The sequence below is a fragment of the Candidatus Poriferisodalis sp. genome, assembly GCF_965208895.1.
Lineage (GTDB): Bacteria > Actinomycetota > Acidimicrobiia > Acidimicrobiales > Poriferisodalaceae > Poriferisodalis.
The window spans coordinates 3,035,039-3,145,655 of the sequence record NZ_OZ242363.1 but is presented as its reverse complement, the minus strand read 5'-3'; the positions used below and the strand labels follow the sequence as shown (position 1 = coordinate 3,145,655).

The window sequence follows — 110,617 nt, the reverse complement described above, 5'->3', positions numbered from 1 at the left end:
GTCGCTGGACACCGTCTCGGTGAAGAAGCCCCACGAGTCCAGCTCCTCCACGCCGTAGGTGCGCCCGAGAATCAGCATCTCCTTGGCCCGGTGCGGACCGACCAGGTTCACCAGCGCCGGCACCGAGTGCCACGTCAGATTGAACCCGATGCTCACCTCGTTGAGGGTGAGGCTCATGGACGGGCTGCCGATACGGAAATCGCACGCAGCGGGCAGCACCCCGCCCCCGCCGATCATGTAGCCGTGGCACAGGCAGATCGTGATTGCGTTGAGGTGCATCAGCGTGTCGTACATGCGAGCGCCCTGCTTGGAGCCGAGCATCGCGTCGAGGCTGGTGCCGCGCGCCTGCTTGAGATCGGCGCCCGAGGACAGGCTGCGACCTTCGCCGCGCACGATCACCACCCGCACGCTGGGGTCCGCATCCAGCGCGAGACACGCAGCGTGAACATCAGCGACCAGCTGGGAGTTGACGGCGTTGTGCACCTCTGGCCGGTTCAGCACGAGGTGCCGCACCGCCCCGCCGCCGTCCACCCGCACCGTCTCAAGTTCCAACGACATCGCTGCTCTCCTGTCAGCCGGCTCCGAATCCGCCCGGTCCCATCATGTCGCCAAGATCGCCGACGATCTCGTCTGCGGGTGGTGTGTCGATAGTGATGTCGGCGCCGTAGTCGTAGTAGTTAACGACGTTGGTGATGTCGAGCAGGGCAGCGAACGCGTCTCCGAAGCCTCCCGATTCAGTGTCTTCGGCACCGCCCATGAACTCCTCGATCACTGCGCCCAGATCAAGGCTCGTTCGCCTGACGAGACCATTGCCGTCGATCCAGACATCGAAGATGAGCTCTTCGATGCCGAATTCTCCGCCGAACGCCATTACGTCGCCGCCGCCATCGCCGCCTCCGAGCGCAGCGCTCGATTCCGCCGCCAGTGCCGCTGCATCGACGGTGAATCGATAGTGGGCGCCGGCCAAACCGTCGAGATCCTCCTGGCCGACGAACTCGGCGCCGGTCAAGTGCTCAATCATGAAGGTGAGGTCGTTGGGAAGCCGGCAGACACCACCGACGGGCGTCTCGCCGGGCGCGGGTGAGGGGCACACCATCCCCATCTCCGCGACCGTTTGCGCATCGATTGTGAACCAGCCCTCGGGCATCGCCTCGTCGGCACGATCTCGCACCTCCGCAGAGACCACGTATCGCAGGTACTGAACGCCGTCGACGAACCGGAATTCGATACCTGGCCTGTCCCCATCTGGCCCCGCTGTCTCCCCGAAGTACGTCGTCATCGAGAGGTTCTGATTGCCGTCTACCTCAAACTGGACGGCCACGTTCGCCATGTCACCCATGCCCAAGTGCATTTCGCCGCGCACCGATGGCAGCGCGCTGTTGCGAATCGCTGCGATCAGGAGGGCCATCGCATCGGTCGGCGCCTCGTCGGCAGCCGCGGTCGTAGCCGGTGGCACTGTTGTTGTGGGTGCTGCGGTGGTCGGCGGCGCTGCGGTCGTCGCCTGCGCCGCGGCGTCGCCCCCGTCCCCGTTGCTGGCGTCACCGCCGCAGGCAGCCGCGGTCAGCGCCGCTGCCGCAATGGCTGCCGCGAGCCTCGCCTTGCGAGCCTTCACGTTCATCATCTCCTCGCCGATGCGGCGGCACCGTCTGTCGGGCACCGCTGACACGAACCGGCCTGTGGTCAGTATCTCAGCAGTTCATGTCCGCAGAGGGTCAGCATTTTCAGGGCGGGTCTCGGCCTGTGATGTGCCCGCGCTGACAGCTATACCGTGGAGATCGGATTCTCGATCAGGCCCAGGAATCCCAGCTTCTCGAGCCACTCACCCACCTCGCCGACGATCTCGTCGGCGGGCGGCGCATCAATGGTGATATCGGCACCGAAGTCGTAGAAGTCCATCACGACGATCAACGTCGGCACCTCGTCGATCTCCTCACCGAGCTCTTCGCCCAACGCCGCGAGATTCAGAGTGACATCCATGCTCATGCGATGCACCCGAAGGTCGTCGTCAACCCACAGCTCCATGGGAAGCTCGCTGGGCATCATGGCGACGACCAGATCCATGAAGCCCTCTGCGGAGCCGTCACCTAGGGCCGCTTCCATGAGCGACTTGAAGTCGAGTGCCGATTGGACTCTGATCGTCTCAACGCCGCGCACGGATTCACGTCCGACGATGGACGCCTCGAGCACGAAGTCCGTCATCCCGGAGAGATCGTTCGGCGGCACGCACGCCTCGCTGTCGAGTGCCGAAGCCGGTACCGGAGGCCCGCAGATGACGCCGAACATCTCCATCGTCTCGCGGCCCATCGTCATCCAGCCGTCGGGAATCTCGATGCCCGACTCGCCGAGTTGCCCCTCAGGAATGAAGAACCGAATGTACGCGACGCCGTCAACTAGGAGCACCTCGTGGGAACTCAGTGAATCTGGATCTCCCGGCACCAACTGCTGGGACGTCGTGGTGCGCGTATTGCCGTACGCGTCGATCTCATACTCGGCCGTGTTGCTGCCGGCATCGCCCATGTCGGTGGCGGCGCTCGCTCGGCTCGACTCGCTGACCTGAAGGCTCATGGCTGCGAGGACGATCTCTCGAGCGGTGAGCTCTGATGGATCTGGCCTGCCCACGCCGGCCAGATCGTCGGCCTGGTTGCCGGCGATCACCTGTTGATCGGACGATGCTCCGCACGCGCTCAGCGTCAGTACTGCTGCGACGAGGAGGGCCGTCAGCAATTTCGGCGTCGACCGCCGTTGCGTAGACCGCATCTTCATCGAGTTCCCTCGCACCGCGCTGCTGTGTGCCTCCGCCAGATATTGCCACATTGCGTAGGGCATTCTGCCTACAGGGGTGGGGGCCGGGGTCCATGCCGAGGCGGGTGCGGCCGTAGGCCTCGCCGACCGTGTCGAGATCGGCGACTTGGTGCTGTGAGGCCATGGTCGCGTCGCGGAATGCTTGCTGCAGGCGGCTGCCGTCGAACACGGCTCGCCCGCCGGCTGCGGTGGTGACGCGGTCGAGCGCCCGGCGGCACAGCTCGATGGCATAGCTGCCCTGATACTTCGCCTGGGCTCGCAGCTCTTTGGAGTCGGCCCCGTCTGCTGCTTGGCGCAGCAATCCGAGGGTGTCGTTGATCAGCAGCTCGGCCGAGCGCACTTCGGTGTTGGCCTCCGCCAGGCGCATGTGCAGACCTGGGCGCTTGGACTTCGACGACCCCATGTAGCGGTCGTCCTGGACGCCGAAACGCTCTGCGGCATCGTCGAGACCCGCCCGGGCGAGCCCGAGTGCGGTGGCTGCGACGTGCACGGCCAGCCCGGGCAGGATCGGCGTTCGGTAGACGCTGGTGCGGTGCCGGCTTGACCACGGCGAGCGGCCGCCGAGCAGATCGCCCGAGTCGATCATGCGGTGCGTCGGCACGAAGGCCTGCTCTGCGATCACGTCGCACGAGCCGCTGCCGCGCAGACCGATTGCGTACCAGTTGTCGTCGACGGCGATGTCTTCGCGGGGAATGACCACATGCAGCAGGCGGGGGCGCTCGCCCGGGGTGAGCACTTGGGAGCCCAGCAGGAACCACTCGCCCCAGATAGCGCCGCTGGTGAACGGCCAGCGGCCGTCGATGAGCCAGCCGCCGTCGCACTCGGTCGCAGATCCGACCGGGGCCAGCGAGCCGGGCACGATCGTGTCGGGATCGGCCCCGTAGACCTCGTCCTGCAACTCCTCGGTCATCGAGCCCAGCATCCAGCTGTGCCCGACGAGCACCATCAGCACCCACGCCGCGGCGCCGTCGTAGAGGGCGGCCTCGCGCACATTGGCGACCATGTCGGCGAATTCCCGCTCGTCGCCCCCGGCTCGCTCGGGCACGAGCAAGCGCAGCGCGCCTGAGTCGCGCAGCGCCCCCAGCGCTCCTTCGGCGAGACGACGGTGCTCCTCGTTCCAAGCTGCGTGGTCGGCCAGCACGGCACCGGTGCGCTCGTCGATGCGCAAGTCTCGAACCGAGCCGTCGGGCCCGTTCGAGCCATTCGAGCCCGTCACTTCAGCAGCCGTCATCTCACTATTCCTACTGCACTTCGCACGACGACTTCCCACAACGATTGCCTGGATCGGCTCGTTGGCTCGCTCTGCTGGGCTGGCCGTCCTTACTTCACTATTCCGGCGGAGCGGAGTTCGGCGATGCTGTCGGGTGTCCTGCCGAGCTCGGCGAGGATCGCGTCGGTGTCGGTGCCGCGCTCGACGGCGTGGCGCAGCTCGGGTGTGCCGGCGGCGAAGAGCGCGGCGGGGCGGTTCTGGCGGATCCGGCCGACGATGGGGTGGTCGACCTCGCGGATCACCCCCGTGTGCTGCACCTGGACGTCGGTCGCAACCTCGTCGGGCCGCAGCGCCGGCGCAACGGGGACGTCGGCCGCGATGAGCCGCTCGACGACGACGTCGCGGGCCACATCGGCCACCACGTCGCCGAGCGCGTCGAGCATCTCGCTGAAATGAGCGGCCCGTGACCCCGCTTCAGCGAAGCGAGGGTCGGTCAGCAGGTCGGGCCGGTCGAACGCATCGGCCACGCTCTTCCATTGCCCGTCGGTGAGCGGCATGACCGCCACGTAGCCGTCCCGGCAGCCCAGCAGCTTGTAGCCGTACAGCGGGTTGGGCCGGTGGTCGGCGTCGTCGGCCAGCACGACCTGCTCCATCATCGAGTCGGGCCACATGAAGCTGACTGCGGCGTCCAGCAGGGACAGCTCGACGTGCTCGCCCTCACCGGTCCGCTCTCGATTGAACAGCGCTGCACACACCGCCTGGGTCCAGGTGAGCGAGGTGACCTTGTCGGGGACGAAGCTCCTCACGAACTGCGGCTCGCCGTCGCCGCCCTGCACGGCGGCAATCCCGGTCCAAGCCTGGATGACGGCATCGTAGGCAGGCCGATTCGAGTACGGCCCGTCACGGCCGAACCCGCTGATCGAGACATAGATGATGTTCGGGTTGCGCTTGCGCAGATCGGCTTCGCCGATGCCGAGCCGTTCGGCGACGCCAGGACGGTACGCCTGCACGAACACATCGGCAGTCGCCAGCAGATCGGCCATGACCTCCCGGCCCGCTTCGGAGGCGATGTCCATGCACAGCGACCGCTTGCCGGCGTTCAGATTGGCGAACCAGCCCGACATGCCGCCCCGACTCGACCCAAACATGCGCAGCGGGTCGCCGACGACCATGTCCTCGACTTTGATGACCTCGGCGCCCTGGGATGCCAGCAGATGCGTTCCGCCGGGCGCGGCGATGAAGGTGGCGATCTCGACGACGCGGATGCCCACGAGAGGCCCCGCTGCAGTCGGGCCGGTCACACCGTGTCGGCTCAGGCGGGCTTGCCGCCGCGTGTTCGCACAGGCGACCACGCAAAGAACCGGACGCTTCGAATGCCGACGGCGTTCAGACCCCCGAAAGAAATGGGACCGAAAGCGTTCAGCCCGCCGAATGAGATGACGCCGATGCTGTTGAGACCGCCGATCGAGACGATCCCGATGGCGTTCGTCCCGCCGATGGCGACGATGCCGATGGCGTTCCATCCACCGAAGGCAACGACACCCGTGCCGTTGGCGGCGCCCACGGCGAGGACCGCTGCATCGGTCCTGGACACGTCGTCGAGCAGGCCCCATTGCGTCAGGGCGAACATGAGCGTGATGCCGCCGACGAGCAACAGACCCCACAACAGGGTGAGTCCTCGCATCTGGAGGCGCTCGAGCTTCCCGGGTTCATCGGTCATCACAGGACTCCTCGTGGACGGCAAGCTCTTCAATCGAGGCTAACTCATCGCGTTGCTCGCCTGCCCCGGCCTACATTGACCATCAGGCATCGACTGGCCACGAAGACGAGCAACGAGCATGACGAACGACGACGATCTTCCCGACTTCAGCGGCCTGCGGGCGCTGTTCATCAACTGTTCGATCAAGCACGACCCGGCGCAGTCCCACACCCGCCGGCTCATCAACCGGGCTGCGGGTGTGATGCGTGACCGCGGCGTCGACGTGGAGATCGTCCATGCGCTGGCGCACACCATCGCCTTCGGCATGGAGAAAGACCAGACGGTCAACGGGTTGGCTGACGACTGGCCGCAGATCCACGCCAAGATCATGGACGCCGACATCTTCGTGATCGGCACGCCGATCTGGCTGGGCGTGAAGTCGAGCGTGGCGACGCTGGTGGTGGAGCGGATGTACGCCTACAGCGGCGACCGCAACGACAAGGGCCAGTACCTGTACTACGGCAAGACGGCCGGCTGCATCATCACCGGCAACGAAGACGGGGCCAAGGCCTGTGCCATGGACCTGCTGTATGCCATGTCCCACATCGGCTACACGGTGCCCCCGCAGGCCGACTGCGCTTGGCTGGGCGAGGCCGGCCCTGGGCCCAGCTATGGCGATCCCCGTCCCGGCGGGGGGCACGAGGGCTACGACAACGACTTCACCAACCGCAACACCACGTTCATGGCCTGGAACCTGATGCACATGGCCAAGATGCTGCGAAACAACGGCGGGCTGCCCGCCATCGGCAACCTCCCCGAGAGCTGGCAGCAGCTCACCAACGCCAAGGACCAAGACCCCGAAGCCGACTGACTCGCCGGGCGGGTGGGGGCCCGATGTGCAGGTGCGGTCGTACCCGCGGCTCATGCGGCCCGTCAAGTTGGCGCATGGGATCATCGGGCCTCGCCGGCAGCGACTCGTCCGCTCAACCTGCGCGACGATGGCGCGCTGGGCTGCCGGAGGACTCGCGTCAAGCCGCAGCCTGACTACGCGAAGCGGGAGTAGATATGGACATCCTTGTCATCGGCGGGACCGGGCCTACCGGGCCCCACATTGTGAACGGTCTCGTTGACCGGGGTCACACCGTGACGATTCTGCACACGGGACGCCACGAGGTCGACACCATTCCTGCGCACCTCGAGCACATCCACACCGATCCGTTCGACGAGGACGCGTTCCGGTCTTCGATCGAGGGCCGCACCTTCGACGTCGTCTTCGCCATGTACGGGCGGCTTCGGTCGATCGTCAAGGTCCTCGAAGGACGGACTCCACGGTTGTTCTCGATCGGCGGCGTGCCCGTGTACAGCGGGTTCTCCGAGCCTGCGATCGAGTTCCCCGAAGGCATGCCCGTTCCCACCCACGAGAATGGCCGGCTGATCAGTGACGAGCGCTCGGGGCCCAAGCCGCTCAAGATCGCCGAGTCGGAGGAGCTGACGTTCTCGCTGCACCCCGACGCCACTCACTTCCGGTACCCCTACATCTACGGACCCAACCAGGTGCTGCCTCGCGAGTGGACACTGGTCAAGCGGGCTCTGGACGGCCGGCGCCAGATCATCGTGCCCGACGGCGGCCTCACAGTGATGACGTCCGCGTTTGTCGAGAACGCCACATCGGCGGTGCTGCTGGCGGTGGATCACATCGATAGCTCGGCGGGCGAGATCTACAACGTGGGCGACGATCTGCAGTTCACCTACGCGCAGATCGCGCAGATCGTCGGCGACGAGCTCGGCAGCCCATTCGAGCTCGTCTCGGTGCCGTGGGAGCTGGCTGCGACTGCCGGTCCATTCCTTCACAACCACTCGTCGACGCATCGCATCCTCAGCACCGAGAAGATCCGCCAGCAGCTTGGATACCGCGACCACGTGCACCCCGAAGAAGGGATGCGACGCACGGTGCGCTGGCAAGCGGAGCACCTGCCCGGCAACGAAGATGTGGCCGCTCGGCTGCAGGATCCCTTCGACTACGCCGCCGAGGACGCGCTGATCGCTGCGACAGAGCGCTACGCGAGCGATGTCAGCCGCATCGAGTGGGAGAACACGCCGGGCTGGAGCTTCGGCTACTACGGACCGCATGAGAATCCCGGAGGGCGCCGCGGGAGCTTCCGGGCCTGACCCTGATCCCGCTGACGGTGTGTGGGGGGTGGGACTGGCGGCCAGGCGAAGTACCTCGTCGGACGCGAAACCGCACGCTGCGCTAGAAACGCCCGGCGGGCTGCAATCTCAGCCTCGCATTGGACGGCTCGTGAGGGGGAAGAGTGACGGCGACGATTGCTGAGTTGGCGGCGGGCTACCGGGATGGGTCACGGTCCCCAGTCGAGGCCACGCAGGAGTGCCTGGCTGCCATTGCGGCGCTGGACGGGCGCGTCGGTGCTTGGCAGGCGGTCTATGGGGACGAGGCCCGGGCGGCGGCCGAGGCTGCCGAGGTTGCGCTGGATCTGGCGGCGGGCGAGCCGGTGGGGCCGTTCTGGGGGGTGCCGTTCGCACTCAAGGACATCGTGGACGTCGAAGGTCGGGTGACAACGGCGGGATCTGCTGCGTGGTCCGACCGGATTTCGCCGATGACGGGCACGGTTGCCCGGCGGCTGCTGGAGGCAGGCGGGGTCCTGCTCGGCAAGACCAAGACGGTTGAGTTCGCCATGGGCGGCTGGGGCACCAACCAGCACATGGGCACACCGTGGAATCCGTGGGACCGCGACGTGTTGCGCACGCCGGGCGGGTCGTCGTCGGGGTCGGGCGCGGCCGTGGCGTCGGGCATGGCGCCGTGCGCCGTGGGCACCGACACGGGCGGCTCGGTGCGGCTCCCGGCGGCACTGTGCGGGATCGTCGGGCTGAAAACCACCGAGGGCCTGCTGCCGATCGACGGGATCGTTCCCCTGTCGCACACGCTGGACACGCCGGGGCCGTTGGCTCGCTCAGTGCTCGACGCCGCGCTGATGTTCGACGCCATGTTGGGAACGCCGCCCGCCGAGGTTGAGCGGGATTGGCTGGCCGGGGCTGGTCGGTATGGGGCGCTGCGCGCGGCTGTGGACGGCGGCTTGGGCGGGCGGCGCATCGGGTGCTTGAGCGATGCCGAGCGTGCGGGTGTGGAGGCTGACCAGCTCGCTGCTTACGACGCTGCGCTCGAGGTGCTGGCTGGGCTCGGTGCCGAGTTGGCGGTGTTCGACCCGCCGACGTCGTTTGAGGAGATGAAGAACACCCGCTTTCTGATCGTGACCGCTGAGTCGTACCACTATTACGGCGAGCTCATGGAGGATCCGAGTTCCAAGGTGGACGAGCGGGTGCGGGCCAGGGTGCTGCCGGGGGCGCGGATATCGGCCAGCGCCTACATCGAAGCGATGTTGCGGCGACGCAAGGATCTGGCCGAGTTCGCAGCGGCCTTCGAGGGTTTCGATGCGATGGTGACACCGACCACGCCGATGCTGCCGCTGCCGGTGGACGAGGCCGACGAGACGAACACCCCGGCACTGTTCACCCGTGCGGCCAACTTCTTGGCGTTGTGCTCGACGACGGTGCCGTCGGGCGTGTCGGGGCCCGGATCGGCAGCCGGACCGGCGGGCGGCCTGCCGACGTCGATCCAGTTCATGTGCCGTGGCGGCGACGAGACGCTGTCGCTGTCGTTGGCTGCGGCCTACGAAGCCGCCCGGGGGGCGATGCCCGCGCCGCCGCTGTGGGCCGGCGGCTGAGACGAATACCGCAGTCGCTGACGACCGACGAGACAAGGAGCACCTGACGATGAAGATGACCTGGATGCGCACCGGCGCTGACGGCCGGACCGACTTCGAGGACCTCGAGGTCGCCACGACCCAAGGTGAGCGAGGCAGGGAGACCCCGCTGCTGGCAGTGGACGGCGTGTTCTTCCGCACCGACCAGCCGGCGCTGGACATGGACTTCCACAACGCCCCCCGCCGGCAGTTGGTGATCCCGCTCGGCGGCGAGCTCGAGGTTGAGGCCGGCGACGGCACGACGCGGCGAATCGGCACCGGCGATGCCCTGCTGGCCGATGATCTGAACGGTCAGGGCCACAAGTCCCGCTTCATTCCTGACGGCGCGACCGTGGTGTTCGGGGTGCTGGCCGACGATGTCGACCCCGCCGCTTGGCGGGCGTGAGGGCCGCACCGGCGAGCGCAACCACACTGGGCCCGGGTTGCTGGCCCACTCGATGTGCGCCCGCAGGCAGCCCGCACTGTTCGTGGTAGGCATGCAGCCGCGGTTCGATGCCCAGCGCATCTCGCCGCCGCAGCGAACCCCACCAAGGAGCGACGACCATGAGCAAGGCAACGGTGATCGGCAGCTTCACTTGCCAAGACGGCAAGGCTGACGAGATGGAAGCCGTGCTGGCTTCGATGGTCGAAGCGGCCAAGGACGAGCCCGGCGTGGAGATCTACTCGTACCACCGCGGCGAGGGAAACCAGTTCTGGTTCTTCGCCTTGATGAACGACGCCGAGTCGATGCAGCACCACGGTCAGACGCCTGCCATGCAGGAGGCGATGGCTGCCTTCGGCCCGCTGATGGGTTCGCCCCCGCAGATGCAGATGACCACGCCGATCGCGGCGATCGGCCTCAATCTCTAGCACGCCCACCCATTGCGGATCGGGAGCGGGCCATAGGGTGGGCGGCGTGCTGGCGGTGCTGATTCTGTTGCTCCTCTCGGTGCCGCTGTTGGAGCTGTTCGTCATCGTGCAGGTGGCGGGCGGGCTGGGCGCTGGCCAGACCATCTTGCTGCTGGTGGCGGTGTCGGTCGTGGGCGCTTGGATGGTGCGGCGCTCGGGGCTCGGCGTGCTGAATCAGATCCGCACTCGCTTGGCTCAAGGCGAGATCCCCGGCAACGAGCTCGTCGACGGACTGCTGATCCTGCTGGCCGCCGCATTCATGCTGACGCCCGGCTTCCTGACCGACGCCGTCGGGCTGCTGATGCTCTTCCCGCCGACCCGCAAAGCCGTACGCTCGATACTCGTGCGCCGTTACGCCAAGCGAGTCGACATCGCTGGCTGGTCCGGTGCACAGGGCGGTGCTGGCGGTCCTCGTCGCTTCGGCGCCCCCCTCGACGCCGAGAGCTTCACGAAGGACACCGATGACCGGACCGACTGACTTTCCAGGACCCCACGACCTAGGGCGCTCGCCCAACGAGGGTCCGATCGCGCTGAAGGATCGACTCCCCCTCGGCATCGCGCTGCTGGCACTCGCGGTAGCGATCGCGGCGCTAGTGATCGCCGTCGGGGATGACGACAACGTCGACGGTGCCGACCAGTCGGAGGCCACTGCCACCACTTCGGCGCCCGTGGCAGCGACGCCGGCCCCGATACCCACCACGACCATCGGCACGGTCCAGACACTGCCGCCCACGCCCACAACGACGGCCGACCAGCAGATCGTTACCGCCACAACGACGGCCGAGGTCGAAGTCGACGACGGCGCAGAGCAACGCTTGATCCTGGCTGTCGTGGGCATCGGCTACGACAGCACGCTGAACGTGCGCGATGAGCCGGGAGGCCAGATCGTCGCCAGGCTCGACTCGACGGACACCGGAGTCGTTCCGACCGGCACGATCCAAGTGGTCACCGGGGTGTCCTGGCACGAAGTGCACGCAGCCGGCGTTGTCGGCTGGGTCAGCGGCGAGTACGTGACGCCGTTGGGCGCAACCATCGACGCGACGACCGAGATCGTGGGGCGTCTCGGCGAAACGCCTAGCGCGGCGAACCTGGCGGCGTTGGGTCGGACCGTCGCTGGGGCTATGGCATCAGAGGAACCCGAGTCGCGGGTGAGGATCTCGGGTGAGCCGACAGTGGGCGAGCTCAGCGAGGTCACGATGGATGTCGTCGGTCAGCCTGACGACTCGATCCGTGGCTTCCGGCTGCACATATTCGCGACCCGCAACAGCGACGGAACGTTCACGCTGCGCAACGTCGAGGGCACCGTGATGTGCTACATCGAACGAGGCGTCGACGCCCAGGGCATCTGCAACTAGTGCCGTGTCAGGGAACCATCAGTGTGTCGGAAGCTGCCCAGACACCCGCAGTCATCGGCCGATGCCGGAAGTGCAACAGCGCAAACGATTGCTGACACGGCACTAGCGAGGGTCCGGCTGACGGGCGCAGCCGGTGTACCTGTAGCGGTCAGGCGCGGTCGGGCATCTCGGCGGTGCCGTAGCCCTCGTCCACCACGCCTTCGGTGAAGAACGCCTCCCACCACAGGCCGTTGGGATCGGTCACCCAGGACTTGTGCTGGAGTTGGTAGCCGCACACCAGGTCGTTCTGGTCGGAACGGGGCAGCTCTGCTGAGTCGATGTGGGAGCGAAGGTCGGCGAGCTCGCCGTGCGTCTCCGCCTGGATGCCGTAGTGGGCCGAGCCGGGCTGCCCGCAGCCGTGGGTGTCCAGCGAGAAGTTGACTCGGGGGTCCTCCAGCATCCACTTGGCGTAGTCGGGTCGCCGCAGCGTGGGTTCGCAGCCGAAGAGCCGGGTGTAGAACTCGATCGAGATGTCGAGGTCGTCGACCTGCAAACCGATGTGCATGCGTCGCATGGTCCGAACGTTACGGCACCCTGCGACGTGCTGTCTGCCCGGACTTGCCAACCAGCCGTACCAACTGCCTGCGGCAAACCGGTGACGCCGACCGGCTGAATCACGGCGTTGCATCGGTCGCCCCCGAGCGCTGACCTGCTGTGCCGTGCCGAAGAGCACAGCGGTGCCAACGGCTGCGCCAGTGGCCCGATGGCGCAGCAACATCACCACCGAGGAATGGGTGGCAGGCGATGACGGGTGCCAACGGCTGCGCCAGTGGCCCGTTGGCGAAGCCGCGGCAGACTGCTCGCCGTTGAAACCGGCTTCCCGAGCTGAGCACTCAAGTCGGATGCTGAGATTCGCCGTCGTCCCGGCAGCGAGCAGGAGACCACCATGTCCATTGCGATTGTCAACACGTTCGATTCGAGCCAGCGCAGCGACCCCACCGAAATCCGGCTCTACTACGAGACGCACGGCGACCCGGCCGACCCGGCGCTGCTGCTGGTGAACGGGTACTCCTCGCAGATCCTCGGGTGGTATCCCGGCTTCCGGGAACAGCTCGCCGAGCGGGGGCGGTTCGTCGTGAGCTTCGACAATCGTGATGTGGGCCTGTCGACGCACCTGGACGGGATCGAGGTGGACCTCGCCGCAGTGAGCAAGGCCGCCGTCAAGGCTGCGGCCGCTGGCGAGCCCATGCCGCCGGTGCCGTACACGCTGTCCGATTTCGCCGATGATGCCGTGGGGCTGCTCGACCACCTGGGCGTCGGAGCGGCACACATTGCCGGCATGTCGATGGGCGGGATGATCGTGCAGCAGATGGCCATCGACCATCCCGACCGGGTGCTGTCGATGACGTCGATCATGTCCACGACCGGCGAGCCTGGCTACTTCGAGGCCACGCCCGAGGCCATGGCGGCACTGATGACACCGCCGCCGTCCGACCGCGAGGGGTACATCGCCGCCAGCGTGGCCTCCCGCAAGGTCAGCTCGAGCCGGCGCTACTTCGATCCCGATCGGGCGGCCGAGATGGTGGCCGCCTCCTACGACCGCATGTACTACCCCGAGGGCCTTCCCCGGCAGATGGCGGCTGTGCGCTGCTCGCCGCCGCGGGCCGACGCGCTTCGCCGGCTGGCGGTGCCGACGCTGGTGATCCATGGCCGGGACGACACGCTGATCCAGCCAAACGGCGGAGAGCGCACCGCCGAGCTGGTGCCCAGCGCCGACCTGCTGCTGGTGGGCGACATGGGCCATGATCTGCCCGAACCGCGGTGGCCGATGCTGATTGACGCGATCATCAGCCACACTGCTCACGCCGGCCCACATGAGTGAGACGACACCATGAAGCTCTTGGCCTTTGCCGCCTCCAACGCCAGCCAGTCGATCAACCGGCAGCTCGTCGACTACGCCGTCCGGCTCCTTGCCGACGGGCAGATCGACGGCGTGCCGGCCGGCGCGCTGGAGATCAGCTCACTCGACCTGAACGACTTCGAGATGCCGATCTACAGCATCGATCGGCAGAACGCTGACGGCATCCCGCGGCCGGCGCACGACTTCTACGACATGCTCGGTGCGGCGGATGCGCTGCTGATCTCGTTCGCCGAGCACAACGGCTCGTACACAGTCGCGTACAAGAACGTCTTCGACTGGGCGTCACGGATCGACATGCGGGTGTACCACGACAAGCCGATCGTGATGCTGTCCACGTCACCGGGCGGCGGCGGGGGCGGGTTCGTGCTGCGGACTGCGGGTCATCTGGCCGGGTACTTCGGCAACGAGGTGCTCGCCAGCCTCGCTGTTCCACGATTCGGCGAGAATTTCGACACCGAGGCAGGCAGGCTGACCGACCCCGACCTCGATGTGCAGCTGCGTGAGGCCCTCGGCACGCTGGCGGGAGTGCTGACCGGAGGCGCCGACAACCCTGCTTCGTGAGGCACCGCTTCGTCGGTACGGTGCACCATGAACGAGCTGCGGGCGTCGATGGCTGACACGACGGTGCTCATCGCGGGTGCGGGGCCGGCGGGACTGTCGATGGCGATCCTGCTCGGACGCATGGGGCTGGAGACAATCGTCGTGGAGCGTCGCAGCGGCGTGAACCCCCATCCTCGGGCCCGGTCGATCAACGTGCGCACCGCCGAGCTGATGCGCCAGTGGGGGGTGCTCGACGAGATGTTGGAGGTGAGCCTGCCGCTGCCGTGGACCGAGCAATTCGTGTACTGCGAGACCTTGGCGGGCGATGAGATCGGCCGTGTGACGACCAATGTCCAGCCGGTCGTGGACGGTGTGGAACTCTCGCCAGCGCCGTGGCTGCTGACATCGCAGGACCGGATCGAGGAGATCCTGCTCCGCCACCTCGGTGGCATGAGCGAAGTGCAGATCTATTGGGACACTGACTTCGTCGAGGTCGCTCAAGACGGCGAGCAGGTGGAGGTCGAGGTGCGCGGCCCATCGGGTACCCGGCACCTCACGGCTCGCTGGCTGGTCGGTGCCGACGGGGCTGCGTCGAGAGTGCGACGCAGCCTCGACATTGACATGGCCGGCATCGCCAGCTTCGGGACGATGATCAACTGCCAGTTCTACGCCGACCTCGGGCCGTGGACCGATCATCGCCCCGCTGCCCTGTACTGGACGACGAGTCCGGCACGCAACGTCTTCCAGAAGATCGATGTCAACGACCGGTGGCTGTGCCAGCTCAACTACGACCCGTCGATGCACCGGCCGGAAGACTTCGACGTCGACACGGCAACGGAGTGGATCCGCCGGTCGATCGGGCCGGATCTTCCTGAGGACTTTGACCTGCGGGTCACCGATGTCATCCCGTGGGTCATGTCCTCGACGGTGGCTGAGAGGTTTTCCGACGGGCAGGTATTCCTGATCGGCGATGCGGCTCACCAGCTCCCGCCGACGGGCGGATTCGGCATGAACACGGCGATCCAGGACGCCCACAACCTGGCTTGGAAGCTCGCCGCGGTGGCAGGGGGTCATGCGGGCGCGGCGCTGCTCGATACCTATGGAATCGAGCGGGCGCCCGTCGCGCAGTACAACGCAGATCGGTCTCGTGAGAACTCCCGCAGCGTCGGGCGGATCCGGCGGCTGGTCGAATCCGGCACGGCGACCGTCGAGCAGAAGCGCGAGGCCCTCGGTGCCTCGACGCAGTATGGGAGCTGGCTCGGCATGGATTTGGGGCTGCGGTACGACGAGGGGTGCCTCATTCCTGATGGGACTGAGCCTCCGCAGGTGGATGACCCTGTGTCGGTCTATTCGCCGACGGCACGGCCGGGTCACCGTGCTCCCCATGTCTGGATTGACGGGGCGACGTCGACCCTGGATCTCTTCGACACGCAGTTCGTTCTGCTGTGCGGGTCTGACGTCGAAGCCGAGTCCGACACTGAGAACGAGCCCGGAGCCGTTGGGACCGGCACCGTGGCTGACGCCGGGTTCGTTGCCGAAGACGCCGGCCGCAGCGGACACCCGGCACTGCGAGTGCTGCGGCTCGGTGTTGATCTCGCCGATCCGGGCGGACGGATAGCCGATGTCTATGGCATCGGCCGCTCTGGAGCCGTGCTGGTCCGGCCCGACGGCCACGTCGCCTGGCGAGATCTGCACGCAACGGCCACTTCAGCGATAGCGGCGCTCAACACGCTGCTCAAGCAGGCTTAGCCAAGCGCGGACAGGCGCCGCACTATCGCGGCGCGGCATCGAGCCTCGGTCTCAGCCCCCTTACGGCCGCCGTCGGCCCGGTTCCGCTGGCTTGTAACCGCCGCGCATCGCGGAGGCGACAGTCGAACCTGCGTCCGGCGCCATCGATCTGGGGCAGCTCGGACGAGGTCGCCGACTAGGGCTCCCACAGCAGCGTGTCTGCCATGAACTGGCTCCAGGCGAACCAGAACGACTGGTGGCCTTCGATGGGATTGCCGTCCGCGTCGACGGCACGCACCCCGCCGCCGTCGAGCTGCAGCGTGACGCCGGCGAGCTCGACGGTGCTGCCTGCCTCGAGTTCGGCCCTGGCTGCTTCGACCCCGAAGGCGACCGGGGTGCCGTCGTCGAGCACGACGCCGAAGACCTGGTCTTGGACGCTGAGTCGCTCGTCGACATCGCCGACCGGGAAAATCGGCCCGTTGTCGTCCCGCCCGCCCAGCGGGTTGAACGGGTAGCTGCGCCCGATCCCGCCGTCGGAGGCGATGATCGTCGTGTCGGGATGGGCGGCCTTCCACTCGCCCCACGTGGTGGTGACCACGGTGGTCTGGGGCAGCACGACGCCTCGCTCGCGCAGCGGACCCGAGATGGCCCTGCCCGTGAAGGTGTTGAACACCGACTTGGTGACGAGGTCGTACATGACCTTGTTCGACCGTGAGAGCAAGCCCGAAGTCCGCAGCACCGGGGTGGCCACGCCGTCGGGCACTTCGGCGGTCAGGTACGCCTGCGCGGAGCCGCACAGCGTGCAGTACGGCATGCCGATGCGTTGGCCCCCGAGGGTGTCGTTGATCATCTCGTGGATTTCCATGATGTGGCGGGGGTATGCCCGGGCTTCGTCGCCGAGCACGACGGCGAACACGACGCCGTCGTCGGGGTACCACGAGCCGTCTTCGGCATCGGTGACGCCGGGGTTGTCGAGGGCGGGGATGCAGCCCCGGGGGCACGGGCGGGGGTCGCCGAGCTCTCGGTTGTCGATCAGCACCCCGCCCCAGCTCACGATGCGCCAGTCGATGTCGGAGTCGGTGTCGTCGAAGAACGGCTGCCAGCCGGGCTCGATGAGCGTGAACAGCCGCTGCTTGTACTCGGGGTAGCCGTCGAAGACGGGCAGATCCCAGGCGAGCAGGTGATCGGTCACCGATTGCCATGGGCTGCGGCGGGCCACGGGGTCGTCGAACAGTCTGACGCCGGTCAGCGACTGGAAGGCCGAGACGGCCCCGTCGGTGAGTTCGCCAGGAGGGACGAACCTGAGCAAGTCGGCGACGATCCAGGCCAGTCGCGGGTCGCCCGTTCGGCCGAGTTGGGCGACGGCGTCGCCGTCGATGCCGCCCCGCAGCAAACCGGACCAGACCATGTTGAGGTCGTTGAGCACGGTGCGTTGCAGCTGACCGGTCGGCACCTCAGGTGCGGGAGGGAACGTGTAGCCGAGGAAGTTGCGCAACTTCCCGGTGTCGCGTGGATTCAGGACGACGGCGTCGGTGTCTGAGGCTGTTGTCGTGCCGGGAGCGTCGGGTTGTGCCGTCGCCGCCGCGGGGGAATCATCGGGAGCATCCTCTGCCCGGTCCGCCGTCTGACCGCCCGCCGACGCAGCCGTTCCCGACTCTGAAGCAGGGGCCGGCGTCGGCGCAGTCGTCTCGGCGGCGGCGCAGGCGGCTGCCAGCAGCGCAGTTCCGATCAGCAGAGCGCAGACGCGGGACCGCACGAGGCCACCCTATGACGCCGCGCGCCGTACGTTGCCTCACCCGCTGACGCGCTTTGCCACGCGCCTTCCACGTGGCGCAGGGCGTCGGGTTACGCCGGTCTCGCGCCAGTTACCAGAGTCCGGCGACGTGCGGAGGGCCCTCCAGAAGTTCTTCATGGCGCAGGCGCTTTCTTGGACGGAGCAGACGCAGTCCCCTGCGGCGATCCTACGGTGCTCCATCGAACCGGCTAGCTCGCCCTCGGTACGCTCGCCCATGGGGGATATCTGGCGCCGTCGACAGCATGGGCACTGACGGCCGGGACGCCCCGGGAGGTTGTCTGATGTTCCGATTGACGTCGCTGGATCACATCGTGCTGCGGGTCTCCGACGTCGAGCGGAGCATGGACTTCTATGCGTCGGTGCTGGGCTGTGGCGTCGAGCACGTCAACGCCGAGATCGGCCTGTATCAGATGCGAGCCGGCGATTCCATCATCGACCTCGTCGACGTCGCGGGTGCGCTCGGCCAAGAGGGCGGCCCGCCGCCGGGTCCGACGGCACACAACGTCGATCACTTCTGCGTCCGGATCGAGCCCTTCGACGAGGACGAGCTGCGCCGGTATCTCGTCGGCCACGGCGTCGAGGCCGGCCGCCTGTACAACAACTGGGGCGCCGACGGGCGCGGGCCCTCGATGTACATCAAGGATCCCGACGGCAACACGGTCGAGCTCAAGGGCCCCCCGACCCATCCCTACGACCCCGACATCGGCTACATCAACGCGCCATAGACCGTCCGCCGACAGCATCCGAATGAAGCGCGCTGCGCACTGCCTGAACGACGTGGCCGCGCGGTGTGCGGCTGGCTCTGAGCTTCCTCGATCAACCCGCGTCGGACCACAGCGTGGCTTCGTAGCCCGCCTCGAGGTTCTGGTCGATTTCCTCGGGCTCGGCCCGTAGCTCGTGCTGGGAGGCGAGGATCTCCCCCGCGGTGGGCACCTCGCTCTCGGGCCACGTCGAGGCGTCCCAGATGTTGGCGCGTATCAATGCCTTCCCGCAGTGGAGAAAGCACTCGTCGACATCGATGACCACCGCTGTCTTGGGCACCCGATCCCCCACAGCCGCTGCAGCGCAGATGTCGGGATCGGTCGTGAGCGAGGCAGCGCCGTTCACCCGCACGGTGTGGTCGCTGCCGGGCACGAAGAAGATCAAGCCGACGTGGGGATTGTCCAGGAAGTTCGTGTACGAATCGAGACGGTTGTTGCCGGCGAGGTCGCCGAAGGCCAGCCGTGCACCGTCATCGAGCACACGGGCGAATCCGGCAGGCCCACCGCGGGGCGAGGCGTCAGTGCCGCCAGGGCCATGGGTCGCCAACACGCACAGCGGCGACAGCGCCAGGAACCGGGCCGACTCGGCGTCGATCGCCGGCACGTTCTTGTTGGCCACCAGCTTGGACGGCTGGCGATAGATCTCCCGCAGTGCAGTCGTGTTACTGATCTGACTGACTTGCTCGCTGACTTGTCGGTCCATGGATCCCCCGCTTGAACTCCGTCGCTTCAGTCTCGTCGCTGAGCTTCCGTCGCGTCGGTTCTCGACCACACTTGCCTGCCAAAGTCCCCACGCGTCGGCGCTTCGGTGCCCAGTGGCACATCATCTGCCTCCGTCGCGGACTTGCTTTCCACCCGCGCGCTACCAGACTGGCGGCCGCCCGCAGCGACGCACATCATCTGCCTTCGTCGCGGACTTGCTTTCCACTTCCGCTTGACGATTCTGATCAGCAGTTCTGCCGGACGCGGTCCGTAGCTGGCGTACGGGCTCTGCGCGGTGGGGCTGGCGTGACCGTCCAACCCTCGCCAGGCGGGGCCGGACCCTTCGGGGGATGCAGCATCAAGTTGTACTTGTGCAGACGCCGGTGGTGGCTGTGGCACAGCAGCGCCAGGTTGGCCAGGCTCGTCGGGCCGTCGTCGAGCCAGTGCTCGATGTGATGCCCGTCGCAGTGGATCGGGGCCCGGTCGCAGCCCGGCCAAACACAGCCTTGATCGCGGGCAATCAGTGCTCGGCGGATCGCCGGCGGGATGGTGCGAGTGGCCCGCCCGACGTCAAGCACTTCGCCGAGACCACCCATCACCACGGGGATGACACGGGTGTCACAGGCGATCTTGCGCGCGTCAGCCACGCCAAGCACTGTGCCGGTCTCGGTGGTTGCCACGGCGCCGGGAACTGCCAAGAGATCACACACCGGAGTCGAGGCTTCGCCCGGGCAGCCAGCATCAGACTGCCTGCCCGCCGAAGCGCCACGCAGATTGTCCAGGGTCGTGAGCACGATCATCTGTGTCGGACTCGGAACAACCCGGCCGTCGTCTCTCAAGTACTCGCCCACAACGCCTCCAGCATCACGGGCTGCAGACCTCGCACCGGAAGCGCCACGGGACGCACGCCCCGCACCGGGAGCTCCATCGGCCGCAGCATCCCGCGGCACAGCGTCGGTGTGCTGGGCGCCGCCGGGAGTCGCACCATCTCCTCCCGCAACTCCCGCGCCTGGGACGCCGGCCGAGGTGAGCAGCCATGCGAGCGCGTCGGCGGCACGCTGTTGCACGCTGCGCCGCTTCGATTCGGGCAAGTCCTTGTCACTGCGCCAGTTCCGTTCGATGGCGCTGATCAAGAGGCGGTTGATCGCGTCCCCCGTCAGCGCATCGAACTTGGCCCGCAGGTGCCACATGCCGTCGTTCGGGTCGATCCACATCGACGCCGACCTCGCTGCGCGCTGACGAGCATGCCGTTGCGCTTCGCTCTCGCGCCGCCACGCTGCTTCCGCACCACGCACTGTCTGCCGCGTCTGATCTGCTGTCTGGTTCCTTGCCTGTTTGCATAGATCGCTACGCACGTCGTCGGGCACATCTGCCGCGGCTACCGCAGCCGCTTGATCTGAGGTGATCTCGCCTCGCCCTAGCACTTCGGCCACCGCTGGCTGAGCGTCCAGAGCCTGAGCCTCGCGTTCGATCCGGCGCGCCAACGCGCCGCCCACCGCCGTCGCATTGACCAGCGTCTCTGCCCCTGAGGCCTCCCCGCGGCGCGCATGCAATTGGCGTCGAACGACTTCGGCGGCCAGTGAGCTGCGCACTCCCTCGAGCATGTTGATGGCCCGCTGCACCGACTGCGCGCACCACACCAAGTCCTCATCGTGGGCGGATCGAACCGCCTTCGCATCGACCAATGGACCCGCGCCGGTGACCGACCCCACTGCGGTTTCGATCGCTCGACGAACGACACTTCCGCCGCCGGACTCGTCCTCGCAACGCCGTGCCAGCCGTGCGCGCAACTCCACCATGCAAACACTGCCGACCGAGGGGCGGCGCGAATTCTGCCGGCTGCCGGCTGCCAGTTGAGGAGAGGCGGAGGTCATGGCAGGCACCGTAAAGGAGGGGTGTGACATTCGTTCGTCACGGCCCAATTCCGACCTCTGGTCGGCCGAAGTGACGTCCACAAGCTCATGTCGGCCAACGTAGAAGAGGGGTGTGACATCGAAGGGTCCACTTGGGCCGGGTTCCGGCTCGGGAGGATGCGTTCGGTGTCTCGATGGGCTGGTCTGACTCTGGGTGTGACGGGCCGGTGTGCCTTGACCTTGATCTGTCGGCTTGGTGCCCGGGCTGCTGGCGCGCACCGACCGGTCGGGCGACAGCACAGCCAAGACGGAGCCACAACGCAGCGCGTCGCTACCCGAGCCGTACCGCTGCCGGAAATCGAGCAGTCTCGGACCCGCCGCTGCCCTACCGTTCCCGCATGGCGCCAGCCACCCACAACGCCGACGAAGGACACGCTCGGGTCCGCCGCCACGCCGACGAGGGACCCGCCCGCGCCGCCTGCAGCACCGACGACGCATTCAAACAACGCCTCGCCGCCTCCATGAAGCGCCACCGCCGCATACTTGATCGCTTGGCCCACGAGTCCGGCTGAGCCGGCGAGCATGACCATCCGCTGCGTCGTTCTCCCCCGGGGCATCAACGTCGGCGGGCACAACCGGGTGCCCATGGCCGAGCTTCGCCTCAAGCTGGCCGACGCCGGCTACACCGACCCAGTCACGATCCTCCAGAGCGGGAACATCATCGTCACTGCCGAACTCGGGTCCGAGCCCACTGCCAAACTCGCTGCCGAGCTCACTGCCGAACTCGGGTCTGAGCCCACGGCCGATGAGCCCGACGATGCCACAAACGCCAATGCCGCCACCACCGCCGTGGCCGCCGCCGTCCAGCAACTGCTGGCCGACGAATTCGATGTCCATGTGCCCTGCGTGGCCCGCACCGCCGCCGAGATCACCGCCATCCTCGAACGCAACCCCCTCGGCCACATCGCGGAGAACGGGTCCCGCTACCTGGTCAACTTCCTCGACACCGAACCCGGCGCCGAACCCGACCCCAACGCCGCCCGATCGCTCGTCGAGGCCGACCATGCACCCGAGGTCGTCCACGTCGAAGGATCAGAGGTGTACGTGTGGGCGCCGGAGGGCGTCAAGGCGCTGCGCCTGTCGTACTCCCATCTCGAGCGGCACTTCGAGGTGCCCGCCACGGCCCGCAACTGGAACACGCTCGAACGCATCGCCGCAAAGCTCTGACCGGCTCAACCGCTGGGCGCGCTGCACCCCAGGGTCCGGCACCTCGTCGTTGGCCGAGCCGAGCCGCCATGACGAACCCGAGCGCCGTCAGTGACACCTCCGCTGACGAACCTGTCATGCGGATTGTCCGGCTCCCGACGCCCCTCAATCCGCATTCGCGGCCAAGAACGACCGCAGATGCTCGGTCAGAACCTCAGGCTGATCGATCGGCACGAGGCTCCGGCTGTCGTCGATCCACACGAGCTGAGCGTTCTCGAAGTGCTCGACTAGCCGCTCAGCATGCGCGGCCGGCATCAGCCGATCGTCCCGACCTACACTACCAGCACCGCCCCGCCGAACGACCGCTGCTCCTGCGCCCATTCGAGCAGCTGCGCCCGCTTGGGCACCCGCCGCAGGTACTTGTCCAGATCACGGCGCACACGCCGGTCATGGCGCAGCGGCCCGATCCAGTCCAAGAACACTTCGTCGGGCACCCGCTTCGCCGACATGCCGCCGAACGTCACCGGCAGGTGGCGGATCCTGCGGGGCCGCAGCAGCTGAGCGGTCAGGAAGGTGCCGCCGAGCAGCGTCGCATCCAGGCACAGCAGCCGGCCCGGCAACCCGGGCGGGTAGTTGTCGAACGCCTCGCAGGAGACGAGCACGAGGTTCGCCAGCCCGTCGACCACGTCGTCCCACAGGCTGCCGCTGGTCAGCACGCCGTGCAGCAGCACCACCACGGGGCCGTCGCCACCCGTGTCGGAGTACATGAAGCCTGCTGCGGCTCGCCGGTTCGGCTCCATCGGCACACTCCCGACGCCGTGCCGCCAGCGTACGCATGCCTCCGAACGCCCAACGCCGACCACCGCTCGCGGAAGGTGTCCTACTCAGGCCTACGGAGGACTTCGTCGAAGGCTCGCGCCGGGTCGGCGAAGAAGATGCCTTGGAGCCGTTCAGCCCTGACCGAGGTCGATCTGAACCAGAGGCCGGCTGACGACGGTCGCGTGGAAGCTGTCGGTGCCGTTGGCAATCCAGTCCGCCGGGCGCACGGCTTCCTGGACCGGACGTCCGAGTCGTTCTTCGGCGACGGAAAGCGCTGCGTAGAGCCGATCACGATCCGGGGCGCCAAGCACGAGGACGTCGATGTCCGCGACGGGACGGTCACTCCCGACTTCAGCCCGATGAGCGGCCCACGATCCGAAGATGTACGCAGCCTCGATGCCGTCCACATCTTCGAGCACTGCCGCAAGCACTTGCGGGGGGCCGAATGCCTTGACCAGCACGTCGGCGAGTCCCGCGTAGTAGGGACTGTCGGTGTCGGCCCGCACGAGCCGGACATTGCCAATCTTTCGACTCGTGACGATGCCAGCGGCGTGTGCTCGCTCGATCTCGCGGTGCACGGAGCTGATCGGTGCGCCCAGCATCGCTGCGATGTCCGTGACGCTGGCTTCGAGTTCAGGGTCGCCGAGCAGCCGCGCCAAGATCTCGCCCTGCTGACGCGATCGCAGCAGTGGTAGCAGCTTCGGCGTAGCCGACTTGCCCATATTTTGGAATCTATATCCCTAAATATGGAATCTTTGCCCACATCTGGCGACCGGCACGCGCAAACAGTACGCAGCGGCCGCCGGCCTGGTACAGGATTACGCTGTCTAGCGCGGTTGACACAGACGAGCGACAAGCTGTTGTGCACGTCGCGGACGTCGATGTCGATGAACTCGCACGCCTGCGCGACCAAGCGCTGGAAGCGCACGAGATCTACTTGGCTCGCCAGCGGGCCGCTGCACTGCGGCTCACCGAAGCCGGCGTCTCACGCCGGGATGCGGCTCGACTCCTCGGCGAGTCCCACCAACGAGTCCAGCAACTCGTGGCCGACTGAATCACGTCGCAGGGGTAGCGGGTCCTGATGTGAACGAGGTCGACCCCCGAACGCTAAACAGCCCCGACCGAAGTCGGGGCCGTCGGACCGGGGTTACGCGCCCCGGTGGGGTGTGGACACCGTATCGAAGAAATCGCTTCGACTAACGCTCGCATGCTGCCTACGGTCAGCTCAGAACCGCTGATCACTCGGCGAGGGTGTGGCAGAGGTTTCCTCGGGAAGCAATCGGGGGGCGCCGCCGCGATTGGCGTCGCCCCCCAAGTTCTGCCCCAAGCAGCTTCAACGAGAGGCCGACGAGGAGCTTACGATGCCCACGATATCAAGCGGCAGCGCCTCCAACGACCGGAGCCCGTTCGACTACGACGACTCGTCGCTGGACGCACTTCGCTCGACGGTGTCGCCAGATCGGCTGTCGACTTACCTCGCTCACACAGCAGGAGACGAAGTTCAGGCATTCCGACTCTATGTCCGGAACGCAGCGCTCGCATCGGCGTTCCTCGGTCCTCTTCAAGTTGTCGAAATCACGCTCCGGAACGTCTTCCACAGCCTCCTATCGGAGGCTTACGGGAGCAATTGGTACGACTCGCTCACACTCGCGGACGCCCAGCGGCGAGTTGTGGTGAATGCCAAACGTTCCTTGAGGCAGGAACGCAAGATCGAGACACCAAGTCGCATCGTGGCTGAGTGCAGCTTCAGCTTCTGGGTTGCCCTGTCTGCTCGGCGCTACGACGCGATGCTCTGGCGATCGACGCTGCACCGCGCGTTTGCGCCTACGCCGTCTCGCAAGGCGGCATTCGGGCAGCTCGACCGTCTTCGAACCCTTCGAAACCGCATCGCCCACCACGAACCGATTTTCTTCAGAAACCTCCACGCCGACTACGACCGAATCGGCCGCTTGCTCAAGATGATGTCCCCCGAGACGGCTCGATGGATGCAACACCACAGCCGCGTTCCCTCGACATTGGCAATGCCGACGGCTCAAGCAACGCAATTCTGAATCTGGCCACACCAGCGGATTCGCAGTTCGCGCCGATGCTCCGGCTGCAACAGCCGCCCTGCTAGGCCGCCGTGCTCACCGGCAGCTCGTCCCACAGCTCGCCCTCGAGTTCTCGGCCGCCGGCCTTGGGCGTCCTGCCTCCCCACTGCTTGAAGAAGAACGCCACCCCGGCCGAGGTGCAGGTGTCGCGAAGCTCGGTGACCCAGTCCAGCTCCATGGGCCGGGCGCCGGTACCGGACTCGCCGCCGACGATCACCCAGCCGATGCCCGCAAGATCGAGCTCGCCGAGCGGGCCAAGCAACGGCTCGGCGCTCACGAACCTCACTGCTGCGGGCACCTTGCGCAGGTGATCGATGCGGAAGGCGTACCGGCGAGTCTCGACGCTCACGCCCATCCACAGATTCGGCGGCCAGTCGAGCTCGCCTGCGATCCGGCTCAGCCGCTGCGCTCGTTTGGTGAGCACCTGGTAGGTGTGCTGGGGCGTCTCGCGGATCACCTCGAAGACCTGCGCGATGAACTCGGGCGGCACATCGTCATGGAACAGATCGCTCATCGAGTCCACGAACACGAGACGCGGTGCCCGCCAGCGTCGAGGCACATCGAGCGATGACCGATGCAAGGTGAGCTTGAAGCCCGGCCCGCTCGTCGCCGGATCGCCGCTGTTCTGGTACTTCGGCGACCCCATCGCCTTGAGCCTCTTGGCCAGGGTCTGCGCATAGCAGCGGTCGCAACCCGGCGACACCCGATCGCAGCCCGAGGTCGGGTTCCACGTCGCCTCGGTCCACTCGATCGCCGACTTCTCAGCCACGCCCCAACCGTAGGAGCGGACTGCAACAGCTATTCCCCGATGAGCCGTTCGATGAAGTGGCGTGATGCGGGTGCGAGCGGGATTTCCGCGTTGCGCACCTGCCAGCCGAGCACCGCCGAACTCACCCCGTAGCGTGCCCGAAGCGACTTCGCCGCACGATCGTCATCGCCGTCAAAGCTCAAGAACAGTCGGCCGGCGAGTTCGCGAGGCAGCAACAACTCAGCCGCGAAGGCACGAGCGCGCTGCTCGACATGTCTTGCGGTCCGGCCGCCGAGCACCTCGACCAGGGGCAGCGAGGTCGCACGATCGACAAGGAGATGACAGATCTCGTGCGCCAGCGTCGCTCGCTTGCGCCCGACATTCGAGGCATGACGTCGGCCGCTATTGAGAAGTACTGCTGGACCGTGATTCGGGCCCCAGCATCCAATCGCATCAACATTCGGCAGCCCAAGGGCGACGTCGACGACGGGCACACCCCACGACCGCAGGAGCTCATCGGGATTCACCCGGCCACTTCCGTTGGCGATGCTCGGTTGAGCCCGTAGCCAGCCGGCCAGCTCGTGCCCCTGGGCGAATGGCGGCTCGTCCGCGACCGATCCGATCACTTCAGCTGCATGAGCCGCCAAACGGTCCAGCCCGGACGTCTTGAACTTCTTGAGCTCCCGCACGGCCTCGACGATCGGCCGCAAGGTCGTGAGGGGCTGAGGACCCACCAGGCGTGCTGCTGCGAGCAATTCGTCGGAGACAAGCTTGCCCCCGTCGCGTTCGTCCAGCGATGGGAACACCGCCTCGACCTCGGCTACCAGTTCTGGCGGATAGCCGGTGGCCGCTTCGATGACGCGAAGCCGGTCATGACCGTCACGCTCATGCCACGTCCTCACCGCTTGGGTCGAACGCGGATCGCTCAACCCGTCGAGACGTCGTGCAATGAAATCCCCCACATGAGTCAAGACTTTGAGGACTTCGCTGAATGACGTGCGCGCAGTGGCCGCATTGGAAGCCATCCAGCCCATGCTTCCGTACCGGACGACCCACAAGGGGGGCGAAACCGCCCCTTGCAGCGATTCGGCCAAGTCATGCGTCGAGCGGTATGCCTCGATCTGTTCATGCTCGAACTCTGCTTCGGCTGGCGGCAGGAGGTCTGCAGCCGCCTCTGCCTCAGCGAGCATCCTCGGAGCCGTACTCGGCGCGACGCCAAGGGGACAGCCGTCTTCGACAGACAGATAGAGCCAATACTCACCAAGGAATTCGAGGAGTTCTATCCACGTCCATTCGATTCCGGTTGTGTCATCAGCGCCGTGCCAAACGGGCCGACCCCTCAGGCATACACGCAAGCTTCCGAGGGTCGCCTCGGCACCGGCCGACTTCGAATCGCGGGGCAGCCAGTTCAGTGCGAATTCGATCTCGCCGCTGGCGGAGCGTGCTACCAGTTCATCCACTGGAGCACCTCCTGTCTGCATCCTTGGTGTCTGGCCTCAGCCAGCAGCCATTGCTTGACCTGCTTTGCGTTTCCCTTGTTTGGAAACCGGTCCGGGTGTTCAGGGAATCCATGGTACGAGGTGCCAGGATTCGTCGGAGTGGCCCGATAGACGACTCCGTCACTGACTGCGTACAACCGCTGTGGGTACGGCCGAGACCAGCGAGGCGGGAAATACGGAACCGAATTGTCCAAGAGAACCTGAGCGTCGGCCAGCGTCATCGCCGCCGGGCACTTCGCGACAAGCTCCGAGCCGACGCTGACGAATCCTGCGCGATCGTGCTGCCAGTGGTGTTTCAGCTTCGGATGTGCCTCGGGTTCGTACAGCCAAGCGTCCACGTCGCGCACCGTAGCGGTGCGAATGCGCTGATGAGCCATGCTTTTTGGGAACAGATCGTGTATCTGCCGGGGACTCAAGCGCTAAACAGCCCCGACCGAAGTCGGGGCCGTCGGATCGGGGTAACGAGCCCAGGTGGGGTGCCCGCCAACGTCGAGGCCCATCGGACCTCTTGTTTCATTTGCTCGACATATACTGTGCCAATCACACGACATTGTTGTAGTCAAAAGGACGACACAAGCCGATGAACACGGTCTCCGCTCTGTTGGATCACCTGTACGAGGGTGACGTCTTGGACACGGCAGACCTTGCGCGAGTGAGCGACGCCAACCCGCGAAGCGTGGTTCGATGGCGCACCGACGAAACGGCACCACGTCGCGAGGCCGAAGAGCGGCTCCTCGAGCTGCGCGCAGTCGTCGATCTCACTCGAAGTGTCATCCGCGACGATGCCGCCAGGCTCTGGTTGCGGTCTCCTAACCCCGGCCTCGGCTACGAGAAGCCCCTGGACCTCGTCGCTCAGGGCGAGTACCGCCGCGTCGTCGACCTCTTGCTCGCACTCGCAGAAGGCGTCACTACCTGAGATGACCCGGGTGGATCCAGTCGTCGTCGCGCGCGCACCGACGCACCCCGGGCACGTCGTTGGGTTCCGCAACCAAACCCCCGGCTACAACCCCCGCAGCGGCGAGGGAGCTCGCCCCTCGATCTCGCCGACGAGAACACGCGCTCTTACCTGGGCATCTCGCTCAGCGATGTCGTGAGTGACAATTTGGAAGTCACTCAACAGTTGGGAGAGGCCGCCTACGAACACGGAATTCAGGCCATTCGGAGCCCATCCGCGACCGATGTCGACATCGTTTTCGCCGTGTTCCCTGAGAATCTCGGCTCAACATTGCTCGATCCAGCACTGGAGGAGACGTGGGAGGTTGCCGGCGATCTCAGCTCTTGAATCCCCGAGCGACAAGGCACATCGAGCGACGCGGGATGCAAGGTGAGCCTGAAGCCCGGCCCGCTCGTGCGCAGGTCGCCGTCGTTCCGGTACTTCGGCGAACCCATCGCATTGAGCCTCTTGGCCAGGGTCTGCGCATCACGCGCACACAACCTCACGCGAACCGACGGCTAGTGGCCCTCGACAGGCTCCGACGGCACTCGAAACTCCGAACCGTCCTCGGCTAACGCCACTGCGAGCGGGGGCATCGTTGGATGCCGCCAGCGGGTCACGTCTGCCGTGTTGCCCTTGTTCTTGTTGCAGTAGGTGTGGGACGCCTGGAGGTTGTCCAGCTTGTGCAGCAGGCTCTTGTACCGAGTGCCCTGCACCGCCTTGCCGGCTTTGCTGATGTCGAAGTAGGCGAAGATCTTGGGGACGATGCGCTCCACATGGGCGGCTTGAATTCGTGTCTCGGCGCCGCACACACCACATCGACCGCCGTCTCGTTCGTAGACGTAGCGCAGCACCTTGCGGCGATGTTCAGGGCTCCAGCGGCCCGACGCGTCCGGCTCCTCGGCCTCCAACATCGATCGCCGCACCTTGTCGTATGTCTTGACCGCGCCGACAGCTGCCCCGGCGAGCCTGTCGCGCAAACGACGTCGTCCCTTGCCGTCGGGAGTCGCCTTCGGCGCCAGTGATTCAGCGTCGACGGCAGGCTCGGCGGCCTGCGGGGCATCGCTGCTTCCCAATACGGGAGCTGGCGGAACCCCCGAGTCGCTGACGGAGTCTTCGGAAGGCTCGAAAGCGACCACGCTCCGACACTTCGGAAACGTCGAGCATCCCCAAAACTGGTTGCCCTGGTTCGCTCCCCTACGAGCGGTTCGCAGGACCATGTCAGCGCCACAGCGTGGGCAATCAGCCACAGACCCAGCAGGACTTCGCGGCGACTCCTGCGGTGTCTGCTCCACGAGCGCCGAATCGTAACGACCGCGACCGGGCTAGAACGCGTCTTCAGTCGGGTTTCGAGTGGTATCACAGCAATCGCGAGAGCAGACTCCTGCCGGACCGCTGCGTTCACCGAACGCCGGACAGACCGGCGCTCGACGCGAACGGCATCGGCGGAGCCGAAAGGAAGGACCGACTAGTGGCCGTCGATGTTCAGCAGATCACCGGAACTTCCCGATCCGTTCGGTAGCTCCTGTCGGAGAGCCGCTACGGCCTCGACTTCTACCAGCGTGAGTACAGCTGGGAAGAGGCTCAGGTCGGTGAACTCATCGACGACCTCACCGGCCGGTTCTTCGATGAGTACCGCGACACCCACGAGCGGCACGACGTGGCTTCTTACCGGCCGTACTTCCTAGGGCCGATCGTGACTGCGCAACGCGACGGTGTGCGCTACCTCGTTGACGGCCAGCAACGAATCACAACCCTCAGTCTCCTGCTGATCTACGTCCGTCACGGACTCGCCGCGACACATCCCGGCGACGCACAAGCCCTCAACTCGCTCATCTTCTCTACGGCGTTCGGCAAGAAGACGTTCAATCTCGACGTCGACGAGCGCGAAGAGTGCTTGCAGGCCATCCTCGACGGCGAGGAGTACGACGCCGGCAGCGATCCCGAGTCGGTCCGCAACCTCTGGGCCCGCTACCAGACGATCGTTGACCGGTTCTCGAGTGACCTCCAAGGTGACACGCTCCCGTACTGCTCCGACTGGCTCCAGCACCGCGTGATCCTCGTCGACATCGGTGCGCCCGACCAGGACATGGCGCTCGAGATATTCGAGACCATGAACGACCGCGGCCTGCGGCTGAGCAGCACCGACATGCTCAAGAGCTTCCTGCTTGCTCGAGTCGGCGACGAGATCGTGATTCGAGACCTCAACGGCCGTTGGCGCCAGCGAGTCACCGAGCTGATCGATACCGAGAAGAACGCCGACGCGGAATTCGTCAAGGCCTGGCTCCGCGGCAAGCACGCTGTGACGCAACGCGAACGCAGAGCCAACGCTGCACCTCGCGACTTCGACATCATCGGCACGGCGTTCCACAAGTGGGTGCGGGACAATCAGACTGCAATCGGGCTGGACCGCGAAAGGGACTATCGACGATTCGTCGAGCGCGAGTTCTTGGGGCTCAGCAGCCGCTACCTGGAGCTGCTTCACGCATCTCACGAGCTGCGCCCAAGGCTCGAAGCCGTCTTCTGCAATGCGAGGATCGGCTTCACGCTGCAGCTCCCCGTCATCCTCGCCGCGGTCACCCTTGAAGACGACGACGAAACGTTCACGACGAAGGCTGCGCTCATCGCCGGCGCTCTCGAGATCTTCATCGCACGAAGAATGGTGAACTACCGCAACTTCGGGTACTCAACGGTTGTCTACGCAATGTTCAATCTCATCGAGGACATCCGCGACCGGCCTGCCGACACGGTCCGAGGCGTGCTCGGTCGCTGGCTCGAGACAGAGCAAGAGCGTCTCGACGGGATCCGTTGGTTCAGCCTCACGCAGCGGAACCGGAGTCACATCCACTACCTCCTCGCTCGCATCACCGCCTGGCTCGATTCCGAACTCGGCATCGGAACGTCGCTGGCTGACTACCTCGACCGATCGCGCACGCATCCGTACGAGGTTGAGCACATCTGGGCCAACAAGTTCGAGCGGCACGCAGATGAGTTCCCGACCGTCCACGAATTCGAGGATCACCGAAACAAGTTCGGCGGCCTCTTGCTGCTCCCGAAGGACTTCAACGCCAGCTACGGCGCGATGCCCTATGACCAGAAGGTCCACCACTACTCCGGCCAGAACTCCTTGGCGAGGTCGCTGCACCGGCGGGCCTACCAACACAACCCCAGCTTCGACGCCCTTCTTGCGACCTACAGCCTCGCGTTCGAGTCGTACCCGGAGACGTTCACGAAGGACGACATCGACGCCCGCCAAGATCTCTACCGCGAGCTTGCTGAGATCGTCTGGAACCCGGCACGGATCGGACTTACGCCCGGATGAGATGTCTCGGCGTGCATTGAGACTGTGAGATGAACGCGATGTTGACTGCGATTCGGTACCCAACAACGGCTGAATCCAAGAACATGGATCCACGCCGAACACGCCCGCGAGCCGCGTCAAGTGTCTTGCTGGCCACTCCCTTGGAGCTCACTGTCGGCAGCTTGGAGCAGGTGCCAGGACGACCGGCGGCCAGAAGGGTCGCTGACCACTATGCCGCCACGCATTCGCCCGGTTGCATCGCGGTATGTATGCCGACGTGCTCGAAGCCGACGTGCATACCGGGACCGAATCGCGTCGAACTCGGGCGCAGTGTGCAGCCCGCTTCCGGCGTCTGCGCAGTAGACGCGGGCCGCTATCGGGAACAGCAGCGCCGACGCCACCAAATCCGCCAACTGCAATCCGACATGGTTGTCGCTCTTGCCGAACACCGGGGTCTCGATGATTCGCGGCAGCGCATCGCCCTCCGACTTGTGCTTTTGCGTGAACACCGAGTGCGCAACACGCACATCCTGGCGGTGGTCCCGCCCGTCACACATGACGAGGCCGAGGCTGTTCTGCTGTCCCAGGAATTCGTCGAAGTGCCGAGCGATGTCCTGGACAGCAAATGTGTAGGTGGCATCAGGCTTCAACGCCTTGGTTGGCTCCTTCACCCAGACCCGCCCCAGCAGTCGAATCTCATGCCGCTCGATGAGGCGCACAACGCCATCGAGGACGCCGAGTGCGTGCCGACGCTCTCGCTGACTCCCACTGCGTACGGCTCGCCGCAGCTCCGACCCCTTGACCTCTGCCAGCACGTAGTCGAGATGCCGTGCCGCCTGGCCTGGGTAGAACCTGCGCTTAAGCGAAAGAAAGTCCACTGTGACGTCGTTGATCGCCGATGCCCTCACAATCAATCCCGCGAAGACCATCAGCGGCGTGCGAGGACCGGAGTTCGGGGCTTCGAATCCGCCGGACTCGTCGATGTAACAGATGTACACGGCTCAGGACGCAACTACGGCCGCCCGAAGGCGGCCGTAGGACGTGGCGTTCGGCCGAGGGCCTAGGCGCCGGTGTAGAAGTACGGCCTCACTATATGACACCACCCGACCTCCGGCCAACAGATTCTGAGATCCCAACCGCCGCTTCCTAGCGCACAGGCCGGAGCGGCGCCATTCGGTTTTGCAGCGGCGAAGCTGCCGAGCGGCACACATTGGCGTCCGCAGTCGCGCTCCGCGACGCGTCGACGGGGCCGGGCCGGCTGGTCAGATGGCGGCGGTGTTGCGGAGGTGCTTGACGATTTCGAAGAATTCGTCGACGTCGTCGGATTCGAAGATGGCGTCGGGTCCTTCGGGTGCCACGCTGATGAAGGGTGATTCGTAGACGCGGCGCTCTTCGACGGTGCCGTGCTCGGTGAGGTAGTCGATGACCATGTCGACGAAGCGGATCTGGTTGACGCTGTAGCGCTTGTCGTCGAGGAACGTGGCGAAGGCGCGTTTGGCTGCGGCCCGGTCGAGTCCTATCAGCGAGCGGATGAACAGACCGAAGCTGCCGGCTCGCTTTGATGCCTCGGCGAAGGTGTCGTCGTCGCCGATGCCGGCTGCCACGAGCACGCGCTGCAGGGCGTGCATGTCGACCAGCGTCAACGTCTCGCCGCTGCGGACCTTGGCCACAACATCGGTGGCCAGGTTCTCCTTCAGGAAGTGCTGGGTCTTCTTGCGGAACTGGGCGAACTCGTCACCACCACCACCACCGCCACCAGCGTCGTCATCGTCCCCGGCATCACCATCGCCGGCGGGCTCGCCGGTCCCATGCAGCTTGATCACGCTGACGCCGCCGAACTCGTCGGCGAAGTCGCTGTAGAGCACGTTCTTGTTGGTGTGCACGATGAGCTGGACAAGGTTGCGGAGCCGCTTGCGGGCGTCTTCCAGCATCGGGTAGGTGACGTCGGCCCACCATTCGTCGGTCTGAATGTCGGCGATCAGCTCTTGCTGCTGTGCCACCACCGGAATCGTGGTGCCCAGGTCCGCCAGCGCGGACGCAACACGGATGATCCGCTTGCGCTGCGGTTCGAACGGCTCGCGCCGCAGCAGGCCCAACTGCGCATTCAGCATCACCACGTCGAAGCGCTTGGCGTCCTCGCTGTCGGCCTTGAGCTGGTCGGGCAGCTTGGCCACTCGCTCATTGAGCTCAGCGAGGTCCGCCAGCGAGACTGTTTCCCACGCTTCGAGCGAGCTGAACCGCTCCACCAGCTCCAAGTGAGGCCGCACCAAGAAGTTGTCGGGGTTCATCGACGCCACGGTCTCGTGCAGCGTGGCTGCGATCTCAGCCCGCTCGTCGCCGAGCGCCGCCACTGCATCGAGCGTGGCCAACAGCTCCAACCGGGCGCTGAACAGGATCTCGCTGAGCGACTTGCCGCTCGATTTCTCTGCCGACGCCAGCGGATGGCTGAAGTACTCCAGGTTCGCGCAGAAGTCGAACACGTTGAAGTGCGTCTTGTCTTCCCCCGGCCCGAACAGGTCCCCGCACAGCCGAGTCCCCCGCCCGAGCATCTGCCAGAACTTGGTCTTCGACCGCACCAGCTTGAAGAACACCAGGTTGACGACTTCGGGCACGTCGATGCCGGTGTCCAGCATGTCCACGCTGATCGCGATGTGCGGCGCTTTCGCCTTGTTGGAGAAGTCGTCGATCAGGCTCTGGCCGTAGGTCACCTGATGGGTGATGACCCGTGCGAAGTTCCCGGCATCCAGCGACGGGTAGTTGGCGTCGAAGCGCTGCTTTATGAACTCGGCGTGTTTCTGGTTCTTGGCGAAGATGATCGTCTTGCCCAGCCGGTCGCCGCCGGCCACCTTGACGCCCTCGGTCATCAGATACTCGAGCACTCGGTCGACGGTGTTCTTGTTGAAGAGCCACTTGTTGAGCTCGGCGGGGTCGATCGCCTCGGGCGGCGCCAGCGGGCTGCCCTCGTCGTCGGTGCCCCAGTCCAGCTCGTCCCAGTCGTCCTTCTCGTCTTCGCTCAGGTCGTCGTAGCGGATGCCATCGCGCACGAACTTGAACTTGACCGACACGCTCCGGGGCGGCACCAAGAACCCGTCGTTGATGGCGTCGTCCAGCGAGTAGGCGTCGGTGGGCACCCCGGTCTCCAGGTCGAACAGGTCGTAGGTGTTCTTGTCGACCTCGTCCTTGGGGGTGGCGGTCAGGCCCATCAGGAGCGAGTCGAAGTACTCGAAGATGCCCCGGTACTTGCCATATACCGAGCGGTGCGCTTCGTCGATCACCACTAGGTCGAAGTGCCCCACCCCGAACCGGCGAGTCCCGTCGGCCCGGTACTCGTCGATCTTGCCGACCATCGTCTGATACGTCGACACGTACACCCGGCCGTCCACGTTGCCCTCAGTCACCAGGTTCACCGCCGCCGAGTCAGGCAGATGCGTCTTGAACGCGTTCACTGCTTGGTTCACGAGCGCCGTGCGATCAGCCAGGAAAAGCACTCGCTTCACCCACCCGGCCCGCATCAGCAGGCCCGCCAGGGCGATCACCGTGCGGGTCTTGCCCGCACCGGTGGCCATCACCAGCAGTGCCTTGCGCTGCTTGCTTTGCTCGAAGTGCTCGGCGATGGCGCTGATCGCTCGCCGCTGGTAATGGCGGTCGACGATCTGCTCGTCGACCTCCAGTGATGCCAGCGACTTGCGAGCCGTGCGTCGCTGGATGAGCAACGCCAGCTCGTCGCGGGTGCAGAACCCTTGCACTGGCCGGGACGGATGCTGGGTGTCGTCCCACAGCCAGTGCTCGTAGCCATTGCTGCAGTAGATGAGCGGTCGCTGGCCGGTCTCGTCTTCCAGGCAGTCGGCGTAGAGCTTGGCCTGCTGCTCGCCAACTTTCGGATCGACGAGCGCCTTCTTGGCTTCCACCACGGCGAGGGGCAGTCCGTCGGCGCCCCACAGCACATAGTCCGCGTAGCCGATGCCCGAGTCGGAGGGCATCCCGTGCACCTCATATTCGGTGTCTCGGCCCTCGACGAGATCGGTCCAGCCGGCTTCGGCCAGCAGGGCGTCGATCTTGAACTTGCGGGTCTGGGCCTCAGACCAGTCGAAGGCCTCCGGCGGGACCTTCTCGGCCGCCTTCTTCTTCGCCGCGGCGACCTCTGCGCGCAGCTTCGCCAGATCGGCGCTCAACTCCTCGGCGGTACGAGACAGCTCCTCCGACCGCTGGAGCGCGAGTGTGCGCTGCACGGACTCTTCTTCGAGACGTTCTTCAAGCTCCTGGCGCTCCCGCAGCGATGCCCGCTCCGCTTCGCCCGCGTCAAGCAACCGGTGTGGGTTGAATCGCAGCGAAAGATCGGGCTTCGATGTGCGGCCGTAGGTGAATGCGAACCAGAGGCAGAACTGGAACAGCGCCGAGACGATCTCGACCGCTTCCAGCTTGGATGGGGCCTTCGACTGGTGGACGGCCCGGTTCCCCGCCCTCTGGATTTTCCGTGCCACGTCGAAGATCCGACCGCCTCCCAATGCCTTGAATGCCGACTCTGTCAACAGTGCGTTGAGGTTGTCCACATAAGCCTGTGGAAAAGTACGATCATGCTGGTACATCCACTTGACGGCTGTTTCCAGACACTTGCGCGCATATATGACCGCGGCTCCAGGATCCGACAGCGTGTGACCCTCGGCCCGCCACGCCGACTCGAACTCGGGTCGAAACTCGGCCTCGAGGAACGAGAACTGCGACTCGCTCACAACTCCCCCCGAAACGCCCGCTGCTGCAACGACGCGAGCAGATCCCCGGAATGCCGAGCTGCTGACAAATGACGATCCCGGAGCGCCTCGGCCGCATCGAGCACCGCCGCGATCCGCCGCTGCTCCTCCATCGACGGCAATGGGATTGGGGCCGCCTTGACGATCTTGTCGGACACGGCCGGATAGCTCGCACCCGTCGCGCGCTGAACGAGATGCGCAATGAACGGGACAGCCCGAACCCAGTGGAACAAGTACCGCCCGTCGAGGTGGCCTGGGCGGGGACGTAGGACGCAGTAGCCCGTGGAGGCTGTGGCTCCACCCAACTCCGGACTCACGTATGCGACAGCGTTGAGATTGGGGCGGACCGTGGACACCAAGACATCGCCAGCAGCGATTAGCTGCCGTGCCCGGCTCGGTGCTTCGGTTGCATCGACCGAAGATGGCAAAGAGACCGTCTTGGCGCCTTGATCGATGCTCGAGATGTCGACGTAGATGAAGGCTCCGACGCCCTCACGCCTAGATGGTTGGTTCCAAGGGGTTAGCAGGGTGCTGAAATTTGGTGTGTCGGCGGGTTTGGGGGGCCGTTGGGGCTGTGTCGGTGCGGTGAGTGACGGCGGTTCGGGTGCTGGGGTGGGTGCCGCGGGCTGTCGCGGTGCGGGCGGGGGTGCTGGTTTATGCGGTTTCGGCGTCGAGTCGGGCTATGCGCACGAGGTTGTAGGTGGCGGCGCTGAGCAGGTACCAGGCCCGGTTGCGGTGTCGGCCTTTGTGTCTGAGTTTTCGTCCTCCGGCGACGGTCTTGAGCCATCCGAAGGGTTCCTCGACGCGTTTTCGGATCCGCTGGGACACGGCGTAGCCGCCGTGGCGGGTGACCCGCCGGTCGATCGCTGATCGTCTGTTGGTGTCGTTCTGGGCGACGTGGGGCGTGAACCCGGCTTTGCGGGCGTCTTTGACGAACCCGGCGGTGTCGTAGTTCTTGTCCCCGGCGACGGTGCGCCGCCGCTTGCGTTTGGGGGCTCGCCGCAGCATCGCGGCGGCGGTGCCGCGTTCGGCGCGGCCGTCGGCTCGTGTGAGCTCGGCGTCGACGATGAGCCCGTTGCGGTTCTCGATCATCAGGTGCCCCATGAAGCACAGCACCGCCGCGGTGCCCTTGGACTTGCGGTACAAGAGCGCCTCGGGATCGGTCGTCGAGGCGTGGGTGTCGTTGCGGCGCTTGGAGCCCCGGAAGTCGGCCTCGGCGTTGCGGCCCCGTGGCGCGGCGTCGCCGCCGGGGGGAGTGTCTTTGGGCTTGAAGCGAGAGTGTCATTTCCTCTGTGTAAGGGGGTTGGTCTGAGAGTGTCGTGTCGGTGATGGATGCCGGGGCGACTGGAAGGACCGCAATGACTGAGAATGCACGAGAAGGGCTGCCGGGGAGACCGGCGGCGGACATGACGCCGCTGGTGCCTGAGGGGGCGCTGGACGCGGTGATGGAACGCGTCCGCGTCGAGGGCGCGGAGCTGCTCGGCGCCGGCGGGCTGTTGGGCCAGTTGACCAAGGCAGTGCTCGAGCGGGCGCTCGCGGAGGAGCTGACTGATCATCTGGGCTATGAGAAGGGCGACCCGGCCGGCGCGGGGTCGGGGAACTCGCGCAACGGCACCACCCCCAAGCGGGTGCACACGGGTGCGGGCAGCGTCGATGTCGATGTGCCCCGGGACCGCAACGGCGATTTCGAGCCTCGGATCGTGCCCAAGGGCCGCACCCGGTTCGACGAGTTCGACGACAAGATCATCGCCTTGTACGCCAGGGGCATGACGGTGCGCGACGTGGCGGCTCATCTTCGCGAGATCTACGGCGTGGAAGTGTCTCGTGACCTGATCAGCCGGGTCACCGACGGCGTGCGCGACGAGCTCGAGGCGTGGCGCAGCCGGCCCCTCGACGCGGTCTATCCGATCATCTTCATCGACGCGTTGAACGTCAAGATCCGTGACGGCCACGTCGCCAACCGGCCCGTCTATCTCGCCGTCGGCGTCGATCTCGACGGCGCCAAGCACGTCTTGGGCGTCTGGATCGGCGACGGCGACGGCGAAGGCGCCAAGTACTGGGCCGGGGTGCTCGCCGAGCTGGCAAACCGAGGCGTCGAAGACGTGCTGATCGTGTGCTGCGACGGCCTCAAAGGCCTCCCAGACGCGATCGAGGCGACCTGGCCCCAAGCGACAGTGCAGACCTGCGTGGTGCATCTGCTTCGGGCCTCGCACCGCTACGTCACCTGGTCGGACCGCAAAGCCGTCGCCAAAGCGCTGCGGCCCGTGTACGCCGCCGTCGACGCCCAAGCCGCCGAGGCCGCGCTCGACGCCTTCGAAGCCGGCATCGGCGCCAGATACCCCGCCGTGGCCAGCCTGTGGCGACGAAGCTGGGAACAGTTCATCCCGTTCCTGGACTACCCGCCCGACGTGCGAAGAGTGATCTACACCACCAACATGATCGAGAACATCAACCGCCAGCTCCGCAAGGCAACCAAGACCCGAGGGCACTCACCGCAACGAACGCTCAGCGCTCAAGCTGCTCTACCTCGCGATCCGCAACATCACCACAACCAGAGGAGGACCACAAGGAACAGGAACCATCGGATGGAAACGCTGCTTGAACCAGCTCGCCATCCGCTACCCCGAGCGACTCCCGCTCACCTAAAATGACCAACCGACCGGCCCGCTTACACAGAGCACCTGACACATCCGCAGTGTCGGGAGTGTCTTTGGGCTTGAAGCTCTTGTGCGACGCCCACGCCTCCAACAGCGTGCCGTCCACGCTGAAATGATCGCTCGAGCAATAACGGCGCAGCCTCGCCTGGGCGACCACCGCAGCGAAGAACCGGTCCGCGATCTGGTGGCCCAGCAGCCGCTCGCGGTTCTTCGAGAACGTCGACGCGTCGAAGGAGCGCTCGTCGATGCGCATCCCCAAGAACCACTTGAACAACATGTCGTAGTTCAGCCGCTCGCAGAACAACCGCTCCGAACGCACCGAGTACAAAGCCATCAACACCGACGCCTTCAACAACATCTCGGGCGGCACGCTGGGACGGCCCCCCGACGCGTACATCGCCCCCAGCTCGCCGTCCAGCTCTTCGAGCACCACGTCCACCGTCGCCTTGATCCGCCGTATCGGATGGGTCTCGCCGATCAGATCCTCAGCCGACAGAGTCGACAGCATCGCCATCTGGGCATCAACAGTTCCGCGCATACCGACAGTGTCCCGCGCCCAGCCGCCCAACGCGAGCACCAAACACCCACTTTTTCAGCACCCTGCTAGTGGTCGTAGTGGGTCAGTGAGCGTGCGGGCCGGTCGGGGTGGTGTGTGCGGTTGTGCCAGATGGCGGCGGTGAGGGCGAGGATGCGGGTCAGGATGCGTGCGGCGATGCCGGTGTGGGTGCGTGCTTTGTGGCGTTCGAGGGTGAGCTGTTCTTTGAGGCTGTTGAAGGTGGATTCGATGATCTGGCGCCAGGGCCGCAGGAATCGTTGGTGCGGCCGCGGCGTCTCGTTGCGGGCGGCGGGTCGGATGAGGGTGATGCCGGCGTTGTCGAGTCGGGTCTCGAACGCGGCCGAGCGGTAGCCCTTGTCCGCGATGAGCGTCTGGCCCGGCCGGGCCACACCGTCGTGGGCGATCATGGCGGCGCAGACGTCGCGTTCGTCGGCTTTCGCGCCTGCGAGCGCGAAGCAGATCGGCAGCCCTGAGGGAGTGGCGATCAGGTGCAGGCGCAGCCCCCAGAACCAGCGCGAATGCGATGCGCACCAGCCGTATTGGGCCCATCCCGCGAGGTCAGAGCGCTGGGCGGTCTCGCGGCTGGCGCCGCACGGCACCGGCGTGGAGTCCACCAGCCACACGTCGTCGTGCCAGTCGGGGCACTCGCGTGCCAGCGCCGCGATGACATGGCCGATCATCGCAGCGGCTCGGCGCAGCCGCTTGTTGAACCCCGAATGTTTCGGCACATAGGGGAACCACGGCCCCAGATGAGCCCTCGCGTAGCGCACGAACCGGCGCTCGGAGTCGAACCCCAACAGCGCCGAGATCACCGCGAGCGTGACCAGCTCCGCGTCGGACAGCTTCGGGGCGATGCCCACCTCGGGCCGCTCGGGCGCCCAGTCGGGATGGTCGGCCAACAGATCGTCGATGCGCACATACAGTGCAGTCGCGAGGGTGTCCAAGTCCGGGTTCATGCCCAGGTCCTCCGAGATCGAGGTGTGTGTACACACCCCGAGCTTGGACACCCTCACCCCACCACACGCGGACCCCCCACCCCTTGGAACCGACCATCTAGGGTTCCAACGCTTGACTGGGTCGACAACGCTGCCGATCTCGACGGTCCTCACCTGAGCATCATCCTGAGGTCATTGAGATGGTTCTCGATCTCCCGTTCGATAGTGGCGAGCTCATCGAGAATCTCAACGGGCGGCGCGTGCTCGACCTCGTCATAGACGATCTCCTTGTAACGGCTGATACTGAGGTCGTAGTCGTTGGCAGCGATGTCGGCCTTGGACACACAGAACGACTGCTCGGTCGGTGCCCGCTCTAGTTCCGTGTCGTCTCTGCCGTGCCAGCGCACGAGCACATCGGGGAGGTTGTTGTTCTCGTGCTCATCGTCGGTCAAGACGCCAGCCAGCGCACCGAGTTTGTCCTCACTGAGTAGCGGGTCGCGCTTGTCGTCGAGGCTGAGACCGTCGGCCTGAAGGTCGTAGAACCAGACGAGATCGGTACCGCCGGAGTTCGTCTTCGTGAACAGCAAGATCGCTGTGGACACTCCGGAGTACGGCTTGAACACACCTGCGGGCAGCGACACGATCCCATCCAGCTTCTGATCCTCCACCAAGATCCGACGAAGTTCCTTGTGTGCATTCGTCGAGCCGAACAAAACGCCGTCGGGCACAATCACGGCCGCCCGGCCACCGGGTCTGAGCAACCGCAGGAACAGGGCCACGAAGAGCAGCTCGGTCTTCTTGGTCCTGACGACTTGCAGTAGGCCCTTGGCAGTGCCCTCGTAGTCGAGCGACCCGGCGAATGGTGGGTTGGCCAGGATCAGGCTGTAGGCCTCGGCGTCGTCGGCGTGGTCCTCGGCGAGCGAGTCCTGATAGCTGATGTTCGGGTTCTGCACCCCGTGGAGCTGCATGTTCATCGAACCGATGCGGAGCATCGTGTTGTCGAAGTCGTAGCCCGAGAACATCCCGTTGTGGAAGTGCTTCGCTGCGGCAGGACGCGTGAGCGCGCTCGGGTGCTCGCGACGGATGTACTCCCCGGCACCAACCAAAAACCCGCAGGTGCCGCCGGCTGGATCGCAGATCACGTCGTCCGGCTGGGGCGCCATCATCTCGACCATCAGCTCGATGATGTGCCGCGGCGTGCGGAACTGGCCGTTCTGGCCGGCCGTGGCAATCTTCGAGAGCATGTACTCGTAGACGTCGCCCTTGGTGTCCCGGTCCTGCATCTCGACCGCGTCGAGCCCATCCACTGCCTTTTGCAACAGCCCAGGCGTGGGAATCGTGAGCTTGGCGCCAGTCATGTGCTTGGCATGGGTGCTCTCGCCGGCTCGCTGCTGGAGGAACGGGAACACGTAGTTCTCAACGATGTCGAACATCTCGGCCGGAGGCAGATTCTTGAACCTCGACCAGCGCAGATCCCGGTACGGCCGGCCCTCAGCCCGCCCTTCGGGCTGGAACACCTGCCGCTCGGGGAAGATGTTGTCCTCCGCCGGGATCGGCTCGCCCGTGCGATTCGCCTTGTTCTCCGCGAGCGCCTGCTGCTCATCGAGGGCCTTGACGAACAACAGGTAGGTGAGCTGCTCCATCACCTCCAGCGGGTTCGAGATGCCACCCGACCAGAAGTCGTTCCACACCGCATCGATCTGCCGCTTCAGCTCGCCCGTGACCATGGCCCATCATTCTCGCCTTTGCGAACAAATCGCGCGCGATGCGGCGCGACGCCGTCCGCGCCGTGCTCAGTCATCCCTGCACGTTCCGCGGCGAAATCGCGCTCGCCCGTCTCGAACAGCGGGCAACCACAATCTCAACTACTGACATGGTGTTCGTAGACTCAGCGTCTGCTGCGACAGCGCCGCGGCGGGGACAGTATTCGCGGTCAGCGATTCTCAGCGCGACGAGCCGTTCTCTCGCGCGGCACGCTGGGCCGCACCGGTGGCGTTGATACGCCATTGCAGCATCTGCTGGCTGACACCGAGTCGGTCCATCGCGTCGTCGCGTGCAACCTTGCCGCGCGCGACGGCAAGCGCCATTTCACGCGTGACGAGTAGTTCGCCTGTCAGCCAGTTGGCTTCATCCTCGTGATCGGCATTCCAAGCGCGACAGCCTGTCGCTGTGTCAAGCGCAGGTGCCGGGGGATGCAATAACAGACCATGCGCGAGCTCGTGGGTGACGTTGCTGCTCTGACGCGCTGCTGAGTGTGTGTCGTTATGGACCACGATGCGTTTGTGACGCTCGAAGACTGTCGCTGCCGAGAATGCATCGGGTTCGATCACGAGGAAGTACTGCACCGCGTCACACGTGCCGCTGAGCTCAGTCAGCGGCATGACTGGCACATCGAGATGGCCGGCGAGCACGAACGGGTCCAAGCGGTCAAACCGGCCCAAGCCAAGCTCACGCCTGACTTCTCCGGCGAGTCCCGATGCCTCCGTCTTGAAACCCCTTCGCAACGCCATTGATTCACTCGCTCGTTCTCAATCGCTCGTACGTGGCCTTGATGAGTTCGTTGAGTGCGGTGGCTGCTTCAGGCGTGAGGTTCTTGTCGGAACGCAGGTGGGTAGCGATGAGCGCCAGCGGCTCGGTGTCGGGGCGGTCGTCGACAGATCGGACGTAGTCGTCGGCCCGGAGCCCGGACCACGCGGTCAGTGCTGCGAGCCCGTCGACGTCGGGGCGGCGGCCCTGCGCCATCCGCGTCAGGGTGGACGCGCTCACACCGGATGTGGCGGCCACATTCTTCCAAGTCATGCTCCGCGCCTGCCTGACTGCGTCGAGGGCCTCATAGAACGCCTCGCCATCGAACCAGCCGCTCTTGTCGTCCATCGTGACCCCCGTTGTTGCTAGATGGCAATTGCACTGCTACTGTGGAATTGCTCGGCCGCAATCTTGCGTCAGTATCGCAACTTACCCAAGGAGGGTAGACCATGACACAAGCAAACGAAGACCTCCAGCAGCACGGTCACGAGGAGCACCAGCCCGTATCGGTACTGGTCAACAACCGCTCGGTGACCGTTGAAGGGCCGACGACGACCGGCCAAGAGATCAAGAAGGCCGCCATCTCCGACGGCGTCGCGATCCAAACCGACTTCCACCTGACAGTGGTTGATGATGACGGCAAAGAAGACCCGGTGCGCGACGACGAGGCGATTGTCGTGCACTGCGATGAACAGTTCTTCGCTGTCGCTGGCGACGACAACTCATAGGAGCGGGCCAATGAAGGTCGCAGTTGAAGAGGCCGTCGCCGAGCTTCGCGCGGCGTTCCCCGCTGCCATCATCACCGCCGATGACGACGGCAGCGGCGGCGCGTTCGTCACCCTGGATCCCATCGATCCCGGACCTGCCTATACACAGGGCGAAACGTGGCTGGGCTTCCATGTCAGCCACAACTATCCAGATGCCGACGTATATCCGCTATTCGTGCGTGCCGATCTCGCCAGAGCCGATGGCGGCGGCCACGGCCAGGGTTTCGGTGTGGCGGAGTTCCAGGAGCAACCAGCGCTTCAGCTCTCTCGGCGAAGCAATCAGCGAGCAGCCGAGTTCGACACGGCAGTGCGCAAGGTGCACAAGGTCATGGAATGGCTGCACACGCAATGAGAAGCACTGCTTGCCTGCGACTCCCAATCGCGCTGATGGATGACCTACGCGCCCACCTGTTCCGTCCCGATGCCGATGAACACGGTGCCGTCATCGGCGCATCAGCATTCGAGAGCAAGCGTGGGCTGCGGTTGCTCGGACGCCGGTTGTTCTTGGCCCATGACGAGACGGACTATGTGCCCGGCGAGCGCGGCTATCGGATGCTCACCCCTGAGTTCGTCCGGCACTGCGTGCGCGCTTGCTCCGAAGAAGGGCTCGCCTATCTCGCCGTCCATAACCACCCTGGAACCGACAGCGTTGCGTTCTCGGGAGACGACTTGGCTTCGCACCGGCGGGGCTATCCCGCGCTGCTTGACATACTCGACGGTCCACCCGCTGGAGCTCTGGTGTTCGCCGACAACGCCATAGCCGGCGATATCTGGCTCTCAGCAGAACGTCAGATCGAGCTCGACCACGCTGTGGTCACCAATCGCACCACTCGTGTGCTGCGCTCAGCGCCTCGCCGACCATCAGCTGAAGATGCTCGATACGACCGTCAAGTGCGCCTGTTCGGCACCCGCGGGCAAGAGATCCTCGCTGGCCGGAAGGTCGGCATCGTCGGTGCGGGCGGTGTTGGTTCGCTCATCAACGAATACCTGTCCCGTCTCGGGGTCGGTCATCTCGTGGTCATCGACGATGATCGAATCGAGGAATCCAACGCATCGCGGCTCGTCGGTGCCCGAACCACCGACTGGCAGTCCCGGTGGCTCCCAACATCGCTCGCTCGTCGCATCGGCTGGCGACCGACGCTCAAGGTTCACATCGCCGAGCGAGTCGCCCGCGCAGCCAAGCCCGGTATTCATTTCGAAGCAATCGGTGCCGACATCGAAGACCCAGTAGCAGCCGAATGTCTCCTGGACTGCGACGCGATCTTTCTCGCCGCCGACACCATGCGTGCACGGCACGTAGTCAATGCCATCTGCCACCGCTACCTCATCCCCGTGTGGCAGGCAGGCACCAAGGTCCAAACCGACACCACGAAAGGCACCGTGCACGACGTGTTCTCGGTGGTCCGCCACCTCGTGCCCGGACAGTCATGTCTGTGGTGCAGCGACCTCATCGACCGCACAAGGCTCGCCGAAGAAGCCGCCACTCCCGAACAGCGCGCAGTGCAGACCTACATCGAAGAAGTCCCTGCCCCGAGCGTCATCACACTCAACGCAGTAGCGGCGGCCCACGCCGTCAACGACTACCTGTTCACCACCTTGGGCCTAACAGAGCACGACACGCGAGCCGAGTGGGTCCGACACCACCCACTCATCGGCTATTGGGCGCGTGAGAAGACGAAAACTGAGTCCGAATGTCGACAGTGCGGCACCTTTCTGGCGGCCGGACCGCTGGAGCCGCTGCCCATCCGGGAGTCGAGCCGCCCATGACGTCCAACCCGTTTCCGGCTACTGGACCTGAGGATCATGGACGCTGTCGAACGCTTGCCGCATCGACGGCAGCCGCGCTCTGCGCTGCGTCGATCGCCTATGCCGCGACCTTGACAGCCATGAACGGATGGCTGGGCGTCGTGGTGGCATGGTTGGCATGGCCCACCCTTACTTGGCTCAACGTTGCTGTGATGCTGGCGACGCTGATGTCAGCGTGGCTCTCGGGTCGCGAGATCGCGAGGTCGAGCAATGGCTGGCGCAGCCCGTATTCGGCCGTTCTCGCAGTCTCATCGCTGCTCTGCATCGTCTTCGTCTTGAGCGCCCTGATCGCCCTGATCGCCCTCGTCCTCCTCATACTCTTGGCCGGGAGTGACTCTGACGAGGAATCCGATTACGGCATCCGGCTCCGTCGAGGCCACCGCCAGCGGCACCCGCCAAGGCATCGAAATCGCCGCCGCAGACGGTCTGGCCCCTCATCACACAGGGCACGCCGACGGCGACACTGGTGATTCCAAGAATGCGCAGCGACCCTGAGGCCGACAAATGTGCTTGACCGGCAGCAGGGTGTCGGCTTAGCAACTCTCGTTGCTGGGTAGCCAGCGTGTGTTGTGCCAAGCCACGCTCAGCGCTATCGCTTCAAGCGACCTGACCTCGGCAGGGGACGTCACCCCCGAAGACGGGACTGTCCTTGCTGATCTGGTTGCTGGGCAGGCGGTGGTCGTAGAGGATGTCCAACGACTTGGAGGTCTTGTGGACGGTGCGATTGAGATCGCTGAAGATCTGCACTCGATATCGCCGACACACAGGCGCCTGCAGCGCAGCCGGGGCTCTTGCCGGGCGTCGCAGGGCGACGGGAACGGGTTTCGCGTGGTACCCCGCTGCCATACTGCTGTCGTACGGCCTGTGTGGTCGTCGGTAGGGCGCCGCAGCCCCAGAAAGAACGACGGGGCGGCCGATGGGAAGGAGGCCGGCGATGGCAAGCGCACATGACTCATCTGACCTCGTGCTGAGCCTGCTCGGGTCGGCCACGACCATGAAGCTGCAGAAGCTGCTGTATTACTGCCAAGGCTGGCACTTGGCGTGGGATGGCGAGGCACTATTCGACGAGCGCATCGAGGCGTGGGCAAACGGTCCCGTCGTCCGCGACATCTACGACCTGCATCGCGGCACGTTCCGACTGAACCATCCGCTCCCTGCTTCCTGGGGCGCTGACCATGAGCGGCTGACCAAGGACGAGCGCGAAACTGTCGAATCCGTCGTGGACTTCTACGGCGACTGGTCCGCGGATCAGTTGTCGCGCGCAACGCACGGCGAACGGCCGTGGATCGAAGCGCGCGAGGGTCTCGCGCCTACTGAACGCGGCACGCGCGTCATCAGCCTTGACACGATGCAGGACTATTTCAGCGGGCTGATGGACCAACAGTCCGAGGATGGCTAAACGCCCGAAGGGCACTCAGCCGAAGCGCTCGAAACAGCACGGCCCCCGCCCAAGCGCAACGCCGTCAGGCCCTGACAACGCTGCCCTCTCGTGAAGGCGCCGGGTTCGGTAACCGTCCGGAGGCAGCCTCGAGGCGAAGCCGGCGTCAGCGCTGCTCGCTGTCCTCACCTTTCGCGAGGCGATGGGGTCCGCTGTCCGAAGCCGCATGTCACTCCCTCCGCTTCGCTGAAGCGGTTCCAGGCCGTCCCGCGTCGGCGAGGAACTCAGCAAAGCGCAGCACCTGTTCCCTGTCGTGATCAGACAGCGCCTTGGTCGCCCGCAACAAGGGTTCGTCCACCTCGAGTTCGGCGCCGTCCTCCTCGAGCAGCCACGCCACGGGACGGCGGTACAGACGACCGAGACGCCTGAGCTCGAGCGATGAGACCCGGCGCTTCCCAGATTCGATGGCCGACACACTTGCACGCGGAATGTCCAGCGCAGTCGCCACATCTTCTTGCAGCAGACCGATGTACTCGCGCGCAAACCGCAAGCGCCGCGCAAGCGCCATCTCTTCTTCGACAGCCGAATCAGGCTCATCCGCGCTCATGACCTGCTCCCCTGCGTTGATGTCACCTAACGCGACACGAATGTCAGAATAACTGACGCCCGCTGTCAAGATGCCCGGCTGAGTGGCTCTCGGGTCGGGAGCGGTGACGGTAGATCACGATTCGTCTTCGCCGTTGCCCATTTGTATTTCGAGGGCTTGGCGGACCAACGCCATCACATGCGGCAGCTGAGCCAGGTCGCCGAGGTGAACTTCGACGTCGCCGTTGCCCCAGCGCCCGAGGTTGGTGATGTCCTTGGCCAGATGTCGCGGGTCGTGCAACTCGTGGAAGTGCATGTTGAGACTGAGGCGAAGCCGGGCCGTCTGGGGGACGACATCGACGAAATTGGTCTCCGCCTTGAACGCGACGTAGTGCTTGAGGAACTCCTCGGTGACGACGGGACTCAGCGCCCCTACTTCGGCGCGGAATGCTTCGAACAGCGTTCGGCTGGCGCTGCCTGCGGCTAGCTGAGGGTGGTCGTCGATCGTGTAGGTGTTGGGCACTCCCCGATCGGGCTGTGTGCCGTATCGCGCAAGCTGTTCCTCGGGCAGATTCACATCCGCCCACACCCTTGCGGCGGTCTCAGCCAGGCGACCAGCGCGGGCGCGGATCGCTCGCTCGTCCCATCGCTCCAGCGATCCCAGTCCCTCGTTGAGCTTCAGGGGACTCATCTTGAAGCCGCCCTCGATGTCGCGCTTACCGACGAAGGAACGATCGCTGTACTCGGAGTTGTAGCCGGTCAGCGTGAGATTGCCGAGCGTATGCAGCCACGTCTCGTGGACTCGCTGCCAATCCGGTCCGAGGTCGCTCTGCCACTCGGCCGACACATCCGGGTTCTGCGGCATGACGTGCTCGATGGTGTAGTCGTCAACGAGAACCCGTTCCTTGCGGCCATGGTTCTCCAGTCGGCGCAGCAAGTAGCCGCAGCTTCGGAAGTTGTAGACATCTCGGTGCTGCAGCTCGCGCTTGAACTCTTCGTCTCTCGGGAATCGCCGATACGACGACAACAGGAGAAACCGCGCCTTGAAGCTCTCCAGATAGCGGTCCTTGTCGAAGTCACGGGCGAATGTCGCGAATGTCGTGTTGAGCGAATTCGTCGGAATCGAACACACCGCCCGACGGAACACATACGCCTCGATCAGCCGAACCGCCTCACAGAGCTCGCCTCGGCTCAGCACGCCTGCGCAGTAATCGTCATACAGCTCAAAGAGCAGCGGGTAGGCGACGTTGGCCCTGAGCTCGCGCAGATCGCGGAAAGCCTCGCCGAGAATGCCATCGGGCTCCTGGCCGAGGGCCATCGAGCAGTAGTAGCCCGCGAACCGATGCACATCGGCGACCAGCCCAACGATCCCCTGCCCCGCTTTCTGCTGCCGACCGGCAAATGACTTGAATTCCTCGTACACGGCCCCGATCTTGGGGATGGAGCCAGTCTTCAACGTGAGATAGTGGCGCATGAAGCCGTCGAAGTGCGCCCCGTAGGACTCCTGCCCGAAGGCGACCTCCATCGGGCGCCAGTAATCCTCGTAGAGCTCAGTCTGCCGGTCGCGCGGAAGGCGCATCAGCACGAAGTTGCGAATGAGGTCGGCCTGGCTTAGTTCACGGCCCGTCGAGTTCATGCTCTCGAAGATGAGCTGCGGGTTGTCCTGGTCGCGACTGAGAGCGATGTCGACGACCATCAGCTTCGCAAGTCCTCGACAGAGTGAGCCGACGTCGTCTCCCAGAGCTGCGATTTGCTTCTCGAAGAACTGGAAGTTCTCCACAATGCGCCAGGACTGTTCGGCCGGCAGCGCCTTCTGCTCGACGAGGGCGATCAAACTCGTCCTGTCGGTTTGCGTGAGCAACAGCTTGAATCGCCGATCGCCGCTCTCCAGACGATTCCGCAGGTAGTACTCCCGAAGCTTGGCGGCCGAGAATCCGTCCACGGGCTCCGCGTCGCCGACATGGCGCGCCAGAGCCTCAAGAATCAGCATCACCGTCGTCAGGCGCTGCTGCCCGTCGATCACCAGCAGCGGCGGCCGGTTCATGACGTGAAATTGGCTCTCCTCGATGTACACGATCGAGCCGACGAAGTGTGCGTCGATTCCGTCGTCACGCCCGCTACGGAGGATGTCGTCCCACAATTGGCGGCATTCGCGCTCGGTCCAGCTGTAGGTGCGCTGGTACACGGGGATCTCGAATTGCGGTGATCTATCCAGGAACTCAAGAAACTTGGCTGCGGTCGCCTTCATTGTCCGGTGCCTCCGACGATGCTCGCATACGTTGCTTCAGTCACCGCCGGAGCGTATGGGCACCGACGTGATTCGGCCTGAGCATTGCGCTGGCTGCGGCTCGCGGGCCTCCGGCTATGAGCATCGAACGGTGACGGAGGACCGACCACAGCGAGCCTTCCCGAGCGAGACGCACTCGTTGGGGCAGAATGCGGCCGTGTCTGTTGGGGGTGACGGAGACGCTGCGGGCGTCATCGATGATTTCTTGAGACGGCACGCCCGCGGCGAGCTACTGGTCGGTACGGGGTTCGCGTCCGCGTTTGGCTTGGGATGGCTGCATCAGCGGACCCGCCGTCGGCCGATCGGGCTGCTGATCGGGGATCTGCGCTGCTGCGGTCCGCAGCGAGGCTGAATTCGGAGACCGGGTCAGTCACTGAATCGCACGATCAGATCCGTAGCGTTCGGCATCGCAGTCAAGCCGGGAGACGGATCGAGAATGGCAACAGCGGAACAAGACAGCGGCGCGCCCCCGCTGACGTTGCGGGCGGCCGACATCAACGTGCAACGCCCCGATGGAGTGTTTGCTGAAGACTGTCTGCAGCGTCAACCAGCCGTCGAGCTGCTGGGCGGCGTGCTCGCTTCCACCGAATCGCCAGCGGTTGTCGCATTGAACGGCAAATTCGGATCGGGCAAGTCGACGTTCCTCAAGATGTGTGCTGCAGTCCTGCGGCAACGAGATGTCACAGTCGTCGAGATCGACGCGTGGCAACAGCGCTACACGGGTGACGCGCTCGTGGATCTCATCGGCGCCCTTAGCGACACCATTCCCACCGAGCAACGGCGGCTGGGCAAAGCCATCGAGTTCGCAGGACGCATCGCAAGAGGCGCTACCTGGGGAGCCGTCAGCCAGCTGACCGGTGGTGTGCTGAGTGCCCCCGAGTTGAATGAGGCCGACTCGTCAGCGGTCGCAGACTGGAACGCCTTCAAGGAGGCCAGAGTCGGCTTGCGCGAGACGATCTCGAAGATCGCCGAAGATCACGGTGGCCGCATCGTCTTTATCATTGACGAGCTTGACCGCTGCCCGCCGCCATATGCGCTGGACGTCCTTGACCGCGTCCGAAACGTGCTGGACATTCCAGGAGTCGTCGTGCTCTATGGCATCACTCGCAGCCAACTCGTCAACGCCGTACAGCAAGAGCAAGGAGCCGGGAGCGACGCCGGCGCCTACTTGGCTCGCTTCTTCGATCGGGAGATTCGGCTACGTGCGCCGAATCGGTTTGAGGCGCTCCAATTTGTGCAGCGACAAATGGCGCGACTGCCGAACCTCGCCGCGCTCTCGCAATCGCCACTGGCCGGTGTATGGGCCGAGTTGCAGGACTATGCAGTAGCAGTGTTGGGTGGGCGGCTCCGGGACCTCCAGCAGTTTCTGTGCACCGCCGACACCGTGCTCTGGCTAGCTCGGCGCGACGAAAATCGAGCGGTTGCGCTCGTGCTGCTCACTCTGCGGCAGGTCGCCCGCGACGCCTACGACGACTTCATAGCCGGCACCATCAACGGATACCAAGCGGCAGCCGCGCTCAACGTGCAGGCATCAAAACGCCCCGGGGTATCTGCCGATTTCACGCCTTGGCTACAGGCCAACCTGATCCTGCGATCCCTCGGCGAAGGCGCGGCGCTTCCCCAGAGCGAGGAATTCGTCGAGAAGTTCACTAGCGCTAAGGCAGGAACAGATCAAGAGGCAGCCATCGCGCACGACACACTGCTGAATCTGTACAACAGCGCCAACAACATCTCCAGGGTGACAGCATCGCTGCCCTACTTGGTCTCGCTCGTCGAGATGTCCGAACCGCCCTCCTGAGCAGCCAGCTTCTCGCAGCTCCGATCAGTTCGGCGCTTGGGAAGCGCATCCGCAGAGGTCACCTGCCGAGGTTGCCCTCGATCTGGCGACGCTCGGGCTCGACGTTCGAGTATCGACGCGGCGTCAGCCATTCGAACCGGATAGGGCGCCCGCTACGAGCGGGACCGATCTGTAGCGCCGAAATGCGCCCGACTCGACCAGATCCGACGAGGGCTTCGACCAGGAGCGTCTCCGCGACGCCCGCAAAGGAGTCGTCGTCCAACCCGAGCTGATCGATGCCAAGCAACGGATTGTCGATCTCGGCCATGAACGCCATGGGACCCAGAGGGTTTGTTTCTCCGAAGAGGGCGACGCGGATAGCGAGTTCAGTGAGATCGGCTGGTGATCGACCGTTGAAACTCGCGTCTAGGAGTAGGGCATCGCCGTGCATAGACCGGCTCTTGGTCGCTTCGATCCGCACGTGCCGCGCGCGGCCAGCTCCGGTTTGAACTGTGACCGTTTGGATGTCGACTTCGTCTGTTCGGCCCGTGCACGTAATACGCGAGGGCTGCGCACGGTGCCAATCGTCAGGACGCATTGACTCGAGTGCAGCGATGACATCGTCGTCGCGGAGGGTCGCCTCGACAACTATGCCGTTGCCGTCGTCCGAGTAGCGGTCGGCCCGGAAGAGTACTTGGCCGACCTTGCACCACGGCGAGCTGTCTGCCGCAGCAAGCTGCGTTAGGCGTCGCTTCAATCCCGCGCTGAGCTCGTCTGGGCTGGAATAGTTGCCGGTCGTATGGAATACGCGGACTTCGTTGAGGAAGTCTCGCTGACGTCCATCCATTCCGGCTGTTGTCGACCACACACTGATGCGCAGTCCAGACCTGACCGCTTCGTTGTACTCGGCGTGCGTAGGCGAGTACCCGGACGGAGCAGGCGTGCCGTATCTCTCGCCAAGGATTCCGACGTAGATGTCCGATGCCTGGACACCTGCCAAGTACGCGGTCTCGACGTCGTCGTCTCGGCCTCCAAGGTGCTCGAACATGGACACCCTGCCGCCCAGGTCTTCGACGATGTTGCACACTGCTCGTCGTTCTGCGGCCATCCCCGCCATCACGCTCGATACGAACACTGTCTGTTCCGACATCCAAGCTCGAACCTCGCTGGTGGCGAGTGGCTCAGGTGGAGAGCGGTCGATCATGACGGACTCGGACGTATCCCCGGCACACATGTCTCCAGCCTTCATCGAATACGCATATCAACGGTGCCAGCGAGGACATGACGCTGGAGCAATCTGCGGAGTTCGTCCTCGATGCGGTCTCGCAACGCCGCAAAGCCCCCAAAGAGCGATCTCCCGCAGTTGGGACAGCAGATCGCGCTCCGAGAGTTGCTGGATGCGCCGATAGGGCTTCCCGGATTGCTCTGCAGCTCCTTGGGATTCTTCAAGCCGACAAGCACTCCGATGTCCCACGCATGTCCGCATCGGCAGTTGATCTGCGCCTTGCAGCGATTGCGTTGCACTTGCTCACACCTCCCGGTAAGGGTCCGCCATAAGATAAATCGTGTGGTGTAGTGTCGGGTGCGTGGAGTTGTCGGCGGACGCGGCGGGAGTGTTCTTCGACACGGTGATGCCGCATCTGGGCGAGCGTCAGCGGCGTGTGGCGGCAGGAGCGCTGGCCGAGGCGCTGGGCCGCGGCGGGCAGGCGTTCGTTGTGGAGGCGTCGGCGATGTCGACCTCGACGGTGTCGCGGGCGGTGCGCGAGGTGCGCGCCGGGGTCGAGCCGTCGCACCGTCAGCGGGCGGAGGGCGGCGGGGACCGCCCGGCGGTCGTCAAGCAGCCCGGCCTGGCCGAGGCGCTCGACGAGCTGGTGCATCCCAGCACGCGCGGCAGCCCGACCTCTGCGCTGCGCTGGACGTTGAAGTCGACCTATCAGCTCGCACGCGAGCTCGCCGCGCAGGGCTTCAAGGCGTCCGCGGAGCTGGTGCGGCGGCTCCTGCACCAGATGGGCTACTCGCTGCAGGCGCCCGCCAAGCAGAACGAAGGCACGTCCCATCCCGACCGCGACGCCCAGTTCGCCTATCTCAACGGCCTAGCGCAGGAGTTCCTCGACGCCGGCGAGCCGGCGGTCAGCGTGGACACCAAAAAGAAAGAGCTGATCGGGAACTACGCCAACAAAGGCACCGAATGGCAGCCCGCCGGCGAGCCGCAGCGCGTCAACGTGCACGACTTCGCGGACCGCTCACTGGGCGAGTTCGCCAAGGCCATCGGCTACGGCGTCTACGACCTCGCCAACAACGACGGCTGGGTCAGCGTCGGCGACACCGCAGACACCGCCGAGTTCGCCGTCAACTCCATCGCCCGCTGGTGGGACACCCTCGGACAGCAGCGGTTCCCCGACGCGACCCGGCTGCTCATCACCGCCGACGCCGGCGGATCCAACGGATACCGGCCACGCGCCTGGAAATGGTTCCTCGCCCGCCTCGCCGCCGACACCGGCCTCGAGATCACCGTCGTCCACTACCCGCCCGGCACCAGCAAATGGAACAAGATCGAACACCGCCTCTTCAGCTTCATCACCATGAACTGGCGAGGCAGACCACTCACCGACATCGCCACCATCGTCGAGCTCATCGCCTCCACCACCACCCAAACCGGACTCACCGTCCAAGCAGCCCACGACCCCAACTGGTACCAACGCGGCATCAAAATCACCGACAAACAGATGAAACAAATCCCGCTGCAACCCCACCAATGGCACGGCGAATGGAACTACACCATCACACCCAACCACGCGACCTAACCCGCGGCGAACCCTAACGCAGCCCGACAGCTACCCAGACCGTCTGCGATCCACCAGCCGCAAGCCAGAGCCGTAACGGTCTCGAGACGGCGACGCTTCCGAGCCCATTCCACTTCGGTACCGAAACGGGACGTACTTCGATCAGTCCCGAATTTGGCGCCTTGGGACGGTTTTTGGTGGGTGTCAGGCCTGTGACCTGCGGTTTTGTGTTCTGCGGGGGTGTTTCGTGACGAAAATGTAGGGGCGACATATTGTCGTCTGTGACGCTGTTTGCGCGCTATGGTGTGGACATGTTCGTGAAGACGACCAGACGTCGCAGGGGCGACAAGACGTACGAGTACCTGTCGTTGGTGGAGTCGGTGCGCGACGGCGCGAAGACCCGTCATCGCACGCTGCTGCGCTTGGGCGAGGTCACCGCTTTGCGCCGCTCGGGCCGGCTGGACCGCATCGTCGCGGCGCTGGTGAAGCACCTGGACACCGAACGCGTCGACGCGGGATCGCTGGAAGCCGACGCGGCGCCGGCGGCGGGCGGCGTGGCTTGCGCGGCGGCTGTGTGGCAGCGTCTCGGGCTGGACGGCTGGTTCGCGGCCGCGGGCGCCGAGCGCGACGCCGGCCGATTGTCCGACGCGGTGTTCGCGATGGCCGCGAACCGTCTGGTCGCGCCGTGCTCCAAGCGCAGGCTGCCCGAGTGGGCCCGATCCGATGTGGTCATGCCCGAGAGCTGGCAGGCGCCGTCGCCGTGGCAGTACTACCGGGCCCTGGACGCAGTCGCCGATCTCAAAGAAGACACCGAGGAGTTCTTGTTCTCACGGCTGTGCGACCTGACCAGCATGGATCTGCGGTTCGTCTGCTACGACCTGACCTCGACGTATCTGGAGGGCGCGACCGCGCCTTCGGAGCGGTTCGAGTCCAAGGCGTTCGGCTATTCCCGTGACCGCCGTCCCGACCGGCCTCAGGTCGTGATCGGCTTGTTGTGCACCGGCGACGGAGTGCCGATCGCGCATCACGTGTTCGCCGGCAACACCGCCGATGCGTCCACCTTGCCCGACGTGCTCGCCGATCTCACCGCACGGTTCGCTGTGGGCCCGATCTGCGTGGTCGCGGACCGGGGCCTGATCTCCGCCGACAACGTCGCCGCGGTCGCAGAGGCCGGCTGCGATCACGTTTTGGCCACCCGCCTGCATCGCGACAAAGCCTGCCAAGAGGCCCTCGAGACCATCGACGACGACACCGAATGGGCCGACGTGCCCGGCTTGAGGTGCCGCGCTGCCGAAGCGATTCTCGCTGACGGCACCCGCGCGGTGATCGTGGAATCCGACGCCCGCATGCGACGCGACACCAAGCGCACCGCCGAGCTCGTCGCCCGCACCGAAACCGCGCTGCTCGCTCTCGAAGACAGGGTCAGAGCCGGCCGGCTCACCGATGCCGCGAAGATCGGACGCGCCGCTCAGCGCATCATCGGCCCAAGCGGCGTCGGGCGTCTGTTCGACCTCGAGATCAGCGACCGACGCTTCGTCTATCACTACGACGAAGACGCCCACGCCTACGAAAAGCTGCTCGCGGGCCGATACGTGCTCACCACCAGCCTCACCGCCCAGCAAGCCTCCGCCGAACGCGTGGTGGCCGCCTATCGGCAGCTCGCCGACGTCGAAGCCCGCTTCCGCACTCTCAAGGACTTCCTGCGGCTGCGCCCCATACGGCACTGGACCGAACAACGCGTCCGCGGCCACATCGCCGTGTGCGTCCACGCCGCCGTCGCCGAGACCCTCATCACACGCGACCTCCAAACCGCCGCAATCGAAGACCCCGACATAGCCGGCCAGCATCTCAGCGCCGCCCGCGCCTTGCGCGAGCTCGACCGCATCCGCGAAGTCCGCCTGCGCGCCGACAACCAACCCGTCACCGTCACCACCCGCCGAAGCCCGCTGCAGACAAAGATCCTCGCGGCCACCGACACCCCCACCCGCCACTGGGACAAAGCCCGCATCGGCTGACGCACCCCCCCTTCCGAGACGATGTAGTGGAAACACCGACCCGCCGCGCCCCCGCTGACCAGCACAAACACAAAACACGCGCCAAATTCGGGTCAGTGCACTGACCGCTCAAAGTACTCCGCTGAACTCGACAGCGTCATCTCTTCTGTGCTCGCCATTGTGCGCGCGGCTGGGCGTGATGGTCGCGGATGCCACCGATCGTGCATCGCCCCGAAGGCGAGGCCATCAAGATTGGGAAGGAACGATGGGCGCTACGCCGCTACAACGAACGGATGGACCGTTCCAAATCGGCGCTTCGCGTTTCCGCGTGGGGTAGGTCGGTGAGGGTCCGGGCTGGATAGGGAGGGATCCCCCAGAATCGGGAGTGTTCGCATTCCTGAGTTCTGGAGGATCCCTGTGCTTGTTGACCCTATGCGTGCGTTGGTGCTGATGGTGGGCCTCGGCGCGGGCGTCGCGGTGACTGGTGTGGCCGGCCGCCGCGGCGGGCCTTTGGTGGTCGAGGTCGAGTTGACCGAGCGGCCGTGCTGCGGCGGCTGCGGCGCCAAGGTGCATCGTCACGGCGTCAGCGAGGTGCGCCTCGCTGATCTGCCGGTGTTCGGTCGTCCGGTGCGGCTGGTGTGGCGCAAGCGCCGCTGGCTGTGCCCCCATCAGGGCTGCCCGGTGCGCACGTTCACCGATCAGGAACCGGCCATCGCGCCGCCCAGGGCGCGCATGACCAGCCGCGCTGCTCGCTGGGCGACCCGCCGGGCGGGCAAGGGACGGGCGATCAAAGAGATCGCGGCCGAGCTGGGCTGCAACTGGCACACCGCTATGGCCGCAGTGCAGCGGTGGGGCCAAGCACTGCTCGAAGCCGACGTCTCACGCACCGAGGGGGTGACGGCTTTGGGTCTCGATGAGATCTTGATGTTCCGCCGCGGCCCCTATCGCGACAAGCAGTGGGGCACCACCATCGTGGACGCCAGGCGGGGCAAGCTGCTCGACATAGTCGCTGGTCGCAGCGCCAAAGGGGCCACACGCTGGATCCGCGGGCGCACCTCGAGATGGCGGCGGCGGGTGCGCTGGGCGGTGATGGACCTGTCGGGGCCGTACCGCAAGGCGTTCACCGATTCGCTGCCCCACGCGATCCAGGTCGCGGACCCGTTCCATGTCGTCAAGCTCGCCAACAGCACCGTCGACGAGGTGCGCCGACGCGTCCAGAACGAGACAACCGGCGGGCGCGGCACCAAACACGACGCCTTGTACCGGATACGGCGGCTGCTGCTCAAGGCACACGAACGCGTCACCGAACGCGGCGAGGCGAAGCTGCGCGGCCTGCTCGCCGCCGGCGACCCCCGCGGCGAGGTCCGCGACGCATGGCACGCCAAGGAGACCCTGCGGATGATCTACCGCATCGGCGACCATGAGGTCGCCGTCGAAGCCATCGACGAGCTGTCCCGCGACCTGCGCGACGAGACCTTCTCGCCGGAGCTGAACCGCCTCGGCCGCACGCTGCGTTCCTGGCGGGTCCAGATCACGAACTGGCACCGCTCGCGGGTGACGAACGGGCCGGCCGAGGCAGCGAACAACCTGGCCAAGCTGATCAAGCGAGTGTCGTTCGGGAACGCCAACTTCGACCACTACCGAATCCGAGTCCTGCTCTACGCGGGGAAACCCGACTGGACCCTGCTCGACACCCTCACCCCACGCTAAAGCGCGAAGAGCCTCCAAATCGCACCGACGACTCATGTCGTCGGTCTCCGGCAGTCCATACCGCGAAGAAGCCCTCAGGGCAGATCCCTGAGCGGCCCGGCGAAGACACGGCGCAGTTCGCCCAAGGCTTCGATAGCCCATGCCCGGTACTGCGGCCAACTCTCGCGATCTGCAGGGTCGACGGGGTCCAGGTAGACGGCGATCCGTGATGCTCGCGCGTTCTCGATGGGTTCCCACCGCAACTCGAGATCACACGACGCCTCGATCTCGGCACGGCTGACCTCCAGCAAGGGCAAGATCGAGTCTCCGTCAGCGATATACACCGACGCCCGGAGGCTGTGATTGGTCTCGCCGGTCGGCCGAGCGAATCCGATCCTGTAACGCACGCCGCTTCGCCCGCTGGGAAAGGACATCGAGTTTGCAGCCTGAGGCTGACGCAAATTGCTCCAATCGGGATGCGCTTCGTTGAATACTGGAAGGAACTCAGTCCACCAGTCGAGATATCCAGCGTTCCAGGCGGAAACGGTCTTGGTAGCAGTCGCGGCACGTGCGCTGCGCAAGAAGTCGTCTGGCTCCACAACGACTTCCAGCCGAACCGCCGCTGGCGAATCACCGATGCGCACTGCGTGGACTTCGACCCCGAAGAAGCCGCTTCCCTCGCCCGACAGCTCGTTCAGCCACTTCAGCGCCGAGCGATGCTCAGGGCGAAAGGACTTCGCGACCAGCACAGCCCAGTGCGCTTCCAGCCCGGCGGCGTAGGTGATCAGCTTGCCCAGGTGGTCGTGGTCGGTGGGCTCGAGGAAGTTCTCGACGACGAGACGGTGACCGGTGTTCGCATCCCGGAACACCACATCAGCCGAGAACGACCCGACAGCGACCTCGTTTCCTTCCAGTTCCAGATCCATCTGGAGCGCCTTGCCGAGATGATCCGGGTGCGCCGCCAGCCACGGCGTGAAGTCTCTGGCCTCGTCCGGCCACACCTCGCGCAACGGAACATCTTCAAGCGACGCAACATCGACCACAGCACTCGCCCCCTCTGCAGACCAGCATCAGAACCGTAGTGACCGTTCGCCTGAATCCAGGTCGGAGAGCCGACGTACATCTAGGCCCCGCGAGATAACGATGAGAAACAGCCCGCGGGTCTCCGCTTAGGATGAGCACGTGACGCCGCACGATCCACCGTCGCTGAAGGCTCAGAATTCGCGGGTGCGTTAGCCTCATGGTTGTGCAGACTGATCTCGCCAGGTGGGCTGAGGTTGGCGCGAGGATCCAAACCGCTCGAATCGAGTCCGGGGTCAGCGCTGCGGCTTGCGCCAAGCATGCCGGCATCGACGAGGCAGACGTAGAGGCCATCGAGCGAGGCGAGCGAGCGGTCAGCGCGACCGAACTGACGAGCCTCGCAGAGTCACTCTCGATGCGGATGGAGTGGTTCTTCCGGGACGCGCCGCAGTCCGTGATTTCACGCCGACAGGGCCGGTCGACGAGCGGCAATGTCTCGGAAATCGACTGGCTCTGTGAACGTCTCGCTCGCGAGATCGAATTCGTACAGCGAATCGGAAACCTCGAATTGGCGGATTCGCCGCGAATCCCCTTCTCGGAGTCCAACGACGCCATGGAGGGTGCTGCGAACCGCACACGCAAGTTGTTGGGCTACGACGGATTCGAACCTGCGCAGCGGCTGAGCGCTCAGACTGTCCGCTTGGGTCTATTGACGTTTTCTCTTCCGCTCGACGACCAGCTCACCGATGGCGCCTCAATCATGCTGGCTCGGGGCGGGTTGGCTGTGGTCAACGGAAGCCACCCTGCGGGCCGGCGTCGCCTCACCCTTGCGCACGAGATCGGCCACTACGTATTCGCCGACGAGTATTCGGTTGATGCGGCCGACTCAAGCAGGGCGTCTCGGGAGGCGCGCATCGACCGATTCGCACGTGCTCTGCTGCTTCCAGTGTCCGCGCTGCGCCGGGAGTGGGGCGGCTCCGACATGAGGACCGACGCCGTGCGAATCGCCAGCGAGTACCGGGTCGACATGTCGACCTTGGCGCGGCGTCTCATCGAGACCAATCTCGCCGATGAAGGCGAAGCGGCGTTTGTGCGCAAGACACGCACACAGCGCTCTGACATCGAGAGCCTCGGGCTGGTCGTCGCTGAAGAGCTGCGGCCCCCCGAGCTGCCGTCCGCATACACCGAAGCGGTGTTGGATCTCGTCAGGCGCGAGCAGATTTCACGAGCTCGATGCGTCGAGCTGCTGCTCGAGACTGTGGGCGAGGACGAACTGCCCGAGCCTCAACCGCGTCCTGCGGAAGCCATCTGGTCGGTCGTTTCCTGACACGGCGCCGACGGCCCGCTCCCTGCTCATATCTTCACTGTTTGATACAGGGCCATTGCGCCACTTCGCCCAAGCTGGCTGGCTCGGCGTTCTTGAGGAGATCGTCGGCGAGCGCCGGGCGCTCGCCCCGACAGCTGTCCTCGCCGAACTGGAATCGACAAGCCACCGGTTTCCCGAAGTCATCGATGCAATCGACGCTTCGTGGGTGATTCACTACTCACTCAGCTCATACGACGAAATCGCGGCGCTGGCCATGTTCGGCGAACTGCTCGTGTCCGGCCGGAAGAACCGGGGCGAAGCCGAGGTACTGGCCCTCGCCGCCACGTTGCCTGCCGAAGCAAACCGGATCCTGCTCGCGGAATAGTGCAGCGCAACGAACTTGCCAGCCGGCGGGTTCACCGTCCCGTGATCAGTACCCAACTCCTTGCGGAGCTGACGCACCGCACGCACAGCCCGTTCCTTCTCCGCCTCGCTGTACCGACGCGTCGTCGGCTTCCCAGGCGACATCTCATGTGGCATGACTCCATCCTCGTATCCAAGATCAGGAGTCTCCAACCAACCCAGAGCGGTTCATGACGAGCGACGGTTCACCCCCAGCGCCTACGCAACTTCAGCCGGCCAGCCAGGACAAAAAGCAGTAGGCCTCGACGCACAGTCTGTGCAACCGTCTTGCGTTCAAACCTCGCGAGCGAAGGTGGCTGATGAGAGTCGGGGCCTACATCGACGGACTGAACCTGTTCTACGGAGGACGCTCGATCTGCGGGCGCGGTCAGGCCGGATGGCGCTGGCTCGACCTCCGCCAACTCGCATTGCGCCTGATTCGTGGAACCCCTTCGTGGGTTGCTCGGGGTGCAGTGGTTGATCGAGTCGTCTACTGCACAGCGTTCGTCGACGGGCGCAGAAACAGCAACGGCAGGAGTCATCAAGATCGCTATGTGGCGGCGCTGCGGCGTCACCAATCGTTTGACCGAATCCTCTTGGGCAGGTTCGTGGCAAGAGTCGTGCGGTCACCGCTCGCGAGAGCCGTCTGCGCGTGCCGGTAGGAACCGTCAACCCGAGCAACCGGTGGCTTGCAGGCGATCTCGCAGGCCATCCCAACGACGGCGTCGGCGGCCACTGGTGGCGACAGCTGACTGTGACCGACTTCACCAGCTGCCAACTTCCCGACTCGGTTGGCGCATTGTCCAAGCCGACCGGGTGGTAGGCAAAAGAAAACCCGGCCCCTGAAGGGCCGGGTGGTCTAGGTGCCCACCGTAGATGGTGCCATTCGCGAACGCAATGCAATTGGAGATGCATGTCGCCAAGTGATGCGTTCTCGGGTGATCGGATCGGTCCGGCAGACATCGTGCGGCTGGCGTCGTCGATGGGTTCGCGGGTGCGGATCGGCATCGACGGACCGGGCGGCTCCGGCAAGAGCAGGCTGGCTGCTGAGCTGATCCGTTGCTGGCCGACAGCCGCCACGCTCGTTCACGGAGACGACTTCGGGCGACCGACTATCGATCCAGCTTGGTCCGAGCAGCGCATCGGCGGTCTCTTCGACCTCGCTCGGCTGGCAACAGAGATGCTCGATCCCCACGAACACGACGCGCCCATTCGCTACCGGCGCTACGACTGGAGCGAAGACCGGCTCGGCGAATGGATCACCGCGCCCCATGACGGCACGCTCATCGTCGAGGGCGTCTACTGCACCCATCCGTCGATCCGCGACCGATACCACTACCGGATCTGGGTCGAGGCGGACCGTGCCACACGGCTCGCCCGGGGACTGGCTCGTGACGGCGAGGAAGCTAGATCCCGCTGGGAAGACGTCTGGATGCCCGTCGAGGATCGCTACCGGGCCGAGCACCGTCCCGACGCCGCGGCCGACCTCGTGATCGACACCACCTACTCTCGATGCTGACCCACCAACAGGGAGAATCTGACATGGCCGACATGAAACTGGCGCTGTACCTGCCGAACTTCCGCGACCACGTGACCGTCAAAGAGCTCGAAGACCTCACCGAACTCGCCGAAGAACTGGACTTCGACTCGATCTGGACACTCGACCGCATCGTCGTGCCTGAAGCATCCGACCGCGGGGAGCTCCAGTACCCGTTCGGGATGATGGAGCAGTTCCCCACGCAGCTCCCCGTCACGGCCCGCGGCCAGTGGTTCCAGGGCTGGCCGCTCATTCCCTGGCTCGCCGCGAAGACCTCGAAGTGCCGGATCGGCATGAGCATCACCGACACGCCATACCGCTCGCCCGGCGTGTTCGCCGCCGAGATCGCCACGGTCGATCACCTGTCCAACGGGCGCGTGAACGTCGGCGTCGGCTCGGGCTGGATGCCCGAAGAGTTCGCTGCCGCAAGCGCAGCACACCTCTTTCCGAAGCGGCACAAGCACGTGCGCGAGACGATCGAGATCTGCCTGGGCATCTGGACGAACGACCTGTTCGAGTACCACGGCGAGTTCGCAGACTTCGACCCCAGCGGGTTCGGCCACAAGCCGGTCCAAGATCCGCATCCGCCGATCTTCATGAGCGGCCTGAGCAACCCGGCCATCTCCGCCAAGCGGGTGGCCCAGTACAACCTGTCCGGCTGGATCGGCATTCAGGACACACCCGAGGAATTGACCGGGTGGCTCACCGCCTTCGGCGACGAACTGGACAAGCTCGACGGCTCGCACAGCGTCGACGACATGGAGATCTCCAGCATGTGCTGGTTTGTGATCACCGACGAGCCGACCGATCAGACCCCCAACGGCAAGCTGACGAACCTCCTGGCGGGCACCGCCGAACAAATCACACAGAACCTGATCGACCTGAAGGCAGCGGGCATGACCATGCCCCTCCTGTGGCCGCCGTTCAGCGATGTGCCGGTATCGAAAACACTGGAAGATCTCCGCCAGCTCAACTCCGAGATCATGCCCCAGGTGAACGCTGCCTAGGAGACTGCTGATTTATTCGGTTTCGGCACCTACGGCAAGTCTCTGACCTGCGGTTTTGCTCGGGCCAAAGGGGCGATCCGGGAATTGCTCAGCAGTCTCCTAGCCGCTGCGCCGAACCGCGGCGACCAGCCCGACCGCGAAGCCGACGAATTCGATGAGCGCCAGGCTCAGTGCTGTGTGGAAGAACACGCCTGCGCTGTCGCCGACGACGTTGGAGTGCAGGTCCGGGCTGTCGATCACGAAGTGCAGCAGGTAGCCGAACACGAACGACGCATACATCGACGCGGCGAACAGCGCAGCGCCCAGCCGGACGCTGCGACGGAACGCCAGCCACACGGCGGCGAGCGGCATGAGCGTCACGACGATCGCGATGTATGCCTGCTGAGCGGCCGGGATGGGAACGTCTGCGGCCGCATGGCCATAGGTGTGCGTCAACCCCACACCGAGATGCAGCGCTGCGATCCCCGCCAGCGTGACTTGCTCGAACCTCGCAGACGCAGCCATGACCACCCATTGTGACGGGCGGCCGACCGCGAGCGATCTCCGGTTCATCCGTCAGCACACACCGCGCTCGGCGGACGCCCGGCCCGAGCCGTAGCGGTGACTTCGTCGAATTCGTCGGCTGCTGCGCCTGCAGCAGTTCCTCGAGAGGCACGCCGACCAGGTGAGCACTCTGAACGAGCGTCACCGCCGCTTCAACCCCTCAGTAGTCGTGGCCCGCGACCCGCCTGGCCCGGCGCTTGCGCCACTTCGCGCGTGCGGCGAACGCCAGCACGATCGCAAACAGGACTCCGCCGATCACAGGAATCAACGTGCTGCTGGCATCGCCAGTTGTCCCTGCGTGCAGCACCTTGGGAATGTCGTCCGGCTCGCTCAGGTCGATGACCCAAACCAGCGTCGATCCCTCGCTCGAATCCGCGTTGTGCTGCAACGCAGTGCCGGGCAGCGTCAGCGAGAGGGCGAACGTCGGCCGCAGCCCACCGACAACCTCGAATGGCGGCCCTCCATGCTCCAGGTAATCGCCGATGAAACTCGTGTCGAGCTCGAAATCCCAGCCGCCGCCGGCGATGCGCCGGAACTTGGGGCCTCGGTTGTCGGCGAGTGCGGCGAAGACCTTCTCCGACTCGTCGGAGGACCATGAGGTCGTCGCGACATAGCTGCAGCGGCCGTCGGCATGACGGCTCTGGATGCGGGTCTCGACACTTGCAATGCGGGGCTGCACCGGTCCGGCGCCTTCGAACTTCCTGATGAGCTGCAAGCACGCAGCCGGCATTGCAGCGCCTTCGCCCTCCGCATCGAGCTCGACGACATCGTCATCGAATCCATAGCGCCACTCGAAGGTGCCCGACCCGTCGTCGTGCACGACGACATTCCACGAAGCCTCGACGCATCCAGCTGTCAGCAGCACAGTCGCGCAGGCGATCAGTGTGATTCGGGCTCCGAACCACCGGCGGGACGAGCGTTGTCGCTGCCGCCCGCACCGTCTCATGGCACCACGGTAGTGACGGCCCCACCAGGGCACGGTTCCTGCCGCCTCGCGCCCATCATGGCGGCGACCCACTGCGACGGCCTAGCCATCGCACGGCTGCCACCGCGTCGCCACAGCGGCGAGGCCCGCATACGAAAGTGACATCATGTTCTGAGTTACCGGCCCCCGCACCCTGAAGGGTTGCGTTCGTGAACGCTGAGGATGCACGAGCCAAGTCCGGAAGGAGCCGTGGCGACGTGAGACTCGAAGCATTCGACCAGCGGGCGTCCAGGCCCGAGATGATCCTGCGAGCGAACGAACAAGCGGGAACCAACCAGGTGCACCGCACCGAACAGATGACTTCCGGCGACGCCAGCACACATGGCCACTGAACCGACAACCCCCAAGGGCCTGAGAACACGACAGACGATCCTCGACGCGGTGTCGAAGTGGAGCACGACGGCACGCCGCTCATGCTCGACCGGACGACGATCCTGCCTGCCTGCGCGCCTGCGGGCAAGAGCATTCTGGACCTGCTCATCGGGCGCGACCGCGCCAAGGCGCTCATCGGGCGCGACGACGAAGAGATCAAGCGCCAGATGCTGAGCGCCGTTCGCCGCAAGGCGCCGCCGGGCTCCGCCCTTCCCGCCGACGACGAGGGGCTGTTTTTTCGGGTGTACCGCTGGGAAGAGGCCTTGTGCATGGGGACACCGGGAATGCTGGCCGCAGCGGCGGACATCCCTGGCCAGCTCGCCCCCCATATCGACAACCTGTTCCTGGCGGGCGACTACATGGCCGTGCCGTCGGTCAACGGCGCCCTCTCCAGCGGCTGCAGCGCCGCACACGAGGTCGCCGACCGATTGGCGTCGCCCGCCGGTTAGACGCTGATGTCGGGAACGCTGCGCCGCGGGCCTCGAAGGTGCACGTGACCTCGGACTCCGGGGCTGCCGCTGCCGTATTCCCAGTTCATTGCGATCACACGGATGCTGGTTGCCATCATGCAGATGCGCTGATTCTTCCCCACATTGAACCAATACGGAGCATTCACTTGATATTCTTCCGTAATGGCGGGGCATTCGGAAGGAACTGCGGGGAAGACCGCATCTTTCGAGTGGCGCGGCCGCACGGTGGCCGCCTGGGTTCCTGCAGAGCTTCGTCACCGTGACTTGGTGCTGAAGACATCCGCTGTCCGCTCGGCTGAGCGGGCGGTGGCAGCGTTGCGGCTCGCAGATCAGCGATTGCCGGTCGCGTGGGAAGCACTTGCGCGGTTGCTGTTGCGTCACGAGGGCATCGCATCATCTGGGATCGAAGGGCTGCGTGAGCCTGTGACTGCTGTGCTCGTCGCTGAACGCATCGGCGGGGGCGGGACCGCCGGATGGGTAGCAGACAACCTGGCAGTGATCGACACGGTCTTGCAGACAGCGCACGAGCCGCTGAGCATCGAATTGCTGCACGAATGGCACGCAAGACTGATGCGCAACAGCGACCTGCCTACCGAGCTCATTGGCGTGTTCAGGCCGTCGCCGGGATGGGTCGGCGGCAGCTCTCCCCTCGATGCGGCCTACGTTCCTCCGCCGGCGGCAGAGATCCCGCGGCTCACCGATGACCTCGTGGAGTTCGCGGATGCCGCCGATGATCTCGATGCGGTGTCACGTGCTGCGATAGCTCATGCGCAGTTTGAAGCGATCCATCCTTACGGCGACGGGAATGGCCGGCTCGGGCGGGCGCTGATCAGTCGCATTCTGCGGCGCGGCGGCGCAACGCAGCGCTCGGTGGCGCCGATCAGCTTGGCCATCGCCTACGACCCAGGCGGGTATCTGTCCGGGCTGCGGCTGTTCGAGGCCGGCCACACCGCGCCGTGGGTGCAGTGGTTCTCCGGGGTCGTCGAGCGCGCAGCGGGTCTTGCCGACGGCATCGTGGACGAGTCCCAGGAATTCGTCGAACAATGGCGCCGCACAACCAGGTCGCTCAGGCACGACAGCGCCGCCCGGGCACTGCTGGAGCACCTGCCGGGGCACCCCGTCATCAACTCAGCCGATGTCGCCGAATTGCTCGACGTCAGTGAGCGCACCGGTCGTACCGCTCTCGCGACGCTCGCCAAGCATCAGGTGCTCAGTGAGATCGATGCCGGCGCAGGCGAGGTCGGCCGGGCACGCCGTTGGTATGCAGCCAGCGATCTGCTCCAGCTCTGGAACACCTAGCTCAGCCCGCCGATCTTCACGGCGAGCTGAGCGGTACAAACATGCTGGCGAGCGAAGCGCCCGCTAACGATCGGTCGATGCGAGGCGCGCACCGCCGGCGCGGTCAAAGTTCTCGCCGGAGCAGCGGCGCGCCGGCTAGGCGTTGTCGTCGGGGCTGTCGGTTCCGGTGTAGAACGCGAGCGTGCGCGCCGCGGCGGCTCGCGCTTGGTCGGGGTTGCCTCCGGCTGCGATCTCGGTGTCGGCCCAGGCGACGCTGCTGCCGGCCATGAACTCGTTGAACAGTCCCCCGACGGCGGGATCGGCCGGATCGAGCGGCGGTGCATCCGGTGCTGCGAGGTGCTCGGCGATGCCGAGCAGCGCCAGTTCCCACCCAATGCCGGTCGCGCCAGCGCCGTATTGCTCCCACCACTCAGGCGGGATCGCGGCGGCGTGCTCGAGCGTGAGGTCGGTGCGGTCGCCCGATGGGGCCAGGGTTGCATCCACCCAGCTGATGTCGCCGTCGAACTCCCAGGTCACGCTGATCAGTCGTGGCTTGTCGCAGGCGACGATGTCGCCGCTGGCGTTGCCCTCGATGTCGAACCGGCCGCCGACCCGGAAGTCCCCGCTGGTCGGACCGAGCCAGATCCGGATCCGCTCCGGCACGGTGAGCGCGTCCCACAGCTCCTCAGGCGCAACGCCGAACGTTCTAGAGATCGTCACCACCCACATCTGCTGGCCGTCGCGGCTCGTCGTGGACAGCGAACGCCGGGCTGCCCCAAGGTGTTCAGCAGCCGTGAAATTCATGCCACGACTATTTCAGAAGATGCCAATGCGACGTGCCGTCGAAGTTCGACTACGGCGGCCGGCTGGGTCAGAGCCCGATCAATTCGGCGATGAGTTCGCGGATCTGTCGCAGCACGACGAGACCGACATTCGTGCCCGTGACCTCGATGACACGGTCGGCGCTGAGGGTGGTGGGCAGGTGCGCTTGAGCGACACCGAGACCGACGACTTCGACCTCGCTCAGCCACCCTCGCTTGGTCGTCGTGCACGGGACAACCACGATCGCGTGCTGCCGAAACTCGAGCACATCATCGGACGTGACGACGATCGCCGGTCGCACGAAGCCCGGCTCGCCCCTCGCTGGCGTCCCGAAGTCGCAGCGGACGACATCACCCGCTCGCATCGGCGACATCGCTCGCAGACGCATCCAGCACGGCTTCGTCGGCGTCATCTAGCGGGACGCTCGCGAGCTGAGCTCCCATGATGCGGCGGCGTTCCCGCCGGATCAGCTTCTCGATCTGCGCGTCGAACGTCAGCCCCTCACGATCGGCAAGCTGACGCAAGGCATCCCGGGTCCGCACCGAGACCTTGATGGTAGTCGACCCGTGCATACCAATGAGTATACCTATCGTGAATGCCGCACACAGGCGTCCTGGTAGCCATTCGCCTCTCGCGCGTGCCCGATCTGGCGAGGCCGAACAAGGGCTGGATCCGAGCGCTGCGCACCGCCGACCGCCGAGACATCTCCCCGCTGCTCAGCTTCGCCCGAAGCTGAAGGGCGCCGCTGAGTTCTCGCATTCAGCACGTTCCTTTGGGAATCATCGGCAGCCAGCACCAGATGAGTGCTTGCAGCGCCCCTGCGGAATACGGCACGAGCAGCCACCATCGCGCCGGCAAGAGATGACCGGTGACGAGGGACACGAAGATGCTTCCGACGACGGCGCGGGAGTTTGCGAGGCGGTCCGTGAAATGCGTTCTTGAGATGTCGCATCTCCTCGGTACGGTCGCGGCAGCACTCGAATTGGGCACTGGACATGACCGCGGACTTGATTAGCGACATTGCGACCCGCACTGAGATCGGTCTCCGAGACCGCCAGGAAGACCGCGTCCGCTCTGTCGAGAACACTGACGGATCGTGGGTGATCGCTGTGGCAGACGGGCTCGGCGGGCACCCGTTCGGCGACGAAGCCGCGCAGGCCGCGGTTGACGCGCTGCCCGAGCGCATCGCCACCGTCGCCGAGATGACGGCCGCGTTCGACGCGGCGAATGCGGCGGCGTGGGCGCTGCACCCAGAGACGCGCTCCCACAACGAGGGGCTGTCGTCGGCAATCGCGCTCACCACGCTGGTCGTCGCGTCATGGACGCCCCAACGAGGGTTGCTGCTGTCGTGGGTCGGGGACTCGATGGGATTCGTGGTTCCCCTCGGCGACGGACCGGGTTGGCACAGCACCCCGCACAATGACCCCTTCGGGTTCATCAGCCGCTGCATCGGCATGTCCCGCGCCGGCCAGGACAGCTTCGACCTGCCGCCCGGCGACGTGGATCATCTCGGTGACGACGTGCGTAGCGAACGCGTGGATCGCTGGATCGAAGGCGGCGGCCTGCTGGTCGTGCTGGCCACGGATGGATTGTTCCCCCCGATTCTGGACGCTCACGACCGGGGTTGGTTCAGCGACGATCCTGATGACAACAGCCTCGGCTTCGCGCTGCCAGCAGATCGACGCGCCTCTGCGGCGGACGCGGCGGACACGCTGATGAACACGGCCCGGTTCGCCGGACTCCAGGACAACATCACGATCGCAGTCGCACGCATCACACCCGATGCCTCACAGCGTTAAACGACAGCACCGTGACTTCAGGTCGTGCCAAAAGACATGCCTGCCGCGCCGTCGGGCTCATTCCCCGCCAAGATCGCCGCTGTCGCAGTCGCCGCGGTCAGCACATTGCTTTTGGGCGAATCTCCACATGGTTCCTCGGCCCCGTGGTGGTCCTCACCGGCCGCTGCTGGAAGCGTCCGCATCACGCACACACATCCTCACGAGAAGCGACATCTAGCCCGGGCGAACCACCAGCTGGAACTTGAGGATGCCGTCGTCGGCGACGGCACCGGCGGAATCAGTCGGTCACCCCATCCGCACCGACCAGCGTCGTCGCCGTGACGCGTACCAGAATCTCGTCGGCGCCGCTATTGCGAATCCCGAACGCTTCGGCCCGATCGTCGCCGACGTAGCGACGGCAGGTCTCGGTCGCCCAGTGCCGCAACGCGGCGGCATCTTGTTCGTAGGTGATGATGCTCGCCGTGCCATCCACGCGTGCGAAGGCGTACGGCATCTCCATGAGGTCGACGCAGATCGACACCCGCGGGTCGCGCCGCAACATCTTCGCCTTGCCGCTGTCCTTGCCGGTCATGAACATAAAGTCGCCGGTCGCTGGATCGACGACGAACCAGATCGGGGTGACGGTGGGGCTGCCGTCCTTGCGCACCAGCGCGAGCTTGCCAGTGCGGGAACCAGTGGTCATGAACTCGACCACTTCGTCTGGCGACATCGGGCGCATCAGGCCTCCTGGGGGCTGAGGTCGTAGCTGGCGACCGTGCAGCTGACGGCGAAGATCGGGATCGGCTCACAGAAATGAACGGTGCCTTGGGCTCCACCTGCCGCCGCGCTCACCGCCACGAAGGTGCGGATCTCGAACCCGCCCTGGCCGGCATCGACGTAGACGTTGAGGTCGTCGTAGTCGAGGAGGGCATCACGGTCGTTGCGGCACCAGCGATCCAAGAAATCGAGGTCCCACTCGTAGTTGATCCTCCCGGGGGCGTGGCTGCACACACCCGCGTAGACGAGCGGCATCAGATGCCTCCTTCCTGGCCGAGCGATTCGCTGTGGGCCCGAGTGCCTTCGTAGCCGGTCATGGCATAGACGCCCTCGCGGACCGGGCCGTACAACTCCACGCCGTCGCGCATCTGCTGGAGGTAGTCCTGCCACTCGATCTGATGCAGCGCCGCGAAGTGCATGAGAATCTGACCAAGGACTGACCGCTCCCAGCGCCGCGTCAGGGTCCGTCGGGGTCGACGATCGCCATGATCGCGGGCGAGGGAACCGACCATCCCTTCGCCAGCGTGCCGTACGCCGTGCGCTTCGGCGCCCGACCGGCAGGAGGGGGCTCGGCTGCGGCAAGTTGCTCCGCCTGGCCGGCACGGATTCGGAGATCGGTCGCTTCGGGGTCGAGTATCGAGTGCAGCTCGGCGTCGAGGTCTGCAGCGATGTCGGGTTCGGCGTCGACGCGGTCGTCGAGTTCGTGCGGATCGGCGACGAGATCGAAGAGTTGTGGTCGGGTGCCGGCGGCCATGTGCGCGACGTACTTCCACCGGTCGCGCCGAATCAGGTACGACGCGGCCGTCGAACTGGGGCCGTGGTATTCGGAGAAGGCGATTCGATCCGCAGCGACGTCTCGCAGCGACGCGCCGGGCAGTTCGGCGTCGGCATCGATCGCGGGAAGCCCCATCACGTCGACGGCCGTGGGGTACACATCGACGAGCGAGACCGCGGCGCCTTCGACCGCATCGCGACCCACGCCGGGGCCGATGATGAGCATCGGCACCCGGGCCGAGGCGTCGTACATGAGGCTCTTCATCGCGAAGCCGTGACCGCCGAGCATGTCGCCGTGGTCTGAGGTGTAGATCACGACGGTGTCGTCGGCCGCACCCGACCCGTCGAGCGCGGCCAACACCTCGCCGACCTGGTGGTCGACGAACTGCACCATCGCCGTGTAGACCCACCGCAGCTGACGCAGCTCGTCTTCGGTGAACGGCTCGGCGTCGATGCCCATCATGCGGCGGTGCTCGTCGAGCTCCCGATTGTGCGGCCAGTCCTCGGGGCGCCAGGCCGGCGGCAAGGGTACGTCAACGTCGTCGGCCGGCAATGAGTCGGCTGGCGCCCGGAATGGGTAGTGCGGGTAGGCGAACGACACATGCGCGAACCACGGCGTGTCGCAGGGTGCGTCGGTGGTCAACCAGCGGCAGGCGGCCTGCGTGGTGTGGCGGTCGTAGAGCTCGTATTCGGACACGCCCACACCCGCATCGCGGACGTGGTCCGGCATGATCGAGCTGGGTGGGGCGTTCCCGCGCGCCCAGCCGACGCGAGCACCCAGGTAGCCGCGCTTCGCCTGCAGGGGCAGGTAGGCATCGAATCCCGAGTCGGTTTCGTCGTCGAAGTGGAGCTTGCCGAACGTGACGGCGGGTCGAGCATTGGCGCGGAGCCGATGGCCGAGGCTCTCGGCCTGTTCACGCTGGTACGGCGCGCCGTTGTCGTATGCGCCGATCGCCGAGCTGTACCGCCCGGTCGCCAGCGACGCCCGAGCCGGCATGCAGATCGGACTGTTGGTGTACGCGGCGCTGAACGTGATGCCGGCCTCGGCGAGCGCGTCGAGGTTGGGCGTGCGGGCCAGCGGATCGCCCGCGTAGCCGGTGACGAACGGATTGTGCTGATCACTCGTGATCAGCAGCAGATTCGGCACCGCGACTCAGCCCTGTAGCTGCTGTTCGAGCTTGTGCAGCCACTCATAACAGCTCATGACCTGCCGGACCGAGCTGTTGGGTTCCCGGCCCTCGCGGATCGCCGCGATGAACTCGCGGTCCTGGAGCTCGATGCCGTTCATCGAGACATCGACCTGCGAGACGTCGATCGGTTCCTCTCGGCCATCGACCAGGTCGTCGTAGCGGGCGATGTAGGTGCCGGTGTCGCCGATGTAGCGGAAGAACGTGCCGAGCGGACCGTCGTTGTTGAACGAGAGCGAGAGCGTGAGGATCGCGCCGCTTGCGGTCTTCATCTGGATCGACATGTCCATAGCGATGCCGAGGTCGCGATGGTGCGGACCTTCGAGCACATTGGCCGCGACGATCGGTTCGCCGGCCTGATATACGAACAGGTCGACGGTGTGCGCGGCGTGGTGCCAGAGCAGGTGGTCGGTCCACGACCGAGGTTCACCCAGCGCGTTGGTGTTGGTGCGCCGGAAGAAGTATGTCTGCACGTCCATCTGCTGGATGTTGAACTCGCCCGCCGTGATCTTGTTGTGAACCCACTGATGCGACGGGTTGAACCGTCGGGTGTGACCGACCATCGCAACCAGGCCCGCCTGCTCCTGGTTGGCCAACACGGCCTGCGCATCGGCGAGTGAGTCGGCCAACGGGATCTCAACCTCGACGTGCTTGCCCGCGTCCATGCACTGGATCGCCTGCGCGGCGTGCATCTGCGTCGGCGTGGCGAGGATCACGGCGTCGACCTCGTCAATCGCCAGCGCCTCAGCCAGATCGGTCCCATGATGGGGGATTCGATACTCGGCAGCGACCGCCGCTGCGTCGGCGACAGGGTCGATCACCGAGACCACTTCGACGTCATCGATGTTCTTGAGCCCGTCAAGGTGCTTGCGGCCGAATGCCCCGGCCCCCGCAAGTGCGATCCTCATGGCTGTGATCCTCGCACCTTGTCCCTCCGAATGTCGACAATCTTGTTGACATTCGCCAAGATTGGCCAATGGCGAGCTGCTCGACCTTGTCGCCGCGTACGCCCTCGACGAAGCCGTGCGCAACCGTATCCTCGTCGACAATCCTCAGGTCCTCTATACCTTCTCCTGAAGATGAGTAACGCCGACACCATCACCGACGCCCTGCGCCACGACATCCTCAAAGGCCGCTTCGAACCCGGCGACCGGCTGCTCGAGGTCTCGTTGGCCGAGCAGTACTCGGTCGGCCGCGCCGCGATCCGCTCCGCATTGGTCGAGCTGACGTCGGAGGGCCTGGTCGTGCGCGAGGCAAACCGCGGGGCAACGGTCCGGCGCATCTCGATCCGCGAGGCGATCCAGATCACCGAAGCCCGCTCGGTCCTCGAGTCGCTGATCGCTGCCCAAGCCGCGCGCCACGCAACCGCGGCCGACCACGCCGACCTGCAGCAGATCATCGCCGACATGGAAGCGGCCACGAACAGCGTCCAAGGCCACGCCTACTCCGAACTCAACGCGGTCCTGCACCGCCGCCTCCGCGAGATGAGCGGCCACGAGGTCGCTTCGCAGCTCGTGGCCAACCTCCGAGACCGCGCCGCTCACCACCAGTACCGGCTCGCCCTGATGCCGGGGCGGTCAGGCGAGTCGCTCGGTGAGCATCGAGCCATCGTCCAAGCAGTCGTCGCCCGCGACGAGGACGCCGCGGCGCAAGCGATGCACGACCACCTCTCCTCGGTGATCGAGGTGCTGTCGCGCTGGGGTGACACCCAGGGCTAGCCCGACTCTCCGATTCGGGGACAGACGCAACGGAGGTCCGTCAGATGGCGATCGAGAAGCCGTATCTCGACATTCCCGGCACGACCGTGTTCGATGCCGACCAAGCCCGACTCGGCTACCACCTCAACCAGATGGCCCAATCGCTCATGCACGCCGAGAACCGCGATCGGTTCATGGCCGACGAGCGGGCCTACCTCGACGAGTGGGACATGACCGAAGACCAGAAGCAGGCGGTCCTCGATCGCGACTTCAACCGCATCCTCGAGCTCGGCGGCAACATCTACTTCGTGGCCAAGATCGGCGCGACCGAAGGCAAGAGCTATGTCGAGATCGTGTCGTCGATGACCGACAAGGACGCGGCCGGCCACGCCGAGATGATGGTCAACGGCGGTCGCAGCATCGAAGGCAACCGCTACCTCCACGAGTGGGAGGACCGAGCATGAGCGCTCGCATCACCGCCGGCCTGTTCATGTCGCACGTACCGGCCATCGGCGCGGCGGTCGACAAGGGCCTCACCGAAGAGCCCTACTGGCAGCCCCTCTTCGAAGGTCTGAAGACCTCGCGTCAGTGGATCGCCGACAACCCGACCGACGTCGTGATCCTCGTCTACAACGACCACGGCAACGCCTTCTCGATGGAGATGATCCCGACGTTCGCGCTGGGCATGGCCGCCTCGTACCAGCCCACCGACGAAGGCTGGGGACCACGCCCGGTCCCGATCGTCGAAGGCCATCCGGAACTCTCGGCACACCTCGCACAATCGGTGATCCCGGCCGGCTTCGACCTCACGCTCGTGAACGAGATGACCGTCGATCACGGCCTCACCGTGCCCCTCTCGATGATGTACGACCAGCCCGCCGCCTGGCCGACCAAGGTCGTGCCCCTGGCCATCAACGTCATCCAGCACCCCGCCCCGACCGGCCGCCGTTGCCTCGAACTCGGCAAAGCGATCCGAGCCGCGGTCGAGACCTTCGACGACGACCTCAACGTCCAGATCTGGGGCACCGGCGGCATGAGCCACCAGCTACAGGGCGCCCGCGCCGGCCTGATCAACCCCGAATGGGACCACGCCTTCCTCGAGCGCATGATCAACGACCCCGAAGGCATGGCCGACGTCCCCAACGTCGACTACTTGCGCGAGGCGGGCTCCGAAGGCGTCGAGCTCGTCATGTGGCTCACCGCTCGCGGCGCGCTCGCCGACCTCAACGGCGGCCCGGCGCCCACCGAGGCGCACCGCCTGTACCACGTACCTGCCAGCAACACCGCCGTGGGGCATCTCATCCTCGAAAACGCTTGACCCGATGACCGGTATCGAGATCGTTCTCGTCATCGCGCTCCTGGGCGGGGTCGCCGATCTCGGTCACGGACGGCATGCCAGCGTCGCCGACCGGAACCGAGGCGAGGTCGTCCGCCACGATGATCTCGCCGTCGTAGCCACCCGAGCGCACCTCGTCGATGTAGGCCTGCTTGCCGGCTTCGTCGCGCGGCGCCGGGATGAGATGGGTGAGGATCAGGGTCGGCACGCCGAGCTCGGCGGCCTGCACCCCGATCAGCGGGCAATCGGCGTGATAGTCCATCACGTAGTGTCGGTGAGGCGGCAGCTGGCTCATCGCGCTGAACCGCATCGCTTCGTACACGAGCACGTCGACTCCGCGGGCGAGTTCGACGACCTCGTCGCAGACTCGGGTGTCGCCAGTGATCGCAACCGACCCGTCGGGGGTGTCTACGCGATAGCCGACCGAATCGGGGCAGGGCTCGTGGCGGACCTGCATGGACGAGACCACGACGTCGCCCCGCCGCCACACCTCGGTGAGCTGACCCGGCACCGGGAAGGTCTCGATCTGGAGCGCAGGCCGGGAGTTTCGTCGGGCGTGCAACGCACGGACCTCGATGTCGGCGTCCCATCCGTCGAGGACCGTCGCCACATAGTCGCCGGCCGGTCCGGCGGGTGCCACCAGCGTCAGGGGTGGCGAGTCGTCGGTTCGATCCATCGTCCAGTACGTGAGCACGAGATCGGCGAGCCCGGTCAGGTGATCGCTGTGGTGGTGGGTGATGAACACCGCAGTGAGGTCGGGGATCCAGAGATTGGTGCCGGTGAGCCGCAGGACGGTCGAACGGCCCACGTCGAACTGCATGGTGATGTCGTCGTAGCGGACGAGCGCCCCGGGGCCGGCTCGATGCGGGTCGGGAATCGGGCTGCCAGTGCCAGTGATGGTAACGGACGTTGCCATCTCGCTATTCAAGCAGCTCGGGCCGGCGGCTCGGATCTCGGCCAGCTAGTCGAGGTTCGGCGTGAGACCGTGTGTCGCGCCGCCGAAGCCGACGTGGGCGGCGTTGAGCTGGGCGGCGACCAGGATGAGTACCAGCTTCGGTGCCAAGTCAGAGCTCCCCGTGCACCACGAGGCCGTCGACCATGGTGAGCGACACGGCCGTATCGGCGAACGTGTGCGGGTCGTCGGTCGAGAGCCGGGCGTCGACGACGCACAGGTCGGCGACCTTCCGCACCTCGATCGTGCCCTTCCACTTCTCGGCCGCGTCCTGCCAAGCGCCGGCCTCGGTGTAGGACCGCAGCGTCTCATCGACCGTGAGCCGCTGCTCGGCGCCGTACACCTCGCCGTCGGGCGTCTCGCGCAGCACGGCGCTGGCAACGCCGTGGCGCCAGTTCGGGGCGCAGATCGGTGCGTCAGACGAGGAAGCCACGAGCGCTCCACTGTCGACCATCGATCGCAGTGGCCATTGCCACTCGCTGAGCTCGCGCCCGAACAGTGCCTCGATCGCGCGCGTGGAGGTCGACTTGAGCGACGGCTGCACGTTGAAGCCGACGCCGAGGGCACCCGCCCGCTGGACGACTTCCGGCCGCGCCATCGGCCCGTGGATGACGTAGTGCCGAGGATCGGCTCGGGGCACCGCTGCGAGCGCGGCCGCGAAACCGTCGATGACGGCGTCGGCAGTGCGGTCGCCGGTGGCATGAACGCCGACCTGCAGCCCCCGGTCGTGACCTTCTCGGATCAGGAGATGGAGCTCTTCGATGCGGTCGTCGTCGGTGTCGCCGCCGACGGTGAGGCACCCGTGGCTCCCATCGGGGTACGGCGCCGACATCCATGCGGTGCAACTCGGGGGGACGCCATCGGCGAAGATCTTCAGACCGCGAACCGCGAACCAGCGCTCGTCGGTCTCGGGCCGCTGCCAAGCCGCGAGGCCCTCCCGGGTCGGGTCGATGAGCGAGCTCCCCACCGGGCTGAATGTGAGCAGTACGTTCGTGCGCATCGGCACGTCGTGACGGCCGCAGATGCGCTGGAGCAGTTCGTAGACCGCGGCACTGCCGAGGGGATTGTCGTAGCCCGACTGGGGGCTGAGCGCGGCGTCGGTGATCGACGTGACGCCGTTGCGATGGAGCTCCGCCATCGCGGCCCGCACCGCGGCTTCGAGTTCGGCGGGCGTTGGCGGCGGGACGTGGTGATCGATCAGCTGACGAGCACCGTCGACGAACAAGCCGGTGAAGTCACCGGCTCCGTCGCGTCGGGCGAGGCCACCGGTCGGCACGACCGACTGCCGGGTGATGCCTGCCGCGGCCATCGCCGCCGAGTTGACCCAGACCGCATGGCCGCTGAAGTCGGTGAGCGCGACCGGGTTGACCGGGGACACCTCATCGAGCAACGCGGCCGACGGCTCAGCGCCGGGAAGATCCGAAAGCGCATGACCCGACCATCCGTGGCCGCGGATCCAAGCGCCCGGTTCGACCTCCTCGACACGATCAGCGATCGCGTCACGGACTGAACGCACCGTCGGGCGTGCCGCGGGCGAGACGTCGATCGACAGGGGCGGGAGGCTCCGGCCGTACATCCCGACATGGAGATGCCCGTCGTTGATCCCCGGCACCAGCGTGCGGCCATCGAGGTCGACAACATGCGTGTTGGGGCCAACTGCGCCGAGCACGGCGTCGCCACCGGCACCGGTAATCGTGTTGCCCGTGACGGCGACGACATCGACCGGTGCACCGTCTGGCGCGCCTGCACCCAGTACGAGCCCGTTGTGGAAAACGACATCGGCGGGCTGCTGAACGCCCATGAGGCGGAGATTAGGTTCCGGGCATGGATATCGCAGGGAAGAACGTCGTCATCACCGGTGGAGCATCGGGGATCGGCCGCGGGATGTGCGAACGGTTTGCGTCGATGGGCGCGAACGTAGTGGTGAGCGACATCAACGCCGACGGCGCCGCCGAGGTGGCCGCGGCGATCGGTGGCACGGCCATCGCCTGCGATGTGGCCGACCCCGCATCGGTCGAGGCCTTGATCGCCGGCGCCGTCGAGGCGATGGGGCACATCGACATGTTCTTCGCCAACGCCGGTATCGGCGCCGGCGGAGGCATCGACACCGACGACAAGATGTGGGATCTGTCGATGAGCATCAACGCCATGGGCCCTGCGTACGCAGCCCGGGCCGTGGTTCCCCACCTCGCAGAGCGGAACGGGGCGTTCGTCATCACTGCGTCGGTGGCCGGACTCGTCACCGGCCCGGTCAGCTTCAACTACGCGGTGAGCAAGCATGCGGCCGTCGGCGTTGCGGAGTGGCTGGCGATCAACCACGGTCACGAGATCCACGTCGCTGCCATCTGCCCGACGGTGGTCGACACCCCGATGATCGCCGAGTTCGGCGGGGCGCTCATGGAGCCGTTGTCGGTCGACCACGTCGTCGACGCTGTTGTCGCGGGCATCGCAGCCGAGACGTTCCTCATCCTGCCGGGCGAGGGCGGCGACCAGATGTTGAAGGCGAAGCTCAACGACTACGACGGCTTCCTCGCCAACCTCAACCAGCGGGTCACCGCAGGCGCGGGCTGAGTCACCTTGACGACACAAGAGGAAGCGCCAACCGACGGATACACCCTCGGAAGGGTCGCCACCGGCCTGACAGCGGTGGCGATCATCGACCCGAGATGCCCAGACAAGCGAGTCCGGGATGGTCGGCGTCGATCGGAACGGCGCGGAAGACCCGGCCCGCGCCACCCGGGCGCAGGTCCATGACGGTCTCACCCTCAGGGGTGACCTCGCGCAGTTGCTTGTTGAAACCGAGCGCGGTGACGGTGTTGCCGTTGGGCAAGCGCGCCGCGCCCGACATGAATGGCGAGAACCAGCCGTTCGAGCCGTCCGCGTTGTAGGACCACACGATCTCGGCGGCATTGAGCGGATCGTCGAGATCCCACGTCCACGCCCCCTCGTCATCGACGGGCATCGACAGCTCGAGGATCTCAGAGTGCCCGTCGCCGAACTGGAGGCGCTTCGGATGAGGCGCAGGAAGGTCACCGGCCGAACGTGCGCCGTTGTTGAAGACCAGCACGTTGCCCGCGCCGGGGCGGCCGGGCGGAATCCAACCGATGTCGTGTTGCCAGTCGAAGGTTTTCACCGGTCCGCCCTTGTGCGCCTGCTGGTTGCCGCAGCGGTACAGCAGATCGCCGGCTGGGCCCGCAGCTTCCTCGGTGGTGGTGGCGTGGTCGATGATCCAGAGCTCGCCGTGCATTGCCGAGCTCAGCAAGATCTGGTCACGCGCTGGGTCGTAGCTGACCGAGTTGACGTGCATGACCTGGCCCATGTTGAACCGGTAGTTCTCGTACCGCGTGTAGTTCAGATCGATCTTGCGGCAACCGGGCCCGATCTCGCCGTAGAAGGGCTTGTCGGCGTCGGCGTCTTGCACGAGATGGTCGATCGAGTGCCATTCCCAGACCACCCGCGTTTCGCCGGTCTCGAGATTCGGTTCGAGTTCGAGGATCGACTCCGTCCACCAGCGGGTGAGGTCGGGTGGCCGCAGGAGGACCTCACGATCCTGTTCGATCCATCCGAGGTCGACCGCCTCGTCGAAGGTGCGGCCGTCGTACATGGTGACGAGGATGTTGCCGTTTGGCATCGGATCGAACGAGTGATGCAGGACCCGCCGACCGGGTTCGAACAGCTCCCACTGCCACACGACCGTGCCGTCGGGCTCCTCGATCGAGACGATGCCGTGGGCGCCGACCGGGAACGCGAGCGTGTCGAGCCAGATGCCCGGGCAACTCGTGCGGATCAGCAGGCCGTCGTCGCGCAGCCGGGCGCTCACCGTCTCGGACGCATGGTTGCGAGCCGGCCACCGATGCACCCGCTCACCCTGGGAGTCGAGGAGGTAGAGATCGCGAGCGACCCACACGTCCATGGCGTTGGCGTGCTCCTGAACGAGGTGAAACGAGGGATCTTGCCGAGGGTCGGTGCCCGGCAGGACCTCACCGGTGTCTTCGAGCACGTACGACCGCAGCGTGTCTTGGTTCGCCAGGAAGTGGGCTGGGCCATCGAACCAGTTCTGGCGGACCGCATTGCCCCCCATGCCGTTGTCGGCGGGGGTCAGGTGACCCTTGCCGAGCCGGTCGAGCCGTCGCAGCCGGGCGGGCGCGTCGGCGATGTCGGCCGCGGTGATGACGCCGTCACCGTCGAGATCGAGGATGCGGTAGATCGCGCTCGTGCGACCACCCCCGGGGTAACGGAACGGGCCACCGCATTCGTCTTCGGAGAGTTGGCCGTCGCCATCGAGGTCGAGAGCGAGCAGCGACTCGGTAGCCCGGTCGATCTCGTCGGCGGAGATGATGCCGTCGCCATCGAGGTCGAGGGCCCGCAAGAGCGTGCCCACGCGGTGAGCCTGGTCGGCCTGAACCGCTTTGGCCTCGTCGTGGCTGAGGCCATGGGAGTAGCCACGGGAGTAGCCATCGAAGCAGACAGTCATACGGCCTCCAGAGCACGGCGGGCGAGGATCGCCGCGCCGAGCGCCGTCGCTTCGGTCTCGGGCGCGACGGTGATCGGGCGCCCGCCGATCGCTTGCTTACGTTCGATCAGCCGGTGGTTCCGGGACCCGCCACCAGTGGCGATGTGGCGAACGTCGGCGGCTCCAGCGGCGTCGAGCAGTTCGGCGATCCTCGCTTGGCCGTCGACGGCCACCGACTCGATGACCGCGTCGGCCTCAGGCGTGGCAAGGAACGCATCCCAATCGAGCCCCGAGTCTTCGCGGGCTTGATCGATGCGGCCGCCGCCCGGCGCCAAGCCGGTCATGGCGTAGGTGCGCCCCGGTTCGACGTGGGCACCTTGGGCGATGCCCGCCGCCGCCAGACGATCGGTGTCGTCGACGCCGTCGGTGACCAGGAAAAACGCCTCGGCCGTGCCGATCGAGTCGAGCAACATGCCCGGCTCGGTCACGTCGAGCGCCAGGGCGGCACAGACGTGATCTTGCCCACCGGCGCTGACCGGGATGCCGGCCGGAAGGCCGGTCGATGCAGCCGCCTCGGGGGTCACCGTCCCGACCCGCTGCCCGCTCTCGATCAGCGGCGCCAGCATCGTGGGATCGAGGCCTGCAGCATCGATCAGCTCGTCGGACCAAGTCCGCGCCGCCAGGTCGAAGAGCATCGTTCTTGACGCGAGCGAATAGTCGGTGGCCATCACGCCGCTCAAGCGATGCGTGGCCCAATCGGCCATGTTCAGCCAGTGCTGGCCCGCAGCCCACGCATCAGGGAGGTGCGCCTTCGTCCACAGCATCTTGGCGGCGGCGAACACCGGCCGGGGCTGGACTGCTGCGATCGCTTGGGTGCGCTCCGCCCCCACGTGCTCGCGCCACCAGGCGGCTTGGGGCTCGGTGCGTGCATCGAACCACGCGATGACCGGGGCAACCGACTGGCCCGCGCCATCGACGAGCACGCCCGACTCGCCCATCGAGGCCACCGCGATTGCGGCCGCGACATGGCCGGACACCGCGAGCTGCTGCGTGACTCCCTGGAGGACAGAACACGCAGCAGCCCACAGTTCTTCGGCGCGGTACTCGGCGCCGCCGGCGGGCACGTGGTTGGTCGGCGTCGGCACCGTGGTGAGTGCGAGCTGCCGATCGTGTTCATCGAACGCGGCCGCCTTGATCCCCGTGGTACCGAGATCGAGTCCGATGAACGCGTCGGCCATCTACAAACCCGGCGCGAGGGTGACCTTGATGGAGTCGGCCCCGCGGGCGGTCAGTTCCAGCGCGGTGTCGATCTCGGAGAACGGCAGGCGGTGGGAGATGATGCGTTCCATCGGCAACGCCCCCGCGGCGATCATCTCGATCGCTCGGGGGTAGGTGTACGGGCCGAGATGGGCACCGAGAACGTCGAGTTCCTTGCGGTCGCCGATGATCGACCACTCGGTGGTGACCTTCTCCTTGAACACGCCGAAGACCACGAACGTGCCGAGCTTGCGGAGCATCCGGAGCCCTTGGTCGACGGCGGATGGATGGCCTGACGCTTCGAGGAAGACGTCGCACCCGTACCCCTCGGTGAGGCCGCGAACCTCGTCGATGATGTCGACCTCGCCAGGGTTGATCGTGAGATCGGCGCCGCACGCCCTCGCCAGCTCGAGCCGGTCGGGGTGGAGGTCACTGGCGATCAACAACCCGGGGTTCGCCTGTCGTGCCGCGGCGATCATCCCGAGCCCGATCGGCCCGCAGCCGCCGACCACCACCGTGTCGCCTTTCTGGATGTTGCCGCGATCGACGGCGTGGATCGCACACGCGAGCGGCTCGATGAACACGGCGTGGTCGATCGAGACGGAGTCGGGCACCTTGTGGTTGATGGCGTTGGCCGGGAACACCATGTAGTCGGCCATCGCTCCCTGGGCGTGCTGGCGAAACCCGTAGATCTCGGTGTTCTGACACATCCAGTACTGCCCCCGGTTGCAGAACCGGCAATCCCAACACGGCGTGATCTGCTCGCTGACCGCGACATCCCCGAGCGCCAACCCGTGCTTGTTGGCGGCGCCTTCTCCGAGGCCCACAACGGTGCCGACGAACTCGTGACCGGGCACAACAGGTGGTTGAACGAAGCCGGGCATGCCGTCGCCGGGCCAGTAACCGAACGCCCCCTTCCAGCAGGCGACGTCGCTGGCGCACAGTCCGGCCGAATGGACAGCCAACAGGACCTCACCCGGGCCGGCCGTCGGCACCGGCTTGTGGTCGTGGCGATAGTCGTGCGGACCATGACAGATCACGCACTCCATCGAGCCCGGCAGATGGTCGAGCTGTTCCACGTCAGCTTCCCAGCAGCTCGGGGGTCTCGATCGCGAGATCGTCCTCGAGCGACCGGGACGGCGTGATGCCGGCCGCGGTGAGGCGTCCGTGGTACTCGCGAGTGGCGTCTTCGGGCGAGAGCTCGTCGTCGGCGACTCGCCGGAGAAGCTCGCAAAACAAGATCGGCGAGTCGGCGACCTTGATGCGACGGCCGAACAGCGCCACCCGTCCCCCGGATCGCTTCACGTCGCGCACAAGCGTGAACGAGTCGTTGGCCGTGCTGGGCGGGCCCCCGAGCACGCCGACGACGACGTCGATCCCGGTCACGAGGTCTTCGAGCGCGTGGGGACCGTTGTAGGCGACCTTCAGGAACTCGGGCCGGCTCGCTCGCGGAACGCCCGCAAGCATGCGTGCGATGCAGTCGTTCACATAGTCGCCGACCGGCCCGTCGATGCCCGGGTCCGCGACGTTGGGGTTGAAGACCTCGACGAAGTGCCGGAACCCCTCCTGCGCAGCCTCAGCCCGGAAGTCGCGGTACCGAAGGAGCGATCGTTCGTCGGCCTCGAGATCGTTGTTGAACGTGATCGACCACAGCCCGAGCGGCACGTCGACCGCCTGGTCCGGCTCGGGATGGAGCGTGCCGTACATGGCTTCGCGCACCGTCGTGGTTGCGAAGGGACGGGATGGCTGCGTGCTGTACGAACCGCCTCGCACCATCCAGATGTCGGTGGTGTCGTTGGCCCGGATCGCCGGCGTTACCGGCGACTCGCGGAACAGGCCGCGATCGCGAGCGAGGTGGGCCATCGTCGAAACCGATGCGAGCAGGATGTCGATGTGCCCGGCTTCGGTGATGGCGGCCATCTCGTCTCGCCAGACCGCCGGGTCGATCCCCTGCCCGATGGTCGGGCGCAGGCCGCCGCCCATGTCGGGGTCAGCGGCGTAGCAGATGATGAAGTCGCCTCCATCGGGCCGTGCGGCGAGCGCATCGAGCTTGGCGTCCAGCGTCTTCACAGACTCCGTTCTAGCCGATCATCACGATCGTTACTAGTGTGCGAAAGACGGAGGAGAGGGGTCGACGATGCGATTCGAGGGCAAGTCAGCGCTGATCACCGGCGGCACGATGGGTATCGGTCTCGAAGCGGCGCTCCGGCTCGCCTCCGAAGGCGCATCGGTTGCCATCACCGGACGACGGGCCGAGGCGGGCGTGGCCGCGGTGGCCGAGATCGAGGCCGCGGGCGGCACGGCATGCTTCGTCCCGGGCGACGTCGCCATCGCCGCTGACGTCGAGCGCATGGTGGCCCAAACGCTCGACGCCTTCGGCCGGCTCGACGTCGCCGTCAACAACGCGGGCATCGGCGGGCAGAAGACCCGAGCCCACGAGATGGACGAGACCTACTTTCGCGAGGTGATCGACATCGACCTCACGGGCGTCTGGCTCTCGATGAAGTACGAGATTCCGCCGATGCTCGCGCAGGGCGGCGGCAGCATCATCAACATCTCGTCGATCGCAGGGATCAAGGGCGGCACGGTGGCCGGCAGTGCGTACCACGCCGCCAAGCACGGCGTCGTCGGTCTGACCAAGGTCGCGGCGGCCGAGTACGCCGCCGACCAGATCCGCGTCAACTGCTTGTGCCCTGGCCTGGTCGAGACCCCGCTCGCGGCGAAGTCGTTCGCCGATCCGGTCCTGCGGGCTGAGGTCAAGGCCAAGATTCCGATGGGCCGGCTGGGTATGCCGGCCGACATCGCATCAGCGATTGCCTACCTCGCGTCCGACGAGGCCGACTGGGTCACGGGAATCGCAACCCCCATCGACGGCGGGATGATGCTGTGAGCGACGCATCCGAGCGACTCGCTGCGCCGCGGGTGCCGCTGCTCGCTCCCGACGAGTTCAACGAAGAACAGCGCTCGCTCACCACCGACGAGCAACGACACGTCAACCTCTTCCAGCTAGTCGCCCAACACCCGGAGGCCCATCGGCGGCTCAAGGCGACCGGGTCCTTCGCCAACTTCGAAACGCAGCTCCCGGTCCGCGATCGCGAGCTGATGATTCTGCGAATGGCGTGGCTCTATCAGTCGGAGTTTGAATGGAGCCAGCACGCGCAGCCCGCCCTCGATGCGGGTCTGACCGACGACGACCTCGCCCGGGTGAAGGTCGGCTCCGAGGCCGACGGCTGGGACGACTGGGATCGCACGGTTCTGCGCACGATCGACGGGCTCGTGTCGGACTGCATGATCCCGACGCCGGTGTGGGACGCGCTTTGCGAGCGCTACTCGACCGAGATGATGCTCGAACTCGTCATCTTCTTCGGGCACTACACCCTGGTCACGACGCTCGCCAACGTCTTCGGGCTCGGCGTCAACCCAGGCAAGCCCGGGTTCGACGCATGAGAGGGTCCGCCTCAGAGGCTGAGCCGATAGGCGAAGCCGTGGCCCGAGCGGCCCGTGAGCGCAGCGAACAAGAGCGGGAAACAATCGGTGCCGCAACGGGAAAGCCCGCCAATTCGTGCAGCCTCTCATGACCGACCGGCCGAGTTTCGTGCTCTTCATGACCGACCAGCAGCGGGCCGACTGGCTCGGCTGTGCCGGCCACCCTGTCCTTGAGACACCGAACATCGACGCCATCGCGGCGAGCGGCACCCGGTTCGTCAACGGCTTCGTCGCGCACCCGATCTGCATGCCGAACCGGGCGTCGCTGCTCACGTGCCGGATGCCGAGCGTCAATGGTGTTCGCCACAACGGCCTGTCGCTGCCGCTCGACAGCAACACGTTCGTCGACTGCCTGCGCCGGGCCGGGTACGCCACGGGACTCATCGGCAAGGGGCATCACCAGCCATTCAGCGACATGAGCGCGCGGATGCAGCGGGGCGAGTGGGACACCGACCCCCACACCGAGGCCCGACTCGTACCACCCGGGACGGTGTACCGGGACGAGAACGCCGACCGCTGGGCCGCCGACCCCAACCACGACATCGAGCTCCCCTACTACGGCTTCGACCACTTCGACCATGTGTCGCGCCACGGCGATGGATCCGGCGGCGGTCATGAGCGCTGGCTGCGCGAGCACCTCGGAGAATACGAACGGCTCATCGGCCCCGAGAACCAGTTGCCCCACGACTTCGTCCGACCCGACGCGATCCGGACCGCACTTCCCGAAGAGGCTTACTCGACCGCTTGGATCCGCGACCGGGCCGTTGAGTTCATCGAGGCGCACACCGAGAGCGACCAACCGTTCTTCTTGATGGTGTCGTTCCCCGACCCACACCACCCGTTCACACCGCCGGGCAAGTACTGGGACATGTACTCACCCGACGACATGTCGCTCCCCGCCAGCTTCGTTGGCATGGAGGGCGGCACCCCGCTCTACGAGATGTTCCGCAACCGCCGACCCGAGCCTGGCGCGTTCCGCGGCGCGCTCGAATGTGTCGACGAACGCGAGGCGACCGAAGCGATGGCGCTCACTGCCGGAATGATGGCGATGGTCGACGACGCCATCGGCATGATCCGCGGCGCGATCGGGGCGTCGGCCCAGGCCGACGAGACGGTGCAGATCTACACCAGCGATCACGGCGACATGATGGGCGACCATGGATTGATGCTGAAGGGGCCGGTCAACCTCGACGGCATCCTCAAGGTCCCGTTCCTGTGGAGCGACCCCCAGCGCCCCTCGGTGGCAACGTCCGACGCGCTGGTGTCAACCATCGACATCGGCGCAACCGTCCTCGCCCGGGCGGGGGCGAGGGGCTTCAACGGCATCCAGGGCATCGATCTCACCGACGCGCTGGCGACCGGTTCGCCAGTCCGCGACCAGCTTCTCGTCGAACACGATGGCCACGTGCCGATCCCGGTCACGGGCGACCAGTGGCCGCCGCGCATCCGCACGCTCGTCACGCCCGAATGGAAGATGTCGGTGTACCTCGATCAGGACTGGGGCGAGCTCTTCAACCGCGGCGACGACCCGCACGAGATGCGCAATCTCTGGGACGATCCATCAACCCGCGACGTCCGCGCCGAACTGACGTGGCTGCTGAGTCAGGAGCTCATCCGCACCGTCGACCGGAGCCCGCTCCCGATCGTGCTGGGCTGAGAGGCCGCGCGGATAGGTGAACCTTCCCGTTGACGCACCGATTGTCTCCCGCTCTTGTTCGCTGTCGCTCACGGGCCGCTCGGGCCACGGCTTCGCCTAGCGGCTCAGCCTCTCAGCGCCAGCGTCAGCCTTTGGTCCAGCCGACGCTTGAGGGGTGGCCCTTGCGTTGCTCGTGGGCTTCGCCGACGTGCTTGCCGACCTTCCAGCCGACGCTGCTGAGGTTTTCGGTGGCCCAGTCGACGGATTCCTGGTCGGTGACGGTGGCGATCGTGTCGTTCCACCGGTTGAGCCAGCCGGCGAGGCAGGCCGACGCCACGATCTCGATGATCTGCTCGTTCGAGTAGTGCTCCCGCACAGCGTCGAAGTGCTCGGGCCGAGCCGCGTTCGGCAGCTGCGCCGCGGCGCGCACCAGGTCGAGCGCGGCTCGCTCCGCATCGGTGAACAGGTCGGACGTTTCGTACTCCCAGATCGCCTGGATGCGCTCGGTTTCGACGCCCATGCGGTTGAGCGAGAAGGCGCCGTGGGACTGACAGTGGGTGCAGCCGCTCGACACGCTCGCCATGGTGAACAGCATCGACTTGAACTCGCGGGGAATCGTCCGCGCGCTGTTGACGAGATTGACAAGCTCGTTGACCTTCACGCGAAGCTCAGGCCAATGATCGAGCTCGAATTCTTGACGGTCGTGATACTCGCTCATCTCGGTTCTCAGCCCTTCAGGTGTTCGGGAATGGTCACGCCCAGCTCGTCGCCGATGTCGAAGTAGCGCTTGTTGACCGGCACGCCCACCGCATCGACCACTCGGTTGGTGCCCTCGAAGCCGGCGCAGACCGCGGCGGCACGGGTGACCGCTCCGGGACCGGCAGCGTCGAACAGCTCTTGGCGGGCGATCGGCAGCTCATCGAAGTCGGTGAGGACGATGGCATCGACGAACGCGATGAGCTCGCGGCCAGCGGGCAGGAGTGGATCGAGCATCGAGTTGGTGATGGCGACGACGTTGACCGGCTGGTTCTGGTGCTTGGCGCTCTCACGGAGCATCCATGTGTGACCGAACAGTCAGAAGAAGCATTCATTGAGCCACGACGTTCGTGACGCCACCAGCTCCATCTGCATGCGGCTGAGCTCGCGGCCCGGCTCGACGTCGTACTGGTGCACGACCTTGTCAGCAAGGTAGAGCGGCTTGCCGAGAGCGGCCTTGTGCTTCGATTCGTTCGGGAGCGCTGACAGCGCCGTGGGCGCGAGCGCGATCCCGACCGTCGGCACCCAGGCGTTGACCTTGGCGGCACCCTCGCCGATGACCGGGACAGGGTCGCCGGGGGTCGGCGGCGGCAGCGTCTCGAGTTCGGCACCGATACCGATGCGGTACGAGTCGATGGTGGTGACCAGGGCGACAACCGCCACCAGCTCGACATAGCTCAGAATGTCGTGGCCGTCGGCTTCCCAGGCTGCGATGTGCTCGGGGCGGGTAGTGATGGCGTCGACAGAGATACGACGCGCGGCCTCGGCGATCACCGCAGGGAGCTCGGGTGCGGCCGACGCAAGGCCTCGGGCAACGCGGGCGTGGGCCGCGATCGCGAGCCGCTCGGCGCCCGTGAAGAACGAGCCGGGCGCGGCCAGCGCATCGAGCGAGCTCGCGACGGCGTCTTCGGCCGCCAGGTCGACCTCTGCGAGTGAAGGACTAATGGTTGTACTCATGGGTGCAAGACTCCCTTGCCGTCGGGCGGATTGTCAACACTCGTGCGCGCAGAGATCATGTCTGGGCTGACCTCAATCACCGGCGTCGGAGGTCTCGAGAATTCGTTCGCCCGTGACCGGGTGCGGTCCGATCACGGTCATCATCCCGCCGTCGAACGTGTCGCCCGAGACGGTTCCCTTGAAGCGGATCTTGAAGTCGGTCATCACCGTCTTGTGGGTGACGATGAAGACCACGTCGTCGCCGTCGTAGGTCGCCTCGACCCCGAGCAAGCCTTCGGGACTCTGGTACACACCGGTGCCATCCGCCGCGAGGGCGACCACCGGAGTCTCTTCCCCTCGGGTCGTCTGCAGGCGGAGCTTCCAGCCTCCGACTGCGGCCGGTGTGCCTCCCATGGTCCTCCTGACCAAATCCCTAACGTTCGTTATAATACCGCTCTCCACGAGGGATGCCAGTGAAGCCGAACATCGTGATCGCATTCGCGGACGACTGGGGTCGCTACGCCAGCGCCTACCGCGGGATCGACGGCACCAGCCCCTGGAACGACCTGATCGAGACACCGAACTTCGACGCGATCGCGGCGCAAGGCGCGCTGTTCACCAACGCGCTCGCGCCGGCTCCGACCTGCACGCCGTGCCGGAGCTCGATGCTCGCCGGCCGCTATTTCTGGCAGACCGGTCTCGGTTCCATCCTCATGGGCTCGTACTGGGACGACGACATCCCCACCTTCCCGCTCGAACTCGAAGCTCGCGGCGGCTACGAGATCGGTCACACCTACAAGGTGTGGAGCCCCGGGCAGACCCGCAATGCCCCGATGGGCGGCGTGCGCACGGCCTACAACCAGGCCGGGCTCGACTTCAACCAGTTCACCCACTTCGTGACCCGACTCGGGGCCCAGTACGGCATCGAGACGGCCAAGGAGCTCCTCTACGCCGAAACGCGCGACAACATCCGGTCATTCATGCTCACGCGGCGAACCGATCGGCCGTTCTGCTACTGGTGGGGCCCGGCCAACACGCATCGGTCGTGGGAGCGCGGCTCGGGCAAGGCCCTGTGGGATATCGATCCCGACGACCTCGAGGGCCGGATGCCGGGCTTCATGCCCGATGTCCACGAGGTTCGCGAAGACGTCGCCGACTACCTGGGCGAATGCCTCGCCTTCGACCATGGTCTTGGCATCTTGGTCGAGGAACTGAACAAGGCGGGCGAGTACGACAACACGATCATCGTGGTGTCGGGCGACCACGGCATCCCGGGCATCCCCCGATCGAAGAACAATCTGTACGACATCGGCTGCGAGGTCGCGTTGGCGGTGCGGTGGCCAGGCGTGGTCGAGCCCGGCCGCGTCGTCGACGACTTCGTGAACCTCATGGACTTCGGTCCCACCCTGTGCGAGGCGGGCGGCATCGAACCACCGGCCGGCATGAGCGCCGCCAGACTCATGCCCGTGCTGCGGTCCACCGCCAGTGGCCAGGTCGACCCCGAACGCGACTTCGTCGTCACCGGCCGCGAGCGCCACGTCGCCCAGGCGAGAGCCGGCTTCCTCCCCTACCCCCAGCGGGCGCTGCGCGAGAAGGATTTCATCTACATCATCAACTTCGAGCCCGACCGGTGGCCGATGGGCGATCCGATCAACCTGGGGCCCGACGAGGAGCCGCCGTCGTACCAGGCGTTGTGCAACAACCCTCTCGTCACACTGATGGACTGGGACAACGGTCCGACCAAGGCGTGGATGGTGCTCAAACGCGAGGACCTCGACGTCGAGCCGTTGTACGACCTCGCCGCGGGCAAGCGCCCCCGCGAAGAGCTTTACGACCTGCGCACCGACCCCGACTACCTGCACAACGTCGCCGCCGATCCGGCCTACGAGGACGTACGGGCCCGCATGGAAGCCCGGCTGCTCGCGATCCTCGAGGAGCACGACGATCCCCGCCTCACCGAGGACCCGTGCCGCTACGAACTCGAGCCCTACGCCGGGCCCCCGGACACCGAGTGGTTCGCGTACATGTGGTTCGCCAAGTAGACACGCGCCGCTGATCACCAGGGGCTGCTGAGGTCCTCGTTCAGCAGGTTGGTGATGCGTCGTAGGCACCCGGCCGAGTCGGTCAGGTAGAGGTCGCGGCCCGTGGCCCCGCCGAAGCAAAGGTTCGACGGATTGACCACGGTCGGGATGTCGAGCACGTGGGTGTGGTCGGGAGCGAATACTGCGACACGTGGGCCCCGTCCGCCCTTCGGCCAACCGCAAGCGGCCAGCAACGAGCCATCGGGTGCGAGCGTCATGCCGTCGACGCCGCGATCGTCGCCGAAGTCGAATAGCACCTCGTAGTCACCAAGGTTGCCGTCGTCGCCGATCGGGTATGCGCGGAGTTCGCGGCACGACTCCGGTGGCGGCATGTGGGTCTGGGCCACGTAGAGCGTGCGTTCGTCGTGGCTCAACAACACACCGTTGGGACGGGTCGTGTCGAACGTCGCCCGCTCGACCAGGTAGCCGTCGCCGTCGGGAACGGCGATCAGGACGGACTCGTGATCGAGCTCCATCACGGACTTGTCGGGGTGGTAACGCGGGTCGCTGAACCAAATCCGCCCATCGGCCCCGATCGTGAGATCGTTCGGGGCATTGAGGCGCGCGCCCTCGAATCGGTCAGCGACGACCGTGCGCGAACCATCCGCCTCATAGCGCTCGATGCGACGTCCACCGTCGACACAGCCGTACAACCGTCCGTCGGCGTCGAGTGCGAGGCCGACCGCCTTCTCGGTGTCGTCGAGGAGCACCACTGTTTCACCGGTGCGTGGGTCGAAGGTCAGGATCCGGCTCGTCGGCACGTCGGTGAAGACCACCCGCTCGCCATCCCACACCGGGCCCTCGGTGAATGAGAACGGGCCGGCAACCGTTTCCCACTCCCACTCCCACGACGACTCGGGCAACGAGTGCATTGTCACGATGAACGATCTGCCGGCTCGACGTCGCTCAGACAGCGACCTGGCCGCGCGCCTCGGTCTTGATGAACTCGACGACCGACTCCCCGCCGAGCTCGGGCCCCGACGTGTGGAGGTGGCATCGCACCTGGCCGCCGTGATGGGCGGGGCTGGGTTCGGGCATCTCCTCACGGCAGATGTCCAGAGCGACGGGGCACCGGTTCTCGAACGGGCAGCCTGGCGGCATTCGCGCCGGCGACGGCGGCTCAGCGTCGTTGTTGAACGACTGCCGCAGCTCGCGGCGACTGGCCTGCATGATCGGGTTGGGCATCGGGATCGACGCCACCAGCATCTCGGTGTAGGGGTGCGTCGGCCCTTCGTAGATGGCGTCAGCGTCGCCCTGCTCGACGAGGTAGCCGAGGTACATGACGCCGACGTCGTCGCTCACATGCTTCACGACTTCGAGATCGTGGCCGATGAAGAGGAATGCCACGCCCGTTTCGGCCTGAACCCGCTGGAGCACATTGATCACCTGCGATTGGATCGACACATCGAGGGCGGACGTGGCTTCATCGGCGATGATCAACTCGGGTTCGACGGCGAGGGCGCGCGCAATCGACACCCGCTGCCGCTGACCACCCGACATCTCATAGGGGTATCGATCGAGGAACTCAGTCGACATGCCGACTTCGTCGAGCAGGTTGATGATCCGCTGCTCGCGTTCAGGGCCGGGCTTGATCTTGAAGTGACGGGTGATGCCGTCGCCGATGATCCTGCGGGTCTGGTGGACCTGGTTGAGCGACGAGAAGGGATCCTGAAGGACGGCCTGAACCTTCTTACGGAAAGCCAGTTCCTTCGGGCGAGGCACGTTGGTGACGTCGTCGCCGTCGAGACGGATCGTGCCGGCGTGCACATCGACGAGCTGCAGGATCGCGCGGGCGACCGTCGACTTGCCCGAGCCCGACTCGCCGACGAGCCCGAAGGTCTTGCCCGGCTCAATGGAGAAGCTGATGCCGTTGACCGCCTTGACCGGCGGCGGCGTCTCGCGAAACAGCTTGGCGCGCGAGGCGAAGTGAACGTGGAGGTCGTCGACCTCGAAGAACGCGGACCCGCTCACGCCTGCATCTCCTCTTCGGGCACGAGTTGGATCTCGCCGTGCCGGACGCAGCGCACGAGGTCGCCGCCGATGGTCTCGAGCGCGGGCATGTCGTTGGTGCAGGCGTCGGTAACAAAATCGCAGCGAGGAGCGAAGCGGCAGCCCTGCGGCCACGCGGTCGCCGACGGCACCATGCCGCGGATCACCGGAAGCTCGCCGTGGCCATCGTGGCTCTGCGGCATCGTGTCGAGCAGGGCACGGCTGTAGGGGTGCTTGGGGCGGAAGAAGATGTCGTCGGCTGACGCCGTCTCGACGACCTGCCCGCCGTACATCACGAGCACGCGATCGGCGGCTTCGGCGATCACGCCGAGGTCGTGGGTGATGAGAATGATCGCCATCTTGTGCCGCTCCTGCACCTCAGCCATGAGGTCGAGGATCTGGCCCTGCACGGTGACGTCGAGCGCAGTCGACGGCTCGTCGGCGATGAGCAGCTTCGGCTCGCATGCCAGCGCCATGGCGATGCCCGCCCGCTGCGCCATACCTCCGGAGAACTCGTGGGGGTACTGGTCGAGGCGGCGGACCGGGTCGGGCACTCGAACCTCAGCGAGAAGTTCACCCGCCCGCCCGAGCGCAGCCTTCTTGCTGAGGTTCTGGTGGATCATCAACGGCTCGGCGATCTGTCGACCGACCTTGATCGCCGGGTTCAGGACCGCGATCGGCTCTTGGAAGATGACGCCGACGTCCTTGCCCCGGATGGCTTGCCACTCCGACTCGGTGAGGTTCGTGACATCACGGCCGCCGAACTGAACGCTGCCACGCGTCATTCGTCCGGGCGCGGGCGTGAGACCGAGGGCCGAGAGCATGGTCATGCTCTTGCCCGAACCGGATTCGCCGACCACGCCGAGCGTCTCGCCGGCGCGCACTTCGAGCGACACTCCTTGGAGGATCTGGCTCACCCGTCCGCTCTGATCGGGGAACTCGACGTCCATGTCACGCACCGACAGCACAACATCGGGACCGGTGGCGTGCGGTGTTGTTGCTGCGGTGACCGCTGTGCGCTTCGTGATCGACAGAGCGTTGTTGCTCGAGTCGCGACCGATTGCATCGCGGATCGCGTCACCCAGCAGGTTGAACGACAGCACCGTCAAGATCAATGCCATCCCAGGGGGAACGACCTGCCAGACGCCTTCCACCCGGAACAGCTCACGGGAGCGGTTCAACATGACGCCCCAGTCGGGGTCGTCGAGACTCGCGCCGATCCCGAGGAAGCTCAGCGTGGCGCCGATCAAGATGATGGCGCCCGAGATGATGGCCGCCTGAACGATGAGCGATGACAACAGGTTCGGCGCGATGTAGCGGGCGAGAATCGTTCGAGTCGACAACCCCGTTATCCGGGCCGAGTCGACGTAGAGCTCTTCCTTCTCCTGCAGCGTCACCGCCCGGGTGAGTCGGGTGAAGCGGGTCGACATCGCGATGCCGACACCGATCATCGCGTTGTCGAGCGACGGCGTGAGGATGATGATCACCGCCATCGCGAGCAGGATGATCGGCAACGAGAACAAGACGTCGTTGACCCACATGATCGCCCGGTCGACTCGTCCGCCTCGCCAACCCGAGAAAAGTCCGAGCGGGACGCCGACCACGACGGCAATCGTCATCGCGATCAGGATGGAGCGGAAGGCGTAGCCGGCGCCGAAGATCACCCGGCTGTACCAATCGCGACCGAGCTGATCGGTGCCCAGCCAGTGATCGCGGCTCGGACCGTCGAACAGCCGCTGGAGGGTGACGTCCTGCTGGAGCGGATCGTGCGTGGCGAGCAGTTCGGGCCAGACCCACGCGATGAGAAGGATCACGAACCAGATCATCGAGAAGATCCCGAGCGGGTTCTTGAACATCCGGCCCCAGAAGCGCCGTCGCGGAGATTGAGCGGCCGACGCGGTTGCGGTCACTTCGCGAGCCTCACCTTCGGGTTCAAGAAGCCGTAGCTGATGTCGACCAGGAGGTTCACCACGGCGACAACGAGGCCGACGATCAGCATCCCGCCCTGGAGCACCGTGACGTTGCGGTTAAGGATCGCTGTCACCAGCAGTTCTCCCATGCCGCGGATGCCGAACACGATCTCGACCGCGGTCGTGAGCCCGATCGCCGCAGCCGCCCGGAAGCCGAACACGGTGATGGTCGGAACCATTGCGTTCGGGAGGGCATGCCGGCGGATCAATGGCGCGCGACTAACCCCGCGGGCCCGCGCCGCGAGCACGTAGCGGGACTGGAGTGCGTTGGCCATCGAGCTCCGCAGCTGGCGCTGAACGATGGCGATGGTCGGCATGCCGAGGGCGATGGAGGGCAGGAGGATCGACGTGAACCACCCAGTGACCGACTCGCTGAGAGGCGTGTACCCGATGGGGTCGAGCCAGCCGAGTTCAATCGCGATCCCCCACGACAGCATCATGCCGATGATGAAGCCGGGCGCCGCGATGACGCTGGCGGCAACGATCGACAGCGAGCGATCGAGCAGTCCGCCCGGGCGGATCGCCGCCATGATTCCCATCACCATCCCAATGGTGATGCCGATGACCAAGCTGAACCCGACGATGCTGACCGAGGCCCAGATGCGTTCACCGATGAGACCGGCGACGGAGGCGTTCTCGTCGAGCAACGACGCCCCGAGATCGCCGCTTACGACGTCGCCCAGCCATTGAATGAAGCGGACGGGAATCGGATCGTCCAGCCCCAGGTTCTCCTCGACGGCACTCACACACTCCGGCGTGGCACCCTCCCCACAAACCTGGATGGCGATCGAGCCGTTGGCCTCCATCGCGACCGCGATGAGGAAGGTCACCACCGCGATCGCGAACATGAGCGGGATTGTCGCCAGCAGCCGGAAGCCGATGTATTTCGCCATTCGCGCAGTCCCCCTCCGAACCGACGCTATCTAACGTGAACGACGAGGGTCCCGGGCCCGATCGGCCCGGGACCCTCTCAGTCGTTCAGCGCGCGGGCTGGATCAGCCCTTACGCACACCGTGCGGCCAGAACGAGACAGGGATGCCCTGAGTGTGCTGGAGACCGGTGATGTCCTCCTGATGACCGATCGTCGTGGTCAGTGCGTGGTTGATGATGAAGATGCACTCTTCAATCATGATCTTGAAGGCGGCGGCCACGTCGGCCTCGCCGTCTTCGAAGGTCTTGCTCTTCGCCGCCTCAACGAACTCGACCACGCCGTCAGGCGAGACGCCAGACGGGTTGAGGAAACCGGTACCAGTGCGGGCGATGAGCGACATCAGCGCGTTGGGCTCGTTGTAGGCCACGATCTGCACCGGGTGCTGGGCCCGGGCCAGACGGGCGAACATCTCACCGGCGCCTGGAGGGTCGAGGGCCTCGTTGTTCATGGTGATGCCGATCTCGGCGAGCGCACCAGACCAGGCCGAGGCGGTGACGGGCCAGAAGCCAGCGGGCAGGTGACCGTTCGTGAACTCGAATCCTTCTTCGCCGCTGGCGTCCATCAGGCTCTGGGCGAGCTCGAGGTCGAAGTCGGGCGACTCGAGGTCGTCGATGTAGGCATAGTCGGTCGGGCTGACCGCAAACTGCTTGATCGCGGACTCCGGGGCGTTGCCGCCGGCTTCCTGGATCCCGACTCGGTTGAGGGCAGCTGCCATGGCACAACGAACGTCCCTGTTCGCCAGCTGCGGGATCTGCTCGCCCAGCCAATCGGCAACGACGAAGCCGATGCGGACGGTGGTGTTCGCGCTGAAGGCGGGGACAAGCTCCTGCTCGTTGTTGTTGATCGTGGCGATGTCAAACTGACCGGCGATGAGACCGTCGAGGCGGGCCTGAGCGCTGAGACCGCCCTGGATGTTGGCCGTCTCGAAACCGACCAGCTGGGGCTGCCAGTAGTCGGCGAACGCGGCGAGATTGATATCGGTGTGATCCTCGCTCTCGCTGTCGATCACGTAGGGCCCGGTGCCCGACGGGTTGGCGATGGCGCTGCCGAGTGAGTTGGGCGACACCATGAAGCCCGAGTTGCGGATGAGGCCGCTGAGGACCAGCGCAGCACTCGGGGCGTTCAGGTTGTACTGCACCGTGTACTCGTCGACGGCCACGACGCTCTCGACGCTGGCCAGCTGACCCGCGACCGGCGGAAGAACCTCGGGCGGACCGGCGGTCTGGATGAACTCGACGTTCGCAATGACGGCGTCAGCGTTGAACGGGGCCCCGTCGTGGAAGGTCACGCCCTCGTGCAGGTAGAAGGTGATCTGGTCGCCGGCTTCGGAGATCTCGAAGCACTTGGCCAGCCACGGCACGATGGCGCCCGTGACTCCGTCCTGGCGGACCAGACCCTCGTACACCCAGCCGTAGTAGGCGAAGGCTGCAGGCGCCTGGTTGTTGTGCGGGTTGAATCCACCAGTGAGGATGAATCCCATGCCGAGGTCGGCGTGACCGCTCGGGGCGTAGTCGCCGACCTCGAGCTCGACCGCTGCGGCGCAGTTGGCGGACTCGTCGATCTCGACATTGCCGACGTCTTCGGCTTCGGTCGCGTCGTGGTCGTCTTCTTCGGCCGCGTCGTCGGCATCGGCCGCGGCAGCGTCATCGGCCGCGTCATCGGCATCGGCGGCGTCATCGGCCGCGTCATCGGCATCGGCATCACCACCGGCTACGTCAGTCTCGGCGTCGGAGCCAACTGCGTCGTCGGCATCGTCGCCGCCGCATGCTGCGGCGATAAGCGAGATAGCGAGCAGCGCGGCGAGCAGCCGCATCCACTTCTTGGTCATGTCCCCTCCAAGGGTCCCCTCGTCAAACCACGCCCGCACATTCGTAACGATCGTGATGGTTGACGATAGCATCCCGCCTCCGCGCCGGGATTGTCAACAATTTCCTAGTCGAGAACTAGGAGTCGTCAGTCGAGGTCGGAAAACACCGCCGCCCAATCGCGGGATCCGTCGGGCGGTGGTGGCAGCTCAGAGGTGCGGACGAACTCGTTGACCCGGCTGAGGAAGTCGTCGAGCCGGCGGCGCTCGTCTTCGTCGAGACACGAGAAGACGTGCTCGTACATCAGCGCCTCACGCCGGATCATGTCGGAAGCAAGTTCCTCGGCCAGTGGCGTCGCGGTGAGGAGGCTCCGGCGTCCATCGGCCGGATCGGGCGACACCTCGATGAGCCCCTTCTTGAGTAGCGCTGCGACGGCCCGGCTCACATTCATCGCATTCATCGCTTCGTCCGCGGCCACATCGGCTCGGGCCTGGCCGGGCTTGAACACCACACTGCGTAGCACCCTCCACTCGGGGAGGCTGATGCCGAAGGGCTGCTCGGTGCGCTTGTAGAAGCTGGCCTGGATCCGGTTGCTGAAAACGTGAATCCGACGCCCGAGCACACGCTCGAGCGTCTCGGGCAGGTTGCGGACGGTCCCGGCATCGACCTCAGTCATGAGACCGGACTGTATGCCGCCGCGGCAGAGGTCCTCCGGACACGCGATCGAGGAGTTCGAGGCCGTCGTTGTCGACCCGATGAGCGGCCGTCATCCGAACAGTTTCCCGCGCAGCGTTGGGCTCGCGTAGCGCTCACGCACAACACCGCCGCCGGAGCAGCCAAGCTCGCCGAAACCCAGGTTGTCGAAGAAGACAAAGACGATGTTGGTCACTGGGGCGGATCGTAACATTCGTGATGAATGTGGCTTCTAGCTATGGTTTCGCCATGACGTCAGACCCCGAAGCGCAGCAGATCTTCGCGGAAGTCCGCCACGCCGCGAGCACGCTCTTCCGGGCGCTCGGGCTCGATTCGGGAGGACCGTCTTGAGTCGCCCGAACGTCCTTCTCATCATCACCGACCAACACCGCCCCGACCATCTCGGTTTCGGCGGCAACCCGATCGTGCAAACTCCCACGCTCGACGCGTTGGCCGCGCGCAGCATGCAGTTCACGAACGCGTTTGTGGCCAACCCGCTGTGCCAACCGAACCGGTGCTCGATGCTCACGATGCGCTACCCGTCGGTGCACGGCACCCGTCACAACGGCATCGCGCTCGACTGGGACGCGAACACGTTCGTCCGGCGCCTGCGGTCGAGCGGCTACCGAACCGGCCTCGTCGGCAAGGGCCACTTCCAGAACTTCGAGCTGTTCCCCGAGATCGCTCGGCGGCAATTCGACTTCTCCCACGACGAGCAGGCCCGCCTCACCGGCCTGCCTGGGACCGACGGGTGGGATCGCTACGAGTCGATCGCTGGTCACCTCGCCGAAGACATCGTGTTCCCCGACGACTACTACGGGTTCGACCATGTCGAGATCGTCTCGAACCATGGTGACCAGTGCACCGGCAACTACGTCGGATGGCTCCGTGAGAAGGGCCACGACTGGCATGACGTCGCCGGCCTCGACAACGCCGAGTGGACGCTTCCCGAATGGGACCAGGTCCGCAAGCCGTCGATGCCGCCCGAGCTCTACCCGACGACCTACGTCGCGGAACGGTCGGTCGACTGGATCGAGTCACGCGCCGGCGACGACGGGCCGTGGTTCCTCCAGTGCTCGTTCCCCGACCCCCACCACCCGTTCACCCCGCCTGGCGACTACGCCCACATGTACGACCCCGCCGACGTCGAGGTCCCGCGCACGTTCAACGACCCCCACACCCGTTCGGCCGCGCACATCCAGCGCATCGTCGGCGGCCGGGGCAACATTACGAGTTCGCCAGACCTGCAGGCTCCCGACGAGCACCAACTCCGCCACGCCATGGCGTTCGAGTACGGCGCGATCACGATGATCGACGACGCGGTCACCAACGTGCTCGATGCGCTCGAACGCTCAGGGCAAGCCGACGACACGATCGTGATCTTCACGTCCGACCACGGCGACATGTTCGGCGACCATGGCCTGCTGCTCAAGATGTTCGTGCACTACGATGGCGTGCTCCGTGTGCCGTTCACGATCACCGGCCCGGGCATCGGTGCGGGCACCACCGACTCGCTGTGCAACACCCTGGACCTGGGCGAGACGGTCCTCGACCTGTGCGGTGTCGACAGCTACTACGGCTCACAGGGGCTGAGCCTCACCCCGATCCTCGACGACCCGACGGTCGAGCTGCGCCGCGAGCTGCTGATCGAGGAGGACCAGATCCGCGATGGGATCCGCGCGGGCGTGCAGCCGCGCATGCGCACGCTCCTCACAACCGAGGCCCGGATCACGCGCTACCAGAACCTCGACTACCACGATCTGTACGACCTCGAGAACGATTCCGACGAACTCGAGAACCGGTGGGACGACCCGTCGAGCGCTGGTCTGCGGACCGAGATGGTCGAGCGACTGGCCGAGATGATGATCGCCTGCGCGAACCCCAGCTACCGGCCGAACTACATCGCCTGACGACCGACGCGAGCCCGCGCCGCAGCCGGCGTCTCGGCCTGTTTGCGCCGAAGAATCGCTTCCTTGCGTTCGAGCTTGACCGGTACCCCCTGGTTGTCGCCTGCGGGGAGCATGTCGGGCGGGTAGATCGCCACCTTCTGCTTGTCGGCGATGCGGCCGCCGTTCATGTCGAGCTCGCGGGCGTTGGTGCCCTTCTCGGGCTCGATGGTGCGGCCGTCCTTGAATTCGAGGTCCCACCACCACTTCTTGATCGGGTTGATCGAGCCGTTGCCGACCTTGTCGTCGAGGTTGGCGATGAACTTACGGGTGAAGGGCAGCTTGATCGCCGACCACAGAAACACCCGTTCCGCGAGCACGCCTTCGATGTTGAACGGGCACGTCTTCATGCAGCGCCCACACGCCGAGCCCCTCATGTTGCCGAGGCGGTACTTGGTGCACTTCTCGACGTCGGGCTTCCACATCTCGTACCCGTTGAACATGATCTTGTCGCCGAACTCGATCGCCCCGCACGGGCACTCGCGGGCGCACTTGGTGCACTTGGTGCAGAAGTCCTGGAGCCCGAAGTCGATCTTGCGATCGGGGGTCAACGGCATGTCGGTGGTGAGCACGACCGACTTGAACCGCGGTCCGACAAATGGGTTGAGCACCAGTTCGCCGATGCGGCTCAGTTCGCCCAGCCCCGCTTCGAGTACCAGCGGGATGTGCAGCACTTCACTGTCGCGGTTGGTATGGCTTCGAGAGCTGAAGCCAAGCGATCGGAGATGTTCGGCCATGAGGCCGGCGATCTGCGCGCCGCGCATGTAAGCGCGCATCGACTGGGCGCCACTCACCCAGTCGTCACCACTCGCGCCCTCCATGGTCTCGTAGCCCTGGTCGAGCAGGATCACGACGCCGTACTTGTGGCGTGGCGTGATCACTTCGCCTTTGCCGTTGTGCGAGTACCAAGCATACTCCGGCACCTCGCACACGCCGACCATGTCGCCGCCGAGGTGATGGGCGAACGCCTTCAGCGCGTCGGCGTTGCGATCCGGATCGCTGGTGCCCGGCGCGCGCTCGGGGGCGACCTCGCCATCCTGATACGGCACCATCTCGCCGATCTGTTGGATGTAGGCCTGCGCCTGCGGCGTCTTGTACGAGAAAACCGCCAATTCCTTCTGGAACTTCGGCCCCATGTCGCCGTGACCCGCGCGCGGAAAGCCCCCGGCCCGCACTGGCACCCGCTCGATCTCTTCGGGGATCACCAACGTGGTCGCCTCGGGGACGCGCTTGATGCGCTCCATCGGGTAGCGGCCCATGTGCAGCGGACGGTGGTCGCCGTTGAGCCGGCCGAGGCCCGCCCGGGTGCCACCTCGGCCGAGCAGCCATCCGAGCGAGTGGGTCGACCGCAACTTGGCGGCCAGGCCGCGGCGAGCGAGCGGAGCGTCGGGCGCGATCTCCATGTCGGTGGACACGACCGAGAGCGAGAATCCGGTCTTGATGAAGGGGGCGCGGAGTTCGCCACCGACCGCTTCGATGAGCCCGCACTGCAGCGCCACCTTCTCGATGTCGACGTCCGAGATTGTCGGGGTGTGGGCCACCGCGTCGAAGCCGATGCGGCGGATGTAGCCGGCGATCAAGACGGCGAGCTCGGCGGCACGCAAGTCGGCGTTGACCTGTCGGGTGCCATCGATCCAGTCGTCGCCGGGCTGATCGCGCCCGACGGTGCGGGAGTGAGCCACCAGCGTGACCACGGCAAAACCGTGGTCGCGGGTCTCGCCCGTCCAGGCCTCTGCGGTGAGCACGCCGCACCCCGTCATGTCGGCATCGAGGAAGTAGAGGCCGCCCTTCAGGTTGTCGGCCCGCTCCTGGGGGTCGTCCGGGATCGGGGCTCGCTCGGACACGTCGCCCGTGCGCTGTTGGTCGAAGAGGTCGAGGTAGAGCTCGTAAGCATGGCTGGCAGACAGCGGCCCTTCGGGTCGGGCCTCGGCGGGACGAACGCCCGCGCCGGCGACAGGCGCGGCGGGGTCGGCAAGCCGCGGAAGTCGCTCGAGCGGGTACGGACCCATGCCGGTCGGACGCTTCTTGTGTGAGAAAAGCTTCACTGGTCCCTCTGCATGATCCGTCGTCGTGGCCGACTTTAGTCACTGACTAGGTTCGAACACCGGGTGTCGCGGATCGAGTCCAAGATAGATGGCAAGGCGTCTGTTCGATCAGGTCTTCGTCGATGGTCATGAAGCTTCGACCAGGCCGTTCTCGTCGAACAAGGGCATGTCCTCGGGCTTGGGATCGAAGTAGTCGGGGTCGTTGTCGATGTCGAGGACTCGCCGGTACTTGAGCGCCGCCTCGATGTTCTCGTTCCATCGTTCCTCGGGGAACTCGTACATCATCTCGACGACCGTGCCGTCGGGGTCGCGGACATACAGGCTCTGGCTCATGCCGTGCTCCATGCGGAACTGAATCGGGTAGCCAGTGTCGACCACGTGGCGAACCTGCTGCTTCCACGTCTCGAGGTCGGGATAGGTCCACGCGAAGTGGTTCAGGCCGGGGGTCTGCAAGGGCCCGGTCGGGATCGGGAGCGAATCGGGGTCCTTGGCTGGACTCAGCGCGATGTCGTGGTGGGTGTGACCGTGGGACCGGTAGAAGCGCAGGAACCGCGGCTGCCCGGGGCCGCCTTGTGTGCCGCAGTGCTCGAGGCGCATCACCCGGGTCCAGAAATCGTGCGACTTCTCCATGTCGCGGACGTTGAGCACCATGTGGTTCACACCGTTGGCACCGCCGTAGACGCCGCCGAGCGTGGCGACCTCGCTCGACCCGTCGTCCTGCCACTCACGGAAGGTTTTGTCGAGGTTGCCGGCACCGTCGCCGGGGGAAGAGGATCCTTGAGCCATGGGGGTCAGGGTAGTCCTGGCAGCACAGTCCTAGTCAAGGACTAGATTGGGGGGGCGATGACCGCCGAGGCCCATCACCGCGAAGCCCGCGTTCGGGGGCCGGATGCCGTTCGGGCACGGCTGCTGACTGCGGCGACCGAATTGTTGGCCCAACGAACACCGTTCGACGTGACCGTGCGCCAGATCGCCGAGCGAGCCGGCGTCAACCACGGGCAGATCCATCACTATTTCGGATCCAAGGACGGACTGGTCGCAGCGACGATCGCCGATGGAGCGGCGCGCTACCACCAGGACCGCATGCACGACGGTCAACACTTTCCCCTGCCGCTCGATGCGGCCAACCGGCCGGCCGGGTGGCGCACACTCGCTTACCTCGCAAGCACTGGGGCGTGGCGCCAACCACCGTTCGAACCGTCGCCGGTCGTCGGCTGGCTGGCGCATCGGCGGGCCGACGACATCGGGCGCCCGGCAAACGACCCCGAGGTGATGGCGGTCACCGCGGCGACTACCGCACTGCAGCGCGGCTGGTGGATCTTTCGCGACATGATCCTCTACGCGCTTGCCCCGTTCGACCCCGACGTCGACGCGATCTGCGAGGACCTTTCGACGCGATCGATGCGACTCGTCGACCCGATCAAGTCAGAGGTCGACGAGCCGGCCGATGTGCCCGAGGCGCCAACCGTCGAGCCGGCACTCGAGCACGACCGCGGCCCTGAAGCTGTGCGGGCCAAGCTGATCTCCGCCACGACGGCGCTCCTGCTCGAATCCACGCCGTCCGCCATCACCCTGAAGGACATCGCAACCGAGGCGGGAGTCAATCATGGCCAGGTGCACCACTACTGCGCGTCGAAAGAGCACCTGATCGCGAGCTGCATCCAACGCCGAGCCGCCGCCTTGCTGGCGAGCGGCGCCGCCGAGGCGAACATCGTGCCGATCCACGCCGAACGCCGTCTTCCGCTCTGGCGCACGCTCGCGCACCTCGCCGCAACCGAAGAATGGGATCACGAGGCTTACACCCACTCGCCCATGGTCGCCCGCATGGTCGAAACGGTCGCTGAGCGCACGGGCCGCGCCACGACCGATCCAAGCGTGCACGGCCAGGTGGTCGCCGTCCACGCGCTCGACCTCGGCTGGGGCATCTATCGCAACATCATCGAGTACGGGCTCGAGCCGCTCGGTGGCGACCTCGTGGCGATGCGCCGGTATCTCGCCGCCCTCTCCACCCAACTCGTCGACCCCGACGTCTACACACCGCAACCAACCCGAGGATCACCCTCATGACCGACACCGCTGCTTCCGCCAAGCTTCGTTCGATCGACCACCTGTTCGCCCGCGATTGGGTCCAGCTCTCCGAGCGGGTCCACGTGGCGGTCGGCTATGGCGTGTCCACCTTCTCGTTCGTTGTCGGCGATACCGGTGTCGTCGCCGTCGACTCCGGATCGGTGCCGGCCCTGTCGACCGAGGCGATCGCCGAGCTCCGCAACCACACCGATCTGCCAATCGTGGGACTCGTCTACACCCATGGCCACCCCGACCACACCGGCGGCGCACCCGCGTTCCTCGACGAGAACCCCGACATCGAGATCTGGGGCAACGTTCGCTTCGGCGACGAGGCGCGGCGCTTCGCTCGCAACGGCGCATCGATCGCGCAGGTTCGCGGCAAGCGCCAGGCCGGGTTCTTGCTGCCGCCCGAGAAGCGGATCAACAACGGCATCGCACCGGCGATCTACCCGAAGGCGGGCGCGCTGGCGGGTGGGCCCGGGGGCGGCCCCGACCGTCGCACCTTCCCCACCAAGACGTTCGACGCCAACGGAGTCGTGGAACTCGGCGGGGTGACCCTCGAAGTCACGTCGAACCCGGGCGAGACACAGGACCAGATCATGACGTGGTTCGCTCAGGACAGGGTCGTCTTCGCCGGCGACAACATGTATCGGTCGTGGCCCAACCTCTACGCGATTCGCGGCACGCAATACCGCGATGTCCGCGACTGGTGCGAGTCGGTCGACCGCATGCGGGAACTCAAGGCCGAGCATCTCGTCCTGGGCCACACCACGCCCTTCTCCGGCACCGCGGAGGTCGACGAGGCGATCGACACCTACAGCCGAGCGATGTGGCACGTCTACAACGCGACGATCGAGGGGATGAACGCGGGCAAGACCCCCGACGAGCTGGCCCATGAGGTGACGTTGCCGCGCGACCTCGCCGACAACCCGATGCTCGGCGAGTACTACGGGAACGTCAGCTGGAGTGTGCGGGCGATCTTCACGGGCGTGCTCGGCTGGTTCGACGGCAACCCCGCAAGCATGAACCCGCTGCATCCGGCCGACCGAGGTGGCCGCATCGCCGAGCTCGCGGGTGGTCCCGATGTCTTGTTCGAGCGGGCCCAAGCCGCGATGGAGGATGGTGAGGCCCAGTGGGCGGCCGAGCTGTGCGACATGGTGATCGCGCTCGACCATCGCACCGCCGAGGCGAAGAACCTGAAGGCCGACGCGATCGACGAACTCGCCTACAACCTCGTCACCGCCACCGGCCGCAACTATCTCCACACCAGCGCGCAGGAACTGCGCGAGGCCGCCGCAACGCCGTGACCCCTTATGGGGTCGCGTGCTTGCCGGGCTCCCACCCCATCCCGCCGAGGACCTCCGTCGCGAACTCGACCGGCGCCGCTTCGGTCTCGGTGGCGACGCTGTCGTTCCAGCAGGTGAGGAACCCGAACAGGGAGATCATCGCCATGAGGTCGACCAGTTCGGCCTCGACGTAGCCGACCTCGCGCAGCCGATCGAACTGTTCTGGTCCGGCCATGCTCGGCCGCTGCGCCGCGGCCAACGCGAGGTCGAGCGCAGCCCGCTCCCTTTCGTCGAAGAGGTCGGAAGTCTGGTACTCCCAGATCGCGCGGATCTTTTCGGCATCGACGCCGTGGCGCGAGAGGTTCTTGGCCGCGTGGCTCTGGCAGTGCCGGCACCCGGCGATCTTCGACGTGAGCTCGGCCACCATGAACATGGTCTGCATCGGCACGGTCGACGACCCGCCGATCGACTGCTGGAGGTTCTGCACCGCCTTCGCAACCTCCGGCCGGCGGGCCAGCGTGAGTTGCGCATTCGGGTAATAGCCGCTGCGCTCGTATGACGCCTCCATCCGCTCCCGCATCTCGGGCGTGAGTTCGTCAAGGGTGAGGGGCCAGATATTCGGCATCAGAAATCGCCTTTCAGATAGCTCGAGACGAGCGTTTGGAATTCCTCTGGACAAGCCGCATGTGTCCCGGCCTAATCTAGTCCTCGACTAGATTTCGTTCCTCGGGGGATCCATGGACGTCAGCGGCAAGAACATCGTCATCACCGGAGGAGGCTCCGGTATCGGCGAAGGCATGGCGCGCCGCTTCGCCGCCGAAGGCGCGGCGGACATCGTCGTGGCCGACCTCGATGGCGACAATGCCCAGCGAGTCGCCGAAGAGGTGGGCGGCCACACCATCACGTGCGACGTCAGCGCCGAGGCCAACGTCGTCGCCATGATCGCGGCCGCCAACGATCACATGGGCCACATCGACATGATGGTGTCCAACGCCGGCATAGCGGGTGGTCGCGGTCTCGACACCCCGAGCGAACTCACCCAGAAGATGTTCGACATCCACGTCAACGCCCACATCTGGGCCGCCCGTGAGGTCGTTCCCGGCATGATCGAACGGGGCGGCGGCTACCTGCTCCACACGATTTCGGCCGCTGGTCTGATCTCAGGCCCGACGCCGATGCCGTACGTCACCACGAAGCATGCGTCGTTTGGCTTTTCCGAGTGGTGCGGCATCCACCTTAAGCCGAAGGGCGTTGGCGTGTCGACCCTGTGTCCGACCATGGTCATCACACCCGGCTTCGCCCCGCCGAAGCCGCCCCCCGGCGTTGAGCCGCCCAAAGACCTCGCACCGCCGATGAGCGTCGAGGAGTGCATGGACGCCCTCATGGATGGACTGGCCGAGGAGCGTTTCATCATCCTCCCCGAACCGGGCGTCGCCGACATGTGGGCGGCCCGCGGCAACGACTACGACGCGTGGATCGGCCAGATGGGCGCCATGTTCGCAGACACACCGCCACCGGGAGCAAGAAGCTGACATGCCTGATGTCGAGAAGAAGAGCGTCCAGCACTTCATCGACGGCGAGTTCGTCGACAGCGCCGACGGCGCCACCTTCGAGTCGATCAGCCCGATCGACAACGAGGCGGTCGCCGACGTCGCGCTCGGCGGCGCCGAAGACGTCGACCGGGCGGTTCGGGCCGCACGACGGGCATTCGAAGAGGGGCCATGGCCGCGCATGTCGGCGGCCGAACGCGGCGCGATCCTGTACAGGCTCGCCGACCTGCTCGAGGCCAACCGCGACGAGGTCGCGAACTGGGAAACCCTCGACACCGGCAAGCCGATCATGGCGTCGTCCACCCGCGACATCCAGGGAACGACCGAGCGGTTCCGGTTCTTCGCCGACTACGCAAAGCAGTCGCTCGATCACGGCGACCACTTCGACAATCTCGAGACCAACCAGAGCACCATCGTCGTGAAGGAGCCGGTCGGCGTCGTCGGGGCGATCGCTCCCTGGAACCTGCCGCTGCCGATGATGGGATGGAAGCTCGGCCCGGCGCTCGCGTTCGGCAACACCGTCGTGGCCAAGCCGTCGGAAGACTCGCCCATCACGACGTCACTTCTGGCGGAGATGTTCGCCGAAGCCGGGCTCCCCGACGGCGTCGTCAACGTCGTCAACGGCTTCGGACCCGCCAGCGCGGGCGGCGCGATCGTCGACCACCCCGGCGTCGACGCCATCACCTTCACCGGGTCGGGAACCGCAGGGCGCGCGATCATGGCCGCGGCCGCACCGACGCTCAAAAAGGTGGCGCTCGAGCTCGGCGGGAAGAGCGCCAACATCTTCTTCGCCGACGCCGATCTGTCGAAGGCTGTCCCCGGCTCGGGTATGGCGATCTTCGGCAACTCCGGCCAGATGTGCATCGCGTGTTCGCGCATGTTCGTCCAGCGACCGATCTACGACCAGGTCGTCGAGATGACCGCAGCCGTGGCCGAGAAGCTGCCGATCGGCGATCCGCGCGACCCGGCCACGGTGATGGGGCCGGTGATCAACACCGAGGCCGTCGAACGCATCCAGCGCTACATCGAATTCTCCACCGAAGACGGCGCTCGCCTCGTGGCCGGCGGCTACAAGCTCGATGGCGAGTTCGCAGCCGGCAACTTCATCAAACCCACAGTCTTCGCGGACGCCACCAACGACATGCGTTCGTGTCGCGACGAGATCTTCGGCCCAGTGCAGCACGTCATCCCGTTCGACACCGAAACCGAAGCGCTCAAGATGGCCAACGACTGCGACTACGGCCTCGGCGGCGCGGTCTGGACGACCGATCTCGGCAAGGCGAATCGAGTCTCACGATCGATGCGGACCGGCTTCGTCTGGGTCAACGGCTACGCCCGCCACGACGACCGAGCGCCGTTCGGCGGCTACAAGCAGTCGGGCATCGGCCGCGAGGGCGGGAAGTACTCCGAGGAGTTCTTCACAGAGCAGAAGGGCATCGAGTTCACCTACTGAACTCGTCGAAAGGAACTGAGTCATGGAACCCGATCAGGACGCAACCGTTCACAAGTACGACGACATGGAGGTGTTGGCGTTCGGCGAAGGCATCGGTCTGCGACGGGCCGCCGTCGGCGGCCTCGTCCAAACCTGGATCGAGATGACCGAAGGCAACGCCTCGCCGCTCCACCGCCACGAACCCGAACAGACCATCGTGCTCGTCACTGGCAAGCTCCGCGCCCGCAGCGGCAACAACGGGCAGGAGATCTACACCGAGATGGGGCCCGGCGACATGTTCACGGTGCCGTCCAACGTCATGCATCAGGTCGAAGCGCTCGAGGACTCCGTGTTCGTCGAAGCGTTCGGTCCGGGCTACGACGCGGACAAGGCGAGCAAGTCGCCCGAGAAGCGTCGCCAGGAGCGAGCCGCCGCTCGTGCCGCCGCGGCCGACGGCGAACCGGCTCCATGACCACAGCGGTCACGATCACCGGGAGCGGCACACCGATGCCGACCCCGGGCCGGGCCGGACCGGGGGCCCTGATCCGCCACGGCGACACGGCCATCCAAATCGACGCCGGGCGGGCGACCGCCCTGCGGCTCGTCGAGGCCGGCCTGGCGCTACCCGGTCTCGATGCACTCCTGGTCACGCATCACCACAGCGACCACATGCTCGGCATCACCGACCTGGTGCTGGCTCGTTGGATCAGCAATGGCCCGGGGCCCTGTCCGAGTCTCCCGATCCACTGCCCCGCGGGGCCCGCCGAGACCTTCGTCGGATCGCTCTTCGATCAGCTCGGCGCCGACATCGAGAACCGCCGCGCCCAATTCCCCTACGTCGACGCACCCGAGCCCACGGTGGTCCCGTTCGAGGCCACGGCCGAACCCACGCTCGTTGCCGAGTACGGCGAGATCGCCATCCATACGGTGAGCGTCGACCACGGCGGCCTCGAACCCGCAGTCTGCTTCCGTTTCACCACGCCCGACGGCGTGATCCTGATCTCGGGCGACACGCGCGTGTGTGGCGCACTCGAACAGCTCGCGGCAGACGCCGACGTGCTCGTGCACGAGGCGTTCTCACCCGACCTGCTCGCTCGCCGCGGCATGCCTGCCCCCGTGATCACGAACTTCTCGCACCACCATGCCGACGCCGGCGAAGTCGGCGCGCTCGCCGCGCGGCTCGACGTCTCCGAGCTCGTGATCACGCACATGATCCCGAGCCCGATGAACGCCGAGGAGACCGCGGTGTACACCGATGCAATCCGCGGCGCCGGCTTCGGCGGCGATCTCACGATCGCCGACGACCTCTTCACCGCGACTATTGGTTAAAGCCCGATGGCGGCGACCTCGGGCATGCCTGGTGCCGGGCGCGTGAGTAGGCGCCGTTGGCGACCACGCCGAGGGCAGCGACGAGGTCCGGGTTCGGTGCTACATGCACACCGACGAGTTCAGGGCCCAGGGTTGGTACGCCGACGACGAGCAGGTGTTGAAGCTGAGCCAGCCGTTCACGGCCGGCTGACCCCGACTCGGGGAAGGGCAGCAGACCGTGGATAACCAGCACCACGCGCCAGGAGCGCATCGATGTTCGGGGTTTCGCGCTGCCGATCTTGCAGCCGCGGAAACCACGGTCATATCTTCCCTGCGATCGACGCCCAACGCGACAAAGCGCGGGCCGCCCGATGGGCACGCGCTCAGCCCGCCGGTACCGGCACCGTTCGACCACATCCGATGAACACCACCAAGACCGGATACACAAGAAAATCCAAGTGTCACTCTTGTGGTTGCCGGGGCTCCCAGGCGCAGCAGCACCCGGTCGCGCGAGCACTACACGACCAGGCCCTCAGCTCCGCAATCACCGCACACACCCAACTGAGCCACAACGCTCACGGCTGGGCGAGGTAGTCGGTGGCGTCTTCCACAGCGGCGAAGTCCGCTGCGTCGAGGTAGTGGTTCCACAG

The 110,617-nt window shown here is 65.8% G+C and carries 114 protein-coding genes and 6 pseudogenes (2 of these 120 cut by a window edge); 54 read left to right on the top strand and 66 right to left on the bottom strand.

Features of this window, described 5'->3' with window-relative positions:
- The 6 genes from ACOGJB_RS14250 to ACOGJB_RS14225 all read right to left on the bottom strand — a co-directional run.
- Window positions 1-558, bottom strand: the 5' portion of a protein-coding gene (locus ACOGJB_RS14250) for an enoyl-CoA hydratase/isomerase family protein (protein WP_419837750.1). Its footprint begins 237 nt before the window's first position; only the first 558 of its 795 coding nucleotides appear in the window; it begins with the start codon at window positions 556-558; its stop codon lies beyond the left edge, outside the window.
- A gap of 13 nt (window positions 559-571) precedes the next feature.
- Window positions 572-1,657, bottom strand: coding sequence for a hypothetical protein (locus ACOGJB_RS14245; RefSeq protein ID WP_419837749.1), 1,086 nt, complete (start codon window positions 1,655-1,657; stop codon window positions 572-574).
- Window positions 1,658-1,761: 104 nt separating this feature from the next.
- On the bottom strand, window positions 1,762-2,565 hold the full coding sequence (locus ACOGJB_RS14240) for a hypothetical protein (RefSeq protein ID WP_419837748.1): 804 nt from the start codon (window positions 2,563-2,565) through the stop codon (window positions 1,762-1,764).
- The gene (locus tag ACOGJB_RS14235; protein ID WP_419837747.1) at window positions 2,483-4,033 is read right to left on the bottom strand and encodes an acyl-CoA dehydrogenase family protein; all 1,551 of its coding nucleotides are present in this window, start codon (window positions 4,031-4,033) and stop codon (window positions 2,483-2,485) included. Before ACOGJB_RS14235 ends, ACOGJB_RS14240 begins: the two co-directional genes overlap by 83 nt.
- 89 nt (window positions 4,034-4,122) lie before the next feature.
- Window positions 4,123-5,313, bottom strand: coding sequence for a CaiB/BaiF CoA transferase family protein (locus ACOGJB_RS14230; RefSeq protein ID WP_419837746.1), 1,191 nt, complete (start codon window positions 5,311-5,313; stop codon window positions 4,123-4,125).
- 11 nt (window positions 5,314-5,324) lie between these two features.
- Window positions 5,325-5,732, bottom strand: a complete 408-nt coding sequence (locus tag ACOGJB_RS14225) for a hypothetical protein (protein ID WP_419837745.1) — start codon at window positions 5,730-5,732, stop codon at window positions 5,325-5,327.
- Between the two features lie 118 nt (window positions 5,733-5,850).
- Here ACOGJB_RS14225 and ACOGJB_RS14220 point away from each other — a divergent pair, with 118 nt between their 5' ends.
- The 7 genes from ACOGJB_RS14220 (at window position 5,851) to ACOGJB_RS14190 (ending at window position 11,733) form a co-directional block, all read left to right on the top strand.
- Entirely contained in the window at window positions 5,851-6,582 is a 732-nt protein-coding gene (locus ACOGJB_RS14220) for a flavodoxin family protein (RefSeq protein ID WP_419837744.1), read from the top strand.
- Between the two features lie 194 nt (window positions 6,583-6,776).
- A complete protein-coding gene (locus ACOGJB_RS14215) occupies window positions 6,777-7,880 on the top strand; it encodes an epimerase (protein ID WP_419837743.1) in 1,104 nt (367 codons plus the stop codon).
- Between the two features lie 143 nt (window positions 7,881-8,023).
- Window positions 8,024-9,451 carry an amidase gene (locus tag ACOGJB_RS14210; RefSeq protein ID WP_419837742.1) on the top strand — a complete coding sequence of 476 codons (1,428 nt, stop codon included), beginning with the start codon at window positions 8,024-8,026 and terminating at the stop codon, window positions 9,449-9,451.
- Window positions 9,452-9,500: 49 nt separating this feature from the next.
- Entirely contained in the window at window positions 9,501-9,875 is a 375-nt protein-coding gene (locus ACOGJB_RS14205; RefSeq protein WP_419837741.1) for a hypothetical protein, read from the top strand.
- Window positions 9,876-10,033: 158 nt separating this feature from the next.
- On the top strand, window positions 10,034-10,339 hold the full coding sequence (locus ACOGJB_RS14200) for a putative quinol monooxygenase (protein WP_419837740.1): 306 nt from the start codon (window positions 10,034-10,036) through the stop codon (window positions 10,337-10,339).
- A gap of 46 nt (window positions 10,340-10,385) precedes the next feature.
- Entirely contained in the window at window positions 10,386-10,856 is a 471-nt protein-coding gene (locus ACOGJB_RS14195; RefSeq protein WP_419837739.1) for an FxsA family protein, read from the top strand.
- Entirely contained in the window at window positions 10,840-11,733 is an 894-nt protein-coding gene (locus ACOGJB_RS14190; protein WP_419837738.1) for an SH3 domain-containing protein, read from the top strand. Before ACOGJB_RS14195 ends, ACOGJB_RS14190 begins: the two co-directional genes overlap by 17 nt.
- A 148-nt stretch (window positions 11,734-11,881) precedes the next feature.
- Here ACOGJB_RS14190 and ACOGJB_RS14185 read toward each other — a convergent pair whose 3' ends face one another.
- Window positions 11,882-12,286, bottom strand: coding sequence for a VOC family protein (locus ACOGJB_RS14185; protein ID WP_419837737.1), 405 nt, complete (start codon window positions 12,284-12,286; stop codon window positions 11,882-11,884).
- A gap of 372 nt (window positions 12,287-12,658) precedes the next feature.
- Between ACOGJB_RS14185 and ACOGJB_RS14180 the strand changes: the two genes are divergently transcribed.
- From ACOGJB_RS14180 to ACOGJB_RS14170, 3 genes are read left to right on the top strand one after another with little or no spacing between them, the layout of a single operon-like run.
- On the top strand, window positions 12,659-13,594 hold the full coding sequence (locus ACOGJB_RS14180; RefSeq protein ID WP_419837736.1) for an alpha/beta fold hydrolase: 936 nt from the start codon (window positions 12,659-12,661) through the stop codon (window positions 13,592-13,594).
- Between the two features lie 9 nt (window positions 13,595-13,603).
- The gene (locus ACOGJB_RS14175) at window positions 13,604-14,194 is read left to right on the top strand and encodes an NADPH-dependent FMN reductase (RefSeq protein WP_419837735.1); all 591 of its coding nucleotides are present in this window, start codon (window positions 13,604-13,606) and stop codon (window positions 14,192-14,194) included.
- Between the two features lie 27 nt (window positions 14,195-14,221).
- Window positions 14,222-15,922 (top strand): FAD-dependent monooxygenase, encoded by a 1,701-nt coding sequence (locus tag ACOGJB_RS14170; protein WP_419837734.1) that lies wholly within the window; start codon window positions 14,222-14,224, stop codon window positions 15,920-15,922.
- Window positions 15,923-16,097: 175 nt separating this feature from the next.
- Here the strand turns inward: ACOGJB_RS14170 and ACOGJB_RS14165 are convergent, their stop codons facing one another.
- Complete coding sequence (locus ACOGJB_RS14165; RefSeq protein WP_419837733.1) at window positions 16,098-17,657, bottom strand: DUF3179 domain-containing (seleno)protein; 1,560 nt, start codon at window positions 17,655-17,657, stop codon at window positions 16,098-16,100.
- Between the two features lie 320 nt (window positions 17,658-17,977).
- On the opposite strand from ACOGJB_RS14165, the gene ACOGJB_RS14160 reads away from it, so the two are divergent.
- Complete coding sequence (locus tag ACOGJB_RS14160; RefSeq protein WP_419837732.1) at window positions 17,978-18,421, top strand: VOC family protein; 444 nt, start codon at window positions 17,978-17,980, stop codon at window positions 18,419-18,421.
- Window positions 18,422-18,512: 91 nt separating this feature from the next.
- On the opposite strand, the gene ACOGJB_RS14155 is transcribed toward ACOGJB_RS14160, so the two are convergent.
- Both ACOGJB_RS14155 and ACOGJB_RS14150 read right to left on the bottom strand, forming a co-directional pair.
- Complete coding sequence (locus ACOGJB_RS14155) at window positions 18,513-19,160, bottom strand: MSMEG_1061 family FMN-dependent PPOX-type flavoprotein (protein WP_419837731.1); 648 nt, start codon at window positions 19,158-19,160, stop codon at window positions 18,513-18,515.
- Window positions 19,161-19,404: 244 nt separating this feature from the next.
- Window positions 19,405-21,033, bottom strand: coding sequence for an HNH endonuclease (locus ACOGJB_RS14150; protein ID WP_419837730.1), 1,629 nt, complete (start codon window positions 21,031-21,033; stop codon window positions 19,405-19,407).
- 377 nt (window positions 21,034-21,410) lie between these two features.
- Here ACOGJB_RS14150 and ACOGJB_RS14145 point away from each other — a divergent pair, with 377 nt between their 5' ends.
- Window positions 21,411-21,584: a hypothetical protein gene (locus ACOGJB_RS14145; RefSeq protein ID WP_419837729.1), complete on the top strand. Its 174-nt coding sequence runs from the start codon at window positions 21,411-21,413 to the stop codon at window positions 21,582-21,584.
- A gap of 10 nt (window positions 21,585-21,594) precedes the next feature.
- A complete protein-coding gene (locus tag ACOGJB_RS14140; RefSeq protein ID WP_419837728.1) occupies window positions 21,595-22,239 on the top strand; it encodes a DUF1697 domain-containing protein in 645 nt (214 codons plus the stop codon).
- A 144-nt stretch (window positions 22,240-22,383) separates the two neighbouring features.
- Here ACOGJB_RS14140 and ACOGJB_RS14135 read toward each other — a convergent pair whose 3' ends face one another.
- The 3 genes from ACOGJB_RS14135 to ACOGJB_RS14125 all read right to left on the bottom strand — a co-directional run bounded on the left by ACOGJB_RS14135 (window position 22,384) and on the right by ACOGJB_RS14125 (window position 23,759).
- On the bottom strand, window positions 22,384-22,533 hold the full coding sequence (locus tag ACOGJB_RS14135; protein WP_419837727.1) for an alpha/beta fold hydrolase: 150 nt from the start codon (window positions 22,531-22,533) through the stop codon (window positions 22,384-22,386).
- Between the two features lie 17 nt (window positions 22,534-22,550).
- Window positions 22,551-23,018 (bottom strand): alpha/beta fold hydrolase, encoded by a 468-nt coding sequence (locus ACOGJB_RS14130; protein WP_419837726.1) that lies wholly within the window; start codon window positions 23,016-23,018, stop codon window positions 22,551-22,553.
- A 150-nt stretch (window positions 23,019-23,168) separates the two neighbouring features.
- Window positions 23,169-23,759: an ArsR family transcriptional regulator gene (locus tag ACOGJB_RS14125; RefSeq protein WP_419837725.1), complete on the bottom strand. Its 591-nt coding sequence runs from the start codon at window positions 23,757-23,759 to the stop codon at window positions 23,169-23,171.
- Window positions 23,760-23,899: 140 nt separating this feature from the next.
- Here ACOGJB_RS14125 and ACOGJB_RS14120 point away from each other — a divergent pair, with 140 nt between their 5' ends.
- Window positions 23,900-24,091: a hypothetical protein gene (locus ACOGJB_RS14120; protein WP_419837724.1), complete on the top strand. Its 192-nt coding sequence runs from the start codon at window positions 23,900-23,902 to the stop codon at window positions 24,089-24,091.
- A 307-nt stretch (window positions 24,092-24,398) separates the two neighbouring features.
- Window positions 24,399-25,088, top strand: a complete 690-nt coding sequence (locus tag ACOGJB_RS14115) for a hypothetical protein (protein ID WP_419837723.1) — start codon at window positions 24,399-24,401, stop codon at window positions 25,086-25,088.
- Window positions 25,089-25,149: 61 nt separating this feature from the next.
- On the opposite strand, the gene ACOGJB_RS14110 is transcribed toward ACOGJB_RS14115, so the two are convergent.
- A complete protein-coding gene (locus tag ACOGJB_RS14110) occupies window positions 25,150-25,896 on the bottom strand; it encodes a DUF5131 family protein (RefSeq protein WP_419837722.1) in 747 nt (248 codons plus the stop codon).
- Window positions 25,897-25,925: 29 nt separating this feature from the next.
- Window positions 25,926-27,065 carry an ImmA/IrrE family metallo-endopeptidase gene (locus ACOGJB_RS14105; RefSeq protein WP_419837721.1) on the bottom strand — a complete coding sequence of 380 codons (1,140 nt, stop codon included), beginning with the start codon at window positions 27,063-27,065 and terminating at the stop codon, window positions 25,926-25,928.
- Window positions 27,066-27,954: 889 nt separating this feature from the next.
- Between ACOGJB_RS14105 and ACOGJB_RS14100 the strand changes: the two genes are divergently transcribed.
- Window positions 27,955-28,290, top strand: a complete 336-nt coding sequence (locus ACOGJB_RS14100) for an antitoxin Xre/MbcA/ParS toxin-binding domain-containing protein (protein WP_419837720.1) — start codon at window positions 27,955-27,957, stop codon at window positions 28,288-28,290.
- A 174-nt stretch (window positions 28,291-28,464) separates the two neighbouring features.
- The gene (locus ACOGJB_RS14095) at window positions 28,465-28,656 is read left to right on the top strand and encodes a hypothetical protein (protein ID WP_419840794.1); all 192 of its coding nucleotides are present in this window, start codon (window positions 28,465-28,467) and stop codon (window positions 28,654-28,656) included.
- Here ACOGJB_RS14095 and ACOGJB_RS14090 read toward each other — a convergent pair.
- The 3 genes and pseudogenes from ACOGJB_RS14090 to ACOGJB_RS14080 form a co-directional block, all read right to left on the bottom strand.
- A pseudogene (locus tag ACOGJB_RS14090) lies at window positions 28,611-28,793 on the bottom strand (hypothetical protein); the annotation flags it as partial. The gene ACOGJB_RS14095 and the pseudogene ACOGJB_RS14090 sit on opposite strands and share 46 nt — an antisense overlap.
- Before the next feature lie 33 nt (window positions 28,794-28,826).
- Window positions 28,827-29,447, bottom strand: a complete 621-nt coding sequence (locus tag ACOGJB_RS14085; protein ID WP_419840793.1) for an HNH endonuclease — start codon at window positions 29,445-29,447, stop codon at window positions 28,827-28,829.
- Window positions 29,439-29,558: pseudogene (locus ACOGJB_RS14080) on the bottom strand (topoisomerase DNA-binding C4 zinc finger domain-containing protein); the annotation flags it as partial. The pseudogene ACOGJB_RS14080 and the gene ACOGJB_RS14085, both read right to left, overlap by 9 nt.
- A gap of 275 nt (window positions 29,559-29,833) precedes the next feature.
- Between ACOGJB_RS14080 and ACOGJB_RS14075 the strand changes: the two are divergent.
- Window positions 29,834-31,630, top strand: coding sequence for a DUF262 domain-containing protein (locus ACOGJB_RS14075; RefSeq protein ID WP_419840748.1), 1,797 nt, complete (start codon window positions 29,834-29,836; stop codon window positions 31,628-31,630).
- A gap of 116 nt (window positions 31,631-31,746) precedes the next feature.
- Here the strand turns inward: ACOGJB_RS14075 and ACOGJB_RS14070 are convergent, their stop codons facing one another.
- The 4 genes from ACOGJB_RS14070 to ACOGJB_RS14055 all read right to left on the bottom strand — a co-directional run bounded on the left by ACOGJB_RS14070 (window position 31,747) and on the right by ACOGJB_RS14055 (window position 37,503).
- Entirely contained in the window at window positions 31,747-32,607 is an 861-nt protein-coding gene (locus ACOGJB_RS14070) for a DUF3800 domain-containing protein (protein WP_419837719.1), read from the bottom strand.
- Window positions 32,608-32,871: 264 nt separating this feature from the next.
- On the bottom strand, window positions 32,872-36,339 hold the full coding sequence (locus tag ACOGJB_RS14065) for a DEAD/DEAH box helicase family protein (RefSeq protein ID WP_419837718.1): 3,468 nt from the start codon (window positions 36,337-36,339) through the stop codon (window positions 32,872-32,874).
- A complete protein-coding gene (locus tag ACOGJB_RS14060) occupies window positions 36,336-36,716 on the bottom strand; it encodes a restriction endonuclease subunit S (RefSeq protein WP_419840747.1) in 381 nt (126 codons plus the stop codon). Before ACOGJB_RS14060 ends, ACOGJB_RS14065 begins: the two co-directional genes overlap by 4 nt.
- Before the next feature lie 295 nt (window positions 36,717-37,011).
- Window positions 37,012-37,503: a transposase gene (locus ACOGJB_RS14055; RefSeq protein ID WP_419837717.1), complete on the bottom strand. Its 492-nt coding sequence runs from the start codon at window positions 37,501-37,503 to the stop codon at window positions 37,012-37,014.
- Between the two features lie 260 nt (window positions 37,504-37,763).
- Here ACOGJB_RS14055 and ACOGJB_RS14050 point away from each other — a divergent pair.
- Window positions 37,764-39,003, top strand: a pseudogene (locus ACOGJB_RS14050) (IS256 family transposase).
- 180 nt (window positions 39,004-39,183) lie between these two features.
- Here the strand turns inward: ACOGJB_RS14050 and ACOGJB_RS14045 are convergent.
- The 5 genes and pseudogenes from ACOGJB_RS14045 to ACOGJB_RS14025 all read right to left on the bottom strand — a co-directional run.
- Window positions 39,184-39,411 (bottom strand): annotated as a pseudogene (locus tag ACOGJB_RS14045) (transposase); the annotation flags it as partial.
- Window positions 39,412-39,617: 206 nt separating this feature from the next.
- Complete coding sequence (locus ACOGJB_RS14040) at window positions 39,618-40,526, bottom strand: IS982 family transposase (RefSeq protein ID WP_419837716.1); 909 nt, start codon at window positions 40,524-40,526, stop codon at window positions 39,618-39,620.
- A 149-nt stretch (window positions 40,527-40,675) separates the two neighbouring features.
- Complete coding sequence (locus ACOGJB_RS14035) at window positions 40,676-42,232, bottom strand: type I restriction-modification system subunit M (RefSeq protein WP_419837715.1); 1,557 nt, start codon at window positions 42,230-42,232, stop codon at window positions 40,676-40,678.
- A gap of 216 nt (window positions 42,233-42,448) precedes the next feature.
- Entirely contained in the window at window positions 42,449-42,835 is a 387-nt protein-coding gene (locus tag ACOGJB_RS14030) for an ImmA/IrrE family metallo-endopeptidase (RefSeq protein WP_419837714.1), read from the bottom strand.
- A gap of 184 nt (window positions 42,836-43,019) precedes the next feature.
- Complete coding sequence (locus ACOGJB_RS14025) at window positions 43,020-43,379, bottom strand: hypothetical protein (protein WP_419837713.1); 360 nt, start codon at window positions 43,377-43,379, stop codon at window positions 43,020-43,022.
- A gap of 101 nt (window positions 43,380-43,480) precedes the next feature.
- Here ACOGJB_RS14025 and ACOGJB_RS14020 point away from each other — a divergent pair, with 101 nt between their 5' ends.
- Genes ACOGJB_RS14020 through ACOGJB_RS14010 form a run of 3 tightly spaced genes read left to right on the top strand, consistent with a single transcriptional unit; the run spans window position 43,481 to window position 45,565 of the window.
- The gene (locus ACOGJB_RS14020) at window positions 43,481-43,759 is read left to right on the top strand and encodes a multiubiquitin domain-containing protein (RefSeq protein ID WP_419837712.1); all 279 of its coding nucleotides are present in this window, start codon (window positions 43,481-43,483) and stop codon (window positions 43,757-43,759) included.
- 10 nt (window positions 43,760-43,769) lie between these two features.
- Window positions 43,770-44,150, top strand: a complete 381-nt coding sequence (locus tag ACOGJB_RS14015) for a hypothetical protein (protein WP_419837711.1) — start codon at window positions 43,770-43,772, stop codon at window positions 44,148-44,150.
- Complete coding sequence (locus ACOGJB_RS14010) at window positions 44,132-45,565, top strand: HesA/MoeB/ThiF family protein (protein WP_419837710.1); 1,434 nt, start codon at window positions 44,132-44,134, stop codon at window positions 45,563-45,565. The genes ACOGJB_RS14015 and ACOGJB_RS14010 overlap by 19 nt, the downstream gene beginning before the upstream one ends.
- Before the next feature lie 97 nt (window positions 45,566-45,662).
- Here ACOGJB_RS14010 and ACOGJB_RS14005 read toward each other — a convergent pair whose 3' ends face one another.
- Window positions 45,663-45,869, bottom strand: coding sequence for a hypothetical protein (locus ACOGJB_RS14005; RefSeq protein WP_419837709.1), 207 nt, complete (start codon window positions 45,867-45,869; stop codon window positions 45,663-45,665).
- A gap of 65 nt (window positions 45,870-45,934) precedes the next feature.
- On the opposite strand from ACOGJB_RS14005, the gene ACOGJB_RS14000 reads away from it, so the two are divergent.
- Complete coding sequence (locus ACOGJB_RS14000; protein ID WP_419837708.1) at window positions 45,935-46,099, top strand: hypothetical protein; 165 nt, start codon at window positions 45,935-45,937, stop codon at window positions 46,097-46,099.
- A gap of 102 nt (window positions 46,100-46,201) precedes the next feature.
- On the opposite strand, the gene ACOGJB_RS13995 is transcribed toward ACOGJB_RS14000, so the two are convergent.
- A complete protein-coding gene (locus tag ACOGJB_RS13995) occupies window positions 46,202-46,351 on the bottom strand; it encodes a hypothetical protein (RefSeq protein WP_419837707.1) in 150 nt (49 codons plus the stop codon).
- A 187-nt stretch (window positions 46,352-46,538) separates the two neighbouring features.
- Here ACOGJB_RS13995 and ACOGJB_RS13990 point away from each other — a divergent pair, with 187 nt between their 5' ends.
- Window positions 46,539-47,003, top strand: a complete 465-nt coding sequence (locus ACOGJB_RS13990) for a Panacea domain-containing protein (protein ID WP_419837706.1) — start codon at window positions 46,539-46,541, stop codon at window positions 47,001-47,003.
- Between the two features lie 208 nt (window positions 47,004-47,211).
- On the opposite strand, the gene ACOGJB_RS13985 is transcribed toward ACOGJB_RS13990, so the two are convergent.
- A complete protein-coding gene (locus ACOGJB_RS13985) occupies window positions 47,212-47,589 on the bottom strand; it encodes a helix-turn-helix domain-containing protein (RefSeq protein WP_419837705.1) in 378 nt (125 codons plus the stop codon).
- A gap of 114 nt (window positions 47,590-47,703) precedes the next feature.
- Window positions 47,704-49,815: a GmrSD restriction endonuclease domain-containing protein gene (locus ACOGJB_RS13980; RefSeq protein WP_419837704.1), complete on the bottom strand. Its 2,112-nt coding sequence runs from the start codon at window positions 49,813-49,815 to the stop codon at window positions 47,704-47,706.
- 196 nt (window positions 49,816-50,011) lie between these two features.
- Here ACOGJB_RS13980 and ACOGJB_RS13975 point away from each other — a divergent pair, with 196 nt between their 5' ends.
- Window positions 50,012-50,206, top strand: coding sequence for a hypothetical protein (locus ACOGJB_RS13975; protein ID WP_419837703.1), 195 nt, complete (start codon window positions 50,012-50,014; stop codon window positions 50,204-50,206).
- An 84-nt stretch (window positions 50,207-50,290) separates the two neighbouring features.
- Window positions 50,291-51,652: a KAP family P-loop NTPase fold protein gene (locus ACOGJB_RS13970; protein ID WP_419837702.1), complete on the top strand. Its 1,362-nt coding sequence runs from the start codon at window positions 50,291-50,293 to the stop codon at window positions 51,650-51,652.
- A 58-nt stretch (window positions 51,653-51,710) separates the two neighbouring features.
- Here ACOGJB_RS13970 and ACOGJB_RS13965 read toward each other — a convergent pair whose 3' ends face one another.
- A complete protein-coding gene (locus ACOGJB_RS13965) occupies window positions 51,711-52,781 on the bottom strand; it encodes a DUF4062 domain-containing protein (protein ID WP_419837701.1) in 1,071 nt (356 codons plus the stop codon).
- A gap of 481 nt (window positions 52,782-53,262) precedes the next feature.
- Between ACOGJB_RS13965 and ACOGJB_RS13960 the strand changes: the two genes are divergently transcribed.
- The 3 genes from ACOGJB_RS13960 (at window position 53,263) to ACOGJB_RS13950 (ending at window position 58,118) form a co-directional block, all read left to right on the top strand.
- Entirely contained in the window at window positions 53,263-54,435 is a 1,173-nt protein-coding gene (locus tag ACOGJB_RS13960) for an ISAzo13 family transposase (RefSeq protein ID WP_419840685.1), read from the top strand.
- Between the two features lie 290 nt (window positions 54,436-54,725).
- Window positions 54,726-56,429, top strand: a complete 1,704-nt coding sequence (locus ACOGJB_RS13955) for an IS1634 family transposase (RefSeq protein ID WP_419837700.1) — start codon at window positions 54,726-54,728, stop codon at window positions 56,427-56,429.
- A gap of 396 nt (window positions 56,430-56,825) precedes the next feature.
- Window positions 56,826-58,118 carry an ISL3 family transposase gene (locus ACOGJB_RS13950; protein ID WP_419837699.1) on the top strand — a complete coding sequence of 431 codons (1,293 nt, stop codon included), beginning with the start codon at window positions 56,826-56,828 and terminating at the stop codon, window positions 58,116-58,118.
- Between the two features lie 74 nt (window positions 58,119-58,192).
- Here the strand turns inward: ACOGJB_RS13950 and ACOGJB_RS13945 are convergent, their stop codons facing one another.
- The gene (locus ACOGJB_RS13945) at window positions 58,193-59,098 is read right to left on the bottom strand and encodes a DUF4268 domain-containing protein (protein WP_419840746.1); all 906 of its coding nucleotides are present in this window, start codon (window positions 59,096-59,098) and stop codon (window positions 58,193-58,195) included.
- A 245-nt stretch (window positions 59,099-59,343) separates the two neighbouring features.
- On the opposite strand from ACOGJB_RS13945, the gene ACOGJB_RS13940 reads away from it, so the two are divergent.
- On the top strand, window positions 59,344-60,444 hold the full coding sequence (locus tag ACOGJB_RS13940; RefSeq protein ID WP_419837698.1) for a helix-turn-helix domain-containing protein: 1,101 nt from the start codon (window positions 59,344-59,346) through the stop codon (window positions 60,442-60,444).
- Between the two features lie 55 nt (window positions 60,445-60,499).
- Window positions 60,500-60,808, top strand: a complete 309-nt coding sequence (locus ACOGJB_RS13935; RefSeq protein WP_419840792.1) for a hypothetical protein — start codon at window positions 60,500-60,502, stop codon at window positions 60,806-60,808.
- Here the strand turns inward: ACOGJB_RS13935 and ACOGJB_RS13930 are convergent.
- Window positions 60,787-60,963, bottom strand: a pseudogene (locus ACOGJB_RS13930) (IS3 family transposase); the annotation flags it as partial. The gene ACOGJB_RS13935 and the pseudogene ACOGJB_RS13930 overlap by 22 nt on opposite strands.
- 775 nt (window positions 60,964-61,738) lie before the next feature.
- On the opposite strand from ACOGJB_RS13930, the gene ACOGJB_RS13925 reads away from it, so the two are divergent.
- Window positions 61,739-62,344 carry a uridine kinase family protein gene (locus ACOGJB_RS13925; protein ID WP_419837697.1) on the top strand — a complete coding sequence of 202 codons (606 nt, stop codon included), beginning with the start codon at window positions 61,739-61,741 and terminating at the stop codon, window positions 62,342-62,344.
- Window positions 62,345-62,376: 32 nt separating this feature from the next.
- Window positions 62,377-63,369 carry an LLM class flavin-dependent oxidoreductase gene (locus ACOGJB_RS13920; protein WP_419840745.1) on the top strand — a complete coding sequence of 331 codons (993 nt, stop codon included), beginning with the start codon at window positions 62,377-62,379 and terminating at the stop codon, window positions 63,367-63,369.
- A 99-nt stretch (window positions 63,370-63,468) separates the two neighbouring features.
- On the opposite strand, the gene ACOGJB_RS13915 is transcribed toward ACOGJB_RS13920, so the two are convergent.
- Both ACOGJB_RS13915 and ACOGJB_RS13910 read right to left on the bottom strand, forming a co-directional pair.
- Window positions 63,469-63,873, bottom strand: coding sequence for a hypothetical protein (locus tag ACOGJB_RS13915; protein WP_419837696.1), 405 nt, complete (start codon window positions 63,871-63,873; stop codon window positions 63,469-63,471).
- A gap of 199 nt (window positions 63,874-64,072) precedes the next feature.
- Complete coding sequence (locus ACOGJB_RS13910) at window positions 64,073-64,777, bottom strand: hypothetical protein (RefSeq protein WP_419837695.1); 705 nt, start codon at window positions 64,775-64,777, stop codon at window positions 64,073-64,075.
- Window positions 64,778-65,046: 269 nt separating this feature from the next.
- Here ACOGJB_RS13910 and ACOGJB_RS13905 point away from each other — a divergent pair, with 269 nt between their 5' ends.
- The 3 genes from ACOGJB_RS13905 (at window position 65,047) to ACOGJB_RS13895 (ending at window position 67,038) form a co-directional block, all read left to right on the top strand.
- Complete coding sequence (locus ACOGJB_RS13905) at window positions 65,047-65,229, top strand: hypothetical protein (RefSeq protein WP_419837694.1); 183 nt, start codon at window positions 65,047-65,049, stop codon at window positions 65,227-65,229.
- 57 nt (window positions 65,230-65,286) lie between these two features.
- Complete coding sequence (locus ACOGJB_RS13900; RefSeq protein WP_419837693.1) at window positions 65,287-65,718, top strand: FAD-dependent oxidoreductase; 432 nt, start codon at window positions 65,287-65,289, stop codon at window positions 65,716-65,718.
- 288 nt (window positions 65,719-66,006) lie between these two features.
- Window positions 66,007-67,038, top strand: a complete 1,032-nt coding sequence (locus ACOGJB_RS13895) for a Fic family protein (protein ID WP_419837692.1) — start codon at window positions 66,007-66,009, stop codon at window positions 67,036-67,038.
- A 135-nt stretch (window positions 67,039-67,173) separates the two neighbouring features.
- On the opposite strand, the gene ACOGJB_RS13890 is transcribed toward ACOGJB_RS13895, so the two are convergent.
- From ACOGJB_RS13890 to ACOGJB_RS13880, 3 genes are all read right to left on the bottom strand, one after another.
- Window positions 67,174-67,821, bottom strand: a complete 648-nt coding sequence (locus ACOGJB_RS13890; protein WP_419837691.1) for an SRPBCC family protein — start codon at window positions 67,819-67,821, stop codon at window positions 67,174-67,176.
- Window positions 67,822-67,888: 67 nt separating this feature from the next.
- Window positions 67,889-68,203, bottom strand: a complete 315-nt coding sequence (locus ACOGJB_RS13885) for a type II toxin-antitoxin system PemK/MazF family toxin (RefSeq protein ID WP_419837690.1) — start codon at window positions 68,201-68,203, stop codon at window positions 67,889-67,891.
- Window positions 68,190-68,411, bottom strand: a complete 222-nt coding sequence (locus ACOGJB_RS13880) for a toxin-antitoxin system protein (protein ID WP_419837689.1) — start codon at window positions 68,409-68,411, stop codon at window positions 68,190-68,192. Before ACOGJB_RS13880 ends, ACOGJB_RS13885 begins: the two co-directional genes overlap by 14 nt.
- A 23-nt stretch (window positions 68,412-68,434) precedes the next feature.
- Here ACOGJB_RS13880 and ACOGJB_RS13875 point away from each other — a divergent pair, with 23 nt between their 5' ends.
- Entirely contained in the window at window positions 68,435-68,575 is a 141-nt protein-coding gene (locus ACOGJB_RS13875; protein WP_419837688.1) for a hypothetical protein, read from the top strand.
- A gap of 259 nt (window positions 68,576-68,834) precedes the next feature.
- Window positions 68,835-69,638: a PP2C family protein-serine/threonine phosphatase gene (locus ACOGJB_RS13870; protein WP_419837687.1), complete on the top strand. Its 804-nt coding sequence runs from the start codon at window positions 68,835-68,837 to the stop codon at window positions 69,636-69,638.
- A gap of 277 nt (window positions 69,639-69,915) precedes the next feature.
- On the opposite strand, the gene ACOGJB_RS13865 is transcribed toward ACOGJB_RS13870, so the two are convergent.
- Genes ACOGJB_RS13865 through ACOGJB_RS13845 form a run of 5 tightly spaced genes read right to left on the bottom strand, consistent with a single transcriptional unit; the run spans window position 69,916 to window position 73,263 of the window.
- Window positions 69,916-70,356, bottom strand: coding sequence for a PPOX class F420-dependent oxidoreductase (locus ACOGJB_RS13865; protein WP_419837686.1), 441 nt, complete (start codon window positions 70,354-70,356; stop codon window positions 69,916-69,918).
- A complete protein-coding gene (locus tag ACOGJB_RS13860; RefSeq protein WP_419837685.1) occupies window positions 70,356-70,649 on the bottom strand; it encodes a hypothetical protein in 294 nt (97 codons plus the stop codon). The genes ACOGJB_RS13865 and ACOGJB_RS13860 overlap by 1 nt, the downstream gene beginning before the upstream one ends.
- Entirely contained in the window at window positions 70,649-70,813 is a 165-nt protein-coding gene (locus tag ACOGJB_RS13855; protein ID WP_419837684.1) for a hypothetical protein, read from the bottom strand. Before ACOGJB_RS13855 ends, ACOGJB_RS13860 begins: the two co-directional genes overlap by 1 nt.
- Window positions 70,814-70,851: 38 nt before the next feature.
- Window positions 70,852-72,315 (bottom strand): sulfatase-like hydrolase/transferase, encoded by a 1,464-nt coding sequence (locus ACOGJB_RS13850; RefSeq protein ID WP_419837683.1) that lies wholly within the window; start codon window positions 72,313-72,315, stop codon window positions 70,852-70,854.
- Between the two features lie 6 nt (window positions 72,316-72,321).
- Entirely contained in the window at window positions 72,322-73,263 is a 942-nt protein-coding gene (locus ACOGJB_RS13845; protein ID WP_419837682.1) for a Gfo/Idh/MocA family oxidoreductase, read from the bottom strand.
- Window positions 73,264-73,333: 70 nt separating this feature from the next.
- Here ACOGJB_RS13845 and ACOGJB_RS13840 point away from each other — a divergent pair.
- The 4 genes and pseudogenes from ACOGJB_RS13840 to ACOGJB_RS13825 form a co-directional block, all read left to right on the top strand.
- A pseudogene (locus ACOGJB_RS13840) lies at window positions 73,334-73,432 on the top strand (GntR family transcriptional regulator); the annotation flags it as partial.
- A gap of 2 nt (window positions 73,433-73,434) precedes the next feature.
- Window positions 73,435-74,073, top strand: a complete 639-nt coding sequence (locus tag ACOGJB_RS13835; protein WP_419837681.1) for a GntR family transcriptional regulator — start codon at window positions 73,435-73,437, stop codon at window positions 74,071-74,073.
- 44 nt (window positions 74,074-74,117) lie between these two features.
- On the top strand, window positions 74,118-74,516 hold the full coding sequence (gene ligA, locus ACOGJB_RS13830; RefSeq protein ID WP_419837680.1) for a protocatechuate 4,5-dioxygenase subunit alpha: 399 nt from the start codon (window positions 74,118-74,120) through the stop codon (window positions 74,514-74,516).
- Window positions 74,513-75,370, top strand: coding sequence for a class III extradiol dioxygenase subunit beta (locus ACOGJB_RS13825; RefSeq protein ID WP_419837679.1), 858 nt, complete (start codon window positions 74,513-74,515; stop codon window positions 75,368-75,370). Before ligA ends, ACOGJB_RS13825 begins: the two co-directional genes overlap by 4 nt.
- Here the strand turns inward: ACOGJB_RS13825 and ACOGJB_RS13820 are convergent.
- Both ACOGJB_RS13820 and ACOGJB_RS13815 read right to left on the bottom strand, forming a co-directional pair.
- Window positions 75,351-76,304, bottom strand: coding sequence for an MBL fold metallo-hydrolase (locus ACOGJB_RS13820; RefSeq protein WP_419837678.1), 954 nt, complete (start codon window positions 76,302-76,304; stop codon window positions 75,351-75,353). The two genes, ACOGJB_RS13825 and ACOGJB_RS13820, sit on opposite strands and share 20 nt — an antisense overlap.
- Window positions 76,305-76,452: 148 nt before the next feature.
- Entirely contained in the window at window positions 76,453-78,141 is a 1,689-nt protein-coding gene (locus ACOGJB_RS13815) for an amidohydrolase (protein ID WP_419837677.1), read from the bottom strand.
- 23 nt (window positions 78,142-78,164) lie between these two features.
- On the opposite strand from ACOGJB_RS13815, the gene ACOGJB_RS13810 reads away from it, so the two are divergent.
- The gene (locus tag ACOGJB_RS13810; RefSeq protein WP_419837676.1) at window positions 78,165-78,911 is read left to right on the top strand and encodes an SDR family NAD(P)-dependent oxidoreductase; all 747 of its coding nucleotides are present in this window, start codon (window positions 78,165-78,167) and stop codon (window positions 78,909-78,911) included.
- Window positions 78,912-78,993: 82 nt separating this feature from the next.
- Here the strand turns inward: ACOGJB_RS13810 and ACOGJB_RS13805 are convergent, their stop codons facing one another.
- From ACOGJB_RS13805 to ACOGJB_RS13790, 4 genes are read right to left on the bottom strand one after another with little or no spacing between them, the layout of a single operon-like run.
- The gene (locus ACOGJB_RS13805; RefSeq protein WP_419837675.1) at window positions 78,994-80,814 is read right to left on the bottom strand and encodes an aryl-sulfate sulfotransferase; all 1,821 of its coding nucleotides are present in this window, start codon (window positions 80,812-80,814) and stop codon (window positions 78,994-78,996) included.
- Entirely contained in the window at window positions 80,811-82,031 is a 1,221-nt protein-coding gene (locus ACOGJB_RS13800) for an FGGY-family carbohydrate kinase (protein ID WP_419837674.1), read from the bottom strand. Before ACOGJB_RS13800 ends, ACOGJB_RS13805 begins: the two co-directional genes overlap by 4 nt.
- Window positions 82,032-83,129, bottom strand: a complete 1,098-nt coding sequence (locus tag ACOGJB_RS13795; protein ID WP_419837673.1) for a zinc-binding dehydrogenase — start codon at window positions 83,127-83,129, stop codon at window positions 82,032-82,034.
- Window position 83,130: 1 nt separating this feature from the next.
- On the bottom strand, window positions 83,131-84,120 hold the full coding sequence (locus ACOGJB_RS13790) for a hypothetical protein (RefSeq protein WP_419837672.1): 990 nt from the start codon (window positions 84,118-84,120) through the stop codon (window positions 83,131-83,133).
- A 67-nt stretch (window positions 84,121-84,187) separates the two neighbouring features.
- On the opposite strand from ACOGJB_RS13790, the gene ACOGJB_RS13785 reads away from it, so the two are divergent.
- The 3 genes from ACOGJB_RS13785 to ACOGJB_RS13775 all read left to right on the top strand — a co-directional run bounded on the left by ACOGJB_RS13785 (window position 84,188) and on the right by ACOGJB_RS13775 (window position 87,193).
- A complete protein-coding gene (locus ACOGJB_RS13785) occupies window positions 84,188-84,940 on the top strand; it encodes an SDR family NAD(P)-dependent oxidoreductase (protein ID WP_419837671.1) in 753 nt (250 codons plus the stop codon).
- A complete protein-coding gene (locus ACOGJB_RS13780; RefSeq protein WP_419837670.1) occupies window positions 84,937-85,497 on the top strand; it encodes a carboxymuconolactone decarboxylase family protein in 561 nt (186 codons plus the stop codon). The genes ACOGJB_RS13785 and ACOGJB_RS13780 overlap by 4 nt, the downstream gene beginning before the upstream one ends.
- Before the next feature lie 127 nt (window positions 85,498-85,624).
- A complete protein-coding gene (locus ACOGJB_RS13775; protein ID WP_419837669.1) occupies window positions 85,625-87,193 on the top strand; it encodes a sulfatase in 1,569 nt (522 codons plus the stop codon).
- A gap of 124 nt (window positions 87,194-87,317) precedes the next feature.
- On the opposite strand, the gene ACOGJB_RS13770 is transcribed toward ACOGJB_RS13775, so the two are convergent.
- The 4 genes from ACOGJB_RS13770 to ACOGJB_RS13755 all read right to left on the bottom strand — a co-directional run bounded on the left by ACOGJB_RS13770 (window position 87,318) and on the right by ACOGJB_RS13755 (window position 89,278).
- Window positions 87,318-87,890 (bottom strand): carboxymuconolactone decarboxylase family protein, encoded by a 573-nt coding sequence (locus ACOGJB_RS13770; RefSeq protein WP_419837668.1) that lies wholly within the window; start codon window positions 87,888-87,890, stop codon window positions 87,318-87,320.
- A gap of 8 nt (window positions 87,891-87,898) precedes the next feature.
- Complete coding sequence (locus tag ACOGJB_RS13765; RefSeq protein WP_419837667.1) at window positions 87,899-88,228, bottom strand: hypothetical protein; 330 nt, start codon at window positions 88,226-88,228, stop codon at window positions 87,899-87,901.
- Between the two features lie 18 nt (window positions 88,229-88,246).
- The gene (locus ACOGJB_RS13760; RefSeq protein WP_419837666.1) at window positions 88,247-88,885 is read right to left on the bottom strand and encodes a hypothetical protein; all 639 of its coding nucleotides are present in this window, start codon (window positions 88,883-88,885) and stop codon (window positions 88,247-88,249) included.
- 72 nt (window positions 88,886-88,957) lie between these two features.
- Window positions 88,958-89,278: a hypothetical protein gene (locus ACOGJB_RS13755; protein WP_419837665.1), complete on the bottom strand. Its 321-nt coding sequence runs from the start codon at window positions 89,276-89,278 to the stop codon at window positions 88,958-88,960.
- A 59-nt stretch (window positions 89,279-89,337) separates the two neighbouring features.
- On the opposite strand from ACOGJB_RS13755, the gene ACOGJB_RS13750 reads away from it, so the two are divergent.
- Window positions 89,338-90,906, top strand: a complete 1,569-nt coding sequence (locus tag ACOGJB_RS13750) for a sulfatase (protein WP_419837664.1) — start codon at window positions 89,338-89,340, stop codon at window positions 90,904-90,906.
- 14 nt (window positions 90,907-90,920) lie between these two features.
- Here ACOGJB_RS13750 and ACOGJB_RS13745 read toward each other — a convergent pair whose 3' ends face one another.
- The 7 genes from ACOGJB_RS13745 to ACOGJB_RS13715 all read right to left on the bottom strand — a co-directional run bounded on the left by ACOGJB_RS13745 (window position 90,921) and on the right by ACOGJB_RS13715 (window position 98,529).
- The gene (locus tag ACOGJB_RS13745) at window positions 90,921-91,817 is read right to left on the bottom strand and encodes an SMP-30/gluconolactonase/LRE family protein (protein WP_419840744.1); all 897 of its coding nucleotides are present in this window, start codon (window positions 91,815-91,817) and stop codon (window positions 90,921-90,923) included.
- Window positions 91,818-91,851: 34 nt separating this feature from the next.
- The gene (locus ACOGJB_RS13740; RefSeq protein WP_419837663.1) at window positions 91,852-92,916 is read right to left on the bottom strand and encodes an ABC transporter ATP-binding protein; all 1,065 of its coding nucleotides are present in this window, start codon (window positions 92,914-92,916) and stop codon (window positions 91,852-91,854) included.
- A complete protein-coding gene (locus tag ACOGJB_RS13735; protein ID WP_419837662.1) occupies window positions 92,913-94,844 on the bottom strand; it encodes a dipeptide/oligopeptide/nickel ABC transporter permease/ATP-binding protein in 1,932 nt (643 codons plus the stop codon). The genes ACOGJB_RS13740 and ACOGJB_RS13735 overlap by 4 nt, the downstream gene beginning before the upstream one ends.
- Window positions 94,841-95,797, bottom strand: a complete 957-nt coding sequence (locus tag ACOGJB_RS13730; RefSeq protein ID WP_419837661.1) for an ABC transporter permease — start codon at window positions 95,795-95,797, stop codon at window positions 94,841-94,843. Before ACOGJB_RS13730 ends, ACOGJB_RS13735 begins: the two co-directional genes overlap by 4 nt.
- Window positions 95,798-95,899: 102 nt before the next feature.
- Window positions 95,900-97,663 (bottom strand): ABC transporter substrate-binding protein, encoded by a 1,764-nt coding sequence (locus tag ACOGJB_RS13725; RefSeq protein ID WP_419837660.1) that lies wholly within the window; start codon window positions 97,661-97,663, stop codon window positions 95,900-95,902.
- 125 nt (window positions 97,664-97,788) lie between these two features.
- The gene (locus ACOGJB_RS13720; RefSeq protein ID WP_419837659.1) at window positions 97,789-98,316 is read right to left on the bottom strand and encodes a MarR family winged helix-turn-helix transcriptional regulator; all 528 of its coding nucleotides are present in this window, start codon (window positions 98,314-98,316) and stop codon (window positions 97,789-97,791) included.
- A gap of 90 nt (window positions 98,317-98,406) precedes the next feature.
- A complete protein-coding gene (locus ACOGJB_RS13715; protein WP_419837658.1) occupies window positions 98,407-98,529 on the bottom strand; it encodes a hypothetical protein in 123 nt (40 codons plus the stop codon).
- Between the two features lie 151 nt (window positions 98,530-98,680).
- Here ACOGJB_RS13715 and ACOGJB_RS13710 point away from each other — a divergent pair, with 151 nt between their 5' ends.
- Window positions 98,681-100,243, top strand: coding sequence for a sulfatase (locus ACOGJB_RS13710; protein ID WP_419837657.1), 1,563 nt, complete (start codon window positions 98,681-98,683; stop codon window positions 100,241-100,243).
- On the opposite strand, the gene ACOGJB_RS13705 is transcribed toward ACOGJB_RS13710, so the two are convergent.
- Complete coding sequence (locus ACOGJB_RS13705; RefSeq protein ID WP_419837656.1) at window positions 100,231-102,324, bottom strand: 4Fe-4S dicluster domain-containing protein; 2,094 nt, start codon at window positions 102,322-102,324, stop codon at window positions 100,231-100,233. The genes ACOGJB_RS13710 and ACOGJB_RS13705 overlap by 13 nt on opposite strands.
- A 126-nt stretch (window positions 102,325-102,450) precedes the next feature.
- Window positions 102,451-103,110 (bottom strand): VOC family protein, encoded by a 660-nt coding sequence (locus ACOGJB_RS13700; RefSeq protein ID WP_419837655.1) that lies wholly within the window; start codon window positions 103,108-103,110, stop codon window positions 102,451-102,453.
- Between the two features lie 57 nt (window positions 103,111-103,167).
- Between ACOGJB_RS13700 and ACOGJB_RS13695 the strand changes: the two genes are divergently transcribed.
- Both ACOGJB_RS13695 and ACOGJB_RS13690 read left to right on the top strand, forming a co-directional pair.
- Window positions 103,168-104,391 (top strand): TetR/AcrR family transcriptional regulator, encoded by a 1,224-nt coding sequence (locus ACOGJB_RS13695; protein WP_419837654.1) that lies wholly within the window; start codon window positions 103,168-103,170, stop codon window positions 104,389-104,391.
- Entirely contained in the window at window positions 104,388-105,698 is a 1,311-nt protein-coding gene (locus ACOGJB_RS13690; protein ID WP_419837653.1) for an alkyl sulfatase dimerization domain-containing protein, read from the top strand. Before ACOGJB_RS13695 ends, ACOGJB_RS13690 begins: the two co-directional genes overlap by 4 nt.
- A 4-nt stretch (window positions 105,699-105,702) precedes the next feature.
- Here ACOGJB_RS13690 and ACOGJB_RS13685 read toward each other — a convergent pair whose 3' ends face one another.
- The gene (locus tag ACOGJB_RS13685) at window positions 105,703-106,302 is read right to left on the bottom strand and encodes a carboxymuconolactone decarboxylase family protein (RefSeq protein WP_419837652.1); all 600 of its coding nucleotides are present in this window, start codon (window positions 106,300-106,302) and stop codon (window positions 105,703-105,705) included.
- Between the two features lie 112 nt (window positions 106,303-106,414).
- Between ACOGJB_RS13685 and ACOGJB_RS13680 the strand changes: the two genes are divergently transcribed.
- From ACOGJB_RS13680 to ACOGJB_RS13665, 4 genes are read left to right on the top strand one after another with little or no spacing between them, the layout of a single operon-like run.
- Window positions 106,415-107,209: an SDR family NAD(P)-dependent oxidoreductase gene (locus ACOGJB_RS13680; protein ID WP_419837651.1), complete on the top strand. Its 795-nt coding sequence runs from the start codon at window positions 106,415-106,417 to the stop codon at window positions 107,207-107,209.
- A 1-nt stretch (window position 107,210) separates the two neighbouring features.
- Window positions 107,211-108,680, top strand: coding sequence for an aldehyde dehydrogenase family protein (locus ACOGJB_RS13675; RefSeq protein ID WP_419837650.1), 1,470 nt, complete (start codon window positions 107,211-107,213; stop codon window positions 108,678-108,680).
- A gap of 22 nt (window positions 108,681-108,702) precedes the next feature.
- Entirely contained in the window at window positions 108,703-109,131 is a 429-nt protein-coding gene (locus tag ACOGJB_RS13670; RefSeq protein ID WP_419837649.1) for a cupin domain-containing protein, read from the top strand.
- Complete coding sequence (locus ACOGJB_RS13665; RefSeq protein ID WP_419837648.1) at window positions 109,128-109,988, top strand: MBL fold metallo-hydrolase; 861 nt, start codon at window positions 109,128-109,130, stop codon at window positions 109,986-109,988. The genes ACOGJB_RS13670 and ACOGJB_RS13665 overlap by 4 nt, the downstream gene beginning before the upstream one ends.
- Here the strand turns inward: ACOGJB_RS13665 and ACOGJB_RS13660 are convergent.
- Together ACOGJB_RS13660 and ACOGJB_RS13655 are read right to left on the bottom strand one after the other, a co-directional pair.
- On the bottom strand, window positions 109,978-110,223 hold the full coding sequence (locus ACOGJB_RS13660; protein WP_419837647.1) for a hypothetical protein: 246 nt from the start codon (window positions 110,221-110,223) through the stop codon (window positions 109,978-109,980). The two genes, ACOGJB_RS13665 and ACOGJB_RS13660, sit on opposite strands and share 11 nt — an antisense overlap.
- 319 nt (window positions 110,224-110,542) lie before the next feature.
- On the bottom strand, window positions 110,543-110,617 hold the end of the coding sequence (locus tag ACOGJB_RS13655) for an NYN domain-containing protein (protein WP_419837646.1). 576 nt of this gene lie beyond the right edge of the window; the window shows 75 of its 651 coding nt (coding positions 577-651); the start codon falls outside the window, past its right edge; it ends in the stop codon at window positions 110,543-110,545.

Excerpts from the sequence above, each read along its gene's own strand:
- ACOGJB_RS14240 (WP_419837748.1), bottom strand. The coding sequence starts at position 2,565 with ATGAGCCTTCAGGTCAGCGAGTCGAGCCGAGCGAGCGCCGCCACCGAC.
- ACOGJB_RS14235 (WP_419837747.1), bottom strand. The coding sequence starts at position 4,033 with ATGACGGCTGCTGAAGTGACGGGCTCGAATGGCTCGAACGGGCCCGAC.
- ACOGJB_RS14225 (WP_419837745.1), bottom strand. The coding sequence starts at position 5,732 with ATGACCGATGAACCCGGGAAGCTCGAGCGCCTCCAGATGCGAGGACTC.
- ACOGJB_RS14220 (WP_419837744.1), top strand. The coding sequence starts at position 5,851 with ATGACGAACGACGACGATCTTCCCGACTTCAGCGGCCTGCGGGCGCTG.
- ACOGJB_RS14215 (WP_419837743.1), top strand. The coding sequence starts at position 6,777 with ATGGACATCCTTGTCATCGGCGGGACCGGGCCTACCGGGCCCCACATT.
- ACOGJB_RS14205 (WP_419837741.1), top strand. The coding sequence starts at position 9,501 with ATGAAGATGACCTGGATGCGCACCGGCGCTGACGGCCGGACCGACTTC.
- ACOGJB_RS14200 (WP_419837740.1), top strand. The coding sequence starts at position 10,034 with ATGAGCAAGGCAACGGTGATCGGCAGCTTCACTTGCCAAGACGGCAAG.
- ACOGJB_RS14190 (WP_419837738.1), top strand. The coding sequence starts at position 10,840 with ATGACCGGACCGACTGACTTTCCAGGACCCCACGACCTAGGGCGCTCG.
- ACOGJB_RS14185 (WP_419837737.1), bottom strand. The coding sequence starts at position 12,286 with ATGCGACGCATGCACATCGGTTTGCAGGTCGACGACCTCGACATCTCG.
- ACOGJB_RS14180 (WP_419837736.1), top strand. The coding sequence starts at position 12,659 with ATGTCCATTGCGATTGTCAACACGTTCGATTCGAGCCAGCGCAGCGAC.
- ACOGJB_RS14175 (WP_419837735.1), top strand. The coding sequence starts at position 13,604 with ATGAAGCTCTTGGCCTTTGCCGCCTCCAACGCCAGCCAGTCGATCAAC.
- ACOGJB_RS14170 (WP_419837734.1), top strand. The coding sequence starts at position 14,222 with ATGAACGAGCTGCGGGCGTCGATGGCTGACACGACGGTGCTCATCGCG.
- ACOGJB_RS14160 (WP_419837732.1), top strand. The coding sequence starts at position 17,978 with ATGTTCCGATTGACGTCGCTGGATCACATCGTGCTGCGGGTCTCCGAC.
- ACOGJB_RS14155 (WP_419837731.1), bottom strand. The coding sequence starts at position 19,160 with ATGGACCGACAAGTCAGCGAGCAAGTCAGTCAGATCAGTAACACGACT.
- ACOGJB_RS14150 (WP_419837730.1), bottom strand. The coding sequence starts at position 21,033 with ATGACCTCCGCCTCTCCTCAACTGGCAGCCGGCAGCCGGCAGAATTCG.
- ACOGJB_RS14145 (WP_419837729.1), top strand. The coding sequence starts at position 21,411 with ATGGCGCCAGCCACCCACAACGCCGACGAAGGACACGCTCGGGTCCGC.
- ACOGJB_RS14140 (WP_419837728.1), top strand. The coding sequence starts at position 21,595 with ATGACCATCCGCTGCGTCGTTCTCCCCCGGGGCATCAACGTCGGCGGG.
- ACOGJB_RS14135 (WP_419837727.1), bottom strand. The coding sequence starts at position 22,533 with ATGCCGGCCGCGCATGCTGAGCGGCTAGTCGAGCACTTCGAGAACGCT.
- ACOGJB_RS14130 (WP_419837726.1), bottom strand. The coding sequence starts at position 23,018 with ATGGAGCCGAACCGGCGAGCCGCAGCAGGCTTCATGTACTCCGACACG.
- ACOGJB_RS14125 (WP_419837725.1), bottom strand. The coding sequence starts at position 23,759 with ATGGGCAAGTCGGCTACGCCGAAGCTGCTACCACTGCTGCGATCGCGT.
- ACOGJB_RS14115 (WP_419837723.1), top strand. The coding sequence starts at position 24,399 with ATGCCCACGATATCAAGCGGCAGCGCCTCCAACGACCGGAGCCCGTTC.
- ACOGJB_RS14105 (WP_419837721.1), bottom strand. The coding sequence starts at position 27,065 with ATGCTCGCTGAGGCAGAGGCGGCTGCAGACCTCCTGCCGCCAGCCGAA.
- ACOGJB_RS14100 (WP_419837720.1), top strand. The coding sequence starts at position 27,955 with ATGAACACGGTCTCCGCTCTGTTGGATCACCTGTACGAGGGTGACGTC.
- ACOGJB_RS14040 (WP_419837716.1), bottom strand. The coding sequence starts at position 40,526 with ATGAACCCGGACTTGGACACCCTCGCGACTGCACTGTATGTGCGCATC.
- ACOGJB_RS14035 (WP_419837715.1), bottom strand. The coding sequence starts at position 42,232 with ATGGTCACGGGCGAGCTGAAGCGGCAGATCGATGCGGTGTGGAACGAC.
- ACOGJB_RS14025 (WP_419837713.1), bottom strand. The coding sequence starts at position 43,379 with ATGGACGACAAGAGCGGCTGGTTCGATGGCGAGGCGTTCTATGAGGCC.
- ACOGJB_RS14020 (WP_419837712.1), top strand. The coding sequence starts at position 43,481 with ATGACACAAGCAAACGAAGACCTCCAGCAGCACGGTCACGAGGAGCAC.
- ACOGJB_RS14015 (WP_419837711.1), top strand. The coding sequence starts at position 43,770 with ATGAAGGTCGCAGTTGAAGAGGCCGTCGCCGAGCTTCGCGCGGCGTTC.
- ACOGJB_RS14010 (WP_419837710.1), top strand. The coding sequence starts at position 44,132 with ATGGCTGCACACGCAATGAGAAGCACTGCTTGCCTGCGACTCCCAATC.
- ACOGJB_RS14005 (WP_419837709.1), bottom strand. The coding sequence starts at position 45,869 with ATGCAGAGCAGCGATGAGACTGCGAGAACGGCCGAATACGGGCTGCGC.
- ACOGJB_RS13990 (WP_419837706.1), top strand. The coding sequence starts at position 46,539 with ATGGCAAGCGCACATGACTCATCTGACCTCGTGCTGAGCCTGCTCGGG.
- ACOGJB_RS13985 (WP_419837705.1), bottom strand. The coding sequence starts at position 47,589 with ATGAGCGCGGATGAGCCTGATTCGGCTGTCGAAGAAGAGATGGCGCTT.
- ACOGJB_RS13980 (WP_419837704.1), bottom strand. The coding sequence starts at position 49,815 with ATGAAGGCGACCGCAGCCAAGTTTCTTGAGTTCCTGGATAGATCACCG.
- ACOGJB_RS13970 (WP_419837702.1), top strand. The coding sequence starts at position 50,291 with ATGGCAACAGCGGAACAAGACAGCGGCGCGCCCCCGCTGACGTTGCGG.
- ACOGJB_RS13965 (WP_419837701.1), bottom strand. The coding sequence starts at position 52,781 with ATGTCGGAACAGACAGTGTTCGTATCGAGCGTGATGGCGGGGATGGCC.
- ACOGJB_RS13960 (WP_419840685.1), top strand. The coding sequence starts at position 53,263 with ATGCCGCATCTGGGCGAGCGTCAGCGGCGTGTGGCGGCAGGAGCGCTG.
- ACOGJB_RS13955 (WP_419837700.1), top strand. The coding sequence starts at position 54,726 with ATGTTCGTGAAGACGACCAGACGTCGCAGGGGCGACAAGACGTACGAG.
- ACOGJB_RS13925 (WP_419837697.1), top strand. The coding sequence starts at position 61,739 with ATGTCGCCAAGTGATGCGTTCTCGGGTGATCGGATCGGTCCGGCAGAC.
- ACOGJB_RS13920 (WP_419840745.1), top strand. The coding sequence starts at position 62,377 with ATGAAACTGGCGCTGTACCTGCCGAACTTCCGCGACCACGTGACCGTC.
- ACOGJB_RS13915 (WP_419837696.1), bottom strand. The coding sequence starts at position 63,873 with ATGGCTGCGTCTGCGAGGTTCGAGCAAGTCACGCTGGCGGGGATCGCA.
- ACOGJB_RS13890 (WP_419837691.1), bottom strand. The coding sequence starts at position 67,821 with ATGAATTTCACGGCTGCTGAACACCTTGGGGCAGCCCGGCGTTCGCTG.
- ACOGJB_RS13885 (WP_419837690.1), bottom strand. The coding sequence starts at position 68,203 with ATGCGAGCGGGTGATGTCGTCCGCTGCGACTTCGGGACGCCAGCGAGG.
- ACOGJB_RS13880 (WP_419837689.1), bottom strand. The coding sequence starts at position 68,411 with ATGCACGGGTCGACTACCATCAAGGTCTCGGTGCGGACCCGGGATGCC.
- ACOGJB_RS13875 (WP_419837688.1), top strand. The coding sequence starts at position 68,435 with ATGCCGCACACAGGCGTCCTGGTAGCCATTCGCCTCTCGCGCGTGCCC.
- ACOGJB_RS13870 (WP_419837687.1), top strand. The coding sequence starts at position 68,835 with ATGACCGCGGACTTGATTAGCGACATTGCGACCCGCACTGAGATCGGT.
- ACOGJB_RS13865 (WP_419837686.1), bottom strand. The coding sequence starts at position 70,356 with ATGCGCCCGATGTCGCCAGACGAAGTGGTCGAGTTCATGACCACTGGT.
- ACOGJB_RS13860 (WP_419837685.1), bottom strand. The coding sequence starts at position 70,649 with ATGCCGCTCGTCTACGCGGGTGTGTGCAGCCACGCCCCCGGGAGGATC.
- ACOGJB_RS13855 (WP_419837684.1), bottom strand. The coding sequence starts at position 70,813 with ATGCACTTCGCGGCGCTGCATCAGATCGAGTGGCAGGACTACCTCCAG.
- ACOGJB_RS13845 (WP_419837682.1), bottom strand. The coding sequence starts at position 73,263 with ATGAGGATCGCACTTGCGGGGGCCGGGGCATTCGGCCGCAAGCACCTT.
- ACOGJB_RS13835 (WP_419837681.1), top strand. The coding sequence starts at position 73,435 with ATGAGTAACGCCGACACCATCACCGACGCCCTGCGCCACGACATCCTC.
- ligA (WP_419837680.1), top strand. The coding sequence starts at position 74,118 with ATGGCGATCGAGAAGCCGTATCTCGACATTCCCGGCACGACCGTGTTC.
- ACOGJB_RS13825 (WP_419837679.1), top strand. The coding sequence starts at position 74,513 with ATGAGCGCTCGCATCACCGCCGGCCTGTTCATGTCGCACGTACCGGCC.
- ACOGJB_RS13820 (WP_419837678.1), bottom strand. The coding sequence starts at position 76,304 with ATGGCAACGTCCGTTACCATCACTGGCACTGGCAGCCCGATTCCCGAC.
- ACOGJB_RS13815 (WP_419837677.1), bottom strand. The coding sequence starts at position 78,141 with ATGGGCGTTCAGCAGCCCGCCGATGTCGTTTTCCACAACGGGCTCGTA.
- ACOGJB_RS13810 (WP_419837676.1), top strand. The coding sequence starts at position 78,165 with ATGGATATCGCAGGGAAGAACGTCGTCATCACCGGTGGAGCATCGGGG.
- ACOGJB_RS13805 (WP_419837675.1), bottom strand. The coding sequence starts at position 80,814 with ATGACTGTCTGCTTCGATGGCTACTCCCGTGGCTACTCCCATGGCCTC.
- ACOGJB_RS13800 (WP_419837674.1), bottom strand. The coding sequence starts at position 82,031 with ATGGCCGACGCGTTCATCGGACTCGATCTCGGTACCACGGGGATCAAG.
- ACOGJB_RS13785 (WP_419837671.1), top strand. The coding sequence starts at position 84,188 with ATGCGATTCGAGGGCAAGTCAGCGCTGATCACCGGCGGCACGATGGGT.
- ACOGJB_RS13775 (WP_419837669.1), top strand. The coding sequence starts at position 85,625 with ATGACCGACCGGCCGAGTTTCGTGCTCTTCATGACCGACCAGCAGCGG.
- ACOGJB_RS13770 (WP_419837668.1), bottom strand. The coding sequence starts at position 87,890 with ATGAGCGAGTATCACGACCGTCAAGAATTCGAGCTCGATCATTGGCCT.
- ACOGJB_RS13765 (WP_419837667.1), bottom strand. The coding sequence starts at position 88,228 with ATGCTCCGTGAGAGCGCCAAGCACCAGAACCAGCCGGTCAACGTCGTC.
- ACOGJB_RS13760 (WP_419837666.1), bottom strand. The coding sequence starts at position 88,885 with ATGAGTACAACCATTAGTCCTTCACTCGCAGAGGTCGACCTGGCGGCC.
- ACOGJB_RS13755 (WP_419837665.1), bottom strand. The coding sequence starts at position 89,278 with ATGGGAGGCACACCGGCCGCAGTCGGAGGCTGGAAGCTCCGCCTGCAG.
- ACOGJB_RS13745 (WP_419840744.1), bottom strand. The coding sequence starts at position 91,817 with ATGCACTCGTTGCCCGAGTCGTCGTGGGAGTGGGAGTGGGAAACGGTT.
- ACOGJB_RS13730 (WP_419837661.1), bottom strand. The coding sequence starts at position 95,797 with ATGGCGAAATACATCGGCTTCCGGCTGCTGGCGACAATCCCGCTCATG.
- ACOGJB_RS13725 (WP_419837660.1), bottom strand. The coding sequence starts at position 97,663 with ATGACCAAGAAGTGGATGCGGCTGCTCGCCGCGCTGCTCGCTATCTCG.
- ACOGJB_RS13720 (WP_419837659.1), bottom strand. The coding sequence starts at position 98,316 with ATGACTGAGGTCGATGCCGGGACCGTCCGCAACCTGCCCGAGACGCTC.
- ACOGJB_RS13700 (WP_419837655.1), bottom strand. The coding sequence starts at position 103,110 with ATGGCTCAAGGATCCTCTTCCCCCGGCGACGGTGCCGGCAACCTCGAC.
- ACOGJB_RS13695 (WP_419837654.1), top strand. The coding sequence starts at position 103,168 with ATGACCGCCGAGGCCCATCACCGCGAAGCCCGCGTTCGGGGGCCGGAT.
- ACOGJB_RS13690 (WP_419837653.1), top strand. The coding sequence starts at position 104,388 with ATGACCGACACCGCTGCTTCCGCCAAGCTTCGTTCGATCGACCACCTG.
- ACOGJB_RS13685 (WP_419837652.1), bottom strand. The coding sequence starts at position 106,302 with ATGCCGAATATCTGGCCCCTCACCCTTGACGAACTCACGCCCGAGATG.
- ACOGJB_RS13680 (WP_419837651.1), top strand. The coding sequence starts at position 106,415 with ATGGACGTCAGCGGCAAGAACATCGTCATCACCGGAGGAGGCTCCGGT.
- ACOGJB_RS13675 (WP_419837650.1), top strand. The coding sequence starts at position 107,211 with ATGCCTGATGTCGAGAAGAAGAGCGTCCAGCACTTCATCGACGGCGAG.
- ACOGJB_RS13670 (WP_419837649.1), top strand. The coding sequence starts at position 108,703 with ATGGAACCCGATCAGGACGCAACCGTTCACAAGTACGACGACATGGAG.
- ACOGJB_RS13665 (WP_419837648.1), top strand. The coding sequence starts at position 109,128 with ATGACCACAGCGGTCACGATCACCGGGAGCGGCACACCGATGCCGACC.